100 protein-coding genes, 6 tRNA genes and 6 pseudogenes (1 of these 112 only partly in view) are annotated in these 112956 nt (G+C 58.0%); 70 read left to right on the forward strand and 42 right to left on the reverse strand.

Going from position 1 to position 112956, the window contains the following annotated elements:
- The first annotated feature begins 1 nt into the window (after nucleotide 1).
- The 6 genes from AC07VR_RS15140 to AC07VR_RS15165 all read left to right on the forward strand — a co-directional run bounded on the left by AC07VR_RS15140 (nucleotide 2) and on the right by AC07VR_RS15165 (nucleotide 3807).
- A tRNA-Glu gene (locus AC07VR_RS15140) sits at nucleotides 2-77 on the forward strand.
- A 202-nt stretch (nucleotides 78-279) separates the two neighbouring features.
- Nucleotides 280-819, forward strand: a complete 540-nt coding sequence (locus AC07VR_RS15145) for a TetR/AcrR family transcriptional regulator (protein WP_495011679.1) — start codon at nucleotides 280-282, stop codon at nucleotides 817-819.
- Between the two features lie 29 nt (nucleotides 820-848).
- Nucleotides 849-1682 (forward strand): alpha/beta fold hydrolase, encoded by an 834-nt coding sequence (locus AC07VR_RS15150; protein WP_495011680.1) that lies wholly within the window; start codon nucleotides 849-851, stop codon nucleotides 1680-1682.
- Between the two features lie 47 nt (nucleotides 1683-1729).
- A complete protein-coding gene (locus AC07VR_RS15155; RefSeq protein WP_494994678.1) occupies nucleotides 1730-2167 on the forward strand; it encodes an acyl-CoA thioesterase in 438 nt (145 codons plus the stop codon).
- 120 nt (nucleotides 2168-2287) lie between these two features.
- Entirely contained in the window at nucleotides 2288-3247 is a 960-nt protein-coding gene (locus AC07VR_RS15160; protein WP_495011681.1) for a tRNA dihydrouridine synthase, read from the forward strand.
- A 113-nt stretch (nucleotides 3248-3360) separates the two neighbouring features.
- Nucleotides 3361-3807 carry an Hsp20 family protein gene (locus AC07VR_RS15165; RefSeq protein ID WP_494994680.1) on the forward strand — a complete coding sequence of 149 codons (447 nt, stop codon included), beginning with the start codon at nucleotides 3361-3363 and terminating at the stop codon, nucleotides 3805-3807.
- A 61-nt stretch (nucleotides 3808-3868) separates the two neighbouring features.
- Here the strand turns inward: AC07VR_RS15165 and AC07VR_RS15170 are convergent, their stop codons facing one another.
- Nucleotides 3869-7159, reverse strand: a complete 3291-nt coding sequence (locus AC07VR_RS15170; protein WP_495011682.1) for a PAS domain S-box protein — start codon at nucleotides 7157-7159, stop codon at nucleotides 3869-3871.
- 69 nt (nucleotides 7160-7228) lie between these two features.
- Nucleotides 7229-8119, reverse strand: coding sequence for a LysR family transcriptional regulator (locus AC07VR_RS15175; RefSeq protein WP_494994682.1), 891 nt, complete (start codon nucleotides 8117-8119; stop codon nucleotides 7229-7231).
- Between the two features lie 147 nt (nucleotides 8120-8266).
- Between AC07VR_RS15175 and leuC the strand changes: the two genes are divergently transcribed.
- The 7 genes from leuC (at nucleotide 8267) to AC07VR_RS15210 (ending at nucleotide 17637) form a co-directional block, all read left to right on the forward strand.
- Nucleotides 8267-9697: a 3-isopropylmalate dehydratase large subunit gene (leuC, locus tag AC07VR_RS15180; protein ID WP_494994683.1), complete on the forward strand. Its 1431-nt coding sequence runs from the start codon at nucleotides 8267-8269 to the stop codon at nucleotides 9695-9697.
- A gap of 2 nt (nucleotides 9698-9699) precedes the next feature.
- On the forward strand, nucleotides 9700-10344 hold the full coding sequence (leuD, locus tag AC07VR_RS15185) for a 3-isopropylmalate dehydratase small subunit (protein WP_495011683.1): 645 nt from the start codon (nucleotides 9700-9702) through the stop codon (nucleotides 10342-10344).
- 147 nt (nucleotides 10345-10491) lie between these two features.
- Nucleotides 10492-11256: a class I SAM-dependent methyltransferase gene (locus AC07VR_RS15190; RefSeq protein WP_494994685.1), complete on the forward strand. Its 765-nt coding sequence runs from the start codon at nucleotides 10492-10494 to the stop codon at nucleotides 11254-11256.
- Between the two features lie 60 nt (nucleotides 11257-11316).
- Nucleotides 11317-12399: a 3-isopropylmalate dehydrogenase gene (leuB, locus tag AC07VR_RS15195; protein ID WP_494994686.1), complete on the forward strand. Its 1083-nt coding sequence runs from the start codon at nucleotides 11317-11319 to the stop codon at nucleotides 12397-12399.
- A gap of 69 nt (nucleotides 12400-12468) precedes the next feature.
- Nucleotides 12469-13581 (forward strand): aspartate-semialdehyde dehydrogenase, encoded by a 1113-nt coding sequence (gene asd, locus AC07VR_RS15200; protein ID WP_494994687.1) that lies wholly within the window; start codon nucleotides 12469-12471, stop codon nucleotides 13579-13581.
- A gap of 247 nt (nucleotides 13582-13828) precedes the next feature.
- Complete coding sequence (locus AC07VR_RS15205; protein WP_494994688.1) at nucleotides 13829-14839, forward strand: aspartate-semialdehyde dehydrogenase; 1011 nt, start codon at nucleotides 13829-13831, stop codon at nucleotides 14837-14839.
- Between the two features lie 209 nt (nucleotides 14840-15048).
- Nucleotides 15049-17637: a FimV/HubP family polar landmark protein gene (locus tag AC07VR_RS15210; protein ID WP_495011684.1), complete on the forward strand. Its 2589-nt coding sequence runs from the start codon at nucleotides 15049-15051 to the stop codon at nucleotides 17635-17637.
- Between the two features lie 97 nt (nucleotides 17638-17734).
- Here the strand turns inward: AC07VR_RS15210 and AC07VR_RS15215 are convergent, their stop codons facing one another.
- The gene (locus AC07VR_RS15215; protein ID WP_494994690.1) at nucleotides 17735-18394 is read right to left on the reverse strand and encodes a M24 family metallopeptidase; all 660 of its coding nucleotides are present in this window, start codon (nucleotides 18392-18394) and stop codon (nucleotides 17735-17737) included.
- Nucleotides 18395-18624: 230 nt separating this feature from the next.
- On the opposite strand from AC07VR_RS15215, the gene truA reads away from it, so the two are divergent.
- The 12 genes from truA (at nucleotide 18625) to AC07VR_RS15275 (ending at nucleotide 28185) form a co-directional block, all read left to right on the forward strand.
- A complete protein-coding gene (gene truA / locus AC07VR_RS15220; protein ID WP_494994839.1) occupies nucleotides 18625-19449 on the forward strand; it encodes a tRNA pseudouridine(38-40) synthase TruA in 825 nt (274 codons plus the stop codon).
- A 63-nt stretch (nucleotides 19450-19512) separates the two neighbouring features.
- A complete protein-coding gene (locus tag AC07VR_RS15225; protein ID WP_495011685.1) occupies nucleotides 19513-20136 on the forward strand; it encodes a phosphoribosylanthranilate isomerase in 624 nt (207 codons plus the stop codon).
- 270 nt (nucleotides 20137-20406) lie between these two features.
- Nucleotides 20407-21327: an acetyl-CoA carboxylase, carboxyltransferase subunit beta gene (gene accD, locus AC07VR_RS15230; RefSeq protein WP_494994692.1), complete on the forward strand. Its 921-nt coding sequence runs from the start codon at nucleotides 20407-20409 to the stop codon at nucleotides 21325-21327.
- Nucleotides 21324-22631 (forward strand): bifunctional tetrahydrofolate synthase/dihydrofolate synthase, encoded by a 1308-nt coding sequence (gene folC / locus AC07VR_RS15235; protein WP_495011686.1) that lies wholly within the window; start codon nucleotides 21324-21326, stop codon nucleotides 22629-22631. Before accD ends, folC begins: the two co-directional genes overlap by 4 nt.
- Nucleotides 22615-23265, forward strand: a complete 651-nt coding sequence (locus tag AC07VR_RS15240; RefSeq protein WP_495011687.1) for an SPOR domain-containing protein — start codon at nucleotides 22615-22617, stop codon at nucleotides 23263-23265. Before folC ends, AC07VR_RS15240 begins: the two co-directional genes overlap by 17 nt.
- A 254-nt stretch (nucleotides 23266-23519) precedes the next feature.
- The gene (locus tag AC07VR_RS15245; RefSeq protein WP_495011688.1) at nucleotides 23520-24080 is read left to right on the forward strand and encodes a CvpA family protein; all 561 of its coding nucleotides are present in this window, start codon (nucleotides 23520-23522) and stop codon (nucleotides 24078-24080) included.
- A 41-nt stretch (nucleotides 24081-24121) separates the two neighbouring features.
- Nucleotides 24122-25627: an amidophosphoribosyltransferase gene (purF, locus tag AC07VR_RS15250; RefSeq protein WP_494994696.1), complete on the forward strand. Its 1506-nt coding sequence runs from the start codon at nucleotides 24122-24124 to the stop codon at nucleotides 25625-25627.
- Between the two features lie 30 nt (nucleotides 25628-25657).
- Nucleotides 25658-26869, forward strand: a complete 1212-nt coding sequence (locus AC07VR_RS15255) for an O-succinylhomoserine sulfhydrylase (RefSeq protein ID WP_495011689.1) — start codon at nucleotides 25658-25660, stop codon at nucleotides 26867-26869.
- A gap of 11 nt (nucleotides 26870-26880) precedes the next feature.
- Nucleotides 26881-27639, forward strand: coding sequence for an SDR family oxidoreductase (locus tag AC07VR_RS15260; protein ID WP_495011825.1), 759 nt, complete (start codon nucleotides 26881-26883; stop codon nucleotides 27637-27639).
- A 160-nt stretch (nucleotides 27640-27799) separates the two neighbouring features.
- Nucleotides 27800-27875 (forward strand) — tRNA-Val (locus AC07VR_RS15265).
- Nucleotides 27876-27931: 56 nt separating this feature from the next.
- Nucleotides 27932-28008, forward strand: a tRNA-Asp gene (locus AC07VR_RS15270).
- 100 nt (nucleotides 28009-28108) lie between these two features.
- Nucleotides 28109-28185: transfer RNA gene (locus tag AC07VR_RS15275), tRNA-Asp, on the forward strand.
- Between the two features lie 430 nt (nucleotides 28186-28615).
- Here AC07VR_RS15275 and AC07VR_RS15280 read toward each other — a convergent pair.
- Nucleotides 28616-29899, reverse strand: a complete 1284-nt coding sequence (locus AC07VR_RS15280) for an NAD(P)/FAD-dependent oxidoreductase (protein ID WP_495011690.1) — start codon at nucleotides 29897-29899, stop codon at nucleotides 28616-28618.
- 183 nt (nucleotides 29900-30082) lie between these two features.
- On the opposite strand from AC07VR_RS15280, the gene AC07VR_RS15285 reads away from it, so the two are divergent.
- A tRNA-Val gene (locus tag AC07VR_RS15285) sits at nucleotides 30083-30159 on the forward strand.
- A 257-nt stretch (nucleotides 30160-30416) separates the two neighbouring features.
- Nucleotides 30417-30632 carry a hypothetical protein gene (locus tag AC07VR_RS15290; protein WP_494994699.1) on the forward strand — a complete coding sequence of 72 codons (216 nt, stop codon included), beginning with the start codon at nucleotides 30417-30419 and terminating at the stop codon, nucleotides 30630-30632.
- Between the two features lie 91 nt (nucleotides 30633-30723).
- On the opposite strand, the gene AC07VR_RS15295 is transcribed toward AC07VR_RS15290, so the two are convergent.
- Complete coding sequence (locus tag AC07VR_RS15295; RefSeq protein ID WP_494994700.1) at nucleotides 30724-30846, reverse strand: hypothetical protein; 123 nt, start codon at nucleotides 30844-30846, stop codon at nucleotides 30724-30726.
- Between the two features lie 484 nt (nucleotides 30847-31330).
- Complete coding sequence (locus tag AC07VR_RS15300) at nucleotides 31331-31909, reverse strand: DUF4337 domain-containing protein (protein WP_494994701.1); 579 nt, start codon at nucleotides 31907-31909, stop codon at nucleotides 31331-31333.
- A gap of 296 nt (nucleotides 31910-32205) precedes the next feature.
- Here AC07VR_RS15300 and AC07VR_RS15305 point away from each other — a divergent pair, with 296 nt between their 5' ends.
- Together AC07VR_RS15305 and AC07VR_RS15310 are read left to right on the forward strand one after the other, a co-directional pair.
- On the forward strand, nucleotides 32206-32661 hold the full coding sequence (locus AC07VR_RS15305) for a DUF2214 family protein (protein WP_495011691.1): 456 nt from the start codon (nucleotides 32206-32208) through the stop codon (nucleotides 32659-32661).
- Between the two features lie 185 nt (nucleotides 32662-32846).
- Nucleotides 32847-33541, forward strand: a pseudogene (locus AC07VR_RS15310) (YoaK family protein).
- Nucleotides 33542-33611: 70 nt separating this feature from the next.
- On the opposite strand, the gene csrA reads toward AC07VR_RS15310, so the two are convergent.
- Nucleotides 33612-33806: a carbon storage regulator CsrA gene (gene csrA, locus AC07VR_RS15315; protein WP_007920550.1), complete on the reverse strand. Its 195-nt coding sequence runs from the start codon at nucleotides 33804-33806 to the stop codon at nucleotides 33612-33614.
- Between the two features lie 246 nt (nucleotides 33807-34052).
- Here csrA and AC07VR_RS15320 point away from each other — a divergent pair, with 246 nt between their 5' ends.
- A complete protein-coding gene (locus AC07VR_RS15320; protein WP_495011692.1) occupies nucleotides 34053-34424 on the forward strand; it encodes an SPOR domain-containing protein in 372 nt (123 codons plus the stop codon).
- A gap of 132 nt (nucleotides 34425-34556) precedes the next feature.
- On the opposite strand, the gene AC07VR_RS15325 is transcribed toward AC07VR_RS15320, so the two are convergent.
- Together AC07VR_RS15325 and AC07VR_RS15330 are read right to left on the reverse strand one after the other, a co-directional pair.
- Nucleotides 34557-34835: a DUF1654 domain-containing protein gene (locus tag AC07VR_RS15325; protein ID WP_495011693.1), complete on the reverse strand. Its 279-nt coding sequence runs from the start codon at nucleotides 34833-34835 to the stop codon at nucleotides 34557-34559.
- A 214-nt stretch (nucleotides 34836-35049) separates the two neighbouring features.
- Nucleotides 35050-36138, reverse strand: coding sequence for an asparaginase (locus tag AC07VR_RS15330; protein WP_494994705.1), 1089 nt, complete (start codon nucleotides 36136-36138; stop codon nucleotides 35050-35052).
- Nucleotides 36139-36705: 567 nt separating this feature from the next.
- Between AC07VR_RS15330 and AC07VR_RS15335 the strand changes: the two genes are divergently transcribed.
- From AC07VR_RS15335 to AC07VR_RS15365, 7 genes are read left to right on the forward strand one after another with little or no spacing between them, the layout of a single operon-like run.
- Nucleotides 36706-37662 carry a sugar ABC transporter substrate-binding protein gene (locus tag AC07VR_RS15335; protein ID WP_494994706.1) on the forward strand — a complete coding sequence of 319 codons (957 nt, stop codon included), beginning with the start codon at nucleotides 36706-36708 and terminating at the stop codon, nucleotides 37660-37662.
- Between the two features lie 57 nt (nucleotides 37663-37719).
- On the forward strand, nucleotides 37720-39273 hold the full coding sequence (locus AC07VR_RS15340; protein WP_495011694.1) for a sugar ABC transporter ATP-binding protein: 1554 nt from the start codon (nucleotides 37720-37722) through the stop codon (nucleotides 39271-39273).
- Nucleotides 39270-40247, forward strand: coding sequence for an ABC transporter permease (locus AC07VR_RS15345; protein WP_494994708.1), 978 nt, complete (start codon nucleotides 39270-39272; stop codon nucleotides 40245-40247). Before AC07VR_RS15340 ends, AC07VR_RS15345 begins: the two co-directional genes overlap by 4 nt.
- A 3-nt stretch (nucleotides 40248-40250) precedes the next feature.
- Nucleotides 40251-41270 carry a LacI family DNA-binding transcriptional regulator gene (locus AC07VR_RS15350; RefSeq protein WP_494994709.1) on the forward strand — a complete coding sequence of 340 codons (1020 nt, stop codon included), beginning with the start codon at nucleotides 40251-40253 and terminating at the stop codon, nucleotides 41268-41270.
- 23 nt (nucleotides 41271-41293) lie between these two features.
- Nucleotides 41294-42211 carry a ribokinase gene (gene rbsK / locus AC07VR_RS15355; RefSeq protein WP_495011695.1) on the forward strand — a complete coding sequence of 306 codons (918 nt, stop codon included), beginning with the start codon at nucleotides 41294-41296 and terminating at the stop codon, nucleotides 42209-42211.
- 13 nt (nucleotides 42212-42224) lie between these two features.
- Nucleotides 42225-42629 (forward strand): D-ribose pyranase, encoded by a 405-nt coding sequence (gene rbsD, locus AC07VR_RS15360; RefSeq protein ID WP_495011696.1) that lies wholly within the window; start codon nucleotides 42225-42227, stop codon nucleotides 42627-42629.
- A 43-nt stretch (nucleotides 42630-42672) separates the two neighbouring features.
- Complete coding sequence (locus AC07VR_RS15365) at nucleotides 42673-43701, forward strand: nucleoside hydrolase (RefSeq protein WP_495011697.1); 1029 nt, start codon at nucleotides 42673-42675, stop codon at nucleotides 43699-43701.
- Nucleotides 43702-43735: 34 nt separating this feature from the next.
- On the opposite strand, the gene AC07VR_RS15370 is transcribed toward AC07VR_RS15365, so the two are convergent.
- A complete protein-coding gene (locus AC07VR_RS15370; protein WP_495011698.1) occupies nucleotides 43736-43948 on the reverse strand; it encodes a hypothetical protein in 213 nt (70 codons plus the stop codon).
- A gap of 164 nt (nucleotides 43949-44112) precedes the next feature.
- Here AC07VR_RS15370 and AC07VR_RS15375 point away from each other — a divergent pair, with 164 nt between their 5' ends.
- Both AC07VR_RS15375 and AC07VR_RS15380 read left to right on the forward strand, forming a co-directional pair.
- The gene (locus tag AC07VR_RS15375) at nucleotides 44113-44418 is read left to right on the forward strand and encodes a hypothetical protein (protein ID WP_494994841.1); all 306 of its coding nucleotides are present in this window, start codon (nucleotides 44113-44115) and stop codon (nucleotides 44416-44418) included.
- 292 nt (nucleotides 44419-44710) lie between these two features.
- Nucleotides 44711-45022: an I78 family peptidase inhibitor gene (locus AC07VR_RS15380; RefSeq protein ID WP_495011699.1), complete on the forward strand. Its 312-nt coding sequence runs from the start codon at nucleotides 44711-44713 to the stop codon at nucleotides 45020-45022.
- A gap of 72 nt (nucleotides 45023-45094) precedes the next feature.
- Here AC07VR_RS15380 and AC07VR_RS15385 read toward each other — a convergent pair whose 3' ends face one another.
- Both AC07VR_RS15385 and AC07VR_RS15390 read right to left on the reverse strand, forming a co-directional pair.
- Nucleotides 45095-45307, reverse strand: a complete 213-nt coding sequence (locus AC07VR_RS15385) for a cold-shock protein (RefSeq protein WP_003179963.1) — start codon at nucleotides 45305-45307, stop codon at nucleotides 45095-45097.
- A gap of 292 nt (nucleotides 45308-45599) precedes the next feature.
- Nucleotides 45600-45899 (reverse strand): hypothetical protein, encoded by a 300-nt coding sequence (locus tag AC07VR_RS15390; protein ID WP_495011700.1) that lies wholly within the window; start codon nucleotides 45897-45899, stop codon nucleotides 45600-45602.
- Between the two features lie 385 nt (nucleotides 45900-46284).
- Here AC07VR_RS15390 and thrS point away from each other — a divergent pair, with 385 nt between their 5' ends.
- From thrS to AC07VR_RS15445, 11 genes and pseudogenes are all read left to right on the forward strand, one after another.
- Nucleotides 46285-48207 (forward strand): threonine--tRNA ligase, encoded by a 1923-nt coding sequence (gene thrS, locus AC07VR_RS15395; RefSeq protein ID WP_494994716.1) that lies wholly within the window; start codon nucleotides 46285-46287, stop codon nucleotides 48205-48207.
- Nucleotides 48207-48758 carry a translation initiation factor IF-3 gene (gene infC, locus AC07VR_RS15400; RefSeq protein WP_170929410.1) on the forward strand — a complete coding sequence of 184 codons (552 nt, stop codon included), beginning with the start codon at nucleotides 48207-48209 and terminating at the stop codon, nucleotides 48756-48758. Before thrS ends, infC begins: the two co-directional genes overlap by 1 nt.
- A gap of 60 nt (nucleotides 48759-48818) precedes the next feature.
- Nucleotides 48819-49013 carry a 50S ribosomal protein L35 gene (gene rpmI / locus AC07VR_RS15405; protein ID WP_002553160.1) on the forward strand — a complete coding sequence of 65 codons (195 nt, stop codon included), beginning with the start codon at nucleotides 48819-48821 and terminating at the stop codon, nucleotides 49011-49013.
- Nucleotides 49014-49042: 29 nt separating this feature from the next.
- Complete coding sequence (gene rplT, locus AC07VR_RS15410; RefSeq protein ID WP_007905879.1) at nucleotides 49043-49399, forward strand: 50S ribosomal protein L20; 357 nt, start codon at nucleotides 49043-49045, stop codon at nucleotides 49397-49399.
- A 109-nt stretch (nucleotides 49400-49508) separates the two neighbouring features.
- Nucleotides 49509-50525, forward strand: a complete 1017-nt coding sequence (pheS, locus tag AC07VR_RS15415; protein ID WP_007905876.1) for a phenylalanine--tRNA ligase subunit alpha — start codon at nucleotides 49509-49511, stop codon at nucleotides 50523-50525.
- A gap of 26 nt (nucleotides 50526-50551) precedes the next feature.
- The gene (gene pheT, locus AC07VR_RS15420; RefSeq protein ID WP_494994717.1) at nucleotides 50552-52930 is read left to right on the forward strand and encodes a phenylalanine--tRNA ligase subunit beta; all 2379 of its coding nucleotides are present in this window, start codon (nucleotides 50552-50554) and stop codon (nucleotides 52928-52930) included.
- A gap of 3 nt (nucleotides 52931-52933) precedes the next feature.
- Nucleotides 52934-53236: an integration host factor subunit alpha gene (gene ihfA, locus AC07VR_RS15425; RefSeq protein WP_002553164.1), complete on the forward strand. Its 303-nt coding sequence runs from the start codon at nucleotides 52934-52936 to the stop codon at nucleotides 53234-53236.
- A complete protein-coding gene (locus AC07VR_RS15430; RefSeq protein ID WP_003179985.1) occupies nucleotides 53217-53573 on the forward strand; it encodes a MerR family transcriptional regulator in 357 nt (118 codons plus the stop codon). Before ihfA ends, AC07VR_RS15430 begins: the two co-directional genes overlap by 20 nt.
- An 89-nt stretch (nucleotides 53574-53662) precedes the next feature.
- Nucleotides 53663-53739: transfer RNA gene (locus AC07VR_RS15435), tRNA-Pro, on the forward strand.
- A 237-nt stretch (nucleotides 53740-53976) separates the two neighbouring features.
- Nucleotides 53977-54327 (forward strand): ArsR/SmtB family transcription factor, encoded by a 351-nt coding sequence (locus AC07VR_RS15440; RefSeq protein ID WP_495011701.1) that lies wholly within the window; start codon nucleotides 53977-53979, stop codon nucleotides 54325-54327.
- Nucleotides 54328-54362: 35 nt separating this feature from the next.
- Nucleotides 54363-55088 (forward strand): annotated as a pseudogene (locus AC07VR_RS15445) (flavin-containing monooxygenase); the annotation flags it as partial.
- Between the two features lie 96 nt (nucleotides 55089-55184).
- Here the strand turns inward: AC07VR_RS15445 and AC07VR_RS15450 are convergent.
- Nucleotides 55185-56111, reverse strand: coding sequence for a 2-hydroxyacid dehydrogenase (locus AC07VR_RS15450; RefSeq protein WP_495011702.1), 927 nt, complete (start codon nucleotides 56109-56111; stop codon nucleotides 55185-55187).
- A gap of 107 nt (nucleotides 56112-56218) precedes the next feature.
- Nucleotides 56219-57298 (reverse strand): tartrate dehydrogenase, encoded by a 1080-nt coding sequence (locus AC07VR_RS15455; protein ID WP_495011703.1) that lies wholly within the window; start codon nucleotides 57296-57298, stop codon nucleotides 56219-56221.
- A gap of 108 nt (nucleotides 57299-57406) precedes the next feature.
- Here AC07VR_RS15455 and AC07VR_RS15460 point away from each other — a divergent pair, with 108 nt between their 5' ends.
- The 3 genes from AC07VR_RS15460 to AC07VR_RS15470 all read left to right on the forward strand — a co-directional run bounded on the left by AC07VR_RS15460 (nucleotide 57407) and on the right by AC07VR_RS15470 (nucleotide 61339).
- A complete protein-coding gene (locus AC07VR_RS15460; protein WP_495011704.1) occupies nucleotides 57407-58318 on the forward strand; it encodes a LysR family transcriptional regulator in 912 nt (303 codons plus the stop codon).
- 228 nt (nucleotides 58319-58546) lie between these two features.
- Entirely contained in the window at nucleotides 58547-59596 is a 1050-nt protein-coding gene (locus tag AC07VR_RS15465) for an ABC transporter substrate-binding protein (RefSeq protein ID WP_495011705.1), read from the forward strand.
- Nucleotides 59597-59605: 9 nt separating this feature from the next.
- On the forward strand, nucleotides 59606-61339 hold the full coding sequence (locus AC07VR_RS15470) for a GMC family oxidoreductase (protein WP_495011706.1): 1734 nt from the start codon (nucleotides 59606-59608) through the stop codon (nucleotides 61337-61339).
- Nucleotides 61340-61376: 37 nt separating this feature from the next.
- Here AC07VR_RS15470 and AC07VR_RS15475 read toward each other — a convergent pair whose 3' ends face one another.
- Entirely contained in the window at nucleotides 61377-62804 is a 1428-nt protein-coding gene (locus tag AC07VR_RS15475) for an aldehyde dehydrogenase family protein (RefSeq protein WP_495011707.1), read from the reverse strand.
- Between the two features lie 137 nt (nucleotides 62805-62941).
- Between AC07VR_RS15475 and AC07VR_RS15480 the strand changes: the two genes are divergently transcribed.
- The 4 genes from AC07VR_RS15480 (at nucleotide 62942) to AC07VR_RS15495 (ending at nucleotide 66806) form a co-directional block, all read left to right on the forward strand.
- Nucleotides 62942-63889 carry a LysR family transcriptional regulator gene (locus AC07VR_RS15480; protein WP_495011708.1) on the forward strand — a complete coding sequence of 316 codons (948 nt, stop codon included), beginning with the start codon at nucleotides 62942-62944 and terminating at the stop codon, nucleotides 63887-63889.
- A gap of 142 nt (nucleotides 63890-64031) precedes the next feature.
- Nucleotides 64032-64736 carry an HAD-IA family hydrolase gene (locus tag AC07VR_RS15485; protein ID WP_495011709.1) on the forward strand — a complete coding sequence of 235 codons (705 nt, stop codon included), beginning with the start codon at nucleotides 64032-64034 and terminating at the stop codon, nucleotides 64734-64736.
- A 60-nt stretch (nucleotides 64737-64796) separates the two neighbouring features.
- On the forward strand, nucleotides 64797-66080 hold the full coding sequence (locus AC07VR_RS15490) for an NAD(P)/FAD-dependent oxidoreductase (RefSeq protein WP_495011710.1): 1284 nt from the start codon (nucleotides 64797-64799) through the stop codon (nucleotides 66078-66080).
- A gap of 15 nt (nucleotides 66081-66095) precedes the next feature.
- Complete coding sequence (locus AC07VR_RS15495) at nucleotides 66096-66806, forward strand: cupin domain-containing protein (RefSeq protein WP_495011711.1); 711 nt, start codon at nucleotides 66096-66098, stop codon at nucleotides 66804-66806.
- 109 nt (nucleotides 66807-66915) lie between these two features.
- On the opposite strand, the gene AC07VR_RS15500 is transcribed toward AC07VR_RS15495, so the two are convergent.
- From AC07VR_RS15500 to AC07VR_RS15560, 13 genes and pseudogenes are all read right to left on the reverse strand, one after another.
- The gene (locus tag AC07VR_RS15500; RefSeq protein ID WP_081567735.1) at nucleotides 66916-67407 is read right to left on the reverse strand and encodes an Lrp/AsnC family transcriptional regulator; all 492 of its coding nucleotides are present in this window, start codon (nucleotides 67405-67407) and stop codon (nucleotides 66916-66918) included.
- A gap of 38 nt (nucleotides 67408-67445) precedes the next feature.
- Nucleotides 67446-68132: an HAD family hydrolase gene (locus tag AC07VR_RS15505; RefSeq protein ID WP_495011712.1), complete on the reverse strand. Its 687-nt coding sequence runs from the start codon at nucleotides 68130-68132 to the stop codon at nucleotides 67446-67448.
- 97 nt (nucleotides 68133-68229) lie between these two features.
- Nucleotides 68230-69519 (reverse strand): 4-aminobutyrate--2-oxoglutarate transaminase, encoded by a 1290-nt coding sequence (gene gabT, locus AC07VR_RS15510; RefSeq protein WP_495011713.1) that lies wholly within the window; start codon nucleotides 69517-69519, stop codon nucleotides 68230-68232.
- Nucleotides 69520-69781: 262 nt separating this feature from the next.
- Entirely contained in the window at nucleotides 69782-70870 is a 1089-nt protein-coding gene (locus AC07VR_RS15515) for an ABC transporter ATP-binding protein (protein ID WP_495011714.1), read from the reverse strand.
- Nucleotides 70871-71029: 159 nt separating this feature from the next.
- Nucleotides 71030-72490 carry an NAD-dependent succinate-semialdehyde dehydrogenase gene (locus tag AC07VR_RS15520; protein ID WP_495011715.1) on the reverse strand — a complete coding sequence of 487 codons (1461 nt, stop codon included), beginning with the start codon at nucleotides 72488-72490 and terminating at the stop codon, nucleotides 71030-71032.
- A gap of 273 nt (nucleotides 72491-72763) precedes the next feature.
- Entirely contained in the window at nucleotides 72764-73558 is a 795-nt protein-coding gene (locus AC07VR_RS15525) for an ABC transporter permease (protein ID WP_495011716.1), read from the reverse strand.
- Entirely contained in the window at nucleotides 73559-74485 is a 927-nt protein-coding gene (locus tag AC07VR_RS15530; RefSeq protein WP_495011717.1) for an ABC transporter permease, read from the reverse strand.
- A 322-nt stretch (nucleotides 74486-74807) separates the two neighbouring features.
- On the reverse strand, nucleotides 74808-75860 hold the full coding sequence (locus AC07VR_RS15535) for an ABC transporter substrate-binding protein (RefSeq protein WP_495011718.1): 1053 nt from the start codon (nucleotides 75858-75860) through the stop codon (nucleotides 74808-74810).
- 435 nt (nucleotides 75861-76295) lie between these two features.
- Nucleotides 76296-76844, reverse strand: a pseudogene (locus AC07VR_RS15540) (GlxA family transcriptional regulator); the annotation flags it as partial.
- 685 nt (nucleotides 76845-77529) lie between these two features.
- A complete protein-coding gene (hpaI, locus tag AC07VR_RS15545; protein ID WP_495011719.1) occupies nucleotides 77530-78330 on the reverse strand; it encodes a 4-hydroxy-2-oxoheptanedioate aldolase in 801 nt (266 codons plus the stop codon).
- Between the two features lie 34 nt (nucleotides 78331-78364).
- A complete protein-coding gene (locus AC07VR_RS15550; protein ID WP_116263402.1) occupies nucleotides 78365-79846 on the reverse strand; it encodes an NAD-dependent succinate-semialdehyde dehydrogenase in 1482 nt (493 codons plus the stop codon).
- Nucleotides 79847-79881: 35 nt separating this feature from the next.
- Nucleotides 79882-81423, reverse strand: a complete 1542-nt coding sequence (locus AC07VR_RS15555) for a UxaA family hydrolase (RefSeq protein WP_495011720.1) — start codon at nucleotides 81421-81423, stop codon at nucleotides 79882-79884.
- A 77-nt stretch (nucleotides 81424-81500) separates the two neighbouring features.
- Nucleotides 81501-82883, reverse strand: coding sequence for an MFS transporter (locus AC07VR_RS15560; protein ID WP_495011721.1), 1383 nt, complete (start codon nucleotides 82881-82883; stop codon nucleotides 81501-81503).
- Nucleotides 82884-83010: 127 nt separating this feature from the next.
- Between AC07VR_RS15560 and AC07VR_RS15565 the strand changes: the two genes are divergently transcribed.
- Nucleotides 83011-83964, forward strand: coding sequence for a LysR substrate-binding domain-containing protein (locus tag AC07VR_RS15565; RefSeq protein WP_495011722.1), 954 nt, complete (start codon nucleotides 83011-83013; stop codon nucleotides 83962-83964).
- A gap of 436 nt (nucleotides 83965-84400) precedes the next feature.
- On the opposite strand, the pseudogene AC07VR_RS15570 reads toward AC07VR_RS15565, so the two are convergent.
- From AC07VR_RS15570 to AC07VR_RS15590, 5 genes and pseudogenes are all read right to left on the reverse strand, one after another.
- Nucleotides 84401-85666 (reverse strand): annotated as a pseudogene (locus AC07VR_RS15570) (IS1182 family transposase); the annotation flags it as partial.
- Nucleotides 85660-86674 (reverse strand): annotated as a pseudogene (locus AC07VR_RS15575) (tyrosine-type recombinase/integrase); the annotation flags it as partial. The pseudogenes AC07VR_RS15575 and AC07VR_RS15570, both read right to left, overlap by 7 nt.
- A gap of 280 nt (nucleotides 86675-86954) precedes the next feature.
- Complete coding sequence (locus AC07VR_RS15580; RefSeq protein WP_495011723.1) at nucleotides 86955-87443, reverse strand: MaoC family dehydratase; 489 nt, start codon at nucleotides 87441-87443, stop codon at nucleotides 86955-86957.
- Between the two features lie 30 nt (nucleotides 87444-87473).
- Entirely contained in the window at nucleotides 87474-88307 is an 834-nt protein-coding gene (panB, locus tag AC07VR_RS15585) for a 3-methyl-2-oxobutanoate hydroxymethyltransferase (RefSeq protein WP_495011724.1), read from the reverse strand.
- A gap of 25 nt (nucleotides 88308-88332) precedes the next feature.
- Nucleotides 88333-88950, reverse strand: coding sequence for a LysE family translocator (locus AC07VR_RS15590; protein ID WP_495011725.1), 618 nt, complete (start codon nucleotides 88948-88950; stop codon nucleotides 88333-88335).
- Between the two features lie 186 nt (nucleotides 88951-89136).
- Between AC07VR_RS15590 and AC07VR_RS15595 the strand changes: the two genes are divergently transcribed.
- The 3 genes and pseudogenes from AC07VR_RS15595 to gbdR (AC07VR_RS15605) all read left to right on the forward strand — a co-directional run bounded on the left by AC07VR_RS15595 (nucleotide 89137) and on the right by gbdR (AC07VR_RS15605) (nucleotide 93213).
- Nucleotides 89137-89589, forward strand: a complete 453-nt coding sequence (locus AC07VR_RS15595; protein WP_495011726.1) for an Lrp/AsnC family transcriptional regulator — start codon at nucleotides 89137-89139, stop codon at nucleotides 89587-89589.
- A gap of 439 nt (nucleotides 89590-90028) precedes the next feature.
- Nucleotides 90029-90919 (forward strand): annotated as a pseudogene (locus AC07VR_RS15600) (efflux RND transporter permease subunit); the annotation flags it as partial.
- A gap of 1190 nt (nucleotides 90920-92109) precedes the next feature.
- Entirely contained in the window at nucleotides 92110-93213 is a 1104-nt protein-coding gene (gene gbdR / locus AC07VR_RS15605; protein ID WP_495011727.1) for a choline metabolism transcriptional regulator GbdR, read from the forward strand.
- Between the two features lie 135 nt (nucleotides 93214-93348).
- Here the strand turns inward: gbdR (AC07VR_RS15605) and AC07VR_RS15610 are convergent, their stop codons facing one another.
- The gene (locus tag AC07VR_RS15610; RefSeq protein WP_495011728.1) at nucleotides 93349-94374 is read right to left on the reverse strand and encodes an AraC family transcriptional regulator; all 1026 of its coding nucleotides are present in this window, start codon (nucleotides 94372-94374) and stop codon (nucleotides 93349-93351) included.
- Between the two features lie 608 nt (nucleotides 94375-94982).
- Here AC07VR_RS15610 and AC07VR_RS15615 point away from each other — a divergent pair.
- The 7 genes from AC07VR_RS15615 to AC07VR_RS15645 all read left to right on the forward strand — a co-directional run bounded on the left by AC07VR_RS15615 (nucleotide 94983) and on the right by AC07VR_RS15645 (nucleotide 102282).
- Complete coding sequence (locus AC07VR_RS15615) at nucleotides 94983-95405, forward strand: lecithin retinol acyltransferase family protein (protein ID WP_495011826.1); 423 nt, start codon at nucleotides 94983-94985, stop codon at nucleotides 95403-95405.
- 313 nt (nucleotides 95406-95718) lie between these two features.
- Entirely contained in the window at nucleotides 95719-96963 is a 1245-nt protein-coding gene (locus AC07VR_RS15620) for a dienelactone hydrolase family protein (protein WP_495011729.1), read from the forward strand.
- Nucleotides 96964-96973: 10 nt separating this feature from the next.
- Nucleotides 96974-97759 (forward strand): SDR family oxidoreductase, encoded by a 786-nt coding sequence (locus AC07VR_RS15625; protein ID WP_495011730.1) that lies wholly within the window; start codon nucleotides 96974-96976, stop codon nucleotides 97757-97759.
- A gap of 79 nt (nucleotides 97760-97838) precedes the next feature.
- The gene (locus tag AC07VR_RS15630) at nucleotides 97839-99077 is read left to right on the forward strand and encodes a styrene monooxygenase/indole monooxygenase family protein (RefSeq protein WP_495011731.1); all 1239 of its coding nucleotides are present in this window, start codon (nucleotides 97839-97841) and stop codon (nucleotides 99075-99077) included.
- Nucleotides 99078-99102: 25 nt separating this feature from the next.
- On the forward strand, nucleotides 99103-99645 hold the full coding sequence (locus AC07VR_RS15635) for a flavin reductase family protein (RefSeq protein WP_495011732.1): 543 nt from the start codon (nucleotides 99103-99105) through the stop codon (nucleotides 99643-99645).
- 43 nt (nucleotides 99646-99688) lie between these two features.
- Complete coding sequence (locus tag AC07VR_RS15640; RefSeq protein WP_495011733.1) at nucleotides 99689-100636, forward strand: SphA family protein; 948 nt, start codon at nucleotides 99689-99691, stop codon at nucleotides 100634-100636.
- A 98-nt stretch (nucleotides 100637-100734) separates the two neighbouring features.
- Entirely contained in the window at nucleotides 100735-102282 is a 1548-nt protein-coding gene (locus tag AC07VR_RS15645; RefSeq protein WP_495011734.1) for a methyl-accepting chemotaxis protein, read from the forward strand.
- An 89-nt stretch (nucleotides 102283-102371) separates the two neighbouring features.
- On the opposite strand, the gene antC is transcribed toward AC07VR_RS15645, so the two are convergent.
- Genes antC through antA form a run of 3 tightly spaced genes read right to left on the reverse strand, consistent with a single transcriptional unit; the run spans nucleotide 102372 to nucleotide 105297 of the window.
- A complete protein-coding gene (gene antC, locus AC07VR_RS15650; protein ID WP_495011735.1) occupies nucleotides 102372-103403 on the reverse strand; it encodes an anthranilate 1,2-dioxygenase electron transfer component AntC in 1032 nt (343 codons plus the stop codon).
- 18 nt (nucleotides 103404-103421) lie between these two features.
- On the reverse strand, nucleotides 103422-103910 hold the full coding sequence (gene antB, locus AC07VR_RS15655; RefSeq protein ID WP_495011736.1) for an anthranilate 1,2-dioxygenase small subunit: 489 nt from the start codon (nucleotides 103908-103910) through the stop codon (nucleotides 103422-103424).
- A 1-nt stretch (nucleotide 103911) separates the two neighbouring features.
- On the reverse strand, nucleotides 103912-105297 hold the full coding sequence (antA, locus tag AC07VR_RS15660; protein WP_495011737.1) for an anthranilate 1,2-dioxygenase large subunit: 1386 nt from the start codon (nucleotides 105295-105297) through the stop codon (nucleotides 103912-103914).
- 241 nt (nucleotides 105298-105538) lie between these two features.
- Between antA and AC07VR_RS15665 the strand changes: the two genes are divergently transcribed.
- Both AC07VR_RS15665 and AC07VR_RS15670 read left to right on the forward strand, forming a co-directional pair.
- On the forward strand, nucleotides 105539-106546 hold the full coding sequence (locus tag AC07VR_RS15665) for an AraC family transcriptional regulator (protein WP_495011738.1): 1008 nt from the start codon (nucleotides 105539-105541) through the stop codon (nucleotides 106544-106546).
- Between the two features lie 143 nt (nucleotides 106547-106689).
- Nucleotides 106690-107130, forward strand: coding sequence for a CBS domain-containing protein (locus AC07VR_RS15670; protein WP_495011739.1), 441 nt, complete (start codon nucleotides 106690-106692; stop codon nucleotides 107128-107130).
- 237 nt (nucleotides 107131-107367) lie between these two features.
- Here AC07VR_RS15670 and AC07VR_RS15675 read toward each other — a convergent pair whose 3' ends face one another.
- The 5 genes from AC07VR_RS15675 to gabP form a co-directional block, all read right to left on the reverse strand.
- A complete protein-coding gene (locus AC07VR_RS15675) occupies nucleotides 107368-108816 on the reverse strand; it encodes an NAD(P)(+) transhydrogenase (Re/Si-specific) subunit beta (protein WP_495011740.1) in 1449 nt (482 codons plus the stop codon).
- Nucleotides 108813-109169, reverse strand: coding sequence for an NAD(P) transhydrogenase subunit alpha part 2 (locus AC07VR_RS15680; RefSeq protein ID WP_495011741.1), 357 nt, complete (start codon nucleotides 109167-109169; stop codon nucleotides 108813-108815). The genes AC07VR_RS15675 and AC07VR_RS15680 overlap by 4 nt, the downstream gene beginning before the upstream one ends.
- A gap of 11 nt (nucleotides 109170-109180) precedes the next feature.
- On the reverse strand, nucleotides 109181-110302 hold the full coding sequence (locus tag AC07VR_RS15685; protein WP_495011742.1) for a Re/Si-specific NAD(P)(+) transhydrogenase subunit alpha: 1122 nt from the start codon (nucleotides 110300-110302) through the stop codon (nucleotides 109181-109183).
- Nucleotides 110303-110374: 72 nt separating this feature from the next.
- A complete protein-coding gene (gbdR, locus tag AC07VR_RS15690; protein WP_495011743.1) occupies nucleotides 110375-111487 on the reverse strand; it encodes a choline metabolism transcriptional regulator GbdR in 1113 nt (370 codons plus the stop codon).
- Between the two features lie 109 nt (nucleotides 111488-111596).
- Nucleotides 111597-112956, reverse strand: the 3' portion of a protein-coding gene (gabP, locus tag AC07VR_RS15695) for a GABA permease (protein WP_495011744.1). 41 nt of this gene lie beyond the right edge of the window; the window shows 1360 of its 1401 coding nt (coding positions 42-1401); its start codon lies off the right edge, out of view; it ends in the stop codon at nucleotides 111597-111599.

Raw genomic sequence — 112956 nt, forward strand, 5'->3', positions numbered from 1 at the left:
CGTCCCCTTCGTCTAGTGGCCTAGGACACCGCCCTTTCACGGCGGTAACAGGGGTTCGAGTCCCCTAGGGGACGCCACGATTACCCGCTCTGCGGGATTTATAGGGTCATTCAATTATTGAATGGCCCTTTTGTTTGTCTGGCATTCGCCAATTCTCTTATTTCTCTGTCTTCAGCTTTCTGTTCTCAAAGAATGGCTCTTCTGACCAACGGTCACATCAACGACTTGCGAAAATTTATTATGAGAATAATATTTTAGTCGTAATATTCGGAGGCAACGATGAACGATAAAAAAGCTCAAACCCGCGAACGTATCTTGAAGGCCGCAAGCGCAGCGCTGATTCAGCGTGGTCCGGCCGAGCCGAGCGTGGGGGAGGTGATGGGTGCCGCCGGGCTTACGGTGGGTGGCTTCTATGCGCACTTTGAAAGCAAGGATGCGCTGATGCTGGAGGCGTTCAGGCAACTGCTCGCTCAGCGCCGTGGCTTGATCGCGCAAATGGATGCCGAGTTGACCGGTGAAGAGCGTCGCGCCTTGGTCGCCGCGTTCTACCTGTCACGCAAGCACCGTGATTCTACCGAACAGGCTTGCCCGATCCCGGCTTCAGTCGGGGAGTTGGGGCGCCTGCCGGACGACTTTCGTCAGGCGCTGAATGAGCACCTGGAGTTGATGGTGGCGCAATTGGCGGCCAGTCCGGAAGACACCGACAAGGCTTTGGCCGATATCGCCCTGATGGTTGGTGGTCTGGCTCTGGCTCGTGCCCTGGGTGCCGGAGAGTTATCTGATCGACTGCTACGTGCCGCCAAGTCGGCGGTGCTGTGACCTGAAGCGAAAGCCTGAGGAGATGAGCGATGAGCACTTTAAGCTGGGTTCGTGGCGTTAATGGCACCCTGGGCTGGTTTGCACCGCAGCTGATTGCCCGCAAGATGCGGCTGGCGTTCATGACGCCGCGTGAACTGCCGCCGCGCGGTTGGGAGTTGCCGCTGCTGGCGAAGTCCGAGCGAATCACCTTGCGATTCGGGCTTTCGGCGTTGCGCTGGGGCCAGGGTCCAACGGTGTTGTTGATGCATGGTTGGGAAGGACGGCCGACGCAGTTCGCCAGCCTGATCACCGCGCTGGTCGACGCCGGTTACACGGTGGTCGCGCTGGACGGCCCGGCCCACGGTCGATCTCCTGGTCGTGAGGCGAATGTCGTGTTGTTCGCCCGCGCCATGCTTGAGGCTGCCGCCGAATTGCCACCGCTGCAAGCGGTCATCGGTCACTCCATGGGCGGTGCCAGCGCCATGCTGGCGGTCCAGTTGGGTTTGCGTACTGAAACCCTGGTCAGCATCGCCGCTCCAGCCCGCATACTGGGTGTGTTGCGCGGTTTTGCCCGGTATGTACGCCTGCCGCCCGCGGCGCGTTCGGCATTTATCCGGCAAGTTGAGCAGGAAGTCGGCATGCAGGCGTCTCTGCTCGATGTGGCCCACTATCAATTGGATATGCCAGGGCTGATCGTGCACGCCGAGGATGACTGCTTTGTTCCGGTCAAAGAATCGGAGCTGATTCACGAGGCCTGGTTTGACAGCCGTTTGTTGCGACTGCAAGAGGGCGGCCATCAGCGTGTACTGGCTGACCCGCGTTTGATCGACGGTGTGCTGGCCCTGCTCGCCGGTCGCAGTCTGCAATCGCGCCAAACCGCCTGAGCATCCGTTACACTGCCTCCGAATTCATCTGACCGGGGGAGTAGGGCATGGGCTGGGACCTGGCAACGCCATTTATCATTGATCTGCAGGTGGGGGCCGAAGACATTGACGGGCTCGGGCATGCCAATAACGCGATGTATGTCACCTGGCTCGAGCGCTGTGCCTGGCGTCATTCGCAGCGTTTGGGACTGGACCTGACCGAATACCGACGGCTGGATCGGGCGATGGCGGTGGTCCGCCACGAGATCGACTACCTGGCTGCTGCCTATGAATGTGATGAGCTGCAATTGGCGACCTGGATCGTCGATTGGGATCAGCGTCTGAAAATGACCCGGCGCTTTCAATTGGTCCGCCCAAGCGATAACACCACCTTGCTCCGGGCCCAGACCACTTTTGCCTGTATCGAGCTATCCAGTGGCAGGCCCAAGCGTATGCCCGCTGAGTTTATCGAGGGCTATGGCCCGGCGTTGCAAGTCGCAATCTAGCGCCGATCTGTGGCGAGGGGGTAGGCCCCCTCGCCACAAATGCTGGCGCAACTCTTTCGCCTGAAAACCCAGTAAACTGTCGCACGTTTTTTTGCCCGCGTTTTTCGTTGAGTGTTATCCATGCAAATTGCTTTGGCGCCCATGGAGGGGTTGGTCGACAACATCCTGCGGGATGTTTTGACCCAGGTTGGCGGGATCGATTGGTGTGTGACCGAATTCATTCGCGTCAATGATCGTCTGCTGACCCCGGCTTATTTTCACAAGCTGGCTCCTGAGTTGCTCAGCGGCGCGAAGACCGCTGCCGGCGTGCCATTGCGCGTGCAATTGCTCGGCTCTGACCCGGTGTGCCTGGCGGAAAACGCCGCACTGGCCTGCGAGTTGGGCTCGCAAGTCATTGACCTGAACTTCGGCTGTCCGGCCAAGACCGTCAACAAGTCTCGCGGCGGCGCGGTGCTGCTCAAAGAGCCGGAATTGCTGAACGCGATTGTCGCCCAAGTCCGTCGCGCGGTGCCGGCGCATATTCCGGTGACCGCCAAGATGCGCCTGGGCTTCGACAGCCCGGACGGCGCGTTGGTGTGTGCAACGGCTCTGGCCGAGGGCGGGGCTGAGCACATCGTCGTGCATGCCCGAACCAAGACCGACGGTTACAAGCCGCCTGCCCATTGGGAGTGGATTCCACGAGTTCAGGACGTGGTCAAAGTACCGGTGTTCGCCAACGGCGATATCTGGAGCGTCGAAGACTGGCGCCGCTGCCGTGAGATCAGCGGTGTCGAAGACATCATGCTCGGTCGCGGACTGGTCTCGCGCCCGGATCTGGCGCGGCAGATAGCCGCCGCGCGGGCCGGTGAGGAGGTTGTCGAGATGTCCTGGGCCGACCTGCAGCCGATGCTTCATGAGTTCTGGGCGCAGGCCGTCGCGCAACTGACGCCACGCTCTGCGCCGGGGCGTTTGAAGCAGTGGCTGGCGATGTTGACACGCAATTACCCTGAAGCGGTTGAGCTGTTCACTGCGATGCGTCGGGAAACCGATCTGGATCAGGTCGGGCGTTTGCTGGGCATTCAGCGCACCGAAGCGGCCTGATTTTTTTCAAAAAAAGCCTCTTGAAATGTGTGGGTCAATCCTTATCTCTTTTATACGCGATGCCGAATTCGGGTCGCGGAGATAACCACTTGCTGAATTTCAGGAGATAGATCATGAGTACTACATTTTCTTTGGCTCCACTGTTCCGTTCTTCGGTTGGCTTCGATCGTTTCAACGATCTGTTCGAGTCGGCGCTACGCAATGAGCCAGGTAGCACCTACCCACCCTACAACGTGGAAAAACACGCGGAAGATCAATACCGTATCGTGATTGCCGCGGCCGGTTTCCAGGAAGAAGACCTGGAGCTGCAAGTCGAAAAAGGCGTATTGACCATCAGTGGCGGCAAGCGCGATACCGGCGAAGACGTTACCTATCTGTACCAAGGTATCGCCCAGCGGGCCTTCAAACTGTCCTTCCGCCTGGCTGACCATATCGAAGTCAAGGCTGCGGGCCTGAGCAATGGTCTGTTGAGCATCGACCTGTTGCGTATCGTGCCGGAAGAGGCGAAAGCCCGGCTCATTCCAATCAATGGAACGCAAAAACCGGCTCTGAAGCACTGATTTTTGCCATATCAGCCAACTGCAATAGAAAGGGCGCCATCGGCGCCCTTTTTTGCGCCCCTCATTTGAGCAGCTTCTTGAACTCGTTCAGCGGTAACGGCCGGCTATGCAGGTAGCCCTGATACAAATGGCAGCCCAGGCCCTGCAAAAACTCAAGCTGCTCATGGGTTTCCACGCCTTCGGCAATCACCGTCAGCTCGAGGCTGAGGGCCATGGCGACGATGGCGCGGATGATTTCCGCGTCGTTCGGGTCGCTGGTTGCGTCGCGGACGAAGGACTGGTCGATTTTCAGCGCATCCACAGGCAGGCGTTTGAGGTAAGTCAGCGAAGAATAGCCGGTGCCAAAATCATCCATGGCAAAGCTCACCCCGAGCTTTTTCAGGCGGCGCATCTTGTTGACGGTGTCATCGAGGTTCTGGATCACGATCCCTTCGGTGATCTCCAGTTTCAGCAGCGAGCAGGGCAGTTGATGGTTGTTCATACTGCGTTCGATGTGTTCGACGAAGTCGTTCTGACGAAATTGCCGTGGACTGATATTCACGCAAAGGCTGAAATTGAGCGGGTCGATCCGGCCCTCATCTATCAGTTGGCGGAAGGCCAGGCAGGCCTCATTGAGAATCCAGGTACCGACTTCCAGAATCAGCCCGCTCTCTTCCAGGACTTTGATGAAATCTGCGGGGGGTTGCGCGCCCAGTTTTGGGTGCTGCCAGCGAACCAGTGCTTCGGCGCCCACTATGCGGTTGCCCCGTGCGTCGACTTGTGGCTGGAAGTGCAGGCTGAACTCGCCTCGTGAGAAGGCCAGGCGCAGGTCGGTTTCCATGCGCAATCGCTCACTGGCGGCTTTTTGCATGGTGCTGTGGAACATTTGCGTGGTATTTCGTCCGGAATCTTTAGCCCGGTAGAGCGCGATGTCCGCGCGCTTGAGCAAATCGCTCGGGGTCGAGCCGTGGTCGGGGATCAGGGCGATGCCGATGCTCGGTGTGACTTGCAACCGTTGACCGTCGAGAAACATGGGTTCGGACAGCAGATCGCGCAAGGTGTCGGCCAGCTCGCGTACTTGATCGCTGACTTCGCCGCGTGAGCCTTCCAGGCCGCTGAGCAATACCACAAACTCGTCGCCGCCAAGGCGCGCGACGGTGTCCTCCATGCGTACGCTGGCTTCAAGCCGGGCGGTAATGATTTTCAGCACCGTATCGCCGACCGGGTGACCGAGGGAGTCGTTGATGTGCTTGAAGTGATCGAGGTCGAGGAACAGCAGGGCGCCACGCAGGCTATGCCGTTTGAGCAGCGCTATCTGCTGGCTCAGGCGGTCCATCAGCAGTGCACGGTTGGGCAGGTTGGTCAGAGGGTCGTGGTAAGCCAGATGGCGGATCTGCGCCTCGGCATTCTTCAAAAGGCTGACGTCCCGCGCCGTCAGTAGCAGGCACGGCGTTTCATTCAGGGTAATGGGCTCGACCGATACCTCCACCGTGAGAATATCCCCGCGCTTGTTACGGCCGAGCATTTCCAGATGATGAACCCGGCCTTTCACCCGCAATTCGGCCAGCAAGGTCGAGCGCTGTTTCTCTTCGGCCCAGATACCGACCTGATACACCGTGCGCCCGATCACTTCATCGGCGCGGTAGCCTGTCAGCCGACAGAAACCGTCATTGACCTCCAGGTAGCACCCGGTGTCGCGTTCGGTGATGGTGATGGCATCGGGGCTTGAATGGAATGCCTTGGCGAACTTCTCTTCGCTGGCCTTGAGCGCAGCCTCGGAGCGTTGCTGTTGGGTAATGTCGCGCAGAGTGGTCACGATGCAGGGTTGGTCGCCGACGCTGATCTGGCGACTTGAGATCACGCAGGTCAGGACTTGGCCATTCTTGTGATGAACAATGACCGCGACATTGTTCAGCGCCTGCTCGCGGATGACTTGCTCGATGCGTTGCCGGCGTTGCGCTGAATCGTCCCAGAGCCCGATCTGATCGGCGCTGCGGTCCATGACGTCGGCGGCGGTCCAGCCAAATGTCTGGGTGAAACTGGAGTTGATCTCGATGAACTGGCCGGTGTCCTGGCGTGTCACGCAGATCGGGTCCGGGCTGACCTGGAACAGACTGGCAAATTTCTCTTCGGAGGTGATCAGGCGTTGTTCGCGCTCAACCTGCTCGGTGATGTCCAGCAAGGTGCCGGCCATACGCAATGGATTGCCATCTTCGTCGCGGTAGAGTCGGGCACGGCTTTCCAGGAAGCGCGAGCTGCCGTCTACCAGCTGCACCCGATAGGTCAGTTGATAGTTGCCGGCCGGTCCTTCGCGCAAGCTGCGGTAGGCATCGCGCATGCTGTCGCGCTCTTCACCGGGGACGCCTTCAAAGAACGCATCGAAGGGTTCGTGAAAAGGCTTGGGGTCCAGACCGTGAAGCTGTGCCGCGCGTGCCGAGCCATAGAGCATGCCGCTGGGAATGTGCCAGTCCCAGGTACCGAGCTGGGCAGAGTCCAGTGCCAGGTCGAGGCGCTCCTGGCTGTCTTTGAGGGCTTGTTCGGCATTTTTGCGTTCGGTGGTGTCAAGGAAGGTGCTGAGCAGATAGGGCTGCCCCTCCAGCTCAACTTTTTGTGCACTGAGAATGCCATCGTGGATTTGCCCGCTGCTGGCACGAAACTGCACCTCCATGTTGGTCAGTTCACCTTTGGCCTTGGTGGCCTTGACCAACCGCGCGCGTTGCTCCGGATCGACCCAAAGACCCAGCTCCAGTGTGGTGCGGCCGATTGCATCTTGCACTGGCCAGCCGAACAGGCTTTCGAAATATTGATTGGCCTCGCTGATCAGGCCGTCTTCCTGGCGGGTCAGCAGCACCATGTTTGGACACAGATGAAACAGCGTGGCGAAGCGTTTTTCCGAGCTGCTCAAGGCTTGTTCGCGCTGGCGTTGATGGGTGATTTCGCGGATCACGCCGATCATTCGCGGTTTGCCGTTCTTGTCCGGCACCAGGCTGCCGCTGATCTCCAGCCAATGCAGGCTGCCGTCCGGCCAGCGGATTCGGTGGTGCATTGCCTGCTCCAGTGGCGCGCCGGCGACCACCGCATTGAAGGCGCGCATGGCTTTGGCCCGATCCTCGATGGGCACCAGGTCCAGATATTCCAGGTCGGCTGGCAGCGGTTGCCGCGGGTCGAAGCCAAACAAGGCTTGAGTGCCGCGAGACCAGCTGATTTGCCCGCGTTCTATGTCCCAATACCAGGCGCCCAGGCGGGCACCGTTCAGCGCGGCGAGCAATTGCGGGGCGCTCTCCCAGCTCTGTTCCGACGTTTTCGGGTCCAGCGCCTTTATGCGCGGCATAGCGGGCGTGGAGTGGCGAGTGCGGTCAGAGGATTTGTGCATTGGCTGCGGGCCTTGAGCTCAATAGGGCATTTAGCGCGAGGGATCCAGACTATATCGGGTAAGCACAACTTATGCCGGTGTCCCTGGCAAATCGATTTGTGCATCCAATAAGGCCATGAAAGCCCGCGCAGCATTCGACAGCGTCCGTTCGGTGTGCAGGATATAGCCTAGCTGGCGAGTGAGCTGTATGCCCGGTAAAGGAATACGCGCCACCTGATCATCGAGCATGGTACGCGGTAAAACACTCCAGGCCAGGCCGATGGAGACCATCATTTTGATGGTTTCCAGATAATTGGTACTCATGGCGATGTTCGGCGTCAGCCCCTGGGCTTCGAACAGGCGCTGGACAATATGGTGGGTAAAGGTGTTGCCGCCGGGGAATACCGCTGGATGCAGGGCGATATCGGCCAGGCTGACCACTCCATTGCGGACAAGTGGGTGTTCCGGCGCGGCGACGAAGTCCAGCGGGTCATCCCAGACCGGTGTTGCCCGTACCAGTGTGTGCGGCTCCGGTGCAAGGGTGATCACCGCCAGTTCGGCGCGGCCATGGAGGATTTCTTCGTAAGCCACTTCCGAATCGAGGAACTGAATGTCCAGCGCTACGTCCGGATAGCGCCGGGTAAAGGCCCGCAACAACGGTGGCAAGCGGTGCAAGCCGATATGGTGACTGGTCGCCAGAGTCAGACGGCCGGTGACCTCGCCGGTCAGGTTGGTCAGCGCGCGGCGAGTGTCATCCAGCACATTGAGTATCTGATAGGCCCGGGGCAGCAGGGCACGCCCGGCTTCAGTCAGGCCGACTTCACGGCCGAGCCGGTCGAACAATCGCACCTTGAGTTGCTGCTCCAGCCCGGCAATGCGTTTGCTGATGGCCGGCTGCGTCAGGTGCAGGCGTTCGCCTGCACCGGAGAAGCTTCCGGTCTCGGCAATCGCGATAAAGGCATTAAGGTTGGCCAGATCCATGGTTGTATTCCAGATTGTTATCCAAAGCATGAAAAATATGAATTTGAGTTATTTAATGTAACGCCATAGGATCGACCTCACAAGCCAAGGGGTTATTGAAATGCATCAAAACCCGGGGCATAGAAATACGCTGATGAGGACCGTCTGATGGCCGGCAAAACGCTCTACGACAAGCTTTGGGATTCGCATTTGGTTAAGCAGCGCGACGATGGTTCGGCGCTGATTTATATCGATCGTCACATCATTCATGAAGTGACTTCGCCGCAGGCCTTCGAAGGCCTGCGTCTGGCCGGGCGCAAGCCTTGGCGCATCGATGCCAACATCGCGACCCCGGACCACAACGTACCGACCACCCCGGAGCGTAAAGGCGGTATTGAAGCCATCGTCGACCAGGTCTCGCGTTTGCAGGTTCAGACCCTCGATGACAACTGTGATGAATACGGCATCGTCGAATTCAAGATGAACGACATCCGCCAGGGCATCGTCCACGTCATCGGTCCGGAGCAGGGCGCGACCTTGCCGGGCATGACCGTGGTCTGCGGCGACTCCCACACCTCGACTCACGGCGCATTTGGTGCCCTGGCTCACGGGATCGGCACTTCCGAGGTCGAGCATGTGCTCGCCACTCAGTGTCTGGTTGCGAAAAAAATGAAAAACATGTTGGTTTCCGTTGAAGGCCAATTGCCTTTCGGCGTGACGGCCAAGGACATCGTCCTCGCGGTGATCGGCAAGATCGGCACCGCCGGCGGCAACGGCCACGCCATCGAGTTTGCCGGTAGCGCGATTCGCGACTTGTCGGTGGAAGGCCGCATGACCATCTGCAACATGTCCATCGAAGCCGGTGCACGGGTTGGTCTGGTCGCCGCGGACGAAAAAACTGTCGCCTACGTCAAGGGCCGTCCGTTTGCTCCGAAGGGCGCGGAATGGGACCTGGCGGTCGAAGCCTGGAAAGATCTGGTGTCCGACGCTGATGCGAAGTTCGACACCATCGTTGAACTCGACGCTACTCAGATCAAGCCGCAAGTCAGCTGGGGCACGTCTCCGGAAATGGTGCTCGCAGTCGATCAGAACGTGCCGGACCCGGCGAAAGAGATGGATCTGGTAAAACGCGGCTCCATCGAGCGTGCCTTGAAGTACATGGGTTTGAGCGCCAATCAGGCGATTACCGATATCCAGTTGGACCGTGTGTTCATCGGTTCTTGCACCAACTCGCGGATCGAAGATTTGCGCGCTGCGGCGGTGATCGCCAAGGGCCGTAAAGTGGCCTCGACCATCAAGCAGGCGATCGTGGTGCCGGGCTCGGGTCTGGTGAAGGCGCAGGCTGAGTCGGAAGGTCTGGACAAGATTTTCATCGAGGCCGGTTTCGAATGGCGTGAACCAGGCTGCTCGATGTGTCTGGCAATGAACCCGGACCGTTTGGAGTCGGGCGAGCACTGCGCATCGACCTCCAACCGCAACTTCGAAGGCCGTCAGGGTGCCGGTGGTCGTACGCACCTGGTCAGCCCGGCGATGGCTGCAGCGGCGGCCGTCAACGGTCGTTTCATCGATGTCCGTGAATTGATCCAGGGAGCGCAGTAATCATGAGAGCTTTTACCCAGCACACTGGTCTTGTCGCGCCTTTGGATCGTGCCAACGTCGACACCGATCAGATCATTCCCAAGCAGTTTCTCAAGTCGATCAAGCGCACCGGCTTTGGCCCGAACCTGTTCGATGAGTGGCGTTACCTGGATGTGGGGCAACCATATCAGGACAACTCCAAGCGTCCGTTGAACAAGGAGTTCGTGCTCAACGCCGAACGTTATCAAGGCGCCAGCGTGTTGCTCGCCCGGGAGAACTTCGGTTGCGGCTCGAGCCGCGAGCATGCGCCATGGGCACTGGAAGAATATGGCTTTCGCAGCATCATCGCGCCGAGCTACGCCGACATCTTCTTCAATAACAGCTTCAAGAACGGCTTGTTGCCGATCATCTTGAGCGATGCCGAAGTCGATGAGCTGTTCCAGCAGGTCGAGGCCAACCCGGGCTACCAGCTGCAGATCGACCTGCAAGCCCAGACGGTGACCCGTCCGGACGGCAAGGTATTGAGTTTCGAGATTGACGCGTTCCGCAAACACTGCCTGATCAACGGTCTGGACGATATCGGCTTGACCCTGCAGGACCATGAAGCGATTGCCACTTTCGAAGCCAAACATCGTGCGAGCCAGCCTTGGTTGTTTCGCGACGCGTGATTGATTCGAAATTGTTGTAGGCAGTTGCGGCCTCATCGCGAGCAAGCTCGGCTCCTGCAAGGGAGTGCGTTGCCCTGGTAGGAGCCGAGCTTGCTCGCGAAGACGGCCGCACAGACAACACAAAGCTCGCCCCCAAAGGAAATCAGCATGACCAGTAATGCCCATAGCCAAGTGGTACAAAAGCAATTCGGTGAACAGGCCGCGGCCTATCTGAGCAGCGCCGTGCACGCTCAAGGCACCGAGTTCGCGTTGCTACAGGCCGAGCTGGCCGGGCGCTCAGATGCAAAAGTTCTGGATCTGGGTTGCGGCGCCGGTCATGTCAGTTTTCATGTCGCGGCGTTGGTGAACGAGGTCGTGGCTTACGACCTGTCTCAGCAGATGCTCGACGTGGTGGCTGGCGCGGCGGTCGATCGAGGGCTGAGCAATGTCACTACAGTGCTGGGCGCTGCCGAGCGTCTGCCGTTCGCCGATGGCGAGTTCGATTTCGTTTTCAGCCGGTATTCGGCGCACCACTGGAGCGATCTCGGTCTGGCCCTGCGCGAAGTGCGGCGGGTGCTCAAGCCGGGCGGGGTAGCTGCGTTTATCGATGTGATGTCGCCGGGTAGCCCGTTGTTCGACACTTACCTGCAAAGCGTCGAAGTGCTGCGCGACACCAGTCACGTGCGCGATTATTCTGCCGGTGAGTGGTTGCGTCAGGTCAGCGAAGCGGGTTTGCATACCCGCAGCACGACTCGCCAGCGTCTGCGTCTGGAGTACACCTCCTGGGTCGAGCGTATGCGTACGCCTCAGGCGCTGCGGGTGGCGATCCGTGAGTTGCAGCAGGCCATGGGCGCTGAGGTGCGCGAGTATTTTGAGATTGAGGCCGACGGTTCGTTCAGTACGGATGTACTGGTGCTGTGGGCCGAACGATAGAATTTTTCCCCGGTGAACCCGCGAGCCTGCGGGCACGCCGACAGATGAAATGAGGAAAGCATGAGCAAGCAGATTCTGATTCTCCCGGGTGACGGTATTGGTCCGGAAATCATGGCCGAAGCGGTCAAGGTGCTGGAACTGGCCAACGACAAGTATCAGTTGGGTTTTGAGCTGAGCCATGACGTGATCGGCGGCGCAGCCATCGACAAGCACGGCGTGCCGTTGGCTGATGAAACCCTGGAGCGCGCTCGTGCTGCCGATGCGGTGCTGCTCGGCGCCGTGGGCGGCCCGAAGTGGGACAAGATCGAGCGTGACATCCGTCCTGAGCGCGGATTGCTGAAGATTCGTGCGCAACTGGGGCTGTTCGGCAATCTGCGCCCGGCGATCCTTTACCCGCAATTGGCCGATGCATCGAGCCTCAAGCCGGAAATCGTCTCTGGCCTGGATATCCTGATCGTCCGCGAACTGACCGGCGGTATCTATTTCGGCGCGCCCCGTGGCACCCGCGAGCTGGAAAATGGTGAGCGTCAGGCCTACGACACGCTGCCCTACAGCGAAAGCGAGATCCGTCGTATCGCCCGTGTCGGTTTCGACATGGCGCGAGTACGCGGCAAAAAGCTCTGCTCGGTGGATAAAGCCAACGTACTGGCATCCAGTCAGCTGTGGCGTGAAGTCGTTGAGCAAGTGGCCAAGGACTACCCGGACGTCGAGCTGAGCCACATGTACGTCGACAATGCCGCGATGCAGCTGGTGCGTGCACCCAAGCAATTCGACGTGATTGTCACCGACAACCTGTTTGGCGATATCCTGTCTGACGAAGCGTCGATGCTCACCGGTTCCATCGGCATGCTGCCGTCGGCGTCGCTGGATGCCAACAACAAGGGCATGTACGAGCCGTGCCACGGTTCGGCGCCGGACATCGCGGGGCAGGGCATTGCCAACCCGCTGGCGACCATTTTGTCGGTATCGATGATGCTGCGTTACAGCTTCAATCTGCTGGACGCCGCCGATGCCATCGAGAAGGCCGTGAGCCTGGTACTGGATCAAGGTTTGCGCACCGGCGACATCTGGTCGAACGGTTGCACTAAAGTCGGTACGCAGGAAATGGGTGACGCAGTAGTCGCCGCGCTGCGGAATCTGTAATCTCTCGGGCCCGCTGCCACTTTCACCCATGAAAGCAGCGGCCCACTTTTTCAAGAAGGTGTAGTTGCGATGAAACGTGTAGGTCTGATCGGTTGGCGCGGTATGGTCGGTTCCGTGCTCATGCAGCGGATGCTGGAAGAGCAGGATTTCGATCTTATCGAGCCGGTGTTTTTCACCACTTCCAATGTCGGTGGCCAAGGCCCGTCCGTGGGCAAGGACATTGCTCCGCTGAAGGATGCTTACAGCATTGAAGAGCTGAAAACCCTCGACGTGATTCTGACCTGCCAGGGTGGCGACTACACCAGCGAAGTCTTCCCGAAACTGCGCGAAGCCGGCTGGCAGGGTTACTGGATCGACGCCGCTTCCAGCCTGCGCATGCAGGATGACGCGGTGATCGTGCTGGATCCGGTGAACCGCAAGGTCATCGATCAGCAGCTCGACGCGGGCACCAGGAACTACATCGGCGGCAACTGCACCGTCAGCCTGATGCTGATGGGCCTGGGCGGTCTGTTCGAAGCCGGTCTGGTGGAGTGGATGAGCGCCATGACGTATCAGGCGGCCTCCGGTGCCGGCGCGCAGAACATGCGTGAACTGATCAAGCAGATGGGCGCTACCCACGCCGCTGTCGCCGATGAACTGGCCAACCCGGCCAGCGCCATCCTCGACATCGACCGTAAAGTGGCCGAAGCCATGCGCAGCGACGCTTACCCGACCGAAAATTTCGGTGTGCCGTTGGCCGGCAGCCTGATCCCGTGGATCGACAAAGAGCTGCCGAACGGTCAGAGCCGTGAAGAGTGGAAGGCCCAGGCCGAGACCAACAAGATCCTCGGTCGCTTCAAGAGCCCGATCCCGGTGGACGGCATTTGCGTGCGCATTGGCGCCATGCGCTGCCACAGCCAGGCGTTGACCATCAAACTGAACAAAGACGTGCCGATTGCCGATATCGAAGGGCTGATCAGCCAGCACAACCCTTGGGTCAAACTGGTGCCAAACCAGCGCGAGATCAGCATGCAGGAGCTGAGCCCAACCAAGGTCACCGGCACCCTGAACGTACCGGTGGGCCGTCTGCGCAAGCTGAACATGGGGTCGCAGTTCGTCGGTGCTTTCACCGTCGGCGACCAACTGCTGTGGGGCGCGGCCGAGCCGCTGCGTCGCATGTTGCGGATTCTGCTTGAGCGTTGATCGTTTGAAGCATTGAAAAAACCCGTGTCTCGAAAGAGATGCGGGTTTTTTTATGATGCAGTGATCGTTCCCACGCTCTGCGTGGGAATGCATCCCGTGACGCTCCGCGTCACATCTACGGCGGACGCAGAGCGTCCATGGCGGCATTTCCACGCAGGAGCGTGGAAACGATCAGTATTGTGACGAATTGCCTAGGCATCTCTCGACCGGTAAAGTGCCGCTCCCCCGTTTCGCCTGAGGTAGCAACATGAGCCAGTCCTTTGATATTGCCGTGATCGGCGCCACCGGTACTGTCGGCGAAACACTCGTCCAGATTCTCGAAGAGCGTGATTTCCCTGTCGCCAACTTGTACCTGCTGGCCAGCAGCGAGTCGGCCGGGCACTCGGTGCCGTTCCGCGGCAAGAACATGCGAGTGCGTGAAGTCGACGAATTCGACTTCAGCAAGGTTCAGTTGGTGTTCTTCGCTGCGGGTCCCGCGGTTACGCTGAGTTTCGCGCCGCGTGCTACAGCTGCCGGTTGTGCGGTGATCGATTTGTCCGGTGCCTTGCCCGCCGCGCAAGCGCCGCAGGTCGTTCCGGAAGCCAACGGCCAGGTGCTGGCCGGGCTGAAAAAACCAGTACAACTGAGCAGCCCAAGTGCATCGGCCACCGCGTTGGCGGTAGTGTTGGCGCCGTTGCGTGGTTTGCTCGATATTCAACGCATCAACCTGACGGCCTGCCTGGCCGTTTCCGCGCAAGGTCGCGAAGCCGTTCAAGAGCTGGCCCGGCAAACCGCCGAACTGCTTAATGTCCGCCCGTTGGAGCCGCGATTCTTTGATCGGCAGATGGCGTTCAACCTGCTGGCTCAAGTTGGCACCCCTGATGCTCAAGGCCACACGTTGTTGGAAAAGCGCCTGGTCAGGGAGCTGCGTGAGGTCCTGGCGCAGCCTTTGTTAAAGATTTCTGTTACCTGTGTTCAAGCCCCGGTGTTTTTTGGCGATAGCTTTAGCGTGACCTTGCAGTCTGCGACCGATATCGACCTGGTGCAGGTCAACGCGGCGTTGGACGCGGCTGCGGGCATCGAACTGGTCGAAGCGGGTGATTACCCGACGGCGGTCGGCGATGCGGTGGGGCAGGATGTAGTGTATGTCGGACGGGTTCGGACCAGTGTCGACGACCCGGCGGAACTTAATCTGTGGCTGACGTCAGATAACGTACGCAAAGGTGCCGCGCTGAACGCTGTGCAGTTGGCTGAGTTGTTGATAAAAGACCTTCTGTAAAAGATACTTGGCAACAATTTGCATAATGATTCTGGCCGGGCAGTATGCTCGGCTGGTTGTTGCTGGAGGTGAGCCGCTTTACGGGGCTTCCAGGGGCATGAATGAAATAATCGCGTGCAGGTCACGTTCATCACTGCACGCAATGCCTTACGGCAGCGGCTACTACACCTTCTCGCTAGCCGAGGAGTGTTCAAACAAAGGATGAGGCAATGGTTCAAGTTCGCAAACTGGTGTTAGCAATTGCGGCCGCCTCGGCGCTGTCCTCCGGTATGGCGCAGGCCCTTGGACTCGGCGAGTTGACCCTGAAGTCGACTCCGAACCAGCCGCTGGTGGCAGAAATCGAACTGCTTGATGTCAAGGACCTCACCGCTGCCGAAGTAGTGCCGAGCCTGGCGTCATCGGAAGAGTTCGCCAAGGCTGGTGTCGACCGTCAGGCATTCCTCAATGACCTGACCTTCACCACGGTACTCAATGCCAGTGGCAAAAGCGTTTTGCGCGTGACTTCGAGCAAGCCGCTGTCCGAGCCGATGGTCAAGTTTCTGGTGCAGGTGATGTGGCCTAGCGGCCGTCTGCTGCGTGATTACAGCGTGTTGCTGGATCCTTCGAAGTTCTCCCCGCAAACTGCTGAAGCCGCTGCTCAGTCCGCGCCAGCTCCAGCTGCTGCGGTCACCGCTCCGCTCACCGGGGCAGGCAAGCCTGCGCAATACACCACTACGCGGCGCGACACCCTTTGGGAGATTGCCGCGAAGGCTCGTAACGGCGGTTCGGTCCAGCAGACCATGCTGGCAATTCAGGCATTGAACCCGGATGCCTTTATCGACGGCAATATCAATCGGTTGAAAGCCGGTCAGGTATTGCGTTTGCCGGCCCCTGAGCAAATTACCAGCCTGCCGCAGCCTAAGGCTGTTGCCGAAGTCGCCGCGCAGAATACTGCCTGGCGCCAGGGCCGCCGCCTGGCCTCGCGCCCGCAGCAGCTGGACGCCACCAAGCGTGCGCGTGGCGATACCGCGCCGTCGCAAACAGCAGCCAAAGATAATTTGAGTCTGGTTTCCGCGGATTCCGGCAAAGCGCGTGGCAAAGGTGCGGCTGGCGACAGCAAAGCGCTGAGCAACAAGCTCGCCGTTACTCAGGAAAGCCTCGATTCGACCCGGCGCGACAATGCCGAATTGAAAAGTCGCATGACGGATCTGCAAAGCCAGCTGGACAAACTCCAGCGCTTGATCGAGCTGAAGAACAATCAGTTGGCCAAGATGCAAGCCGAAGGCGCGGACGCTTCCAAGCCTTCGGTGGCGATGCCGGCCGAGTTGGTCGCACATTCTCAGGCTGCGGTGACGCCACCGGCAGACGCGGCGCCAGTACCGGCGCCTGACGCTGCCAAACCTGCAGCGGTACCTGCCGAGACGCCGATTCAAGCGGCGACCCCGGCCGCGCAAGAGTCGAAATACAATGATCTGCTGACCAATCCAGTCTTGTTGGGGCTGATTGGTGGCGGTGCGGTGGTGGTTCTGCTGTTGCTGCTGCTGTTGGCGCGTCGTCGCAAAGCTCAGCAAGAGGCCGAAAAGCATATGCGCATGGCCCGTGCCTTGTCAGAGGAAGCTGAGTTTTCCAGCGATCTGGAGCTGCCGGAAAGCAGCTTCGAAGGTCTTGAAGTTCCACCGCCGAGCGTCAAGCTCGCTCCAGCTCCGATCGCGCCCGTTGTAGTTGTAGCGCCCATTGCCGCACCGTTGGTAGCGCCAGCGGCTGAGCGTTCGGACGACGTTCTGGCGCAAGCGCAATCGCACATCGATCGCGGTGCCTTGAATCAGGCTGCCGAGATTCTGGAAGTGGCCATCAAGCAGGAACCGCAGCGCAGTGACTTGCGCTTGAAACTGATGGAAGTCTATGGCGCACAGGGCGATCGTGACGCGTTTGTCGCTCAAGAGCGTCAGTTGGTCGCCAATGGCAAGAATCATGCTGAAGTCGAACAGCTGAAAAGCCGTTTCCCGTCGATGGTTGCAGTGGCGGCCGTCGCAGGTATCGGCGCGGCGGCGGTGGCTGCTGCGCTGGACGCACAATACGTCAAGGATCTGCTGCTTGATGAGCCTGAGGCGCCAGCCCCGGCCGCAATGGATGATGAGTTTGATACCGCCTTTGATCTGAGTCTGGATGATCTGGAAGCGGCTTCTCCTGCGGTGGTCGTGCCTGAGCCTGAGCTTGAAGCCTTTCCGCTGGATGATGATTTGAGCTTCGAATCGGTGTTGCAGCAGCAGGCCGAAGCGAAGGAGAGCCTGGACGATCTGTCGGATTTCGATCTTGATCTGGGCGGTGACATGCCAGCCGACGCGCTGGCCGATGACGAGTTCCTGTTGAGCCTTGACGATGACCTGAAAGACCTGCCGGTCACTGAAGTGCCGACGGTTACCACGGCGCCGATCGATGATCTGGAGCTGCCGGCTGATTTCGATCTGTCTCTGTCCGATGAGCTCGATGCGCACACCGAGCCGGATGCGTTCGCTGTGGAGCTTGATCACGTCAACGCCGAGCTGGATCGTCTATCGCAAAGTCTGAAGCAGCCGCCTATCGCAGAGTCGTTCGCCGGGCCAAGCTTCACGGTCGAGGACGCAGCGATCGACACTGACGAGCCTGAGTTCGATTTCCTCTCGGGTACCGATGAGGTCGCTACCAAGCTGGACCTGGCTCAGGCTTACATCGACATGGGCGACAGCGATGGTGCACGGGATATCCTCAGTGAAGTGATCACTGAGGGTGATGACAGTCAGAAAAGCGAAGCCAAGGAAATGCTGGCACGTTTGGCCTGATACATCGCACCCGCTTTAACGACAACGGCAGCCATTGAGGCTGCCGTTGTTGTTTCTGTGGTCGCTAGACCTCTAATACCCCATGCCAGTGTGCGAGTCAGGCCAGCAAATCCTCATAAAATGCCCCAAACGGACGAGTAGGGTGGGCGATCTGGATTTCCAGAATCCACAGGCCAACATCGGGGCAGGCTTCGAAATTTCCCAGATCCCCGGCGCGATAGATGGCGTGGGGGAAATCACTGACGCGATGGCCTTTGATGTCCAGGTTCAGTACCCATCCCATGGCCGTTGCCTGCGCCTCGGCGTAGCGATACAACTCAGGCCCGGCTACCTGATGGGTTCGCCAATAGTCGTGAACCTGATCAAACAGGGTTTTGGCAGCCGTGGCGCAAGCGTGCATCTCTGGATCGTTGCCGGTGGTGAAGGTTGCGCCGCAGTCCCCCTCATGCTGATCCCAGACCACGCCCAGGTCGATAAAGAAAATATCGTTGTCACCCAGTGCCGGATCGCCTTCGGAGCGCTGTTTGAATGTTTTTAAAGTGTTTTCGCCGAAACGGATCAGCAGTGGATGCCAGATGCGGTCCATGCCCAGTTCTTGCAAAACCTCCAGGCCCAGCGCTTTGGCTTCGGATTCAAGCATGCCGGGCTTGATGCGTCTGGCCATCTCTTCGATGGCTTCCCAGGTCTTGCGTTTGGCGTGGCGCATGCCTTCCAGGCTATAGGCCAGGCCAACGGCTTCTTTGTTTATGGCGGTCATCGATCAGGTCTCGGTAAGGGGTTTTTTTGATCTTCGTTGTATATAAATATATATAGCGATGTCGTTGGGCAGGATGCAATCGTTGCGTGAGGTGGCGATCAAAAAGTTGAAGTCTGAAACTAAAAACGGCGTGAACATGGCGTCTCGGTCTCGCGGCCTTATAATGGACACCTTTGCGTAAATCAGCAGGCTGTAAGTCCTTGGCAAATATAGATAACGCGGCCGCCGAAATGGCGGCCGCAGGCTTTTCCAGAATCGCTTTGGGTGTTGAATACAAAGGTTCGCGTTATTGCGGCTGGCAGCGTCAGGCTTCCGGCGTTTTGACGGTGCAGGAAACCCTTGAAAATGCCTTGTCCAAAGTCGCCGACTCTCCGGTATCGCTGATGTGTGCCGGCCGTACCGACGCCGGCGTGCATGCCTGCGGGCAAGTAGTGCATTTCGATACCCAGGCCGAACGCTCGATGAAGGCCTGGGTCATGGGGGCCAACATCAATCTGCCCCACGATATCAGCGTGAGCTGGGCCAAGGTCATGCCTGCCGATTTCCATGCACGCTTCAAGGCGATTGCCCGGCGCTACCGTTATGTGATTTACAACGATCAGATTCGCCCGGCGCATTTGAATCAGGAAATTACCTGGAACCATCGCCCGCTGGATGTACAGCGTATGGCCGAAGCCGCCGAGCATCTGGTCGGGACTCACGATTTCAGTGCGTTTCGCGCCGGTCAGTGCCAGGCCAAGTCACCGATCAAGAAGCTCCATCATCTGCGTGTGACCCAGCACGGCAAGATGATCGTGCTGGATATCCGTGCCGGTTCATTTCTGCATCATATGGTGCGTAATATCGCTGGGGTGCTGATGACCATCGGCGCCGGTGAGCGGCCGGTGGAGTGGGCCAGGGAAGTGCTCGAAAGCCGTATTCGTCGAACCGGTGGCGTGACCGCCCATCCGTACGGGCTGTATCTGGTACAGGTTGAGTACCACGACGAGTTCCAATTGCCCGAGCGTTTCATTGGCCCGCATTTCCTGACCGGCTTCTCGGAACTTGACGGCTGACGCCCGGAAAAGCATTTGTTACCATCCGGGACTTTCTCGGATCAGCCCTGAGGTTCAAACGACATGTCAGCCGTTCGCAGCAAGATTTGCGGGATTACCCGCATAGAAGACGCCTTGGCAGCCGTCGACGCCGGGGCGGATGCGATTGGTTTTGTGTTTTACGCCAAAAGCCCTCGGGCGGTGAGTGTGCAGCAGGCGCGGGCGATCATCGCGGCGTTGCCGCCATTCGTGACCACTGTCGGTTTGTTCGTCAATGCCAGTCGTTGCGAGCTGGGCGAGATTCTCGATGCCGTGCCGCTGGACCTGCTGCAGTTTCATGGCGAGGAAACGCCGTCCGATTGCGAGGGTTATCACCGGCCCTACATCAAGGCGCTGCGGGTCAAGGCCGGCGATGACATCGCTGCCAGGTGCGAGGCTTATGCGGGTGCCAGCGGGATATTGCTGGATACCTATGTCGAAGGCGTTCCTGGAGGTACCGGAGAAGCGTTCGACTGGTCGTTGGTGCCGCAGGGCCTGAGCAAGCCGATCATCCTCGCCGGAGGTCTGTCAGCGACGAATGTGGCTGAGGCCATCGCCCGGGTCCATCCGTATGCGGTGGACGTCAGTGGTGGGGTGGAGCAGAGCAAAGGCATCAAGGATCACGCAAAGATTCGTGCGTTTATTCAGGCCGTACGTAGCAGCAGCTAGCCGATGTGACGGCTGGCAGTCTGCCGCCGTCCATAACACCACTGTACACAACAGGCTTGGCACCGTCCCTGGACGGGCCGAAATTAAAGTGGCAGCCGCTCTGGAGCGGCTGCCGGGATGGCTGAGGATTTGTTCGGTTACACGCAGGTCAAGCCTCGCGCTGACCGCGGTAACCAACGAATCATCGCCGCACACATGAATTTAGCTCAAGGGCATGCGCGGGGCTGCGAACGTCAAATGTTCGGGCCGCCGGTACTGGAGAAAGAAAGCATGAGCAACTGGTTAGTAGACAAACTGATCCCTTCGATCATGCGTTCCGAGGTGAAGAAAAGTTCGGTGCCTGAAGGTTTGTGGCACAAATGCCCGTCCTGCGACGCCGTGCTGTATCGTCCGGAGCTGGAAAAGACCCTGGATGTTTGCCCCAAGTGCAACCACCACATGCGTATTGACGCTCGCGCTCGTATCAATATCTTCCTCGATGCTGAAGGTCGTGCCGAACTGGGTGCTGACCTGGAGCCAGTGGATCGTCTGAAATTTCGCGACGGCAAAAAGTACAAGGATCGTCTGACCGCGGCTCAGAAGCAGACCGGCGAGAAAGACGCGCTGATCTCCATGAGCGGTACTCTGCTGGGTATGCCTGTGGTGGTCTCGGCGTTCGAGTTCTCCTTCATGGGTGGCTCGATGGGCGCCATCGTTGGTGAGCGTTTTGTTCGTGCCGCCAACTACGCGCTGGAAAACCGCTGCCCGATGATCTGCTTTGCTGCTTCCGGCGGTGCGCGGATGCAGGAAGCGCTGATTTCTCTGATGCAAATGGCCAAGACCTCGGCGGTTCTGGCGCGTCTGCGTGAAGAAGGTCTTCCGTTTATCTCCGTTCTTACCGACCCGGTCTATGGTGGGGTTTCCGCCAGTCTGGCGATGCTCGGTGACGTCATCGTTGCTGAGCCCAAGGCCCTGATCGGCTTCGCCGGCCCGCGTGTGATCGAGCAGACCGTGCGTGAAAAACTGCCGGAAGGCTTCCAGCGCAGTGAGTTCCTGCTGGAGCACGGCGCCATCGACATGATCATTGCTCGTCAGGAACTGCGCCCGCGTCTGGGTAACCTGCTGGCGCAAATGATGGGCCTGCCGACGCCGGTATTCATTGCCGCCCCGGTCGAGTCGATCGCGATCCCTCCGGTGCCTGCAAACCTATGATCGAACGTACCCTTGGCGACTGGCTCGCCTACCTTGAGCAATTACATCCGTCGGCCATCGACATGGGGCTGGAGCGCTCGCAAGAGGTAGCGTCCCGGATGGGGCTGGGCAAGCCGGCGCCTCGGGTGATCACGGTAACGGGTACCAACGGCAAAGGTTCTACCTGTGCGTTCGTGGCTTCCTTGCTGCGAGCGCAGGGACTCAAGGTCGGCGTCTACAATTCGCCGCATCTGCTGCGTTACAACGAGCGGGTGCAGGTCAATGGCGTCGAAGCCACTGACGCTGAACTGTGCGAGGCCTTCGTGGCGGTCGAGTCCGGTCGCCGCGAAATCTCCCTGACTTATTTCGAGATGGGCACCCTGGCGGCGTTCTGGCTGTTCCAGCGTGCCGGTCTCGATGCCGTGGTGCTGGAAGTCGGTCTGGGTGGTCGTCTGGATGCGGTCAATCTGATCGATGCCGATCTGGCACTGGTCACCAGCATCGGCGTCGATCACGCTGACTGGTTGGGTAATACCCGTGAGTCGGTGGCTTTCGAAAAGGCCGGCATTTTCCGCCAGGGCGCGCCTGCGCTCTGCGGCGATCTCAATCCTCCTCAACCCTTGCTGGACAAAGCGCGCGAGCTGAGTTGCCCGTTTTTCCTGCGTGGTCGCGATTTCGATCTGGGTATCACCGAGCATAACTGGCAGTGGCGCGGCCTGGATGCGCAAGGTGGTGTTGTCGAGTTGCATGATTTGCCTCTGCTCGATCTGCCGATGGAAAACGCGGCGCTGGCATTGCAGGCTTACCTGTTGCTCGGTTTGCCATGGCAGGCGAAGCAAATTGTCGAGGCGCTGAAAGCCACTCAGGTGGTCGGGCGCCTCGATCGGCGTCAGTTTGATTGGCACGGCAAGCGTCTGAATGTGCTGCTGGATGTGGGACACAACCCGCATGCAGCGGAGTATCTGGCCCATCGCCTGGCTCGCCGCCCTCTGGCAGGCAGGCGTCTGGCGGTGTTTGGTTTGCTGGCTGACAAGGACCTCGATGGAGTTCTTGCGCAGTTGAGTGGTAGTGTCCAGCAGTGGGCTGTTGCCCCGCTGGATTCTGCGCGCAGTCGCCCGGTCGAAGATCTGCAGGCGGCCTTGCAGAACCTTGGTGCGTCGGTGACGTCCTACGAAAGTGTCGCTGCCGCGCTGGAAGGGCAGTGTGCCCAAGCGGCGGCCGAGGATGAAATTCTGTTGTTTGGATCATTTTATTGTGTTGCCGAGGCGCTCCAATGGTTAGCCCGGCGCTCCACGGAGGAGGCTGCAAATGGCTTTGCTGGATAACGTTTACAAGCAGCGCATGGTCGGAGCACTGGTCCTGGTGGCGTTGGCGGTAATCTTCTTGCCGATGCTGTTTTCCCGTCAGGATGAGCAGCGTCAGATAACCGTTGACGCCCCGGCCAAGCCTCAAGCGCCTGCGGTGCAGCAAGTGCAGGTTGAGCCAGTGGTCGTGCCTGAGCCGCAAAGCCTGCCGCAAGAGCCGGTTCCCAGTGATGACGAGATCGCTGATCAGGAGGTGCCGGCCAAGCCGGTCGCGCCGATGACTCCAGTCCCGGCGCCGGTCGTAGCCAGCAAGCCTGTAGCTCCCGCGCCGGCACCAAAACCTGCAGCAGCCCAGCCTGTTGCACCGGCGCCGAGCAAGCCCGATGTGAGCCAAAGTCGCATCGATGCCAATGGTCTGTCAGTCAGCTGGTCGGTTCAATTGGCCAGCCTGTCCAGTCGGGAAAGTGCCGAGAGCTTGCAGAAATCCCTGCGCAGCCAGGGTTACAACGCCTATATCCGTTCTGCAGATGGCAAGAACCGGGTGTTCGTCGGGCCGCTGATCGAGCGCGCTGAAGCCGATCGTCTGCGCGACTTGCTGGGTCGTCAGCAGAACCTCAAGGGGTTTGTGGTGCGTTTCCAGCCTGAGCGCGGCTGAAGCCACGTTGCTCGTAGCAGCTGGCGCAGCCTGCGTCCGGCTGCGCAGCAGTCATAAGTCCGGCTTGCCTGAATGACCGAGATGCCTGGTATTGCGACTGCTGAGCAGCTGGACGCAACCTTCGCCAGCGGCTACGCAGGTCGTGTTATCGGCTGACGCTATCTCATTGATTTGAAATGCACTGACAATCGCAGCTTACCGACAGGCATGCGCTCTGCTAAAATGCGCCGCCTTATCCGTCTGTAGGCTGCACTGTGCTATTTACCTGGGTTGACTGGGCGATCGTTGCAATCATCGCCATCTCCGCTTTGATCAGTTTGAGTCGCGGCTTCGTCAAAGAAGCACTTTCGCTGCTCACCTGGATCATCGCAGGAATCGTAGCCTGGATGTTTGGTGGCTCATTGTCCCAGTACCTCGCCGGATACATCGAAACACCTTCGGCTCGCGTGATCGCGGGTTGTGCCATCATGTTTGTCGCCACCTTACTGGTAGGCGCCATGATCAATTATCTTATCAGCGAGCTGGTTCGTGTCACCGGCCTGTCCGGGACCGACCGGTTTCTCGGCACGGCCTTCGGTGCCGCGCGTGGCGCGTTGCTGGTGGTCGTGGCGGTCGGGCTGTTGAGCCTGGGCCCGGTACAGCAGGATTCGTGGTGGCAGGAGTCACGACTCGTGCCAAAATTTCTATTGGTCGCAGACTGGTCCAAAAACCTGATCCTGGGGTGGAGCAGTCAGTGGCTTGCCAGCGGTATCAGCGTACCCGCTGAAGTACCGTTCAAGGAATACCTCTTGCCGACGGCCAAAACGCCTCGGTGAGATGTGTTCAGTTCAGATTCATTAAGTAGGGGTTGCGTCGCATGTGTGGCATCGTCGGTATCGTCGGTAAGTCGAACGTCAATCAGGCGCTGTATGACGCGCTAACCGTCCTCCAGCACCGCGGCCAGGACGCTGCCGGTATCGTGACCAGTCATGACGGCCGGTTATTCCTGCGCAAGGACAATGGCCTGGTCCGTGATGTGTTCCATCAACGGCATATGCAGCGCCTGGTCGGTCACATGGGCATTGGCCATGTGCGTTACCCGACCGCGGGCAGCTCGACCTCGGCCGAAGCTCAACCGTTTTACGTCAACTCGCCTTACGGCATTACCCTGGCGCACAACGGTAACCTGACCAACGTTGAACAACTGGCCAAGGAGATTTACGAATCTGACCTGCGCCATGTCAACACCAACTCCGATTCGGAAGTCCTGCTCAACGTGTTCGCTCACGAGCTGGCCCAGCGCGGCAAGTTGCAGCCAACCGAAGAAGACGTTTTCGCCGCCGTAACCGACGTGCACAATCGCTGCGTGGGTGGTTATGCCGTGGTTGCGATGATCACCGGTTATGGCATCGTCGGTTTCCGTGACCCGCACGGCATTCGTCCGATCGTCTTCGGTCAGCGTCATACCGATGAAGGCGTCGAGTACATGATCGCCTCGGAAAGCGTTTCCCTGGACGTGCTTGGTTTCACCCTGATTCGCGACCTGGCACCGGGCGAAGCGGTCTACATCACTGAAGACGGCAAGCTGCACACCCGTCAGTGCGCGACCAATCCGAAGCTCACACCTTGCATTTTCGAGCATGTCTACCTGGCGCGTCCGGACTCGATCATCGACGGCGTTTCGGTCTACAAGGCTCGCCTGCGCATGGGTGAGAAGCTTGCGGACAAGATCCTGCGTGAGCGTCCACAGCACGATATCGACGTGGTTATCCCGATTCCGGACACCAGCCGTACGGCTGCACTGGAGCTGGCTAACCACCTGGGCGTGAAGTTCCGCGAAGGTTTCGTGAAGAACCGCTACATCGGCCGGACCTTCATCATGCCGGGCCAGGCTGCACGGAAAAAATCCGTACGCCAGAAGCTCAACGCCATCGAACTGGAATTCCGCGGCAAGAACGTGATGCTGGTGGACGACTCCATCGTTCGCGGCACCACCTGCAAGCAGATCATTCAGATGGCCCGTGAAGCGGGTGCGAAGAATGTCTACTTCTGCTCGGCGGCACCCGCTGTTCGCTACCCGAACGTCTACGGTATCGACATGCCGAGCGCCCACGAGCTGATCGCACACAATCGTACCACCCAGGACGTTGCCGATCTGATCGGCGCCGACTGGCTGGTCTATCAGGACCTGCCGGACCTGATCGAAGCGGTTGGCGGTGGCAAGGTCAAGATCGAGAGCTTCGACTGCGCGGTGTTCGATGGCAAGTACGTCACTGGCGATATCGACGAGACCTACCTGAACAAGATCGAGCAGGCGCGTAACGATGCCTCCAAAGTCAAGACTCAGGCCGTCAGCGCGATCATTGACCTGTACAACAACTGATTTGGAATACAAGACTAAGGAGTAGGCAGCATGAGTCAGGATTGGGATGCCGGTCGGCTGGACAGCGACCTCGATGGCGTAGCTTTCGATACCCTGGCCGTGCGCGCCGGTCAGCACCGTACGCCGGAAGGTGAGCACGGTGATCCGATGTTCTTCACCTCCAGTTACGTGTTCCGCACGGCCGCCGATGCGGCTGCGCGGTTCGCCGGTGAAGTGCCGGGCAACGTCTACTCGCGTTACACCAACCCTACGGTGCGGTCGTTCGAAGAGCGTATCGCAGCGCTGGAGGGTGCCGAGCAAGCGGTTGCCACGGCAACCGGCATGGCAGCCATCCTGGCGGTGGTCATGAGCCTGTGCAGCGCCGGTGATCATGTGCTGGTGTCGCGCAGTGTGTTCGGCTCGACCATCAGTCTGTTCGAAAAGTATTTCAAGCGCTTTGGTATCGAAGTCGATTACGTGCCCCTGGCGGACTTGTCCGGTTGGGATGCGGCAATCAAGGCCAATACCAAATTGCTCTTTGTTGAATCACCGTCCAATCCGCTGGCCGAATTGGTGGATATCGCGGCATTGTCCGGGATTGCCCATGCCAAGGGTGCGATGCTGGTCGTCGACAACTGCTTCTGTACGCCGGCGCTGCAACAGCCGTTGAAGCTGGGTGCGGACGTGGTGGTGCATTCGGCCACCAAGTTCATTGATGGCCAGGGCCGTTGCATGGGGGGCGTAGTTGCCGGTCGCAGCGAGCAGATGAAAGAAGTGGTTGGTTTCCTGCGTACTGCCGGGCCGACCCTGAGTCCATTCAATGCCTGGATTTTCCTCAAGGGCCTGGAAACGTTGAACCTGCGTATGCGCGCTCACTGTGCCAGCGCTCAGGTTCTGGCTGAGTGGCTGGAGCAGCAGGACGGGATCGAGAAGGTGCATTACGCCGGCCTCAAGAGCCATCCGCAGCATGAGTTGGCCCGGCGTCAGCAGCGTGGCTTCGGTGCGGTGGTGAGTTTCGAGGTCAAGGGTGGCAAAGAGGGGGCCTGGCGCTTCATCGATGCAACCCGACTGATTTCGATCACTGCGAACCTGGGCGACAGCAAAACCACCATCACCCATCCGAGCACCACCTCTCACGGCCGTCTGGCGCCGCAAGAGCGTGAGGCTGCCGGGATTCGTGACAGCCTGATCCGCATTGCGGTCGGTCTGGAAGATGTCGCTGACTTGCAAGTGGATCTGGCGCGCGGGTTGGCAGCCTTGTGATCGATTTGTCCATGGGGGCGAGTAGCACCAATGGTCGTGTCGCGCTGGTTACCGGCGCGGCGCGTGGCATCGGTCTGGGGATTGCGGCCTGGCTGATCAGCGAAGGCTGGCAGGTGGTGCTGACTGATCTTGACCGCGTGCGTGGCTCCAGGGTCGCCAAGGTCCTCGGTGAAAGCGCCTGGTTCATCACCATGGATGTGGCGGATGAGCAGCAAGTCGCCTTGGGCGTTGCCGAGGTGCTTGGTCAGTTCGGGCGCCTTGATGCGCTGGTTTGCAATGCGGCGGTGGCCGAACCGCGCAATATCACGCTGGAAAGTCTTGATTTGGCTTACTGGAATCGTGTTCTGGCGGTGAACCTCAGTGGGCCAATGTTGCTGGCCAAACACTGCGCGCCTTATCTGCGTGCTCACGCGGGTGCCATCGTCAATCTGGCCTCGACCCGCGCCGGGCAATCGGAGCCGGATACCGAGGCCTATGCGGCGAGCAAGGGCGGGCTGCTGGCGCTGACGCATGCGCTGGCGATCAGTCTGGGTCCGGAGATTCGGGTCAATGCGGTCAGTCCTGGCTGGATCGATGCCCGAGACCCGGCTGCGCGCCGTGCCGAGCCGCTGACGGACGCTGATCATGCTCAGCACCCGGCGGGCAGGGTAGGGACGGTTGAGGACGTGGCGGCGATGGTGGCCTGGCTGCTGTCGAAGAATGCGGGTTTTGTCACGGGCCAGGAGTTTGTGGTCGATGGTGGCATGACCAAGAAAATGATTTATCGGTAGGAGCGCAGCTTGCTCGCGATGCGGCTTGCGCGATCGAGCTGTTCGAATGGAAGGCTGTCCGGGAAAGATAAATTTATTTTGTCTTTTTCAGAAAAACTTCAAGCGGGGTATTGACTTAGCTTCGGTATCTGCGTAAATTTCGCGGCCTCAACGAAGCAAAGGGTGATTAGCTCAGCTGGGAGAGCATCTGCCTTACAAGCAGAGGGTCGGCGGTTCGATCCCGTCATCACCCACCACTTCTTGAGAGTCTTTCGAAAGAAAGATGGAAGCTTTTAAAAGCCTCCACCGACGCGCAGCGGTAGTTCAGTCGGTTAGAATACCGGCCTGTCACGCCGGGGGTCGCGGGTTCGAGTCCCGTCCGCTGCGCCATATTTTCCAGATCGGGTTTTCCCGGTTTGAGATTGAAAAGCCTAGAGCTTTCCAGTCAGATGATTTCAAAGGTTCAAATGGACGCAAGTCCAAGCGATACGCAGCGGTAGTTCAGTCGGTTAGAATACCGGCCTGTCACGCCGGGGGTCGCGGGTTCGAGTCCCGTCCGCTGCGCCATATCTGCCTCAAGGCCCACTGAACGCCTTGAAGCTATGAAGAAAGCCGATGGCTGCTTCTGATTGATAGCAAAGACCCTGGTCGAAAGACCGGGGTTTTTTGTATCCGGGATTTGGCTTTCTTTTGCTTCTGGTTCCAGAAGTTTTCTCGAATTGAATAAAACAAAACCCCGCTGACTGGCGCAATGCTGTTCAGTTAAGGAATTTCTGGCTCCGCACATTCTCCGTAGCAGCTGCCGAAGGCTGCGTTCGGCTGCGCAGCAGTCGCAAATCATGCAACCACGGTCAACCTGTAACACCACAGTGCCTGATTTTACGACCGCTACGCAGTCGAACGCAGGCTTCGCCAGCTGCTACGGATCGCGTCGTCGCCTTAACTGAACGGCATTACGCTGACTGGCGGGGTTTTGTTTTTGTTGTGTTCGTGTAAATCACAAGTCGTACTTGTCCCGCAGGCCGTAGTACCAGGCGCCTAATGCGGCGAATGGGGTGCGCAGCATTTGCCCGCCAGGGAAAGGGTAGTGCGGCAGGTCGGCAAAGGCGTCAAAGCGCTCTGCCTGGCCTCGCAGAGCCTCAGCCAGGACTTTGCCCGCCAGATGGGTGTAGGTCACGCCATGGCCGCTACAGCCCTGCGAGTAATAGATGTTGTTACCCAGGCGTCCGACTTGCGGAAGTCGCGACAAAGTCAGCAGGAAGTTGCCGGTCCACGCGTAATCGATCTTCACATCCTTGAGCTGCGGGAAGGCCTTGAGCATCTTCGGTCGAATGATCGCTTCGATATTCGCTGGATCTCTCGCGCCATAGACCACACCGCCGCCGAAGATCAGGCGCTTGTCACCCGAAAGACGGTAGTAGTCGAGCAGGTAGTTGCAGTCTTCGACACAGTAGTCCTGCGGCAGCAGGCTTTTCGCCAATTCATCGCTCAAGGGTTCAGTGGTGATGACCTGGGTGCCGCAGGGCATCGACTTGGCTGCCAGTTCCGGAACCAGATTGCCCAGATAGGCGTTACCGGCGACGATAATGAACCTGGCCCTGACTTTGCCTTGCGGCGAGTGCACGACCGGATTGGCGCCGCGCTCGATGCGTATGGCGGGCGATTGCTCATAAATGGTTCCGCCCAGCGACTCCACTGCAGCGGCTTCGCCAAGGGCGAGGTTGAGCGGGTGCATATGTCCGCCGCTCATGTCGAGCATGCCGCCCACGTATTGATCGCAGGCCACCACCTCGCGGATGCGGCGCTGATCCAGCAGTTCCAGTTGAGTGTGGCCGAAACGCTCCCAAAGGCGCTTCTGCGACTCCAGGTGGCCCATCTGTTTGCTGGTGATTGCGGCAAATACGCCGCCGTCCTTCAGATCGCACTGGATCTGGTACCTGGCCACGCGCTCGCGGATGATCTTGCCGCCCTCGAACGCCATCTGGCCGAGCAACTGTGCCTGCTTGGGGCCGACGCTGCGCTCGATGACGTCGATGTCGCGGCTGTAGCTGTTGACGATTTGGCCGCCATTGCGGCCCGAGGCGCCGAAGCCGACCTTGGCCGCTTCCAGGACGGTCACCCGAAAACCGTTCTCCAGCAGAAACAGCGCGCTGGAGAGGCCCGTGTAGCCTGCACCGATCACGCAGACATCAGTCTCTACCTCATCCTGTAGCGATGGGCGCGGCGCAACCGCGTTAGCCGATGCGGCGTAATAGGACTTCGGATAGGGGGTGTTCACCATCCTGCAACCTCTGTTTTATATTTTTTACGAGTGCATCGATCCTACCTGAGTTAAAAATAGGCTACCAGCCAACGAAAAATCTTCTTTGTGGCCCTGAAAATAAAAAATTCGCATATTCATAGGCTTAGCTGCAAAAAAGGTGTTGACACCCCTCCGGAATTCCGTAGAATGCCGCCTCACAGCAGGCACGTAGCTCAGTTGGTTAGAGCACCACCTTGACATGGTGGGGGTCGTTGGTTCGAGTCCAATCGCGCCTACCAAACAAAATCCGCTCTGCTGGGCGGTCTAGAAGGGTCAACCGAGAGGTTGACCCTTTTTTGCGTCTGGCGTTTGCAAAACTTTTTCACGCCCCCCACTCAGGACGCCAGTCAGGCGTGGGGCGCGTCGCGTGCCTTGCTGAACTCCCTGGCCAGGTAGTTTGGGGGCTGACAAAAAAATCGATGCACGATGATTCCTTGCCGATTGGTGCTCAAGTGGTTACGGGTCAATACTTCTCACCTGTCTTGGGAGAATCTCTATGAACCGGCGAGAAGAATTTTTGACGAAAGTATTAGAGGTTCATCATGAATATGAGCAGGCTACGATCGTCATCCACAAAATAATGAGTGAGAACAAAGCCACAGGCCCCGAGTGGGATGCTGCCGTAGCGCGGCAGATTGCAGCCCTTGATGCCTGGATGGAATTGCCAGGGGAATACAGCAATTTCAAGCAAGATGATGGACCAAGCCGCTAATGTAAGCGCGATGCATGCTGCCTCCTGAGCTTCGGTCGGTTTCCGAATGAGCCCAAGCCGCACACTATCCCGAACGATCAGAATGTCGTCGTCATAGCCCCAAGGGGGCCGGCGACCGTCTTGTTGCGAAAAAACTGGCGATCACCTGGATGAACTCGTTGGCGATGATGCGCTTAATGCGCTGCTGGTCGATGGTTTTGTTTTCTGTGGGCATGGGGATACCTCGCCGGGGATCGGCTACAGTTGACTGCTCATCGAAATGGAGATCGAAAATGAGGTGCTTGATCTGCAAGGGCGTAGCCAAAGAGGTTCTGTCAGTCGGTGAGTTCGAGGAAAGAGACTGCCCTGGCTGCGGGCGCTACTGCATTTCTCGAGCACTGGTCACTGACATGGTGAAGCGAAATCAAAATCTTGATGTGGTGCGCACAAGAATTTTTTTGGCGTCACGTAGAGTTATCGGTGTTGTTCCGGCGATAACGCCATTCGATGTTGCTTATAACCAACTGATTGTCACCTGAACAGGCGGCTGCTGAGGCGTTCAGCGCAATAGGCGAGGGTGGGTCAGGCGGGTTCATTCGAGCGAATGCCCGCCCATTCATTATTTCGGATCGAAGGTGCCCAGGGTCAGTTGGGCCTGGCTCTCACATTGGCCTGTTGAAATTCATATTTGAACCAGGCGTATCGGGGGCTCATCCGGTTTATATATGTAACCAGGCCAGAGTACCCAGCACTACACTGGCTCCCGCCGCACTATAGGCGACCCTTTTCAGCCATTCCTTGCGCGTCAGCAAGGTAATCGCCGCCAGCGAAATGGCAATCTGAATTGCCGTCATCGCCTGGGCCCAGCGGTGGTGCTGATGCAATGCCAATTCTGACTTTTCATCCCACTCGCGAGCCTCTGCCTCGAGTGCTTCTGCTTTCTGGCGCACCACTTCTTTTTCATCTTTATAGCGTTGCGCTTCGGCGGTGTAGTGTGCGGCATCGACGCCAGGGATATGGATCGCCAATTCAGACAGGTTTTGCCGGCTGGATTTGGCCTGGTAATAATTCCACTGGTTGGAGGCTTCGGTTTTCTTGATGGCGGCGTTGTTCTTGTCCATTGCCGCTTCGCTCTCCGTGGAGCCCGCCTGATAGCTGAGCAAGGCACCTATGGTCGCCATGATCGCCGTCATCACCGCTATCTTGCTGGCGAAATTATCGCCGTGGGCATGGGCGTTTTTGGTGACGTGTTCCAGATGTTCTTCATGGGGGCTGGGGACTTCGAACTCTTCAGACATGGACTTTGATCTTTGGGGTTGGACAGGTATTGAAGTGTAAATGGACTGATCGCCAAAGGCTCTATATCAATGGAAAACTGTCGAGTCGAGGTGACGAATTGTTGGCTTTTCGGATCGTGCTCGTTCGCCACGACGCAGGGGAGGGTAAAGCAAGGTGCTTTTATCGACGGTTTGCTGCTTCAAAAATGGGAATTAGACATGGCTAAGGCGTTGCAGCTGGTTTAAGCAGCGCTGTGTTTTATGGGCTACTACTGTCAGGCCGATATTCTTTTCTTCATGGATAGGAGGTCAAGTCGATGCTTGCGCACTGGTTCCTTGCGGCAATTCATCTTCTGGCATTTGCAACGGGGTTCGCGGCGGTGCTCGCTCGCGGAGCGGCTTTGCGTCGTGTCGCTGTGAGCGCCACTGAGGTCCGGAATGTATTGTTTGCGGATAACTGCTGGGGAATCTCGGCGGCGATTCTTTTGGTCACCGGTGCGGTTCGCGCCTTTGGCGGGTACGAAAAAGGCACGGACTACTACCTGCACCAGCCACTGTTTCATCTCAAGATGACGTTGTTCATCGTTATTTTGCTGCTTGAGACTGCTCCGATGGTCGCCCTGATCAAATGGCGGATCGCCTTGAGTCGAGGGCGTACGATTGACGTTCGGCGTGCGACGCTATTCGCCAGGATCAGCCACATTGAGGCATTGCTGATTGTTCTCATGGTGGTAGCGGCGACAGGCATGGCTCGTGGGCTGGTGTCCGGCTAGCAGTTTGCAGGGCTGTCGAAGAGTGCTGCGACAGAAATCGCAACCTTCTTCGCGGGCAGCCGGGTTTTCCGGTGCTTGAACCCCATGGATATGTGCTGCGATTCAATCAGGATCCTGGTCTCACGTCTGTTGATGGCCAACAGGCTTGGCACATTTGATTGAAAGCTGCGCTACAAGGAAAAGCCATGTCGTCCATTCGCCGCTTTCTCGCGCCGGCACTGAGTTTTAACGGCGGCTTCGTTGATACGCTGGGGTTTCTGGCGTTGCAGGGATTGTTTACCGCGCACGTGACCGGGAACTTTGTCACGCTGGGGGTCAGTATCGTGCACGGTACTTCCGGGGCGCTGGCCAAGTTGTTGGCATTGCCGGTTTTTGCCCTGGTGGGGGGTTGTCCCATTTGGCGGCGGTGGCCATTCACGCCCGAGGCTGGGCGCCGTTACGCATTCTGCTCATTGCGCATACGCTGTTGCTGGCCGCGTTTGGAGGGCTTGCCCTATGGCTGGGACCTTTCCCCGATGGGGACAGCGCCGCGGCATTGTTGACGGGCATGACTGGCGTCGCGGCCATGGCGATTCAAAATGCTGTTTCCCGTCAGCACATGAAAGGAGCGCCGCCCACCACGCTCATGACAGGGAACGTGACTCGGTTCGCCATCGACCTCTTTGCTTTGATAGCTCAGCGCAATGCCGCTGAAAGAGCGGCGATCATTCAGCGCTTGAAGCCGATCGGAATGAATCTGTTGGGGTTTGCCGTGGGTTGCATCAGTGCAGCGCTGCTGTACCTGGCGTGCGGGTTCTGGTCTGTGTTGGTTGCAGTGGCTGTGGCAGCCTGGACATGCGCCGCTGCCAAGGAGGAGGGATGGAGGGTCGAGGCAAAATGATCAGGCAAGAGCATGCTCGGGTTTTTCGCCAGCCATCGCTGTGAGAGGAGAGGCTGGCTACTGATGAGGCTCAGGGAGTCTCGCGTTTGTCCGGCGCAGTCAGTCCTGCCTGGATACGCTGATAAATCTCTTCGCGATGTACGGCTACGTCTTTCGGAGCGTTGATACCAATCCTGACCTGTTGGCCACTAACGCCCAGAATGGTGATCGTAATATCGTCACCAATGTTTATGCTTTCACCGACTTTGCGGGTGAGTATCAGCATGATCTTCTCCTTGATTGCTTTGTAGGGCACCTGATTCAGATAATGCAGATGTCGGTAGTATGTATAGATTACTGCGAAGTGCCACTGTAGGTGCCTCTTTCAGACGCGTAGCCACTGTATTAATTTCCAAGCTGTAACTATACAGGGCCTATACACATCATTCTCGTTGTTTTCGGGCAGGTTTGTCGCGGCCAGGGGTGGTCGTGGGTGGTAAAATCGTCGACTTGAATTTTCGAGGGGAAGGCTGTGCGTAAACTGGCGATGGTAATGGCGGTGTTGGTGCTGGCGGGATGCGGTGAAGGAACCGGCGTCGAGCACAAGGCCCCGTCTTCGGCGGCTTCAGCTGCACAACCTCCGGCGGCTGCGGCAGCGCCCCAGTGGGATGTCGAGGTTAGAGGGGACACCTTGCAGGCCGTGAGCGATTTGACCGGCTGGTTGATCGAACACGGCTTCATTTGCTATGTGACCACCGTCGGCGGCAAACAGCGGATTCTGGTCGGCCCTTTCAGTTCGAAAGCCGAAGCCGAAGCCAGGCAGGTTCAACTGACAGCCAGTCTGGAGCGAGCCAAAAAGCGCAACGTCGAGTCAGTGGTGGTTGAGCATAGCGCGGCTCAGTGATCGGTCATCCCGGCAAGTCAGAAAACAAAAAAGGCCTCGAGACAGTTTGTCCGGGGCCTTTGCGTTTGAGCAGTGGTTCAGCCGCAGGCTTTCATGTCCACTGCTAGTGCCAGCAAACGGACAATCATTGACTCAGTCTTCCTTCGGCACGACCCAGAAAATGTGCACGCCGCCATCGTCGCGATAGGCGAGGGTGACGTTATCGTTCTCGGCAATCTCTTCGAGCAGGCGCTCCCATTCATCCACGGGTTCGTCCGGGAGACGGAAGATCAATGCGGCTTTGGCTGTTTGTGCGGTGGGGGAGTTAATGATTTTCTGAACGCGCAAACCGAGTCGTTCGTATGCGCCTGGAGATGTAGTTGTTGCTGAGGTATTGGCCACGGAACAATCCTTATCAAGCTGTATGTGCATACAGTATTTAACTGTAGGATTTTTCGCAACTGCTTAAGATCCCAGAAAACCCTCTGATAGCGATTTATTCCGTCTGGTGTAAGTCGATTGATTTTTTCGAGAAAGGGGAGGCGCAGCGGTGCAGGGCGGGATCAGCAAGTGGGGGTAGAACCACTCACCGTTAAAGGTGAGTGGTGCGACAGATGCCCGACCTGATCAGGTCGGGCGATGTGAATCAATATTCCCAGAACATCCGCTGCAGATCTTTGCTGTCCTGAGTCTTGGTCAGGGCGACCATCGTCAGGATGCGGGCTTTTTGCGGGTTCAGGTCATGGGCGACGACCCAGTCGTATTTGTCATCAGGCTGCTCTGCGTTGCGCAGTACAAAACCCCCGGCATTTACGTGGGAAGAGCGAATGATCTGTACGCCATCCTTGCGCAGTGCCTGCAAGGTTGGAACAACGCTCGAAGAGACCGAGCCATTACCGGTGCCGGCATGAATGATGGCTTTAGCGCCCGATTGAGCCAGGGCCTTGTAGGCGGTGCCGCTGACATTGCCGTAGGAGTAGGCGATTTCGACGTCAGGCAGGCTCTTGATGGTTTTGATGTCGAATTCAGAATCCATGGTGTGACGCTTGGCTGGCAGGCGGAACCAATAGGATTTGCCTTCGACCACCATACCCAGCGGACCCCAGGCGCTTTTGAAGGCCTCGGTCTTGAGGTTGATCATCTTGCTGACATCACGGCCCGACTGGATTTCATCGTTCATGGTAACCAGCACGCCCTTGCCGCGAGCATCTTTGCTGCTGGCAACCGCGACAGCGTTGTACAGGTTCAGCATGCCGTCAGCAGACATGGCGGTGCCTGGGCGCATCGAGCCAACGACGATGATTGGCTTGTCGGTTTTCTCGACCAGGTTAAGGAAGTATGCAGTCTCCTCCAGCGTGTCGGTACCGTGAGTAATGACGATGCCATCGACGTCTTTGCTGTCGGCCAGTTCAGCGACACGGCGACCCAGTTGCAGCAGGTTTTCGTTGGTGATGCTTTCCGACGCGATTTGCATGACTTGTTCGCCACGCACATTGGCCAATTGGCTCAGCTCGGGAACACCGGCAATCAACTTATCGACACCCACTTTGGCCGCTTGATAAGTGGCGCTGTTGGCGGTACTGGCACCAGCCCCGGCGATTGTCCCGCCGGTCGCGAGAATTACGACGTTAGCCAGTTTTTGTTTGGCTTCGACTTCTTTTGCTTGCAGTGCGGTAGGGAGCAGCAACAGGAGGGCCAAAGCGCCCGGAACAAAGGTATTGAAAGCAGATTTCATTATTTTTTCTCTTGTTGTAATGAAGGTGCTGATGCGGGTTTATCAAGACACGCCCCGGGCAGATCTGAATGCCGTGGGGTCCTGGAGGAGAGCAGGATCTGTACCAGATGTACTTTGATTGGCTTGTTAATATAAGTAGTTGATATTTATCAATTTTTTATTTTGAATTTGATTTTTCGTACAGGCCTGCGTCCGGCTTTCCGACGATATGGACGCTTTACGTTCGGCTCTCCGAAAAAAAAGGCTACGGCAAATGTCGATTGGGCCTGGCACATACCGGGCGGGGATGACGAAGAGAGTGGCAAGGCCAACGCGTCGGCCAGGATTTCTTCGGGGTGTTAGCGAACTCTGCGCACGCGCTCTTGAAACGGGAAGTTCTGGCCGTTGACAAATGACAGCCGGATTCGCATAGTTCGATCCAGGCAAACGTTTGCGCGTGTTTCCAGGTGATCTTTTATGATCAGCCTGGAAATCTTGTCTCGATCCAGTGCCGCTGCGTTTAACGGCTGTCGAAGCGTGATCCAGTGCAAGCGTTGCTCACAATAATCATAAGAACGGAGTGAACCCATGAAGCTGCCATTCGCTGGACGTCTTCTTGCTGTCGCTGTGCTCGCAGCCGCATCCGCCGCGCTGCCTCTTTCCCCGGCCTTCGCCGACACCCCTGAAAAACCTAAAGTCGCCCTGGTCATGAAATCCCTGGCCAACGAATTCTTCCTGACCATGGAAGACGGCGCCAAGAGCTACCAGAAAGAGCACTCCGCAGATTTCGATTTGATTTCCAACGGGATCAAAGACGAGACGGACACTGCCAACCAGATTCGCATCGTCGAGCAGATGATCGTTTCCAGGGTCAACGCACTGATCATCGCGCCAGCCGACTCGAAAGCGATGGTGCCGGTGATCAAGAAGGCGGTCGACGCCGGCATCACGGTCATCAACATCGATAACCAGCTGGATGTCGGTGTGCTCAAAAGCAAAAACATCAGCGTACCTTTCGTAGGGCCGGACAACCGCAAGGGTGCTCGCCTGGTCGGTGAGTACCTGGCCAGGCAGCTGAAGGCCGGTGACGAAGTCGGCATCATCGAAGGTGTTTCCACCACCACCAATGCTCAGCAGCGTACCGCAGGCTTCAAGGATGCGATGGAGGCTGCGCAGATCAAGGTGGTTTCTCTGCAATCCGGTGACTGGGAAATCAACGCCGGCAACCGCGTCGCCGCCGCCATGCTGAGCGAGTATCCGAACCTCAAGGCACTGTTGGCCGGCAATGACAGCATGGCAGTCGGCGCTGTGTCGGCGGTGCGCGCAGCAGGGAAGGCGGGCAAGGTTCAAGTGGTGGGTTACGACAACATCAATGCCATCAAACCAATGCTCAACGATGGTCGTGTGCTGGCTACCGCAGACCAGTTTGCCGCCAGGCAGGCCGTATTCGGTATCGAAACGGCGCTGAAAATCCTCAAGGGTGAGAAGGTCGACGGCGCAGCTAATGGCGTAATCGAAACTCCGGTTGAACTGGTCACCAAATAGTCATTCTGGCGGCACAACGGCGCCCGCTCATCCGGGCGGGCGCATGGAGAGTTTCTTATGTCAGTTTGCACCCCGAACGCTGTCCTTTCGGTCAGCGGTATCGGCAAGACCTATGCTCAGCCGGTGCTGACCAATATCGACCTGACGCTGATGCGCGGTGAAGTGCTGGCGTTGACCGGTGAAAACGGCGCAGGCAAAAGTACCCTGTCGAAAATCATCGGCGGCCTGGTCACGCCGACCGCGGGTCAGATGCAGTTCAACGGTCAGGATTACCGGCCCGGCAGTCGCACGCAGGCCGAAGAACTGGGGATCCGCATGGTCATGCAGGAGCTCAACCTGCTGCCGACCCTGTCCGTCGCCGAAAACCTGTTTCTGCACAATCTACCCAACCTTGGCGGGTGGATCAGTCGCAAGCAACTGCGCAAGGCGGCTATAGAAGCGATGGCTCAGGTCGGGCTGGATTCGATCGATCCGGACACGCTGGTCGGCGAGTTGGGCATTGGTCACCAGCAAATGGTCGAAATCGCCCGCAACCTGATTGGCGATTGCCATGTGTTGATCCTCGATGAGCCGACCGCAATGCTGACGGCCCGCGAAGTCGAAATGCTCTTCGAACAAATCACCCGCCTGCAAGCGCGCGGAGTGGCGATCATCTACATCTCCCATCGACTGGAAGAACTGGCCCGTGTCGCACAACGCATTGCAGTGCTGCGTGACGGTTATCTGGTCTGCGTCGAGCCAATGGCCAATTACAACAGTGAGCAACTGGTCAACCTGATGGTTGGCCGCGAACTGGGCGAGCACATTGACCTGGGGCCACGCCAGATTGGCGCTCCTGCCTTGACGGTCAAAGGGCTCACCCGTTCGGACAAGGTTCGCGATGTCTCCTTTGAAGTGCGCAGCGGCGAGATTTTCGGTATTTCCGGGTTGATTGGGGCCGGGCGCACCGAGCTATTGCGGTTGATCTTTGGTGCTGACATCGCAGACAGCGGCACAGTCGCGCTGGGGTCACCTGCACAGGTCGTCAGCATTCGCTCACCGGTCGATGCGGTGGGACACGGGATTGCCCTGATCACTGAAGATCGCAAGGGCGAAGGCCTGCTGCTGAGCCAATCGATTAGCGCCAATATTGCCTTGGGCAACATGCCGGTCATCTCCAGTGCCGGCATCGTCAACGGCGATGACGAGTCGGCCCTGGCTCAGCGTCAGATCGACGCCATGCGGATTCGCAGTTCCAGCCCGTCACAGTTGGTGTCCGAACTGTCCGGCGGCAATCAACAGAAAGTCGTGATCGGCCGCTGGCTTGAGCGAGATTGCTCGGTACTGCTGTTCGACGAGCCGACCCGAGGGATCGACGTTGGCGCCAAGTTCGATATCTATGGCTTGCTGGGTGAATTGACCCGCCAGGGCAAGGCATTGGTGGTGGTCTCCAGTGATCTGCGCGAGTTGATGCTGATCTGCGACCGGATTGGTGTACTTTCCGCCGGGCGCTTGATCGAGACCTTCGAGCGCGACCGTTGGACTCAGGATGAACTACTTGCTGCCGCATTTGCCGGCTACCAAAAACGTGATGCGCTGCTCAATGAAGCGGCGCCTAGGGACATTTCATGACAACTGCTACTTCTGTCAGCATACGCAGGGGCAACTATTATGGTCTGGGCACTTATCTGGGCCTGGCCGGTGCCTTGCTGGCGATGATTGCCCTGTTCTCGACCTTGAGCAGTCACTTCCTCTCCTACGACACTTTCAGCACGCTGGCCAACCAGATTCCGGATTTGATGGTGTTGGCTGTCGGCATGACCTTTGTATTGATCATTGGCGGTATCGACCTTTCAGTCGGTTCGGTGCTCGCGTTGGCGGCGTCGGCGGTCAGCGTGGCGGTCCTCGGCTGGGGCTGGAGTGTCTTGCCGGCAGCCTTGCTCGGCATGGCCGTCGCCGCTCTGGCTGGCACCATCACCGGTTCGATCACCGTGGCCTGGCGCATTCCTTCGTTCATCGTTTCGCTGGGTGTGCTGGAAATGGCTCGCGGTCTGGCTTACCAGATGACTGGCTCGCGCACCGCCTATATCGGTGATGCGTTCGCCTGGCTGTCCAACCCGATTGCACTGGGCATTTCGCCGTCGTTCATCATTGCGTTGTTGATCATCTTCATCGCTCAGGCAGTGTTGACGCGCACGGTGTTCGGTCGTTACCTGATCGGCATTGGTACCAATGAAGAAGCGGTGCGTCTGGCGGGTATCAATCCAAAGCCTTACAAGATTCTGGTATTCAGTCTGATGGGGCTGCTGGCCGGTGTGGCGGCGCTGTTTCAGATCTCCCGTCTGGAGGCCGCGGACCCGAATGCCGGTTCCGGGCTGGAGCTGCAGGTGATCGCGGCTGTAGTGATCGGCGGCACCAGCCTCATGGGCGGGCGCGGTTCGGTCATCAGTACCTTTTTTGGCGTCTTGATCATTTCCGTGCTGGCGGCAGGTCTCGCACAAATCGGTGCAACCGAGCCGACCAAGCGCATCATCACTGGCGCGGTAATCGTGGTGGCGGTAGTGCTCGATACTTATCGCAGTCAACGCGCAAGTCGGCGGGCCTGAATCATGGCAACAATCAAAGATGTGGCTGCACTGGCGGGGATTTCCTACACCACGGTTTCTCATGTGGTGAACAAAACGCGGCCAGTCAGTGAAGAGGTCAGGGTCAAGGTCGAGGCGGCGATCAAGCGCCTGGACTACGTGCCCAGTGCCGTGGCCCGTTCGTTGAAGGCCAAGACCACCGCGACCATCGGTTTGCTGGTGCCCAACAGCCTCAACCCGTACTTCGCCGAACTGGCCCGGGGCATCGAGGATTACTGCGAGCGTAATGGCTACTGCGTGATTCTGTGCAACTCCGATGACAACCCGGACAAGCAGCGCAGTTATCTGCGGGTGCTGCTGGAAAAGCGGATCGATGGCTTGATCGTCGCTTCGGCTGGCGGTGACGCCGGCCTGGCTGCAGGTCTGGCCGCCGTGCGCACGCCTATGGTGATTGTCGACCGGGGGCTGGAGGGGATTGATGCGGATCTGGTGCGCATCGATCACGAATACGGTGCCTATCTGGCGACGCGACACCTGCTCAAGCTGGGGCATCGGGACATCGCCTGCATCGGCGGTCCGGCGCATACCAGTGTGGCGCAGATGCGCCTGGCCGGTTACTGCCGGGCGCTGAAAGAGGCAGGCGTCGAGGTGCCACAACAGCGAATGCTGGAAAGCGACTTCACCAGTACCGGCGGTTATAGCGCTGCTGCGCTGCTGTTGGAAAAGAATCCGCCCAGCGCCATATTTGCCGGTAACGACATGATCGGAATCGGTGTATTGCGTGCGGCGGCCGAGCGCAATATCCGTGTACCGAGCGAACTCTCGGTCATTGGTTTCGACGATATCCAGATGAGTCGGTATGTCTATCCGGCGTTAACGACGGTGGGCCAGTCGATCCTGCAGTTGGGCGAGATGGCGGCGGAGCGCCTGTTGCGACGGATCGCAAACCCGGAGCAGGCGACCGATCAGCGCATCGTGACACCCAGCATTGTCTTGCGAGAGTCGACTGCGCCGCTTGCCGGCGTTTTCGCTGAATGCCGCTGAAACGAATTGACGAGTACTGATGTATGCCAGCAAAAGTAGTGGTTGTAGGTAGCCTGAACATGGACCTGGTGACCCGGGCCGAGCGGCTGCCCCGGGCCGGTGAAACTCTGATTGGCGAGTCGTTTGCCACCGTCTCGGGCGGCAAGGGGGCGAACCAGGCCGTTGCTTCGGCACGACTGGGAGCTGAAGTATCGATGGTTGGCTGTGTCGGTGCCGATGCGTATGGCGAGCAACTGCGAGCGGCGCTGGTGGCTGAACAAATCGATTGTCAGGCGGTGAGAACCGTCGAAGGCTCCAGTGGCGTGGCGCTGATCGTGGTCGATGACAGCAGCCAGAATGCGATCGTGATCGTCGCCGGCGCTAACGGGCTGCTCGCGCCTGAAGTGGTTGCAGGTTTTGACGTGGTGTTGCAGGCGGCCGATGTGATCATTTGCCAGCTCGAAGTGCCCATGCAGACCGTTGGTTACACCCTCAAGCGCGGACGTGAACTGGGCAAGACCGTGATCCTTAATCCAGCCCCGGCGAGCCGTCCACTTCCGGCTGACTGGTATTCGTCCATCGATTACCTGATCCCTAACGAAAGTGAGGCGTCGGCCCTGAGCGGCTTGCTGGTGGACTCGCTGGAAACCGCTGAAGCCGCCGCGAGTCGATTGATTGCTGCCGGCGCTGGCAAAGTCATCATTACCCTCGGAGCCCAGGGGTCGTTGTTCGCCGATGGGCAGAGCTTCGAGCACTTCCCGGCACCCAGGGTCAAGGCGCTCGACACGACAGCGGCGGGAGATACGTTCGTCGGCGGTTTTGCCGCGGCACTGGCGGCCGGCAAAAGCGAAGCCCAGGCCATTCGCTTCGGTCAGATCGCGGCCGCGCTGTCGGTCACTCGAGCGGGCGCGCAGCCTTCCATTCCCACCTTGTCCGACGTACAGGCCATTAGCCCCTCATGAAAAATAGACCCTCATGAAAAAGACACCTTTGCTCAACATCGCGTTGTCGCGATTGATTGCCTCCCTGGGTCATGGCGACAGGGTGGTGATCGGCGATGCCGGTTTGCCTGTGCCGCCGGGTGTCGAGTTGATCGATCTGGCGTTGACCAAGGGCATTCCGGACTTCGTCAGCACCTTGCAGATCGTGCTCAGCGAAATGCAGGTGCAAAGCCATGTGCTGGCTGAAGAAATCCTGCTCAAACAACCTCCCGCGCTTCAGGTGATTGACGAGCTGACGGCCAAGGCTGAATTGGGCCAGCGCATGTTACTGAGTCATGACGCATTCAAAATCCTTACCCGACAAGCACGTGCGATTATTCGTACGGGTGAATGTCAGCCGTACTGCAACATTGTGCTGGTCGCAGGTGTAACGTTTTAGCTCGCTGTATCTCAACCCGTTTTTCACGCGCAAGGAGTGCGCCATGTACCGCTATGCTCAAATAGTGCAATACCTGATCCGGAGTCTGCTGCTTTTGTCATTGATCACCGCTACAAACGCCCGGGCGGCAGAAAAAATCGATTTGATCATAGACACCGATCCGGGTGCTGATGACGTCGTTGCCTTGTTGTTTGCCCTGGCTTCGCCCGAGGAACTGAACATTCGTGCGCTCACTACCGTTGCCGGCAATGTGCGACTGGACAAGACCTCACGTAATGCACGCCTGGCCCGTGAGTGGGCAGGGCGCGAAGAAGTGCCGGTTTATGCGGGTGCGACCAAACCATTGTTGCGTACACCGATCTACGCCGAGGATATCCACGGCGAGGAGGGTATCTCGGGTGTAACGGTGCACGAACCCAGGGAAGGCCTGGCCAACGGCAGCGCGATCGACTACCTGATCGACACCTTGCGTGCAGCCAAACCCCACAGCATCACCATTGCCATGCTGGGTCCGCAGACCAATCTGGCACTGGCGCTGAATCAGGCACCGGACATTACCCGGGGCATCAAGGAAGTGGTGGTCATGGGGGGCGCGCACTTCAACGGCGGTAACATTACCCCGGTTGCCGAATTCAATCTGTTCGCCGATCCGCAGGCTGCTGAAGTCGTCCTTAAAAGCGCTGTCAAACTGACCTACCTGCCACTGGACGTGACCCACAAGGTGCTGACCAGTGAGGCGCGTCTGCATCAGATCGCTGCACTGGGCAACAATGCCAGCAAGGTGGTGGGCGCAATCCTCAACGAGTACATCAAAGGCGACATGGAGCACTATGGCATCCCGGGTGGTCCGGTGCATGACGCCACGGTCATCGCTTATCTGCTCAAGCCGGAGTTGTTCACCGGTCGTCAGGTAAACATGGTGGTCGACAGCCGCGAAGGGCCGACCTTTGGTCAGACCATCGTCGACTGGTACGACGGCCTGAAGCAGGAAAAGAACGTGTTCTGGGTTCAGGACGCTGATGCACAAGGCTTCTTCGACTTGCTCACTGCACGTCTTGCTCGTCTTGCATAAGTTTCCGCCCCGCAAGTGTCCAGCCTGTGGGGTGTTACTCCTTTTCGGTGCGTGGCGTGTCCATAGTGTTGTTTGGGTGTTTTTCGAATATTTGAGCGATAAATGCCTGGGCCGCCTGCGTTCCCAATTCCTTGATCAACAGGTCGATACCGATGATCGCCAGTTCTTCAGGGCTGCCAGGACTGTAGGAGCAGTGGCCTTCGGGCCATTTGGCTTTGATGTCGGCGTCGATGGTTATGGTTGTCATGATGAACTCGCAAAGTCTGAATAGGCCGGGTAATGCCTGGAGGTCTATCCGGGTGGTTTTGGTTGTGTTGAGTTAAACATCTTGCGAGGCTTTTGGCACTCCGTCTTAGGCATGAGGAGAGGGCTATGCGACACTTGAGCTTTGATTATTTCAAGGAAAACACTTTGCAGATCGATTTGAGCACTCCTGACGGTTTGACGCTTGAGGCTGTGCGCCAACTGTTGGCTTCTGCCAGCGATGATGCGCATACCCAGTTGCGGGTCACCAAGGCCGGTATTGCCTATATTTCTTCAGGTGTCGTGGGCGGTACCGATATTGAAGGTCTATTGTTTCGTCTGGAAACCTGGGCGAAGGGATCTGGCTATGTCGGAGCGGTAGCTGCAAGTGATGCGGTCTGGGTCATGCAGATATTCAATGCACTCAAGCAGAACTGGCCAAATCCACCGCTCGACTACATCGACATCTACTGATCATTGCTCATATTCAGTCACGATTGCGCAGTGAACATTGCCTCAGGGTTGAGGCAGACTTGCCGCTGTGTGAAATCAAACCCTGTAGGAGCGAGCTTGCTCCGGGCGGCGTTCCGACGATGGACTCAAGGGCGATGCGTTTATTCAGAAAACACGCGTCATCGTTAACATCCATCGCGAGCAATCGAGCGTCGACCGGCTGCTCCTACAACAGCACCTCAGTGCTCCGTTGAAACCAACAGCCAAAATGGCTGTCGCACGATCTCTGTCCATTTTTGAAAAAGGAGGCCTCATGCCTTGGAAGCTCGCGTCATTCGGAACTTTGTTAGCAGCAGTTATCCTGTCGGGGTGCAGCACTTCCGATTCGGTAAAGGATTCTGTGGCTACCGAGACCGGGCACAGTCGCTGTGAGGCTAAAGGCGCCGAATTCGCCATTGGCAAGAAGGCCTCGCCTGAGCTCCTGGAGCAAGCCCGTACGCATTCAGGTGCGCAGTACGCGCGAGTCCTCAGGCCGAGCGACATGGTGACTCTGGAGTACCGCTCGGATCGCCTGAATCTCAACACCGATGAAAACCTGGTGATCACTCGCGTCAACTGCGGCTGACCGCTTCCGGCTTTTCTCAGGCGCATAAAAAACCCCGTCACATGGACGGGGTTTTTTTAGCCAGCCGAGAAATTACTCAGGGCGAACTTGTGCAGCTTGCATACCCTTTTGGCCTTTCTCAGCCACGAAGGAAACAGTCTGGCCTTCTTTCAGGCTTTTGAAACCGTCGCTTTCGATAGCTTTGAAGTGTACGAACAGGTCGTCACCGCCACCTTGAGGAGTGATGAAGCCGAAGCCTTTTTCATCGTTGAACCATTTAACGGTGCCGGTTTGGCGATTAGACATGGTGTATCTCCAAGAAACAAATATTTTCAGTAGTGCTGTGCTGCTCAGGCCAACTGGGCACACGGGAGTATCATAGTCGAAATGTTCGGCTTGGGAGCCCCCCGGACGTGTTGTTTGCCCCCTGGTTGTGCTTTATTTGTGATCCTGATGGGCTGGAGGCCCCGGTTTCAGGGGGTTTCTCCTGAAAAAGCGCTCAGTAAAAAAAGCCGTAAAAGCTGCGTAAATTGTGTAAAACAACCGTTTTTTGAGCGGTTTCCGGCTTCTGGAGCCTTAACATTTGCGCCGAAACGGCCTATTTCTGAACTTTGCAGACGGAGATTTCCTTCAGTGCGCGGTTGCCCAGATCGGCGCTCGGAGGGTTTTTCGCATCCATCAGCTGCTTGATCTCCTCAGTCGTGAACTTCTTCTCCAGGACGTCGGCGCCACAGGTGCAGTGTTGCTTGGCGAGCTCAGGGTTGACGCCTTGACTGGCCGCCGCAGTGCAATCCTTCATGTAGCTGGCTTTTACACCTGCGGGCCAGGCGGCCTGAGCGCTCAATGGCAGCAGCAGAGCGAGCGGAGCGGCTAGGGCGAAAAGGTGGATAAAACGCATGGCTGGAACTCCGTGAGGTCGAAAATGTGTGGCAATTCTCGGCCTATTTGAGGTGGACCGTACATCCCAAGTTCACTTTATGGCGTAAAAGCCCTGAATTCGGTGCTCTTGGAACAAGGTCGCGGCGATGACCGTTCATCTGTGCTAGGATCCTCGGCTTGGGTATTTTCAAGCTCTGGATGACTTTTTCTCCGGCAGCGGTCAAGACCCGAATAACCCTGATTTGATCTCCAGTCACTCTGGTTCGGTTTCCGGTTGGCCGCAAGGCTCCTGCCGCTGTAAGGCAGGCGTTCGTTATTGAATGGCCTGAACTGAGTCGCGTACTGGCTGCTCATCCCAACCCACGTGACCTTTGGTAGGGGTCACCACTAGGAGAGGAGGCGCCATGCCCACTATTACTCTTCCCGACGGCAGTCAACGTTCCTTCGATCATCCGGTTTCCATAGCCGAGGTCGCCGCATCCATTGGTGCCGGTCTGGCCAAGGCCACCGTGGCCGGCAAGGTCAACGGCAAACTGGTTGACGCCAGCGATGTCATCGACAGCGACGCGACCCTGCAAATCATCACGCCAAAGGATGAAGAGGGGCTGGAGGTCATTCGCCACTCTTGCGCCCACCTGATTGGCCACGCGGTCAAGCAGCTGTACCCGACGGCGAAAATGGTGATCGGTCCGGTCATCGATGAAGGCTTCTATTACGACATCGCCTACGAGCGTCCTTTCACTCCGGACGACCTGGCGGCGATCGAACAGCGCATGCACCTGCTGATCGAAAAAGATTACGACGTCATCAAGAAAGTCACTCCGCGCGCCGAAGTGATCGACGTGTTCACCAGCCGTGGCGAAGACTACAAGCTGCGCCTGGTCGAAGACATGCCGAACGAGCAGGCCATGGGCCTGTACTATCACGAAGAATACGTCGACATGTGCCGCGGTCCGCACGTGCCGAACACCCGCTTCCTGAAATCCTTCAAACTGACCAAGCTGTCCGGCGCCTACTGGCGTGGCGATGCCAAAAACGAGCAATTGCAGCGCGTTTACGGCACAGCCTGGGCTGACAAGAAGCAACTGGCAGCTTACATCCAGCGTATCGAAGAGGCTGAAAAGCGCGACCATCGCAAGATCGGCAAGCGTCTTGGTCTGTTCCATACCCAGGAAGAAGCGCCGGGCATGGTTTTCTGGCACCCGAACGGCTGGACCCTGTACCAGGTACTCGAGCAGTACATGCGTAAGGTTCAGCGTGAAAACGGCTACCTGGAGATCAAGACTCCGCAAGTGGTTGACCGTAGCCTGTGGGAGAAATCCGGGCACTGGGCCAACTACGCCGAAAACATGTTCACTACCGAGTCGGAAAGCCGCGACTACGCCATCAAGCCAATGAACTGCCCTTGCCACGTGCAGGTGTTCAATCAGGGCCTGAAAAGCTACCGCGAGCTGCCGATGCGTCTGGCCGAGTTCGGTGCTTGCCACCGTAACGAGCCGTCCGGTGCGCTGCACGGCATCATGCGCGTGCGTGCGTTTACCCAGGACGATGCACACATCTTCTGTACTGAAGAGCAGATGCAGGCCGAGTCCGCTGCGTTCATCAAGCTGACTCTGGATGTCTACGCCGATTTCGGCTTCAAAGACATCGAGCTGAAGCTGTCCACTCGTCCGGAAAAACGCGTCGGCTCCGATGAGTTGTGGGATCGCGCAGAATCCGCGCTGGCCGCAGCCCTTGATAGTGCGGGCCTGCCGTACGATCTGCAGCCGGGCGAGGGTGCTTTCTACGGTCCGAAAATCGAGTTCTCGCTAAAAGATTGCCTCGGTCGTGTCTGGCAATGTGGTACCTTGCAGCTCGATTTTAACCTGCCGATCCGTCTGGGAGCCGAATACGTCTCCGAAGACAACAGTCGCAAGCACCCGGTTATGTTGCACCGGGCGATCCTGGGTTCCTTCGAGCGTTTCGTCGGGATTCTGATCGAGCATTACGAGGGTGCGTTCCCTGCGTGGCTGGCTCCGACTCAGGCAGTGATCATGAATATCACTGATAAACAGGCAGATTTTGCCGCTGAGGTTGAAAAAACTCTCAATCAAAGCGGATTTCGTGCCAAGTCCGACTTGAGAAATGAAAAGATCGGCTTTAAAATCCGCGAGCATACTTTGCTCAAGGTTCCCTATCTCTTGGTTATTGGAGATCGGGAAGTCGAGATGCAGACTGTCGCTGTGCGTACTCGTGAAGGTGCTGACCTGGGCTCGATGCCCGTCGCCCAATTCGCTGAATTCCTCGCTCAAGCGGTTTCCCGGCGTGGTCGCCATGATTCGGAGTAATTATTATTAAGCGTGAAATGAGACAAGATAAACGAGCTGCACCGAAGGCCCCGATCAACGAGAATATCTCGGCACGCGAGGTTCGGTTAATTGGCGCTGACGGCGAGCAGATTGGCATCGTCTCGATTGATGAAGCGCTTCGTATTGCTGAAGAAGCCAAACTGGATCTGGTGGAAATTTCCGCCGACGCAGTCCCACCGGTTTGCCGCGTGATGGATTACGGCAAATCGATCTTCGAAAAGAAGAAGCAGATTGCTGCAGCGAAAAAGAACCAGAAGCAGATTCAGGTTAAAGAAATCAAGTTTCGTCCAGGGACGGAGGAAGGGGATTACCAGGTAAAACTGCGCAACCTGGTACGTTTCCTGAGTGACGGGGACAGGGCCAAGGTATCGTTGAGATTCCGCGGTCGTGAGATGGCCCACCAGGAGCTGGGGATGGAACTCCTCAAGCGGGTTGAAGCTGACTTGCTCGAGTACGGTTCGGTCGAACAGCATCCTAAGATGGAAGGACGCCAGCTGATCATGGTCATCGCCCCGAAAAAGAAGAAGTAATCAACAGGGCACGGCAGGCCTTGCGATTATGTTTATCAACTGAATGCGGAGTATCCGAACATGCCAAAGATGAAAACTAAAAGTGGTGCTGCTAAGCGGTTTCTGAAAACTGCTAACGGTATCAAGCATAAGCACGCTTTCAAGAGCCACATCCTGACCAAAATGTCGACCAAGCGTAAGCGTCAACTGCGCGGTAGCAGCTTGCTGCATCCGTCCGACGTGGCAAAAGTCGAGCGCATGCTGCGCCTTCGTTAATTTTTGGTTAAGAATAGAGGAAGTAACTCATGGCTCGTGTAAAGCGTGGCGTCATTGCCCGTAAGCGTCACAAAAAAATTCTGAAACTTGCTAAAGGCTACTACGGCGCGCGTTCACGCGTATTCCGTGTTGCCAAGCAAGCGGTAATCAAGGCAGGCCAGTACGCCTACCGTGACCGTCGTCAGAAAAAACGTCAGTTCCGCGCTCTGTGGATCGCTCGTATCAACGCTGGTGCTCGTATCAACGGTCTGTCCTACAGCCGTTTCATCGCCGGCCTGAAAAAAGCGTCCATCGAGATCGACCGTAAGGTTCTGGCTGATCTGGCAGTGAACGAAAAAGCGGCGTTTGCTGCGATTGTCGAGAAAGCTAAAGCCACCTTGGCTTAAGTACCCCCGACAGTCACCCGGGCTCACCTCTGTGGGCTCAGGTGTTAAACGTCATAAATAGGGGAAGAGCCTTCAAGCTCTTCCCCTATTTTGTATCTGGAGTCTGTACATGGAAAACCTGGATGCGCTGGTCTCTCAAGCTCTAGAGGCTGTGCAAAGCGCTGAAGACATCAATGCCCTGGAGCAAATCCGGGTTCACTACCTTGGCAAAAAGGGTGAATTGACTCAGGTGATGAAGACCCTGGGGAATTTGCCGGCTGAAGAGCGTCCGCAAGTCGGTGCGCTGATCAACGTTGCCAAGGAGCGTGTGACAGAGGTTCTCAATGCGCGCAAGGCGTTGTTCGAGGAGGCGGATCTAGCTGCCAAATTGTCCGCCGAGTCCATTGATGTGACCCTGCCGGGCCGTGGTCAGACCTCTGGTGGTCTGCATCCGGTTACCCGCACTCTGGAACGTATCGAACAGTTCTTCACTCATATTGGCTACGGCATCGCCGAAGGCCCTGAGGTCGAAGACGACTATCACAACTTCGAGGCGCTCAACATCCCAGGCCATCACCCGGCCCGGTCGATGCATGACACCTTCTATTTCAATGCCAACATGCTGTTGCGCACCCATACCTCGCCGGTACAGGTCCGCACCATGGAATCGAAACAGCCGCCGATCCGCATCGTCTGCCCAGGCCGGGTGTACCGTAGCGACTCGGATATCACCCACTCCCCGATGTTCCACCAGGTCGAAGGCCTGCTGGTCGACCGCGATATCAATTTCGCCGACCTGAAAGGGACCATCGAGGAATTCCTGCGCGTGTTCTTCGAAAAAGAACTGGCAGTGCGTTTCCGTCCTTCGTACTTCCCCTTCACCGAGCCATCCGCCGAAGTCGACATGGAATGCGTGATGTGCAGCGGTAAAGGCTGCCGCGTCTGCAAGCAGACTGGCTGGCTGGAAGTCATGGGCTGCGGCATGGTTCACCCGAACGTGCTGCGTATGTCCGGGATCGACCCGGAAGAGTTCTCGGGCTTTGCCTTCGGCATGGGCGTTGAGCGTCTGGCCATGCTGCGTTACGGCGTGAACGACTTGCGTCTGTTCTTCGACAACGACTTGCGGTTCCTCGCGCAATTTCGCTAGTCGTAACGAATTCTTAGGAGAGCAGGATGAAATTCAGTGAACAATGGCTGCGCGGCTGGGTAAGCCCGCAGGTAAATCGCGACGAGCTGGTTGCTCGTCTGTCGATGGCCGGTCTTGAGGTCGATAGCGTTACGCCGGCCGCCGGTGAATTCAGCGGCGTGGTCGTGGGCGAGGTGCTGAGCACCGAGCCGCACCCGGACGCCGACAAGCTGCGCGTTTGCCAGGTCAGCAATGGCTCGGAGACCTTCCAGGTGGTATGCGGTGCGCCAAACGTGCGCCCTGGCCTGAAGATCCCGTTCGCCATGATCGGTGCCGAACTGCCAGGCGACTTCAAAATCAAGAAGGCCAAGCTGCGTGGCGTTGAATCCAACGGCATGCTGTGCTCCCAGGCCGAACTGCAAATCGGTGAAGGCAACGACGGCCTGATGGAATTGCCGGTCGATGCGCCGGTTGGCGAAGACTTCCGCGTCTACCTGGATCTGGAAGACGCCAGCATCGAGGTCGACCTGACCCCGAATCGCGGCGACTGCCTGTCCCTGGCGGGTCTGGCCCGTGAAGTCGGTGCGCTCTACGCTGCCGAAGTCACGCGCCCGGTCATTGCCGCTGTTCCAGCCGTGCACGACGAAGTGCGTTCGGTTGAGGTTCTGGCACCAGCCGCTTGCCCGCGTTACCTGGGTCGTGTGATCCGCAACGTTGACCTGTCCAGGCCTACGCCGCTGTGGATGGTCGAGCGTCTGCGTCGTGCCGACGTGCGCAGCATCGACGCCGCCGTCGACATCACCAACTACGTGATGCTGGAGCTGGGTCAACCGTTGCACGCTTTCGATCTCGCCGAAATCAATGGCGGCATCCGCGTTCGTATGGCTGAAGAAGGCGAGAAGCTGGTTCTGCTCGACGGTCAGGAAGTCAGCCTGCGTAGCGATACGCTGGTGATTGCCGACCACTCCCGCGCCCTGGCGATTGCCGGCGTGATGGGTGGCGAGCACAGTGGTGTTTCGGCGACCACTCGCGATGTATTCCTGGAAAGCGCGTTCTTCGATCAGATTGCCGTCGCTGGCAAGGCCCGTTCCTATGGCCTGCACACCGACGCCTCGCACCGCTACGAGCGTGGTGTGGACTGGCAACTGGCCCGTGAAGCCATGGAGCGCGCCACTGGCCTGCTGCTGGAAATCACCGGCGGCGAAGCTGGCCCGATCATCGAAGCCGTCAGCGAGCAGCACCTGCCGAAGATCGCACCGGTCACCCTGCGTGCTCAGCGGATCACCCAGATGCTGGGCATGGAAATGGATTCGGCCGAAGTCGAGCGTCTGCTCGGCGCTTTGGGCCTGACGATTTCCGCGGATGGGGCAGGGCAGTGGCGCGTAGACGTGCCAAGCCATCGCTTCGATATCAGCCTGGAAGTCGACCTGATCGAAGAACTGGCCCGTCTGTACGGCTACAACCGTCTGCCGGTTCGCTACCCGCAAGCCCGTCTGGCGCCGCAAGCCAGGGCTGAAGCTCGTAGCGATCTGCCTGAGCTGCGTCGTCTGCTGGTGGCTCGTGGTTATCAGGAAGCGATCACCTACAGCTTCATCGATCCGAAACAGTTCGAGCTGTTCAGCCCCGGCGTCGAGCCTTTGTTGCTGGCCAACCCGATTTCGAACGACATGGCTGCCATGCGCTCGTCCCTGTGGCCTGGTCTGGTCAAGGCGCTTCAACACAACCTGAACCGTCAACAGGATCGCGTCCGCCTGTTCGAAAGCGGCCTGCGCTTCGTCGGTCAGCTGGAAGGCCTCAAGCAAGAGCCGATGCTGGCCGGTGTGGTGTGCGGTAGCCGTCTGCCGGAAGGCTGGGCTCAAGGTCGCGATACCGTGGATTTCTTCGACGTCAAGGCCGACGTGGAAGCCGTGCTGGGTTTTGCCGGTGCACTGGACGCGTTCACGTTCGTGCCGGGCAGCCACCCTGCGTTGCACCCGGGTCAAACCGCGCGTATCGAGCGTGATGGTCGCGTAGTCGGTTACATCGGCGCTATCCACCCTGAATTGTCGAAAACCCTCGGTCTCGACCGTCCGGTCTTCGTTTTCGAGCTGGTTCTGGCCGAAGTGGCGTTGGGCAAAATGCCTGAGTTCCACGAGTTATCGCGCTTTCCTGAAGTGCGTCGTGACCTTGCGCTGCTGGCAGACAAAGACGTTGCAGCCAGTGCCGTACTGGACGTAATCCGTGACAATGCAGGTGAATGGCTGACAGACCTCAGGCTATTTGACGTGTATCAGGGTAAAGGCATTGATCCGCATAGAAAAAGCCTTGCAGTTGGCTTGACCTGGCAGCATCCATCGCGCACTCTTAATGACGATGAGGTGAATACCACGACGCAAAACATCCTCACCTCGCTCGAACAAAGGTTGAACGCCACGCTAAGGAAGTGACGTATGGGGGCTCTGACGAAAGCTGAAATGGCGGAACGTCTGTATGAAGAGCTGGGCCTGAATAAACGGGAGGCCAAGGAATTGGTCGAACTGTTCTTTGAGGAAATCAGGCACGCTCTTGAAGACAACGAGCAGGTGAAGTTGTCCGGTTTCGGCAACTTCGACCTTCGGGACAAACGCCAGCGGCCTGGCCGCAACCCGAAAACGGGTGAAGAAATCCCGATCACGGCTCGCCGTGTGGTCACCTTTCGTCCAGGGCAGAAGTTGAAGGCCCGAGTTGAGGCTTATGCTGGAACCAAGTCATAACGACGAGCTTCCCGTCATCCCAGGCAAACGCTACTTCACCATCGGTGAAGTCAGCGAGCTCTGTGCGGTTAAACCACACGTGCTGCGCTATTGGGAACAGGAGTTTCCTCAACTCAACCCCGTCAAGCGCCGCGGAAACCGTCGGTATTATCAGCGCCAGGATGTGCTGATGATCCGCCAGATCCGCGCGTTGCTGTATGACCAGGGATTCACCATCGGCGGAGCGCGCCTGCGTCTTTCCGGTGATGAAGCCAAAGACGACACCACCCAATACAAACAAATGATCCGCCAGATGATCGCCGAACTGGAAGATGTTCTGGTGGTACTCAAGAAATAAATTTCTGCTTTTAAATACTTCCAGTTTTCAAAAGCTTGCGATATATTCTTGAGCGTTCCTCGAGGTGAGGAACAGGTTTCACGCCTAGTCGGGGCGTAGCGCAGTCCGGTAGCGCACTAGCATGGGGTGCTAGGGGTCGAGTGTTCGAATCACTCCGTCCCGACCATATTTTTCAAGGGGTTGCGAGATTTTATCTCGCGACCCCTTTTAATTTTTGGTCGTTTTTACCCCTACAAAACGACTGGCTCTCGGTGGAATCTTTACCAACACCATATGGGGTTACACCCTGAATTGTTGGCTTTCTCGCGGAGTTGGTTACCTTCATGGCACAGCTTTTAGCTCTAGGAGAGGTGCAATTGCAGAGTGTTGACGTGTGCATGGATGTGCACATATGGTCGGTCGCATGACTAATCGAATCCTTAACCGAACCCGCGCAATTGACGCCGCAATCGAGTCTCTCGATGGCGCTTTCTTCAAGGCACTTTGCGAGCCCTCGCGTGTAGCTGTGCTCAAGCGCGTGATGCAACTGGGGCGCGCCGATATTGGAGAGATTGCGGAAGGATTGCCCCAGGAACGTTCAGTTGTTTCCCGACATCTGCAAGTGCTGTTAGAGGCAGGTATCGTCCGCGGCACCAAGGTCAGCAGGCAGATGTTCTACGAGGTGGATGGTCCGGCAGTGGTGACACGCCTCGAAGCCATTCTTCAGCATATGAAAAGCCTTGCCCCGTTCTGCTGCCCAGGTACGGTCGGATAGTTTTTTTGCTCTGTAATGTGCATGAGTGTGCATGTATGAATGTAATGAACGAAATCATGGATGTCATTGTGATCGGCGCAGGCCAGGCAGGATTAGCGTGCGGTTGGCACTTGCAGCAGCAAAACCTTAGATTCCTGATTTTGGATGCTGAGCGGTCGCCGGGAGGGAATTGGCGCAATTACTACGACAGTCTGAAGCTTTTTTCTCCAGCTGCTTACTCGTCATTGCCAGGCATGCGCTTCCCGGCAGAACCCGATCATTACCCGCTTCGTGATGATGTCGTACGCTATCTGGAAGACTATGCAAAGGCATTCAAATTGCCAGTTCGTCAGTACGCCCGCGTACAGCATGTACGAAGAGGGCACGGGCTGTTTCAGCTTCAAACGGACGATGGAGAAATCTTTTGCTCCAAGACACTAGTCGTGTGCACGGGTGGATTCAATCAGCCTTTCATTCCAGATATTCAAGGGCTTCAGAGCTTTCTCGGGCGCAGTTTGCACAGCGCGGAATATCGAAATGCCGATGGCTTTGGTGATCTACGAGTGGTTGTGGTCGGTGCTGCAAACTCGGTTGTTCAAATTGCTTATGAACTGGCCCATGTGAGCAAAGTCGTGCTGGCAAGCAGGGAGCCAATTCGGTTTTTTCCGCAAAAGATACTGGGCCTGGATTTTCATGCGTGGCTGAAATGGTCAGGGTTGGAAAAGCCCCGTTGGTTGAACGACCAAAGTACGCCGGTGCTTGATGACGGGATCTATCTGCGCTGTAAGCGTCCGGCCAAGTCACCTTCCGAACTCCAGCATTAAGGGGGGCAGATCATAGTAAGTGGACACCATCGCCCTAAGCGTCTGTACGGAGCCTCAGTAGCCATGATCGCGCTTGATCAATCCTTGCATGGGTTCGCCGGCCTGATGGCGCCTGATATTGGCCAGCAACCCGGGGAAGGCGCTTTGCGGTGCGGTCATTGCGCCAATGTGCGGGGTCAGCCAGATCTGTGGGTGCTGCCAGAACCGGTGATCCGGAGATGGCGGTTCTTCGTTGAGCACGTCGAGAATGGCGTGGCTCAGTTGCCCGCACGCCAGTGCTTGAAGCAGATCCTCTTCCTTGAGATGACCGCCCCGACCCAGGTTGATCAGGTTGGCGCCCTTTGGCAGCGCGGCCAGCGTTCTCGCGTTCAACAGGCCGCGGGTGTCGTCGGTCAGGGGCAGCAGGCAGATCAGGATGTCGCACTGGTTGAGAAAGGGCTCGAGCTGGTCGTCGCCGGCATGGCATTGCACGCCGTCGATGGTCTTTTGCGAGCGCGCCCAGCCATGCAACTGGAAGTTGAACGCACGCAAGCTCTGCAGCACCGCAATACCCAGGTTGCCCAGGCCCATGACGCCGATCCGACGTTGTGCTGCCGGGGTCAGGATGTGGTCTTGCCAGCGCCCGGCCTGTTGTTGATGCAGGTACAGCGGGATCTGTCGATGCAGGCTCAACACAGCGAAGCAGGCGTACTCGACGATGCCTTGAGCGATGCCGGGGTCGAGCATGCGGACGACCTTGATGTGCTCTGGCAGCTCGCCGAGGTCGAATTGATCGACTCCCGCCGAGGTGGCAAAGATCACTTCCAGATTCGGGAAGCGCTCATGCAACTGCCGTGGCGGTTTCCAGGCGGCGAAGTAGCGTACGTCTAGCGGGTCGCCGATGTCCGGCCAGAAGCACACGTCGATGTCCGGCGCGTGTTGTTCGAACAGCGATTTCCAGGTGCAGCCACGGGCATCGTCGACTTTGAACAGCAGGGTCATGGTGTCTCTCGCAAGCGCTGGAAAGGTGTTCACACGATGCCAAAGTCACGCGCAACAATCTCCCGTATCACGCGCTGTGAACGGAAGATTGCGCGTTATTTACCGGCTCAGACCGCAGCGGCGATGGCCCTGCCCAGGGCTTCGGTGTTGCCTTTGCCGCCAATATCGGCGGTCAGTGGTGCCTTCTCCGGCCCCATCGCCAGTACCGTTTCGATTGCGGCCAGCACCGCCGCTCCCGCCTGCGGGTGGCCGAGGTGTTCGAGCATCATCGCGCCGCACCAGATCTGTCCGATCGGGTTGGCAATGCCTTTTCCGGCGATGTCCGGCGCCGAGCCGTGCACGGGCTCGAACAGGCTCGGGAAGTTGCGCTCCGGATTGATGTTGGCTGACGGCGCGATACCGATGGTGCCGGTGCAGGCGGGGCCGAGATCAGAAAGGATGTCGCCGAACAGGTTGCTCGCGACCACCACGTCGAACCAGTCCGGATGCAGGACGAAGTTCGCGGTGAGGATGTCGATGTGGTACTTGTCGACCTTCACTTCAGGAAATTTCTTGCCCATCTCGACGACGCGCTCATCCCAGTAGGGCATGGTGATCGCGATGCCGTTGGATTTGGTGGCGGAGGTGAGGTGTTTCTTCGGGCGGCTCTGGGCCAGGTCGTAGGCGAACTTGAGAATGCGGTCGACGCCGACACGAGTCATGACGGTCTCCTGCAACACGATTTCCCGGTCGGTACCCGGAAACATCTTGCCGCCGACGCTGGAATATTCGCCTTCGGTGTTTTCCCGCACGACCCAGAAGTCGATGTCGCCGGGTTTGCGATTGGCCAGCGGGGTCTTGACGCCCGGCATCAGGCGGCAGGGGCGCAGGTTGACGTACTGGTCGAATTCGCGGCGGAACTGCAACAGCGAATCCCACAGGGAAATGTGATCAGGCACGACATCCGGCCAGCCCACTGCGCCGAAGTAGATTGCGTCGTAGTCCTTGAGAAGGTCAAACCAGTCGTCAGGCATCATTTTGCCGTGGGCCAGGTAGTAATCGGCGCTGGCGAAATCGAACCAGTCCCATTGCAGTTCCAGGTCGTGTTTGGCTGCCACGGCGTCGAGTACGCGCACGCCTTCAGGCATGACTTCCTTGCCGATGCCGTCGCCGGGGATCACTGCAATTTTGTAATGGGCTTTGTTCATGGATTCGACTCCTGGGATTGATGTGGACTGATTGCCAGTGTATGCAGTAGCTCTGTATTAATAATTAGTCTTGTGCGAAAGCCATTCTTAGTTTTAAGGAAAGAATCCGTGGCGATGATCGATGACTTGAGTTTCTTCCAGCAGGTGGCGACACGCGGCAGCCTCACCGAAGTCGCGCGGCACCTCGGTCTGTCGTTGCCTGCGGTGAGCAAACGCTTGAGCCAGCTTGAAGCGCGTCTGGGGGTGCAGTTGCTGCAGCGCACCACCCGACGACTGTCGCTGACTACGGAGGGGACCTTGTACCTGGAAGGAGGGCGGCCGATCCTGCAGCAACTGGAAGAACTGGAGAGTGCGCTCAACAGCCGACAAACGACCTTGCAGGGGCGCTTGCGGATCAATGGCACCCTGGGTTTCGGTCGGCAACATCTGGCGCCGTTGGTCTCCAGCTTCGCCCGATTGCATCCCGAGCTGGAGCTTTCCCTGGAGCTGTCCAGCCAGCCCTTGAGCCTGCTGGATGATCAGTTTGACATGAGCGTGTGTATGGGCGAGCCGCCGGACTCGCGACTGATCGCTGTGCGCCTGCTGGAAAACCCGCGCATTCTCTGTGCTTCTCCGCAATACCTTGAGGCTATGCCTGAGCTGACAGGGGTGGCTGATCTGGTGCACCACAACTGCATCGTGCTGCGTCAGTTCAGCAGTGATTACGCGATCTGGCGTTTCAGCAAGGATGGCCGGGATTACTCGCACAAAGTCAGCGGCACGCTGTCGAGCAACGATGGAGAAGTCGCGTTACACCTGGCCCTGGACGGGCATGGATTGATCCTGCGTTCGCGATGGAATGTTCAGGAATACCTTGAAAGCGGGAGCCTGCGGGCGGTGCTGAGCGATTACCAGGCGCCCAGAGCCGATATCTTCGTGGTCTATCAGCATCGTCGGCATATTCCGCAACGCATCTCGGTATTCGCCCGCTACCTCGCGCAGGAGTTGGCCAGGCGCTTGCCGTTTGCGGCGCTCAAGTAAGCGAGAGGCCCGGGAGGGCGCGAGTAGGTGCCCGGAAAAATAAGCATAATTTGAAGTTATGACATCCCTGACTATTCGTGCATTGCCCTGTGGTGTCACGCTCTTGTAACGTCGAATTGTCCCGCTCGGTCTAACAATAAAATCAAACCTGAGCAACGCACGCTGGTGCAGGGTGTTCAGTCGAGGTTTTAACGCTGCCGAATTAATCTACGTCCAGGATGATTTGCCATGAAAACCTTGTCTGTTGCTCAAGCGTTCGGTTCCGTCATTTCCCTGTTGAGTCTTTCGGTGGCGTGCGCGATGCCCGCTGTGGCCGACGAAATCACTTTTGTTTCCCAAGGCGGCGCTTACCAGGAGGCCCAGACCAAGGCCATCCTGGATCCGGCGGCGAAGCTTTTGAGCATCACCATCAAACAGGACAGCGCGCCCGATGCCTGGCCGATGGTCAAGGCCCAGGGCGAAGCGAAAAAACCGGTGTGGGACGTGATCGATACACCGCCCTCCAACTGCTTGCGCGGAGGCAAGGAAGGGCTTATCGAACCGTTGGACCTGAGCAAGCTGCCGAACGTGCAGAGCATGCCGGCGGCCTACCGCACGCCGTATTCGGTGGCTTACGAGTTCTACTCGTCGGTCATCGGCTACAACAAGAAAAACCTGAAAAAAGTGCCGCAGACCTGGGCTGAATTCTGGGACGTGAAGAACTTCCCCGGTGTGCGTGCCTTGCGTAACGATCCGATGAGCACCCTGGAAGCGGCGCTGCTGTCCGACGGCGTGCCTCGCGATAGGCTTTACCCGCTGGATGTCGAGCGTGCCTACAAGCGTCTCGAGCAGATCAAGCCGAACATCGCCGTGTGGTGGACCTCGGGTGGTCAGTCGGCGCAATTGCTCGCCGATGGCGAAGTCGACATGCTGATGATCTGGAACGGTCGCGCCAGCGCCGTGCAAAAGAGCAATCCGGACGTGGCTTTCACCTATAACGACGGCCTGCTGCAAAACACCCAGCTGTGCATCCTGAAAAATGCCCCCAACTATGCGGCGGCCGTGAAGTTCCTCAACGAAGCGGTGTCGCCTGAACTGCAAGCCAACCTGCCACTCTACATCGACTACGGCCCAGGTAACCCGGCGGCGTTCGCCGCGGGGAAAATCACCGCCGAGCGGGCCAAGGAACTGCCAAGCTCGCCGGATAACGCGGCCAGGCAAGCGCTGATGTCGGAAGAGTGGTGGGCCTCCGCCGAGGGGATTGCTGCCAAGGATCGCTGGCTCAAGTTCGTTCAGTAAGGTGTCGGCATGATCGATTATTTGATTCTGGGAGGCGGGTCGGCCGGGTGCGCGCTGGCCGCCCGGCTCTCGGAGGACCCCGACAAACAGGTGTGCCTGGTCGAGGCGGGGCGCGATATTTCCCTGCACACGATGCCACCCGAGATACGTAGCCGGTACCCGGGGCGGGCCTATCTGGATGTCAGCAATATCTGGCAACGTCTGACCGCGTTGATGGGTCATCGCGCCAGTGCCACGCGGCGCTATGAGCAAGCGCGGATCCTCGGTGGGGGCTCGGCGATCAACGCCCTGATGACCAACCGTGGCGCGCCTGCCGACTATGACGAATGGCAGGCGCTGGGCGCCGAAGGCTGGAACTGGCAAACCTGCCTGCCGTACTTTCGCAAGCTGGAAAACGACACCGACTTTTGCGGGCCGCAGGACAAGGCGCTGCATGGCAGCGACGGACCGGTCAGGATCCGGCGTACGCCATCGGAGCGCCTTTCGCCTTTCGTCAAAGGTGTGATGAAGGTTCTGGGCGGACTCGGCCTCGAGCACAAGGCCGATCAGAATGGGCCCTGGGAGGAGGGCGTGTTCGTGGGCGCCATTGGCGTCAGCGAGCAGGGCGAGCGAATCCCGACATCGGTGTGTTATCTGACCGATGAGGTGCGCAGGCGCAAGAACCTGACCCTGCGCACCCGCTGTGTGGTGGATCGGGTGTTGATCGAGGCCGGTTGTGCGACAGGCGCCAGGATCATCGACAGCCGAGGGGGCGTCGAGTCCTTGAGGGCGCGTGAGGTCATCGTCTGCGCCGGTGCGATCCACAGTCCCGCGGTGTTGCTGCGCAGTGGAATCGGTCCGGCGGACGACCTGGCCTCGCTAGGCATTGCGTCGGTGGCGGACCGTCCCGGGGTGGGAGCCAACCTGATGGAGCATCCTTCGATTGCGGTGTCTGCGCTGCTCAACCGCGAAGGCCGAACGGCGTTTCCCGAAGAACACCATGAACAGGCCATCGTGCGTTTTTCCTCCGGGCTGGCCGACACGGTGCCGTGTGATATGCACGGCGCAATCCTTTCTCGATCAGGCTGGCATTCGATCGGTTATCGATTGGGCACGATCTTTTTCTGGGTCAACAAATCCTATTCCCGGGGGCGTCTGCACCTGACGTCCAGCGATCCCCATGACGAACCGCAAGTGCGTTTCGACATGCTGGGCGATGTGCGGGACCTTGAGCGTCTGAAGCAAGCGTTACGTTTCGGCGCCCAGACGTTGTCGGCGTCAGCCTTGAGCTGCGAGTGCAGCGTGGTGTTTCCATCGAGCTACTCGCCACGGGTGGCCAGGGTCGCGATGCCGGGCAAGATCAATGCGCTGCAACGTGGCGCCTTGAGCCTGCTGCTGGATGTCGCCGGGCCGCTGCGGGGCTTGCTGATTCATGGCCTGGTCACCCAGGGAGTCACCCTGAAAAAGCTGCTCGCCGATGACAAGGCACTGACCGAGTTCGTACAGCGCAATGTTGGTGGCACCTGGCATCCGTCAGGCACCTGTCGCATGGGGCGCGCCGATGATCCACTTGCGGTCACCACCGGTGACGGTCGAGTGATCGGTGTCGAAGGGCTGCGTGTGTGTGATGCCTCGCTGATGCCTTCGATTCCCTGCGCCAACACCAACGTTCCCACCCTGATGATCGCCGAGCGGATGGCCGATTTGATCAAGGCTGAGGCGAAGGTGTCGGACTGCGAGGCCAAGGTGGCGGCTCAACCGTAGCAACCACCTGGCCAGCGAGCCTTTCAGGGCGGGGGCATCAAGCCCCCCAACCGACAATCCCCTTCACTTCCAGAAATGCCTCCAGCCCCCATTCGGCGTATTCGCGGCCATTACCCGATTGCTTGTAGCCACCAAACGGCGCACCGGAATCCCAACTCGGATAATTGATGTAGACGCTGCCGGCACGCATTTGCAGGGCAACGTCGCGGGCTCGCGCCTGGTCCGCCGATTGAACGTAGGCCGCCAGGCCAAACACGCTGTCGTTGGCCATGCTGACCGCTTGCGCCTCCTCTTCGTAGGCCTGGATGACCAGCACCGGTCCGAAAATTTCCTCGCGGGCGATGGTCATGTCCTGGGTGACCCGGGCGAAGATCGTCGGCTGCACGTAGTAACCCTGGGGCAGGTGATCGGGTCGACCCGGTCCGCCGCAAACCAGTTGCGCGCCTTCGTCGATGCCGATGGCAATCATCCGCTGGATGCTGTCGTACTGACGCTCACTGATCACCGGTCCCATGGTCGTGGCGACCGCATCGGGAGCGCCGACGATGTGTTTTTGCGCGGCGCGGCGGGCAATGTCCACGGCCTGGTCGTGCAGCGCGGCGGGCACCAGCATGCGCGTCGGCGCATTGCAGGACTGCCCACTATTGCCAAAGCAACTGTCTACACCGCTGGTCACTGCCGCTTGCAGATCGACGTCGTCGAGCAGAATGTTTGCCGATTTACCGCCCAGCTCCTGATGTACGCGCTTGACCGTCGGCGCAGCCAGGCGCGCGATTTCCGTACCCGCGCGCGTCGAGCCGGTAAACGAAACCATGTCCACTTGCGGGTGTGCAGACAGTGCGGCGCCGACCGTTGGGCCATCGCCGTTGATCAGGTTGAAAGCGCCTGCCGGCACGCCGGCCTCGTGCATGACCTCGGCAAACAGCAAGGCATTGATCGGTGCGATCTCACTCGGCTTGAGGACCATGGTGCAACCGGCGGCGAGGGCCGGCGCGACCTTGCAGACGATCTGATTGATCGGCCAGTTCCAGGGGGTGATCAGCGCAACCACGCCCACCGGCTCATGGGCAATCAGCGTGGTGCCACGGGATTTCTGGAACTCGAACGTGTCGAGGGTGCGCAGCAATTGCTCCAGGTGACGCTTTCCGATCCCGGCTTGCCAGGCGTGGGACAAGGCTTTCGGGGCGCCGACTTCCTGAACGATGGCCTCGGCGATTTCGTCGTAGCGCGCCATGAAGACATCCAGAACCCGTTGCAGCAGAAGTTTGCGCTGCGCAGGTGAAGTGCTTGAGAACTCTGGAAAGGCGCGCCGGGCGGCCATGACGGCGGACTCGACATCGTTCAGGTCACCCATGGCGATTTCGCTGAATGCCTGCTCGGTGGCGGGGTTGATCACGGGCAGGCGATCGGGGCTGTGAGGCTCCACCCAGCGGCCATCGATGTAAAACTTCAGGTTGTTTTTCATAGCAAGGAAGGTCTCGTGAGGGGAGGAGTGCCGCGCCGAACATTCGTGGGTCGCCTTACGCAGCCGCTCACCAGAATAGGCGGGGTATTTTGTTCCGGACAATTTACTAATAGTTGTGCCAGGCATAAACTCAGGTTATGTCTAATCTCCGTCGCAAGGTCCCCAGCTCCAGCTCGTTGTTCGTCTTCGAAGCGGCCGCTCGATGTGGCAGCTTCACCCGGGCGGCGGATGAACTGTGCGTCAGCCAACCGGCCGTGAGTCGCATGTTGTCGCGTCTGGAGGAGCACCTTGGCGTGCAGCTTTTCGAGCGTGTTCACGGCGGGGCGAGGCTGACGGAAAGCGGCGGAATTTTGTATCGCCGCGTGCAGGAAGGCTTCAGTACCATCGAGTCGGCAATCAGTGAAATCGAGGCTCGGGCGACGGGGATCGAAACCGTGACGCTGTCGGTTTCCACGGCGTTCACCACCCACTGGCTGATGCCGCGCATGAGTCGTTTCAGCCAGCGATTTCCCACCGTCGACATGCGCTACCAATTGATGTCCGGCAGGATCGGCGGCCCCCTGGTGGACGTCGACCTGGGCATGCGCTACCTGGAAGCAGGCAGCCTGAAAGCCACGGATATACTGGTTATTCCGGAAATTACCCTGCCGGTGTGCAACGCCCAATACCTGGCCGATGTCGTTCAGGGCAAGGGCAAGAAACAGGTGCCGACGCTGATCAGCATGGACAACCAGGATCGCGGCTGGGCCGCCGCTTTCGAAACGCCGGGACGCGCCGACAACGCGCTGGTGTTCTCCGATTATGCCGTAGTGGTCCAGGCTGCATTGTTGGGCCAGGGCATGGCGCTGGGGTGGTTGAACGTGGTTTCGAACTCCCTGTGCAAGGGTGAACTGGTGCCGGCGACGGACGCTTTCCGGGTCAATTCCCGACGTTGCTGCCTGGTCGTTCCGGCCAATCGCCCGGTGCGTCCGATCGTGGAAAGCGTGCGTGACTGGATCATCGAGGAGATGCGCGAGGACATGCTCAGAATCGACGCGCTTTACCCTCATCTGGGATTGCTTGCCACCCTGCAATCGACCCATTGAGCACAGGTGCGGCACGTCGAGTAAAAAAACAGTAGGTTATGCCTCTGGGGTAGGGCAAAACAGAATATTTCGCGAGAAGGCGGGCAGATAATGGGCCTGTCCAGTCAGTTTCACCCTTACGACTTTTCTTGCGGAGCGCCCTATGTCTTTCAAGCAGTTCAAAGCCCTGACGTTCGACGTTGTCGGTACCCTGATCGATTTCGAAGCCGGAATTCTGGCCCATGTACGCGAAGTCGCGGGTGAAGCGGGCAAGGCCCGCAGCGACGACGACATCCTCAAAGCCTATCGCGAGGCCCGCGCCTCCAGCGATTCGGGCTGGTGGCCGGATGACCTGGAGCGTTGCTACCACGTCATCGCCTCCAAGCTGGGGCTGCCGGACAACGACGACTATGCCAAAGGCCTGGCGCAGTCGGTGAAGAACTTCCCGGCGTTCCCTGATTCGGTCGAAGCGCTCAAGCGCCTGCGCAAGCACTTCAGGCTGGTGGCCACCACCAACTCGCAGATCTGGGCGTTGAACTACATGGCCGAAACCCTCGACCAGCCGTTCGACGTGCGGGTCACCGTCGACGACGTGCGCTTCGAGAAACCCGATCCGCAGTTCTTTGCCTACACCCGGGGTGTGCTGGCGACCCAGGGCATCCTGTTCGAAAACATCCTGCACGTTGCCCAGAGCCAGTACCACGACATTGGCGTGGCCATGCGCCTGGGTTATCAGACCTGCTGGATCGAGCGTCGTTTTGCCCAGAAAGGCACCGGTGGCACCCTGGAATCGGAACGTACCGAGCCGCATTACCACTTCACGTCGCTGGCGCAATTGGCCGACGCGGTCGAGAAAGAGCTGGGTTGATCCCCTCGGCGCTCGGGCCTTGGTCGTGAGCGCCAATCCTTATTGAGTCGAGAGGCTGGCATGACTGTTCAGAGCTTATGGGCGGCCACCGCCCAACCGGCACCCGCACTGCAATCCCTGGAAGGCGAGCGGCAGTGCGACGTGGTGATCATCGGCGCGGGTTACACCGGCCTCTCGGCAGCCCATCACATCGCCCGCAGTGGCCGCGAACCCCTCATCGTCGAGGCCAATACCCTGGCCTGGGGCGCCAGCGGACGTAACGGCGGCGTGGTCTCGCCGAAATTCCGGGTGGGCTTTCCCGCGCTCATGTCGCGCTTTGGCCGCGACACCGCGTTGCAGATGTACCACACCGGTTATGCCGCGGTGGACAGCCTGGTGGAAATGGTTGAAACCCTCGGTCTGACCGGTGCCGAGCTGCATCTGGGCGGGCATATCGCGGCGGCGCACAACGTCCACGCGCTGGGCGCACTGGAATCCACCGCGAATTGGATCAAGCGTGAAACCGGCGGCACCTCATCACACATGATTTCGGTCGACCAGGTGCGGGAAATGACCGGTTCGACGATTTTTTCCGGCGGCTTGCTGACTCCCAAAGCCGGCGGTATCCATCCTTTGAACTACGCGCGTGGCATGGCTCGCCACCTGGTCGATCATGGCGTGAAAATGTTCATCAACAGCCCGGCCGAGCAGGTCCGTCGCGAAGGTGACCGGGTGATCGTGCAGACGCCGCAAGGGCGGGTCAGTGCTCGGCAAGTGATCTACGCCACCAACGGTTACTCCGACCAGACCCGCGCCACCGATACGCTGCATCGGCGGTTGATTCCGTTCCGCAGCGCGATCATCGCCACTGAGCCCCTGCCACCGCACATCCTCGCCGCGATCATGCCGGGCGGGCAGGTGTGTGGTGACACCAAGCGCATGTTGCGCTGGTTCCGCGTCATCGGCGATCGCTTGATTTTTGGTGGACGGGGCGCTTTCGGCAAGGGCGATTCACAAGGCGCGTTCGACGCTTTGCAGCGCAGCATGGGTGACGTTTTCCCGATTCTGCGCGACCAGACCATCGCCTATCGTTGGTCGGGACTGGTGGCGATGACCCTGGATTACCTTCCCCATGCCGGGCAGCTCGATGAGCGCAGCTACTACGCCATTGGCTACAACGGTGGCGGGGTCGCGATGTCGACATGGATGGGCAGGCAACTGGCAGCCATGACGGCGGGCGAGAAGGTCGAGCTCGGCTTGCTGGCGGGCGAGCATTTCAATCCCATTCCTCTGCATGCCTTCCGGGCGCCGGGCGTTCGCCTGACGGCGGGCTGGCAGCAATTCCTAGATGTCATCGGCCGATGAGCGAGCGTTAAGCGTATGCCACCGATTTTGCATTACTCCCACCCCCATACCGATCGCCAGTTGCCCTGCGCACCCTTGGCCCTGCAGGGCGATCCGCTGGCGGCCGGGCGAGTCATCAACTTTCACGACCCGGTGCAGGGCTGTGCGGCCGGCAGCAGTGCCAGCACCGGCGCGAACCTGCTGATCGAGGTGTTTCCCTGGGTTGAGCTGGTTGTGATTGAAGCCGGCGAGTTGCGTTTGCAGGGTGAGGGTTTCGACCTGCAACTGACGGCGGGGGACTGTTTCGTCGTGCCCCGTGGCGTCAATGTGCGCTGGCAGCATCGCGGGCAATTGCGCCGGCTGTTCATGGCGTTTCCGGGGCTTTCAGCCAGTACTGACATGCCCGGGGCTCCCATCAGGATCGATCTCTCCCAACCGCTGGCACCGACGAATCCGCCGGCTGCCAATGTGCTGTTGACCGCCACGCCGAAAGCCTGGAGCGAAACCCTGTTCAGCACCGGTAACCTGCGTATCGGGCTGTGGCAATGCGAGGCGTACGCTCGCAAGCAGGTCGAGCCGAGTTACAGCGAGCTGATGTTTATCCTGGAAGGTTCGGTGACCCTGCAGGCCGAGCAAGGCGACAGCCATCATGTGCGGGCGGGAGAAACGGTGATCGTGCCCAAGGGCGCCACCAATGCGTGGACCAGCGAAGAGACCGTGCGCAAGGTGTTCTGCATTCTGTCGTAAGTGGGGAGGGGCGCTGCCTGGTCAACTTGATCTGAAGCCGCGCGGTTTGCCAGCGATAGCGATCCTGTGATCGCCATCCACGGCAAGCCGCACGGCTGCAGGTTTTGTTTTATACCGCCCGAACGAGGCTACGCAGTGGCACGGTGCTCTTGACCACGGGCGATTTGATCACGATGTAGCTGAAGTACTTCTCGATGCCGATGTTCTTGTCGAGGATCGACTCCATCAGCTCCTGATAGTGCTGAATGCTGCTGCACAGGAAGCGCACCAGGTAGTCGTAGCCGCCGCTGATCAAGTGGCACTCCAGCACTTCGTCGATGTTGCGGATGCTCGATTCGAATTTCACGAAGTCGGCACGCTTGTGATCCGAGAGGGTCATTTCAGTGAACACGGTCACCGAGTTGGCGAACTTGGCCAGGTTGACGTGGGCTTCATAGCCGCTGATGTAACCGGCGGCCTCCAGGCGTTTGACACGTTGCAGGCAAGGGCTGGGCGACAGTCCAACGGCTTCGGCGAGGCTGACGTTGGTCATGCGCCCGTCCTTCTGCAATTGGACCAGGATGTTGATGTCGATACGGTCGAGCTTGGTTGCAGCGTCCATTGATCAGTCCTCGCAATGTCAAATCAGGGCCGTCGTACTCAGGCGTGCAATGCCTTTTGATGGGCATGGGCCAGGTCAGCGAGGCTGGCGTATTCACAGCGCTTGCCGTCCATTGCCTGAGGCGAAAGGTTCCACGACTGGTCATGGCTGCGACGTAGTGTGCAGACCGGAAAATCCACCCGCTCGTTCCACGGGTCATCGCTTTCCGTGCTGCGCACCGGTAACAGTTCCGAACGCTCCAGTCCCAAGCGATGCAACTCGCTCTCCAGACTGTTGTGCCAATCGTCGTTGCTGGGTTCGACAATCGCATCGAATTCGACCGGCAGGCGACGGGCCAAGGCAAGTACATCGATACCCAGGGGTGGAGCGATCAGTATCAAACGGTAGAACTTGCCCAGGTACTGAAGGGCACCGGGAGCGTCTTCGAAAATGGGCCACAGGGATGAAGAGCTACTGAATGCCACACTTTCATCCCAGCCCGGAGTGATTTGCAATTGTTGCGCCACACGTTGGTAGAGCTGGCCGTGAAAAGCCGTTGCGCTGATCTGCGGCGCGCGGCTGGCAAGCTCTTGCGCCACCTGTCGGTAAGCGCTGAGTAACTGCGCATCGCTGGCGCTGGATTCACTTTGCACCGCCAGCGGTCGCAGGCCTTCGAGAATGCCCCGTTCGCGGTCAACCAACGTGCCGAATGACAAGCCCAACGCCTTGTAATGGGTGACTCTCATGACTTGCTCCTGAGTAGGCCATGCCGGTTCCATCATGATTCAGCCCGAGGCCCGACACTGGCGGGGCAGGTCGGGCCGGGTGTTACCGTCAGCGCGCTCAGCAGGCGGCGGCCAACGCTTTTTCGAGCATCTGCAAAGCTTCTGCCACTTGCTTCTGCGTGGTCACCAGCGGCGCGAGGAAACGCACTACGTTGCGATGCACTCCGCACTTGATCACCAGCAAACCGGCATGGCGGGCTTCATCGATGACCTTTTGCGCCAGTACTGCATCCGGGCTCTGGGCAGCATCGTCGGCGACCATTTCGATCGCCTGCATGAAGCCCAGGCCGCGTACGTCGCCGATTCTCGGGTAACGTTTTTGCAGGACCAGCAACCCTTCATGCAGTTGTGTCGCCAGTGTCTCGCCCTGTGCCAGCAGATCCTGCTCTTCGAACAGGTCCAGCACGGCCAGCGCCGCGGCACAAGCGACTGCGTTGCCGCCGTAGGTACCGCCCAGGCCGCCGGAGGTTGGCGCATCCATGATCTCGGCGCGACCGACCACGCCGGACAGCGGCATGCCACCGGCCAGGCTCTTGGCGACGGTCACCAGGTCTGGCTGGATGTCGGCATGCTGGAAACCGAACATCGTGCCGGTGCGGCCGAAACCCGCCTGGATCTCGTCGAGGATCAGCACGATGCCGTGCTGGGTGCAGCGGGCGCGCAGGGCTTGCAGGAATTCCTTGGGCGCGGCGAGGAAGCCGCCATCGCCCTGGACCGGTTCGATGATGATCGCGGCGACGCGATCCGGCGCGACGTCGGTGGCGAACAGCTCATCCAGCTCGGCCAGCGCGTCATCGCTGCTGACACCGCGGTAGGCGTTGGGGTAGGTGGCGTGATAGATCTCGGCGGGGAAGGGGCCGAAGTTCTGCTTGTAGGGCTGGCTCATGCCCGTCAGGGTCACGCCCAGCAGGGTACGGCCGTGGAAGCCGCCGCGGAAGGAAATCACAGCCGTGCGGTTGGTGTAGCCACGGGCGATCTTCACCGCGTTTTCAACGGCTTCGGCGCCGGAAGTGAACAGCACGCTTTTGTAGTGGGCGTCGCCGCCGATCAGTTTGTTCAGGCGGGCGGCCACCTGGATGTAGTTCTCGTAGGCCACCACCTGGAAGCTCGCGTGGGAGATCTCGCCGACCTGCCGACGCACGGCCTCGACCACCTTCGGATGGTTATGGCCGACGTTGAGCACGCCAATGCCGCCGACGAAGTCCAGGTAACGCTTGCCATCGACATCCCACAGTTCGGCGCCCTCGGCCCGTGCCGCGACAACCGGGTGGGCGGTGGCGATACCACGCGGTACATGGTGTTCGCGCAGGGCTAGCAGGCGTTGGTTTTCAGTCAGTGCAGAATTCATCTCGATCTCCGTGAACGCCGAAGGTGGCGGGTGATGTCATCAGGATAAGGATTGCCCGGAACCACAAGCGCTGAACTTGGGGCGTCGGGTGCTGTGATCGACTGTTTTGCAGGGGGGTGACGAAATATTTCGCTGCGCAGGGCGCCGGGTATCGTTTGCGCCAGAAACGACATCGGCCCGTGGCAGAACGGTTTGTCGGCGGGACCTTGAATTGCTAACGCCGACAAGCCGTGCTGCTACGGGCCGAAATGTTCTGGGTGAATCAAACCCCGGCGCGTGGCACGACGATGGTGTCTTCCGGGTGCAGGCGCATCATCATGGGCGCGCCAATGGGCGGCAGGCTGAGGTTGCCTTCGTGATGGCTGGGTTGGCGCAGGCTGACCGTTGGCCCGCCTTCGAGGTCGACGAACACTTTCAGGCTTTCGCCCTGGAAAACGATGTCGGCCACGCGGCCACGCAGGCGGTTCCATTCTGGCCCCGAGCTGTCGTTGTCCAGCAGCAGTTTTTCCGATTGCAGGGCCAGGAACACATCCCCCGATGCCGGCACCGGGCGGGTGGTGCGCAGGGCCGTGTTGCCCAGGGTCAAGCCGTTGTTCGGGCTGCGTTTCAGCGGCACAAGGGTGCTCTCGCCGATGAAGCTGGCGACGAAATCGTCGGCCGGGTGATCGTGCAGGCGGCGCGGTGTATCGACCTGCACCAGCTGGCCGCCGCGCATGATTGCGATACGGTCGCTCATGGTCAGGGCTTCGCGCTGATCGTGGGTCACGTAGATCATGGTGGCGCCCAGGCGCTTGTGCAGGGCGCGCAGCTCGATCTGCATGATTTCGCGCAGTTGCTTGTCCAGGGCCGACAGCGGCTCGTCCATCAGGATCAGCTTCGGTTCAAAGACGATTGCGCGAGCCAGGGCCACGCGCTGGCGCTGCCCGCCAGACAGTGCCGCGATGTTGCGGTCTTCATAGCCCGACAGCTCCACGGTCGCCAGGGCGCTCTTGACCCGGTCGCGGCTTTTGCTGGCGCTTTCGCCACGGGCACGCAGCGGAAAGGCCACGTTTTCGCCGACGGTCATGTGCGGGAACAGCGCGTAGTTCTGAAACACCACGCCGATTTCGCGCTTGTGCGGCGGCATCAGGGTGACGTCGCGCTCGCCGAATAAAATGCTGCCGGAACTGACCCGGATGAAACCACCCAGAATGCTCAGCAAGGTGGTTTTGCCCGAACCGGACGGGCCCAGCAATGACATGAATTCCCCGGCTTCGACCTTGAGGTCCACGTTGTTCAAAGCCTTGAGGTTGCCGTAGTGCTTACACACCTTGTTAACGCTGACCGATTCAAAACCTTCAGTGAAATTCATGAAGCGTCGTCCTATGTAAAACCAGGGATTGCCCGATAAGCCTGCTGGTTATCTGAACACAGGCGCGGGCCTGATTCGTGCCGTTTTGGGGCGCCGGACCAATAGGATCTGCTGTCCGGCGCGAGTGGGGGACCACAGGCTGCTTTACGCCTGCCTCGATCAGTCCAGGCCGCCGATGTGCCAGGCCTTCACCTCGAGAAACTCGTCCAGGCCATACTTGGAGCCTTCGCGGCCGGTGCCTGATTGCTTCATGCCACCGAAGGGCGCCACCTCCATGGAAATGATCCCGGTGTTGAGCCCGACCATGCCGAACTCCAGGCGCTCACCCACGCGCCAGGCGCGGCGCATGTCCTGGGTGAAGTAGTAGGCGCCCAGGCCGTAGGGCGTGGCATTGGCCAGGGTCAGTGCCTCGGCCTCATCCTTGAAGCGGAACAGTGGAGCGACCGGTCCGAAGGTTTCTTCCGTGGCCAGCAGCATGTCGGCGCTGGCATCGCGCAGCACGGTCGGCTGCACATACAGGCCCTCGCCTTGCGGCGCGCCACCGATGGCGATGCTCGCGCCTTTCTCCAGCGCGTCGTTGATGTGGCGTGCCACTTTGTCCACGGCGGCGGCGTTGATCAGGGGCCCGATGGTGACACCGCTTTGCAGGCCGTCGCCGACTTTCAACTCGGCAACGGCAGCGCTCAGGCGCTCGGCAAAACGGTCGTAGATGCCGTCCTGCACCAGGATGCGGTTGGCGCACACGCAGGTCTGGCCGGCGTTGCGGAACTTGCTTTGCATGACGCCGGCGATGGCCAGGTCAAGGTCGGCGTCGTCGAAAACAATGAACGGCGCGTTGCCACCCAGTTCCAGGCTCAGGCGCTTGATGGTGGCGGCGCACTGGCTCATCAGCAACTGACCGATCCGGGTGGAGCCGGTAAACGACAGCTTGCGCACATCGGGGTTGGCGGTCATCTCGCCGCCGACCCCCGCAGGCAGGCCGGTCAGGACGTTGAACACGCCGGCCGGGATGCCCGCGCGCTCAGCCAGTACCGCCAGCGCGAGGGCCGACAGCGGGGTCATTTCCGATGGCTTGACCAATACCGTGCAACCGGCCGCCAGGGCAGGGGCGCATTTGCGGGTGATCATCGCGTTCGGGAAGTTCCAGGGGGTGATGGCCGCGACGACGCCGATGGGTTGCTTGAGCACCAGAATGCGCCGGTCGGCGGCTGGCGAAGGGATCGTGTCGCCATAGATGCGCCGGGCTTCCTCGGCGAACCACTTGACGAAACTGGCGCCGTAGGCGATTTCGCCGCGGGACTCGGCCAGCGGTTTGCCTTGTTCGGTGGTCATGATCAGCGCCAGATCTTCCTGGTTTTCCATGATCAGGCTGAACCACACCTCCAGGTAGCGCGCGCGTTCGGCGGCAGGCACTTCGCGCCAGGCGACGAAGCGTGCTTGCGCGGCTTCGATCGCACGGCGGGTTTCAGCGGCCTGCAACGCCGGGACCCGGGCAATCACGCTGCCATCGGCGGGGTTGGTCACGTCGATCGTCGCGCCGTGATCGGCCTCGATCCAGGCGCCGTTGACGTAGGCGCGCTCGACAAGCAGGGAAGGGTCACGCAGTTGGTTTTTCAACATGATCAGGGCCTTGAGGGTGCGAACGATGGGCCCATTGTAAAAAGCCCCGTCCAGTGGCCGATGCCGAGATGAGCCTGCGCACGGGTGATAGATGCTGAAATCAGGCGCGTGACGGCAGGCTGTGCTGGGGCTGGAAATGGTCGGGTGGCGCGTGATCGACCGGTCCGCCACCAAGCCCCGGAAACGACGTTGCCCGCCTGGGCGGTGCAGCGCGGACATTGATGGATGTCCGGCGCACCGCCCAAGCGGGCAATGGCGTTTCTGCGGGAGCGGTTACTGCTTGTTGCGTCCGGCGATCACCACCAGGATCAGGGAGGCCAGGATCAGGATCGAGCTGATGGCGGCAATGGTCGGATCGATCTCGTCGCGCAGCGCCGTGAACATGCGCTTGGTCAGGGTCTGGTTGTCGCCACCGGAGATGAACAAGGCCACCACGGTTTCATCCAGCGAGGTGATGAAGGCGAACAGCGTGGCCGACACCACGCTCGGCTTGATCTGCGGCAGGGTCACGGCCATGAACGCCCGGAAGCGGTTCATGCCCAGGCTGCGCGCCACCATTTCCTGCGACATGTCGAAATTACGCAGGCCGGCCAGCAGCGCGATGATCACATAGGGCAGGGCGAGCATGATGTGCGCCAGCACCAGCCCGGTCAGCGTGCTGATCAGGCCGACCCGGGCATACACGAAGAACACGCCGGCGGCGATCAGGATGATCGGCACCATCATCGGCAGCAGCAGAATGATCTGCAGTGTACGCACCACCTTCAGGCTCGAGTTGTTGATGGCATAGGCGGCCGCCATGCCGATCGGCAGGCTGATCGCCATGGTGAAGAATGCCGTGATCAGGCTGACCCGTGCCGCCGACATCCACTCCACGCTGTTGAAGAACGCCTCGTACCAATGGAAAGACCATTGCTTGGGCGGGAACTGCAGGAAGCGCGCTTCGGAAAACGACATGGGCACCACGATCAACACCGGGATGATCAGGTACAGCAGGATCGCCGCGACCACCACGGTGAACAGCACGTGGGACAGGCGCAGGTGACGCAGGTTGGCAAGCAGGTTCATTTAGCGAGCTCCCAGAATGCGTTCGATTGGAATGAAGCGGTTGATGCCCCAGAAAATCAGGAACACCACGAACAGCAGCACCAGGCCGACCGCACTGGCGGCGCCCCAGGCGTGGTACAGCTCGACGTTGCGTTGCACCAGCATCGACACCAGGATCGTGCGACCGCCACCGAGCAGTTCAGGGGTGATGAAGAAGCCCAGGCAGATGACGAAGACCAGGATCGAACCGGCCATGATCCCGGGCGCCGCCATTGGCAGGAACACACGACGGAAGGTGTAGAAGGGTTTTGCGCCCAGGCTTTCCGACGCTTGCATGAGGTCCTGGGGAATCTTCTTCATCACCGAATACAGCGGCAGGACCATGAAGGGCAGCATCACGTGCAGGGTGCCGATCACCGTACCGGTGGTGTTGTGCATCAGCGTCAGGGGCTGGTCGATGATGCCCAGGTCCATCAGCGTCTGGTTGACCAGCCCGCGGCGTTGCAACAGCACCAGCCAGGCATAGGCACGCACCAGCACGCTGGTCCAGAACGGCAGGATCACGCAGATCAGGATCAGGTTGGCCCAGAAACCCTGCAGGCGCGAGGCGGCGTAGGCGATGGGGAAGCCCATCACGATCGACAGGATGGTCACCATGAAGCTGATCTTGAAGGTCAGGGCGAAGGTGTCCCAGTAGATGGTTTCCTGGAAGATCCGGATGTAGTTGGCCAGGGAAAACCCTTCCTCGGTCTGGACCGACTGCAAGGCCAGCCAGCACAGCGGCATGATCAACAGCACCACCACCATCACCAGTGCGGGGGTGAGCAGCAACAGCATCGAGGTGTGTTCCTTGCGCTCTTCGCGGGCAAGGGCTTCTTCGCTGGTCAACGGCGGTTGGGGCTGGTCACTGGAGTCGGGCATGGATTTGGCGAGATAGGTGTTTGACATATAGACCTCTCGTCACTGCAGGGGGCTGGAGGGAATCCAGCGCTGGCGGACAGGGCTGGCGGCAATCGTCCTCGCGGACTGCAAGGTGCGGTGCTCGGATAGTGTCATGTAAGGAACTCCCAATGGTGGGCAGGTACTTAGGGCGAGGGCGAGTTGTCTGCACAGCTCACTCTGCGGGACCCTCAGGCCTAATGTACCGGGATGCCAACGAACGAAGCGGGTGGAATTGGCCGGTGCCGAAGTGCTTTATGTCGAAATCGGGGAGGCAGACGGCATGTCCTGCGCCGAGGCGTCTGGCCCGCGGCGCAGCATCAATCGGCCGTTATTTTTTCTGGACGAAGGCCAGCCAGCGCTCTTCTGCCTTGACCCCGTCCTGCGAGGCCCACCATTGCGCCGAAAGCAGAGCCTGGCGGGAGATGTTCTCGGGGGAGGACGGCAGCTTGGCTGCACGCTCGGCCGGGATCACGCCGGTCTTGAAGGTCTCGGGATTCAGCGGGCCGTAGTCGATGATCATCGGCAGTGCCGCCTGCAGCTTGGCATCGATGGCTTCGTTGACGAACTTCATCGCCGCCACCTTGTGCGGGGAACCCTTGAGTACGCACAGTGAGTTGGTTTCCAGCACGCCCTGGTTGTAATCGAAGGCCACCGGCGCACCGGCGGCCTGCACGGCGGTGATCCGGCCGTTCCAGGCTTGGATCATGTCCACTTCGCCGTCGCTGATCAACTGTGCCGACTGCCCGCCGGATGTCCACCAGGTGGCGATGTCGGGCTTGATCTGTTCGAGTTTCCTGAAGGCGCGATCAACGTCCAGCGGGTAGAGCTTATCCACCGGCACGCCGTCCGCCAGCAACGCGATTTCCAGGGTCGGGCGCGGCAAGTTGCGCAGGGAACGTTGGCCTGGAAACTTCTTGGTGTCCCAGAAATCGGCCCAGGTCTTGGGTACGTTGTCGCCCTTGAAGGCGTCCGTACGATACGCCAGTACCGTGGAGTAACTGATGTAGCCGACGCTGTATTCGTCCTTGAGGCTGGCGGGTATCTGCGCGGCGTTGGGAATCAGCGACAGGTCGAGCTTCTCGAACAGGCCTTCGGCCTCGCCCCGGATGCAATCCCCGGTGGGCAGGTCGACCACGTCCCAGGTGACCTTGCCGCTCTCGACCTGGGTCTTGATGATCGGGTAGGCCTTCGGTGAACTGTCCTGCTTGAGCGTCAGGCCGAGTTTTTTCGCGGCCGGCTCGAGAATCGCCTTGCTCTGCGCTTCCTGGTAGGCACCGCCCTGGGAAACGAATGTGATGTCCTCGGCCATGGCCTGGGTGGCGCCACCGATGAACAGGGCCAGGCTCGCGAGTTTGAAAGCTGTGGTGCGCAATGTGCTCATGGAAAGACTCCGAATGGTTGGCAGATTTCTTGGGCGAGCTGTAGGTTTTGTTGTCGGTCGCTCTGCTGGACCATGAAGGTCTAATGTACCGGCTTGTCCATGAAGGAAGCGGCTATAAATTTGCGGATGAAAAGCTGTTTATTGCGAAAATCGGAACGGTCACGGTATTTCGTGCGTCGAGAGCGTCTCGTCCGTAGCGGCTCCGCTGGGGTATCTATCCGATGCGGTATTTGGCGTGGCGTTCCGACGTGTTAACGGTCAATCTCCGGGGCTGCATCGGCGTGGGGCGTCTATCTAGTTTGTGGGGCGCGGGCTCATGCGGAAGCTCGCAAATGTCGATTCGTTTCGTGCCTGGTCGAACGCTGTGACCGGTTGCACCCATCACGGTTGAGCGATGGCAGGCATGGCGGGCTTGGGACTGGCGCCTGAGCTGCAGCGCTCGTCGCTCGTCGCTCGGCGATACACCGAAGTACCCGCGATAGCATTCGGAAAAGTGGGGTGTGAATACAAAACCGCAGGCGGCCGTCAGCTCGATGATCGACATCGACATCGACATCGACGTTTGCTTGAGCAACTGCCGCGCTCGAATGAGGCGTAGCCGCAGGTAATAACGTGATGGTGCGCAGTTCAGGTATTTCTGAAGCGAGCGCTCCAGCTTTAGACGTGACAGGTCCACGTTTGCACGAGGTGATCCAGATCGATCGGTTCCTCGAGGTTGGCCTCCATCAACGCGACGATTTCCTGCAGTTTCGTTTGATGGGTGTCCAGTACATGCTTGAGCGGCACGCGCTGATGATCCTGTTCGTTGATGCACTCGTAGACGAAAGTCGCCGATATGTCCGCAGACAATTTGCAACCGTGATCGCGACCGATCAGGTGCAGCATCATATCCATGGGCGCCGTTCCGCCAGAGCTGGTGAACCGGCTGCGGTCGAGGGTAAATAGGCCCGCGCTCATGCTGATTCGCGGGAAAGCCTCCTGCATGCGCCTGTAATGTGGGGAATGGTTGCCGCGAGGCGCCCGTGGCGGCTAAAAACACAGAAAATGAGCGGGTGACCTGATTGTCTTTGATCAATTCACCGCTTTCAGAATCGCTGGGGGCTGAAATCAGCCAGAAATACATGACGCTCTTAAGATGAGATACAAAAAGACGCGACGGGTCCCGGCTGGAATCGGTTGCTGGCTCCCTCAAATATGCGTTACGGGCGCAGTCTAGTCCGATTTCTGCCCACTTTCTCTACCGTGGTATCAGTCTCACTAACCCTAGCCAATGACTGTTGCGACGTTCACTGAGCGCGTTGCGCTTCAAGTTGGCAATGACCCATAGGGGACGCTCAATCCGGACAAGAGCATGACGTCGCCCGGCTGCACGTCCCAGCGCGATCTCAGGATCAGCCCATGCCCCTCCAGCGCGAGACTCACGGTCACTTCACCGTCGTTGCTCGACAGGGTTGCACTGACCTTCTCCTGTTTGGAAGGCTCGATTCAGGAGATTGTGGCGCTGGCTTGCGGGATCTTCGATTTCATTACCCAGCACTGCTCATCGATCGATTCACCTCTCTGGTGAAAGGCGAAGTACTGTGGCGGGCTGGGTGACATTGCCTCCAGGGCGCGACGTGGTAGCAACCCACCCATGCCGCGGCTTGATGGAACAGCTTTCCCTGAGCAGTCAGTAGGGTGAGGCGCCACTTGCAGGGGGTGCCGATAAAGCGCCGAGACCGAAGTCGTTGGCCAATCCGCGGGTCGCCCGTGCCAGCAGCGTCAGATCGAGCCCTACTGCGACGAAGGTGGCCCCCAGTTCGAGGTAGTGCCGTGCGAGTTTGGCATCGCCTGTCAGAGTGCCAGCGGCTTTGCCACTGGCAACGATGGTGCGTATGGCTTTCTCGATCGCCTGCTGCACTTCAGGGTGCTCAGGATGCCCACGATGCCCCATTGAGGCGGCCAGATCAGCCGGCCCAATGAAAATGCCGTGCACGCCTTCGACGGCGCAAATGGCTTCAAGGTTCTTGAGTGCAACCCTGGATTCAGCCTGCACCAACAAGCAGACATCGTCGTTGGCCGTCTCCAGGTAGTCCGAGTAGCCTCCCCAGCGCGAGGCACGAGCCGCCGCTGCACCTACGCCTCTTGTGCCTTGCGGCGGGTAGCGGGTAGCGGCTGCCAGAGCGATGGCTTGCTCGGCGGTATCGACCATTGGTACGAGCAACGTTTGAACGCCGATGTCGAGCATCTGTTTGATCATTGCCGGATTGCCATCGACGGTGCGTGCCACTGGATGGGCCGGATAAGGCGCAACGGCCTGCAACTGTACAAGTGTGCTCCGCACGTCATTTGGCGCGTGTTCACCGTCGATCAGCAACCATTGGAAGCCTGCTGTGGCGCAAATTTCGGCGCTGTAGGAATTGGCCAGTGAAAGCCAGAGACCGATGACCTTATCGCCTCGCGAAAGCGCGGTCTTGAACGGATTTCCCATGATTGCCTGTACTCCTCGTTTGTGTTTGTCGGAACTAGTTCAGGCCGCCCTGACAAAGGTATTTGATGTGCATGTAGTCCTCCAGGCCGTAGCGTGAACCCTCACGGCCATAGCCCGACTCTTTGACACCCCCAAACGGTGCGGCCTCTGCGGCGAGAGCGCCTTCGTTGATGCCCACGATGCCCGATTCCAGGGCCTCGGCCACGCGCCAGACGCGTTTGACGTCCCGGGTATAAAAGTAGGCCGCCAACCCGAATGGAGTGTCGTTGGCCAGGTCAATCACTTGCGCTTCAGTCGTGAACCGGAAAATCGGTGCGACGGGGCCGAATGTCTCTTCATTACAGAGCTCCATTTGCGGGGTCGCATTGATCAACACAGTGGGCGCGTAGTAGTTCGGGCCGTCTGCGACACCCTCGCGGATGCGTCGACCGCCAGTGGCGATTTCTGCGCCTTTTGAAACAGCGTCATCCACATGGCGAGCGATCTTGTCGACGGCTCGCGCATTGATCATCGGACCGATCTGAGAATCGCTATGGGAGGCTGGCCCGACTTTCAGCGCGCTGACCCTTGCCACCAGCTTTTCAACGAATTGGTCGTGCACAGCGCTCTGCACATAGATCCGGTTGGGGCACACACAGGTCTGACCGCCATTGCGAAACTTGGACACCATCAGGCCGTCCACCGCAGCGTCGAGGTCCGCATCGTCAAAAACAATGAATGGGGCATTACCACCCAGTTCAAGCGAGCACTTTTTCAATGTGTCGGCCGACATTCGGGCCAGGTGCTTGCCCACTGGCGTCGACCCTGTAAAGGTGATCTTGCGCACCCGTGAATCAGCCAGCCAGGCGTCTACCACTTCGGGTGTACGCTCCCGCGAAGCGGTGACGATGTTCAGCGTTCCTGCCGGAAAGCCTGCTTCCTCAGCCAGGCGCACAAGTGCAAGGGACGTCAGTGGCGTGTCTTCGGCCGGCTTGCAGACGACGGTGCAACCTGCCGCCAGTGCTGGAGCGATCTTGCGGGCAATCATCGCCGCCGGAAAATTCCAGGGCGTGATCGCAGCGACCACGCCAACAGGTTCCTTGATTGCAGTCATGCGGCGACCCGCGACTGGCGCCGGGATCACATCGCCATATGAGCGCGTCGCCTCCTCGGCAAACCACTCGACATAGCTGGCGGCGTAGACCACTTCGCCGCGCCCCTCTGCGAGGGGTTTTCCCTGCTCCAGCGATATCAGCCTGCCCAGATCCTCCTGATGCTCAAGAATCAGATCGTTCCAGCGTTTGATCAGTTGCGCGCGCTGTTTGGCAGGGGTGGTGCGCCAGGCTGCAAAGGCCGAATGAGCGGCATCGACGGCTTCACGCGCGTCAATGGCGTTGCTGTCGGGCACTTGGGCGATATAGCAGTCGTCGGCCGGGTTGGTTACAGACAGCAGCGCCTCTGGATCTCTGGTGCACCAACGGCCACCAATGAAATTCTGCGTTCGAATCAGGTCGTTGCGGGTCAGTTTCAAGCTCATGCCGAGGTTCCTTGAATGTGTGCAAACGGGTTGGATCAGCTGACGATGCCCAGGTGCCAGGGCACGAACTCGTGATCCCCAAGCCCCAACAATTCGCTCTTGGTCGAGGCGCCTGAAGCGGCCTCCAGGATGTGCTCGAAGATGCGCTCACCCATCTGCTCAACCGACAGCTCACCGTCAAGAATGAGGCCGCAATTAATGTCCATGTCTTCTTCCAGACGGGTGAACATCGGGGTGTTGCTGGCGAGTTTGATCGTTGGCGCCGGTTTGCTCCCGAACATCGAGCCCCGTCCCGTTGTGAAGCAAATGAGGTTGGCACCGCTGGCGATTTGACCGGTTGAGGCAACAGGGTCATAGCCCGGTGAATCCATGAACACAAACCCGGCCTTGTCAATCGGCTCGGCGTACTCGTACACCGCCTGCAACGGTGTCGTGCCGCCTTTCATGGCAGACCCCAGCGATTTTTCGAAGATATTGGCCAGACCACCGGCCTGATTACCGGGGCCTACGACGCCATTGAACTGGCCATTCTGACCTCGCGTGTATTCTTCCCACCAGGCCAGGCGGTCCAGTAGCTTCTGGCCCACCTCGGGACTGATCGCACGTCGCGTCAGCATGAACTCCACACCGTGGATCTCGGGTGTCTCGGACAGAATGGCCGTGCCGCCATGACGCACCAGAATATCCATCGCAGCCCCCAATGCCGGGTTGGCGGTGATGCCTGAAAAGCCATCGGAGCCGCCGCATTCCAGTCCGATTTTCAGGTGCGCCGCACTGACCGGGACACGCTTTATATCGTTGGCTTCGGGCAGCATCGCTTCGATCGCTGCAATGCCTTGAGCGATGGTTGCACGCGTGCCGCCGGTATCCTGCATCACGAACGTGCGCAGATTGCGATCGGGCACCAGATGCTGAGAATCGACGAGGCTGGCCACTTGGTTTCGCTCGCAACCCAGTCCGATGATCAGTACAGCCGCCAGATTGGGATGGCGGGCGTACCCGGCGATGGTGCGCTGCAGCACGTCGAAATGATAACTGGGGGACGACATGCCACACCCGCTTGTCTGGGCGAATGCGACGACGCCATCGACGTTCGGGTAGGCGGCGAGCCGCTCGGGCGTGAAGTGTTCGGCGATCTTCTTGATCACGGTCGACGAGCAGTTTACCGACGAAAGGATTCCAATGAAGTTGCGCGTGGCAACACGGCCGTCTGCTCGCACGATGCCCATGAACGTAGCGCGTTTATCGGGCGCTACATAGTCCACCGGGCGCACATCCTCACAGAAGCCTGGGTCTCGGTCGAAATCGATGAGTGCGATGTTGTGGGAATGAACGTGCTCGCCCTTGATGATATTGCGCGAAGCGACACCGATGATCGTGTCGTACTTACGCACGGGTTCACCGGCCATGATGTCCTGCGCAGCGATCTTGTGCCCGGCCGGCACTTGCGCCCGGACGCGTACTCCCAGTTCAGGCAGCTCGTCACCAAGGCCGATCAATTGGCGAGCGACGAGGACGTTGTCGTTGGCGTGTAGACGTATCAGTCTGTGAGTGGCATGGGTCGTGGTAGTCGTCATGAAACAATCCTGGCGTCCAGATTACGGCGGTGGAGAAGGTGAAACGCAGGCGTTATCCCTGCGTAGCTCATCAGGCATCAGCGGCTATAGGGGTCATTCAACACCTGCGAGGATGTGGTGGCGTGCCGAGGCTCCGTCGGCTTGGACGCGACGATGGGTTCGACCTTCTTCAGCAGGAATGCGTAGTTCAGGATGCCTAGCATTCCGAGCACAGCTGAGAAGACCAGAGCCATTTTGAACGACCCTGTCGAGGCAACGATGAATCCGGTGATCACCGGTCCCAGTACGCCGCCGAAGTTCGCAACCATGTTCTGCAATCCGGCCACGGTCGAGGTCATGTTCTTCGGCGCGACGTCACCCGGCAGAGCCCAGACTTGCGAAGCCGCGACGGTGGTGCCGGCCTTTGCGATGCACAGCAAGAGGACAGTGAGCCCAACCGACGTGGTCAACGGAGCCAGTCCGATGCACAGCGCCATCGAGAGACCCACGATGAGAAACAGTTTGCGTGTCGCGGTGAGCGACAGGCGTCCACTGTGGACCACCCTGTCGGAAAGCCACCCGGCAGCGATCTCGGCGAAGAGGCCGCAAATCAGCGGAAGCGAGGCGACCATGCCCATCTGAAGCAGGCCCATCCCCTGTTCCTTCACCAGGTAAGTGGGCAGCCAGGTGATGAAGAAGTACGAGATGTAGTTGATGGTGAAGAAGCCCAGGCACATCGCCCAGATATTGCGGTGCTTGAGCAGTTCGTACCATTTCATCGCAATCGTGGCATCAACACCGTGCTGCTGGGTCTGACCACCCCGGATGTATTCCACCTCGGCTGCGTTGGCGCTTCTGTGTTTCTCTGGTGTGTCCGAGAAGTACCGCCACCAGATCAGGCTCCAGACGAGGCCGGTCAGACCCACGATTGCAAACGTCATGCGCCAGTCGAAAGTCATCATCAATGTCACGATGAGTGGCATCGCCACGGCACCGCCGAATTTCGAGGCGCTGTCAAAAAGCCCCGAAATGGTTGCCCGTTCCTTGTCCGGGAACCACTTGGACGCGATCCCGGCATTGGCCGGATAAGCGCCGGCTTCACCGACGCCGAGTGCCACTCGCAGTCCGACCAAAGATGCAAAGCCAGTCGCCAGCCCTGTCGCAGCCGTAGCGAGCGACCATGAGCCTACGGCGATGCCAAGCCCCATTTTTTGCCCGAATTTGTCTGCCACCCAGCCAGCAGGAATTTGTAGCAGAGCGTAGGACCAGAAAAATCCAGATAAGACGATACCCATCATCTCGGGCGTCAGGCTGAATTCTTTGACGAGCTCAGGTGCTGCGACTGCGAGAACGGTGCGATCGATATAGTTGATGGCGATGGCAAACCACATCAGACCTGCCACAACCCAACGAGCGTTGGATTTCTTGCCTTGATTCACCACGGCGTCACTTGGCGGTTTTGTGGTACTTGGAGTGCGCATTGCTTGTCTCCGGTCATTGTTTTTGTTCTTCGATACTGAATCGTCGTTACATTGCTGAACAATGAATAAGTGGACATACTTCATAACGGTTTCGACATATATGCTTCTTCTGCCGGAGATAAAGCAGGTGAGTGACATCGATAGAGTTTTGCGCTCCAACCTCAAACTCAAGCATTTGCAGCTTGTCGTTGCGCTGGATGAGTTCCGCCATTTGGGGCGGTCAGCGGAATTTTTGTCGCTTACCCAACCGGCAGTCAGCAAGTCGCTGGCGGAAATCGAAAAGATGTTCGGACTTGAGTTATTCATCCGCTCTACGCGAGGCACTCGGCCGACCGCCTACGGCGAGCAAGTTGTCCGATTTGCGCGCTCGGTGCTTGTGGATTTTGACCGTACCTGTGACGACATCGCTTCAGTCGCCAGTGGCGGAGCCGGTCGTATCCGCGTCGGCGCAATGGTCGTCGCCACACCTGGATTGCTGGTAGGAGCGGTCGGCCGCCTCAAGGTCAGCTCGCCACAGACGACGGTGTCGATCGAGGAAGGTGATCTCACGCGCCTGTTGCCGAGGCTGCGCACAGGCGAGCTCGATTTCATCGTGGGCCGACTGGAGCCGGGCTACAGCTCTCCGGACCTTGAAACAGAGGCGTTATACGCCGACCCCATGAGGGTTGTCGTCGCCGCCGATCATCCACTGGCCACAGTGGCCCGACCCGCCTGGCATAATCTGGCGGCGCTTCCCTGGGTCGTTCCCCCAGCGTGGGCATCCTCGCGGGTCAAGCTGAATCAGATGTTCTACAAGCATAAGCTGCAACCCCCAGCTGACATTATCGAAACCTCTTCTTTTTTGGTGACGATGACGTTCATGAGGAAAAGAGGGTGCGTCTGTTTCGTCGCGAGTGAGGTCGCGCATTACCTCGAATCCGTAGGCCTTGGTCACACCTTGCCGCTGGAGGTGCCGATCGAGTTACCGTCGGTGGGCATCATTCTGCTACGTAACGGGCTGAGAACCCCCGTTGCCAGCACCCTCATCGACGCTCTGCATGAACAGGCCATGGACATTAGAGGTGAGACTGCGCCTGAGTGAATGTGCATGCGGCGGCTGTACCGAGAATCTGGTGGCTGTGTTCGAGAGCGTCGACAGCGCAGAGCGAGAAGAGCGTCTGGCTCAACAGGTCGTAGTGAAACAAGGGGTCACGCCAGCACGATCACTCTATGACGCGCTGCGTCCTGCATCTCGAAACCTCGGCGAGGTAGACCTTGAGGCATTTACCCGAGGCGGGCGCAAAAAGTCGTGAACAATCTCAGGAGTATCTCGGACGATGGCATCCGCGCATGGTCTACCCGCGACCGTTCGCTTCTGGCCCAGAGTGTGTAAAAACGCTCTGACCTCATCGTCTTGGATTATCGACCTTCGTTGGCTGAGCGATCGCACGGTCAATGCTGCGGGTCGCATCGGTCGCGACCTGGAACACGTCAACGCTGTTTTTACAGCCTCTGGGATGGGCCAAAATCAGCCTTTTTCAGGCCGTCAGCGCTTTCATCAAACCGTTGGCACCGATGATTTTCATGACCCGTTTCAAGTTGTAGGCGAGCACATTCAAGCTTATCTCCGCACTCACCCCGGTCAGTTTTCGCGTCAGGAAGTGCGTCGCACCCATCCATTGTTTGAGCGTCCCGAAGGGATGCTCAACCGTCCGTTTTCGGACTCGCATCATCTCCGGTGCTTTGCTCAGCCGAAGCTGCATTTCCTCCAATACGGCTTCATGTTCCCAGCGTCGAACTCGTCGTTCCGTGCTCGGTGTGCATTGCGACTTCAACGTGCAGCCCTGGCATTTCGAACTCCAGTAACGGTGCAACTTCAGGCCTTTTTCAACGTAGGAATAGTGCCAGATCAACGCCTCTCCAGCGGGGCAAATGTATTCGTTTTTTGCCGCGTCATAGATGAAGGCATCGTTATTGAAACGCCCGTCAGCCTTGGCTCCAGAGGTCATCGGCTTGGGCACATAGGCGGTGATACCTGCATCGTGACAAGCGAGGATTTGTTCGCTTTTGAAGTCACCTCGGTCAGCCACTACCGACAACGTATCTGACGCCATCGCCTCGCGGGCTTGCTTGGCCATCGAGCTGAGTTGATCGCGGTCGGAACCGACGTTGCTCACCTCATGCGCAACGATCAAATGGTGCTGGATATCGACCGCTGTTTGCACGTTGTAGCCGACGATTCCCGTGCCCCGCGTCATCATGGAACGGGCGTCTGGATCGGTCAGTGAGACCTGTTTGCCCGGCGATTCATTGAGCTGGATTTCGATCGCCTGAAGCTCCTTCATTTGAGTTTTGAGCTTGGCGATTTTCTCTTCCAGCCGCACGGCACTGGGCTCGGAAGCTGTGGGTTCTTGCCGATCGGCAGCATCGAGTACCGTCAGGTAACGGTTGATGCTCGATTCAATTTTTTCCATCCGCCGCTTCAGTTTGGCGCTGGTGAAATTGCGGTCGCGGTTGTTGACGGCTTTGAATTTGCTGCCATCGATGGCGACCAGATGTTCTCCAAACAGTCCCAACTGCTGACACAGCACAACGAACTGGCGACAGACGCCTCGGATGGCCTTGCTGTTGTCTTTTCGGAAGTTGGCGATAGTCTTGAAATCCGGCATCAAACGCCCGGTCATCCACATCAGCTCGACGTTGCGTTGAGCTTCTCGCTCCAAACGTCGGCTCGACTGGATGCGGTTGAGATAACCGTAGATGTAGATCTTCAACAAGACCGAGGGATGGTAAGCAGGTCGCCCGTGAGGATCTTGAGTTCCTGAAAGAAATGCAGCGCAAAGGGGGAGAGGAAGGCATGGTGGTCCTGTTTCTTGCCGCGAGTGCCTTTGACATTTTCGCTCGGAATGAACCAGGTCTGCAGGTCCAGATCGACATTTTTCCATTCGGCCTGCAGCAACTCACCAATTCGGCACAGCGTGCCCAGGCTGATCCAAAGCGCGAGTTGGGTTTCTTTCTTTAACGGCCGAATGCCTTCGTACTTTTGCCCGGCGGGGAGGGCGTTGTAATCGGTCGTCATTTGCTGGAAGCGGTTATGCAGCTCCAACAGCTCAGCCGGCGAAAGAATCCGGCTTCTTTCGGCCTCGTAGTCGGCAGGAATCAATGGGGTGATGTCGACCAGCTCAGTCGGATCGCCCTCGACCAACAAGGCCCGCCAAGGCTGGCGTTTTCTGGCCCAGCCGAACATCTGGGTGAGGTCGGCGAAGAAGCTGATGGCTTGTCGGTGAGCGCCGCGGCTAACGACTGCCCGGATCAACGCCCGAACATCGTGTTCGGAGACGCTGCTCACTGCGGTCTTGCCGAGTGCCGGGTAAAAGTCCTTGTTAAAGCGCCGTTGCAACTCGGCATTACCGTCTTTGCGCGCCACGCCATCCAACAGCCAGGCTTTGGCCAGATCTTGGACGGTCAGCGTTTGCACCTTCGCCGTTTTTACTTGTTCGGCCTCTACGTTAGCAGTGGCGTATGCCTGTGCCTTGGCGTTTTTTTTGTGTTCGTTGGGATTGACTTGCTCATCGATAAGCGCTCGAGCCTGGTTGCGGGCCTTGCGGATGTCCGTCAGGGATTTGCGCGTCCAGGACCCGCAGGCGTACTCTTTGTTCTGCTCGCCCCACCGACAACCGATAGAAAAAGCTGACCGACACACCGTCCTTACGGACAGAGATTCGACCGGCCAGATTGCCATCCTCCCTGAGGATGCGATCGGCATCATTGGCGGTCAGCGACTCGAGTTCTTTGATGGTAATTTTGGCCATGAAATGGACTCCCCCTACTTTTACCCCCACAAAAACGTCGGCTCTTGATGGACGTTACTGGACTTTCGTAGAGCAGAACACCGCTGGAGCTCAAGCAAATACTGGCTTAGAAAAATCCAGAGTAAAATTTTGGAAGCTTTCAAGAAGTATGCAAAAGGAGATGGGGTGCTAGGGGGCGAGTGTTCGAATCACTCCGTCCCGACCATATTATTCAAGGGGTTGCGAGATTTTATCTTGCGACCCCTTTTTATTTGTCCGCGTTTTTACCCCCACAAAACGGCTAGCTCCGGGTGGAATCTTCAGCGCCGTTGGTGGGATCTCCGTCAGAAAGCATCTGTTTGAGGCGTTCACGTTCTTCAGTTCCGGGTAGCACTCCAGTCGTAGTCGCCTCCAGCACTGTGATTCCCTCTGCATTGAGTATCCTGACTTCGGCTTTTGCGTGACCGCGTTCATCGATGTCGGCGATAAGCCAGTGGCAGGTGATCTGTTCTCCCGCATAAACCGGTCGTTTGAACGCGAAACTCATCCCTGTTGCCAGCCAACCGATTTGCCCGCCAATTTCGGTGACGAGGCTGGCTGTCAGAAGGCCATGGGCGATGGGCGCCTTGAACCTTCGTATCTCGGCGTAGCGTGCATCGCAGTGAACCGGATTGTAGTCTCGAGAAATCTGCGCGAATTGACGAATATCGTCATCTGAAAAGCAGCGGACTATCGTGAACCGGTCTCCCACCTGGAGACCTTCGGCAGCACGTTCTCTTGGGCTCTTCATAAAGACTCCCTGGGCGGTGAGGGTGGGAGGTTAAAAAGTATGTTCGGGGCCTGGAAATGTTCCTGCTTCCACCTCAAGTGCAAAGTCCCTTGCTGCCGTCTGAAGTACCGAACGAAGGTCGGCGTATTGCTTGACGAATCGCGGCATACGACCTGTGCGCAGTCCGGCCATGTCTTGCCAGACCAGCACCTGGGCATCGCATTGGCTACCCGCGCCAATCCCGACGGTAGGAATTGAAACGGCCTCAGTGATCGCTCGACCCACATCTCCTGGCACCATCTCAATCAAAACAGCGAATGCGCCCGCTGCTTCAAACGCTTTGGCACTGTCTATCAGGCGCTGCGCATCTTCGCCCCGACCCTGGACTCGGTAGCCACCCAGTTGATGTTCCATCTGTGGTGTGAAACCGATGTGTGCCATGACGGGTATGCCAGAGCGGACGAGCTTCTCGACCTGAGGCAGCATTTCGATCCCGCCCTCCAGTTTGACCGCATGTGCACCGCCTTCTTTCATGAACCGGACGGCAGTGTGGAAGCATTGCTCCGCCGAAGCCTGATAAGAGCCGAAAGGAAGATCCGCAATCACCAGTGCCCGCCTTGTCGAACGGCTGACCGCGCGAACCAGAGGGATAAGTTCATCAACGGTGATGGATAGCGTGGACTCATTGCCGAAGACATTATTAGAGGCGGAATCGCCCACCAGTAGGACAGGTATTCCGGCCTCTTCGAAAATGGCCGCGCTGTACATGTCATACGCGGTGAGCATCGCCCATTTCCGGCCCTCCACTTTCATTTGTTTCAGATACGGGATCCGGACTCGTGGCGCCTGTTGGGCGTTGTCATACGGTGAGGGTTGATCGCTCATGGTGTTGTCTCGCTGAAATAATGGATTAACCCAGCATCTGCTCGGTGAGCAGAACGATCGCGATGATGATCATGGCCGCTCCGGAGAAACGACTGACCAAGTGAGCAGCGGCGGGACGTGCCTGCAGTACGACCTGTGAGCCAAATCCGACCAGCAGATAGATAACGCCACAACTGACGGTGTGGATGAGCCCCAGCGCAATCATCTGCATCGGCACAGGCCAGGCAGCGGCAGCGTCGGTAAATTGAGGCAATAGCGCCAGGAACAGCAGGAACACTTTCGGATTCAGCCCGCTCACGCAAAGCCCCTTGATCGCCCAGTGCTTCCAGGAGCCTGAGGCCTGAATGTCATCGGCGTGCGGTGTAGCGGGGCGGGCAAGCATGTTGATGCCCAACCAAAGCAGATAACCCGCCCCGGCAACGGTAAGCACCGTCAAGGCAACGGGGTGGTTGGCAACCAGCGTGCCGACACCACCGGCAACAATCACGGTGGCTATCAAATGACCGGACAACAGCCCGCCCACGGCGGGTATGACGACCCGGCCCCTCAAGCCCGCTGAAATCGCGTAGGCCCAATCTGCGCCTGGCGTGATGACGAACAGAATCGACACCGCCCAGAAGGCAACGAAAACGCTCAAGGTCATGGCGTTACCCACTCTTGCTGCTGACACATCGCTCTGTGCATCGTCCCGCTCCGCGAATCAAAGGCCGCCGCTCCTTTGATCCAGGGAGTGCGGCAATTATTGGTGTGAGGAATAATAGTTAAATCTTGTTAGAATTTACTTTCAAAGATGGTCATGAAAACGCTACAGGATGGGAGGTTCTTCCAAATGGACAGGATTGATCGAAAGATTCTTTCTGAGCTTCAAAAGGACGGTCGCCTTTCGGTCACCGAACTCGCCGAGCGTGTGGGACTGAGTCTTTCCCCTTGTCATCGACGAGTACGGGCACTGGAAGAGTCGGGCGTGTTGCTCGGCTATAGAGCACAGTTGGACCCGGGCGCATTGGGCCTTAACTTTTCCGCCATGGTGTTTGCCACGCTTCGTGAGGGAGACAGGCAAGCCGTCGAGGCTTTCGAGACGGCGCTCGTTGACATTGCGCAAGTGGTCGATGCCCAGAGGTTATTCGGGGAACCGGACTACCTGCTGCACGTCATCACCCAGGATTTGCCGGCCTTCCAACGGCTATACGATGAGAGCCTTTCGACCTTGCCCAACGTCCAACGATTGACCTCGACCCTCGTTATGAAACGGGTCATTCAGGATAGGCCTCTACCTTTGTGATGGCGGTGGTAAGCCCTGCGGTATCGTCTTTCAAGGGGAGGGGGCGGGCTGAAGCATCTAGTGAAAATAGACAGTGGGATAGTGCTGTTCGGAGCCGCGCACATACGTGGATTGCTGAGTTTGTAAGCTCAGCTATTTACTGTAATAGCATCTGGGCGAAAGGGGCTTTTAAATGTCAGTCCGGAGAAGTTCGCGCTATCAATCTTCATTGATAACGGCATATTTAGAATCTCTATTCGTAGAGGATTTGAGATTTTATTTTGCGCGCCATCATATACCACCATTTAATAATTGATCAGGCGGTCAATAGGCTAGTGCGTGACTATTTACATTTTAAGTCTGCACGCTTCTACAGTAAGCCGCTGATAGCGCTATTCGATGCATACCTTGCTTATAGATGTAACTACTTTGTTTTTGGTATTCGGTAGTGTATAGGCTAAAATACTTCTGCGCCAACTACCAGACGCTGGTGTCGGTCGACGCGCTGGAAGCACAGCTTCAGCAGTTGCCCGGCGTGGTGTCCACGACATCGTTGGCGGCGCTGAGCAAGCAGGCAGCGGCCGGCATGAATGAAGGCAGCATGACCTGGTATGAAATCCCCCGAAACCAGGGTCTGTTGAACGCGATCATCACCCGTGCGCCGCGCGAAGTGTTCAACCAGAACTGCGATCTGCTGACGGTGTATGTCTATCTCAAGGACCATAAGGCGGACACGCTCGCCAGTGTGGTTCAGACCGTTGAGCAATTCGCGGCGACCCATAACACCGAGCAGCTCCAGTTCCTCAATGCGGCGGGCAATGCCGGGATCGAAGCAGCCACCAACATCGTCGTGAAGCGTTCGAACGTTCAGATGCTGTTCATGGTGTACGCCGCCGTCATCGCCCTGTGCTTTATCACCTTCAGGTCCTGGCGGGCCGTGGTGTGCACGGTGCTGCCGCTGATGCTGACGTCTATCTTGTGCGAGGCCTTGATGGTTGGGCTCAACATCGGCGTCAAGGTGGCAACGCTCCCGGTGATCGCGTTGGGAGTGGGCATCGGTGTGGATTACGCGCTGTACATCCTCAGCGTGACACTCACCAATCTGCGCAATGGCTCAAGTCTGTCTGACGCTTACTACCTTGCCTTGCTGTCCACGGGCAAGGTGGTGATGACGGGGATTACGCTGGGCGTTGCAGTGCTCACCTGGGTGCTGTCGCCGATCAAGTTTCAAGCCGACATGGGCATTCTGCTGGGGTTCATGTTCATCTGGAACATGGTGGGCGCATTGGTACTGGTTCCAGCACTGGCGCATTTTCTGCTCAAGCCCAAGTCATTGCTGACCAATGCGTGAGGTCTGTTTAGCGGAGTGTGGGGCGGATGGAGGGCCCATTGGCGGTCAGCCATTCGAGTTCTTTGATGGTGATTTTGGCCATGAAATGGATTCCCCCTACTTTTCCCCCCACAAAAACGTCGGCTCCTGATGGACGTTACTGGATTCCCGTAGAGCAGAACACCGCTGGAGCTCAAGTAAATACAAGCCTGGAAAAATCCAAAGTGAAGTTTTCGAGGCTTTCAAGACGTATGAAAAAGAAGATGGGGTGCTAGGGGTCGAGTGTTCGAATCACTCCGTCCCGACCATATAATTCAAGGGGTTGCGAGATTTTATCTCGCGACCCCTTTTTTATTTTTAGGCGTTTTTACCCCTACAAAGCGACCGGTTCTCGGTGGAATCCTCGATACGAATATGGCCATGCCTGATGCGGCCACTGCACTGCGCTCGCCATGGCTGAGACGCCGGCGCCCCACTCCGGCAGCGGCTGCCATCACCAAGCCTGCGGAAACGCGAGCCATTTCGCCTCCAACCATCGTTGGCACTGTAGAGCATGGTAGCCAGAAAGCGCCCAGCGTTCTCCATTGCCGCAACTCCTGAATGCCTGACCTGGGATTCGTGCCGCCTACGACATCATTGACCCATTGGTATTTCAAGCAGAGCGAGCTGTTACGCGGTGAGCCTGTAATGAGGTTGGCAGGAAGGAGCTCTTGCAGGGCTCTTTTTGTATCAGGCTGTCTGGAGATTCATGAAAACAGTTGGTAGCAGAAAACGCCTGATTACAAGCACGTCCCGGGATGCGTCGAGCATCCGGCGTGGCCGGCCGCCATGAACCATCGCGGCGCGTACTTCAGGTTGGTGCAATGTGCAAGTCTACCCACTAACGTCATCGCCCATTGTTTTTCTCGAAAACCGACCTGTGCATGTCGGTGACAAACAAGTTGTCATTTTCAGGCAGTCCTTCCCAAAAACGCTACGGTATTGCTCACGACCAATGAGTAGAGCGGTTGACCGCATCTCCTCCGCTTTTAACCTTACCCCTTGCGATTATCGAGATAGAGGCATCGGAGTGTCGCTTTTTGAACGCTATAGAAGGCGTCATTGAACTTAGGTGTGAGTTTTGCAGGTAAATACAGATAGCTCGCCGGACGAGCAATAAAAAGAGCCTGCGCCTGAGGCCATTCACCCGCTTTGTGTGAGGAGATTCCGCGATGACGACGTTCAATTCCGGGGTGAAACCCCAAAACCGTGCGCCTCAATCTATCGGTTTTTTACTGTTGGACAATTTCACGCTGATTTCCCTGGCGTCCGCAGTGGAACCTCTGCGCATGGCGAATCAGTTATCCGGCCGTGAGCTGTATCGCTGGACCACACTCACCGTCGATGGCGGTCAAGTCTGGGCCAGTGACGGTCTGCAGATCACTCCTGATGCCTCCATGCACAAAGCGCCGCCACTCGACATTGTGATTGTCTGTGGCGGGATCGGAATTCAACGCACGGTGACCCGCGCACATGTTTCGTGGCTGCAGAGTCAGGCACGTCAGTCCAAACGCTTGGGCGCAGTGTGCACCGGCAGTTGGGCTCTGGCCAGTGCCGGCTTGCTGGACGGATTCGATTGCAGTGTGCACTGGGAATGCCTGGCGGCGATGCAGGAAGCCTTTCCGCGGGTGACCATGAGCACCCGGCTGTTCACCCTCGACCGAAACCGCTTCACAAGCTCCGGGGGAACAGCGCCGCTGGATATGATGTTGCACCTGATCAGCCGCGATCACGGGCGTGAATTGTCAGCGGCCATTTCGGAGATGTTCGTCTACGAGCGCATCCGCAATGAGCAGGATCACCAACGCGTGCCGCTCAAACACATGCTCGGCACCAACCAGCCGAAGTTGCAGGAGATCGTGGCGCTAATGGATGCCAATCTCGAAGAGCCGATTGACCTCGACGAACTGGCGGTATACGTCGCCGTTTCGCGACGTCAGCTGGAGCGGCTATTCCAGAAGTACCTGCACTGCTCGCCGTCACGTTACTACTTGAAACTGCGTCTGATCCGCGCGCGGCAATTGCTCAAACAAACGCCGATGTCGATCATCGAAGTGGCGTCGGTCTGCGGTTTCGTGTCCACACCGCACTTCTCCAAATGCTACCGCGAGTACTACGGTATTCCGCCACGCGATGAGCGTGTAAGTTCCAACACCACACAACAAGTGGCGATGACGCCGCTGCCACAGGCCCTGGTGCTGTCGCCGTTGTCCGGACCGTTGACGGCACTCAACCAGGCCCGCAACGAATCAACTTTTGCCAGCGTTCGGATATAGCCCGATCCGTCGGATCCATCGCCGCAGGAGAGCGATCGGCATCTACCAGTCAGCCATAGTGGTTTGATGGAGTGATTGAAAGCCGCAGAGTCCCTTTAGTCTGCGGCGTCGTCCGTTTGGTTTAAATAATCGATATCAGCTTCGGAATCTGAGCGTCGTTGAAGGTGCCTCACCAAAACGTTTTTTATATTCCTGGGCAAACCGCCCCAGGTGGGCAAAGCCCCATTTGAACGCGATATCGGTTACCGACACATCATGACCTTGACTGCTCAATTCGAGATGCACCTGTTCCAATCGCAGGTTGCGCAGATAGGCCATGGGCGTGGTATCGCAAAAATCGCGGAAGCCGGCAAACAGTGTGCGAACGCTGACCCCGGCGTGCTCGGCCAATTGCTCTATGCTCAGCGGTTCATGTGCATGAGCCCGCATATACTCCTCGGTTCTCTTGACGAAATAGGGCAGCGTTTTTGGTTTACTGGCGCACTCCAGTTGTTCTCGCAGGTTGTTGGGTTGGCCATAGACCAATGCATTGATCAGGACGGACTCGAACTGCTTAAGCACAAGGGCGTGGTGGAGTGGGTGTTCGTCCAATGTAATAGCGTCAGCCAGCATGGTGATCAATTGGAGGAAGTAATTCCCACCCGGGGTGGTCAGGTCGAGTTCGGGATGAAACTCTAGCGGTCTGTCCATCACATGACCGAGGTGCTGGGCACAATGGTATTCAACTTCGCTTCGTTCGATTCGAAGTGCCAGTTGGGGGGCGTTGGCGTCCCAGCACATCGATAACGGCAGAGTGGGTGAAATCAACGAGGCTGTATGGGGAGTGGAGATAAAATCATGGTCGCCGCACATTATGTGCGCCTGGCCACTGATGGGGATCTGGATCAGAAAGAAACTTCCCAGGCGACCGGGGTCGATGTTAACCCTTGCTCCATACTCCAGCCTGTTCAAGGACAGGTGCCCACGATTGACATGGTGCATTCGTGCACTGATGCAGTCGGTTTCTTCTACGCAACGCAGATCATGATTTGTGAAGACGCTGCTGACGCCTTTGCGAATGGCTTCCAGGTCATTCAGAAGAAACAGTTGATTCTCTGGGGTGAACAGCGAAGCTCTGTCAAAGAGACTGCCGCTGCTCTGCAGGATGGCACTCAGGCTCATGGTCGCCTCACTTGCATGCACGGTTTCAAGGCATTGCGCACAGTTGTGTTACCGAGGTTTTGCAGGATAAGGATAGTCGCTGCATAAACCGGATTACCTGTGGACATGTCCGTTTCTTTTTGTGCCCTCATCGGGGCTATCTACCTGCTTAAGCAATGGGCATGCCATGCGTGCGGCGTTCCCTTTGTTCAGGCTGTTGCTGAGCGTGATTCATTCGATCCTGGAATCCTCCCGCGAACCTTAGGCGTCCAACGTTATTTTCGTTGGTTGATTCGTATTTTTTGAGGAATGGTCAATCAGCGTTTGTGAGCCAGTTGCGGAGTCTATTGCCTCGCCGATTCTCGGTGCAGAGCTGAAAAGCCCGGCAGGCCGAATCAGAAACCTTTCTGCATGACGTGGACAGGTTTAGCGCCCAGCGGATAGTCCCTCTGGTGGCAGATGTTCAATATCGTACCAACGCTTCTGAATTAACTGAGGTGGGAGCGCCGTCCAGGTCAATGCGGGCGGTACCCGCCACAATTCCGGTAAGGCGAAGCACGATGAACATGTCCTTTACATCTTCGCTGTCAGAGGAACTTCCTACCAGCCAATGGTATGACTGGGATTGGATGGCTGACGCAGAGGTTCCCGTGGGGAGCCATCTCATCACCTCCCGAAATGGTTACTACCATCATGGGATTTACCTGGGAGCGTCTCAAGTCGTTCACTACTCCGGTCTTTGTTCAGGCTTGCATGCGGGTCCTGTCGAAGTGATTGAGTTGCAACGGTTTTCCTCGGGGAATCCGGTCTGGATCCGTACTGCCCAACGGATCAGATTTCAACGAGAAGAAGTGATCCGGCGAGCGCTGTCTCGCATGGGAGAAAATCAATATCGACTGCTGACCAATAACTGCGAGCATTTCTGCAATTGGTGCCTTTATGGCGAGAGTCGCAGTGACCAGGTGCGCAATTTTGCGGTTCATCCTTTCGCAGCGCTGCGGCTGCTTCTGCAAGCTCTGCCTGGACTGTTTCAGCGCGCCGCCATCGTTTAATGCTTCGTTTTTAACCTTCAGATCAATGATCACGCTAAGCAGCGTGTTCATTCGACTCATGTATGAATCGACTATCCTGCGTTTCTTTTTTGCCGTCGAGCATATCGAGGGAGAAGGGCGGCTCTCTGTAACCGGTGTCGCTCTGTTCATCTTCAGGCCATTCATACAGCTTTATTTCATTTTGCCCATCGGGTCCTGCCCCTCCAGGTAACTTCCTGCATGTCACGGACAGGCGTCGCATTCAGCGGATAGTCGGCTCCGCTGAAGGTCCCCAATATCATCTCCAACGTTCCTGAACCCTTGGAGATTCGATATGAAAGGCCAGTATGTCAGCGTGCCGGTTCTGTCCGGCGGTCACTTCCAGGCTTACCTGGCGACCTCTGTCGATGGTCGCGGGCCGGGCGTGGTGCTCTGTCAGGAAATCTTCGGCGTTAACCAGGCAATGCGTGAAGTCGCCGACCTGTTGGCCGAGGAAGGTTACACCGTGTTGGTTCCGGACCTGTACTGGCGCCAGGAGCCCGGTGTCGAATTAGGTTACACCGAGGCAGACTTTGGTCGCGCTTATGAGCTCTACCAAGGTTTCGACGAGGCACTTGGTATTGATGATATTCGCGCCAGTCTGAATGCCCTGCAAAGCTTGCCCCAATGTAATCCGGGTGAACTGGGTGTTGTGGGCTACTGCCTGGGCGGCAAGCTGGCTTACCTGGCGGCCTGTCGGTTGCCTGAAGTGGCCTGTGCCGTCGGTTACTACGGCGTGGGTATTGAAAACGCCTTGTCGGAAGCTGAAGGTCTGCAGGGCCGCCTGGTGCTCCATATGGCCGAACAAGATCAGTTCTGCCCCGCCGAGGCTCGGTCCGCGATCCAGAAGGTCCTGCACGACAAACCTGGTGTTGAACTCTACGTTTACCCGGGAGTTGATCACGCCTTCGCTCGCCCTAACGGCCATCACTATCACAAACCGTCGGCGCTATTGGCTCACGAACGGACTGTTGCTGCATTACGTCGGGTTTTAGGGCCGGACTACAACCTTTCTGATCTCTGGGATGAGCACGTGCGTCACGAGTTCGATACCCGGGACGTACCGGCGACCATGGCCACCATGGTCGCTGAACCTTACGTCAACCACATCCCGACCATGACCGGCGGCGTGGGTGCAAAAGAGTTGAGCCGCTTCTACCAGCATCACTTCGTCCATGGCAATCCCAAGGACATGGCGCTGACACCCCTGTCTCGCACGGTCGGTGCATCGCAGATCGTTGATGAATTCATCATGAGCTTTACCCATGACTCCGAGATCGACTGGATGCTTCCTGGTGTGGCACCGACCGGGCGCCACGTCGAGATCCCGATGCTTGGCGTAGTGAAGTTTCGTGGTCCCAAGCTTTATCACGAACATATCTACTGGGATCAGGCCAGCGTGCTGGTTCAGATCGGTCTGCTTGACCCGACGGGGTTGCCAGTGGCCGGTGTGGTGACCGCGCAAAAACTGCTCGATGAATCGCTGCCTTCCAATACGTTGATGCCGAGCTGGGCCTCCAGCGCCGACACATCGGTTTAAGGGGATAACCATGTCTCATCTACAGAATAAGGTTGCTGTGATCAGTGGTGGCGCGACCCTGATTGGCTCCGCCGTCGCTCGGGCGCTGATGGGCGCAGGCGCTAGCGTTGCGCTGTTCGATATCGATCGTGAAGCGGGTCTCAAGGCGGCGGCAGAGCTCGGTGAGCGAGCCGTATTTTTTCACCTCGATGTGACGGATGACGAGCTCATTGCACTTGCGGTCGAAGAGGTGCGCGCACGTTTTGGCGGCATCGATTTGCTGATCAATCTGGCCTGCACTTACAGCGACCAGGGCTTTGCCTCTAGTCGTCAGGATTGGTTGCAGGCGCTTGATGTGAACCTGGTTTCGGCAGTGGCTTTGACTCAGGCGGTGCATCAGGACCTCAAGGCGCGACGCGGTGCGATTGTGAACTTTACGTCCATCTCGGCCAAGTGTGCCCAGACCGGGCGTTGGCTCTATCCGGTTTCAAAAGCCGCCATGGTGCAGCTGACTCGCTGCATGGCCATGGACCTGGCTGCTGACGGCATCCGCGTGAATTCGGTATCGCCTGGCTGGACCTGGTCGCGAGTGATCGCCGAAGTCAGTGGCGGTAACCGTGAAAAGGCTGATGCGGTCGCCGCTTCTTATCATCTGTTGGGGCGCCTGGGAGAACCCTCCGAGGTGGCCAATGTGGTGGCATTCCTGTGTTCACCCGCCGCCAGCTTCGTGACGGGCGCGGATTACGCCGTCGATGGGGGCTACTCGGTCATGGGGCCGGAGCAGAACCTGCCGGCAATACCACGGCTTGCCGAGTAACGCAGAACACTAACAAGAAACCCTGTTCGGCGACTGCCGAATACTGCACCTGTAACCGTCGATAACCAGGAGAATAACAATGCGTCGAATCGCCATCGTCGGAGCCGGTCAAGCCGGCCTGCAACTCGCTCTAGGCCTGCTCGCCAAGGGCTACCAAGTAACCCTGACCACTAACCGTAACGGCGAGGACATTCGCAACGGCAAAGTGATGTCCAGTCAGTGCATGTTCAACGCCGCCCTGCAAAGCGAGCGTGATCTGGGGCTGAATTTCTGGGAAGACCAATGCCCGGCTGTCGAAGGTATTGGCTTGGCCGTGCCTAACCCAGAGAGCCCGAATGAGCCACTGTTCAGCTGGAGTACCCGGCTGGATCGCTACGCCCAATCCGTCGATCAACGTCTGAAAATGCCGGTATGGCTGGACGAGGTCGCAAAGCGTGGCGGCGAGGTCATTATCCAGGATGTCGGTGTGGCCGAGTTGGAGCTTTTGTCGACCAGCCATGACCTGGTACTGCTGGCAGCAGGCAAGGGCGAAATCGTCAATCTGTTCGAAAAAGATGCCGAACGAACTCAGTTTCAGCAACCGCAACGGGCGCTGTCATTGACCTATGTGAAGGGCATGACACCGATGTCGCCGTTTTCCAGGGTCAGCTTCAACCTGATTCCAGGTGTAGGCGAATACTTTGTGTTTCCTTGCCTGACCACCACTGGACCTTGCGAAATCATGGTCTTCGAAGGGATTCCAGGCGGGCCGATGGATTGCTGGCAGGGGATCACGTCTGCCGAGCAACATCTTGAGAAAAGCCTGGAACTGATCAATCGCTATGTACCTTGGGAATCCGAACGCTGCCGGTCCGTGGAAATGACCGATGACAAGGGTTTCTTGTCCGGGCGATTCACGCCGATGGTGCGCAAACCGGTGCTGACGCTGCCGTCGGGACGCAAGGTTTTTGGCATGGCCGATGCTCTTGTGGTCAACGACCCCATTACTGGCCAGGGTTCGAACAATGCTGCCAAGTGCAGCAAGGTTTACCTGGATGCGATTGTCGCTCGTGGCACGCAAGACTTTGGCCCTGACTGGATGCACGACACCTTCGAGCAGTACTGGAGCTATGCCCGGCATGTGGTCAAGTGGACCAACACCATGCTGACGCCACCGCCTCAACATCTGCTCGAACTGCTTGGCGCCGCCAGCCAGTCAAAGCCTCTGGCATCGGCCATCGTCAATGGCTTCGATGATCCGCGCAACTTTGCCCCTTGGTGGTTCGACGCCCAGTCTTGCCAAGCCTTTATTCAGGAAAAGACTCGTCAGGCCGCTTGAGCCGCCATCGAGCCAGGAGTTCATCATGAATGCATTTACCGCAGAGTCTACCCAGCGCGAACTGGTCAGCGCACAGGACTGTGATCCGCGCGAGTTGCGTAACCTGCTGGGGCAGTTCGCCACGGGTGTCACCGTTATCACCACGCATACGGCAGATGGCCGCAACGTTGGCATGACCGCTAATTCTTTTTCGTCGGTCTCGCTCGATCCGCCACTGGTGCTTTGGAGCATTTCTCGCAACGCTCCGAGTCTGGTGGACTACCTCTCCTGTAGCCACTTTGCGATCAACGTTTTGGGGGCTGATCAGCACGATATTTCCGGACGTTTTGCACGACCTGCACCCGACAAGTTCTCTGGTGTGGCCTTCACGGCCGGAGAGGCTGGGGTACCGCTTCTCGATGGTGTGATCGCCACGCTGGTCTGCCGCAATGTCACTCAGTACGAGGGCGGTGACCATCTGATTTTCCTTGGGCAAGTCGAGCACTACCGCCATGGCGCAGGGGAGCCGCTGGTGTTTCACGGTGGGCAGTATCGAGTGGCTGCAGAACATCCCGGGCTGAGTCGATAAGTCAGGAATCTTGCCTTTAGCCTTGCTGCAAGTGGAGAGCGTCATGAAAATAAGAATAAAACTGCTATCGGTGTGCGTACTGGGCTCTGGCCTCTTGGGAATTGAACCAGTGCAGGCGTATGACCTGCCGGTAGTCAATCTGGGTTTAACCAGTTTTCTCGACGGTGCCCCGCCAGCCGGACCGGGTTGGTACTTTCAGGAATACTTCCAGAACTACAGCGCTAATCGTTTTCGAGATCAGAATGGCAAGGCACTGGGTTTGCCCAAACAAGAACTGGATTATCAGGTCGCGGTGACTCAAGTCAGCTATTTTTCCGATCTTCGCTTGGGGAATGCAACTCTGGGCATGAACGCTGTGCTGCCTTTTGTGACCAGCATGGATGTTGATGACGGACTGAATAATGCGGCAATAAAGGCTCAAAGTGGTGTGGGTGATCTTCTGTTAGGCCCGATGATCCAGTTTGATCCGATCATGGGGCCCGATGGACCTCGTTTCGTGCACCGCATTGAGTTGCAGGTCAATGTGCCGACCGGCAAATACGACAATAAGCATGACATCAACCCCGGAGCCAACGCCTGGTCGTTTGACCCCTATTGGGCGGCCACTTATTGGTTTACCCCAAAATGGACAGCGTCGGTTCGGGCTCACTATCTTTACAACGGCAAGAATGATGATCCGGGACCGGGATTTGGTGGCGCTGATGATATTCAAGCTGGCCAGGCCTTACATGCAAACTTTGCGACCGAGTATGCGGTGACGCCGCAGTTGCGCCTGGGTATCAATGGCTATTGGCTAAAGCAAATCACCGATACCAAAGTCGATGGTCAAGAAGTTTCCGGCCGTCGTGAAAAGGTATGGGCTATTGGTCCGGGAGCGATGTATAGCTTCTCCAAGGACGATCATGTGTTTTTGAACGCGTACTTCGAACAGGACGTTGAGAACCGTCCAGAGGGGAGTCGTGTGCAAGTGCGCTATGTTCATCACTTTTAAAATCGCCGCAGTCATCGTGCCATAGCACCCTCATTACTGTTGCTCTCGGCCTGCCCTTATGGGCAGGCTTTTTTTTTTCCTTTTGGGATCTTTCAGTCATGTCCGCACCTCGTAGCTCCTCTGACAATGCTGTTCTGATATGCCGTACCGACCTACAGGGGCGCATTATCCACGGTAGCGAAGCGTTTATAAAACTTAGCGGGTATACAAGTCAGGAGTTGTTGCATCAATCAAGCAGTCTGCTTAAACATCCTGATATGCCCGCACACATTTTCAGTAGCCTGTGGAGTGCGCTGCAACAACGAAAGCCCTGGATGGGGCTGTTGAAGAATCGGCGTAAGGATGGCTCAACCTATTGGTTGAACGTTTACATAAAACCGGTGTTCGGCGCTGATGGGATTGAGGCCTACGGGGCAGTCTATAGCTCACCATCGCAAGTGCAGACAGAACGCGCTGAAAAACTCTATTCGCGGTTGAGTTCTGGTGGGGCAATTCTTCAGTGGGGTTCTTGTCTTAATCGACTGGTGGAGTCTGCATTACCGAGCTTGCCGCTGGGTCTATTGTTTTCGGCAGGTCTTTGGCAGCTGGATTCTTTTTGGGCCCAGAGTACGGTGGTTGTGGCTGGATTTGCCGTTATGGCGGGCCTTCAGGATTGGCGACAGAACCGTGCCGTTACGCAGATTTTTGTTGCCCATCCCAAAGCGTTTGCTGACTGGTTGACCGCCGATATTTACAGTAATGCGCCAGGTGCTGCCGCGTTAATGGAAATGGCCTTGGTTGCAGAAGAAAGCCGCCTGCAAAGCGCGTTGTCGCGAATCGGCACGACTGGAGGCGTCGTTGAGCGGCAGGTAGTCGAGCTTGCCCAATTGATTCAGGCCGAGACTCAGCGTCTCGAACGGCAACGTGATGAAACCGACTTGTCGGTAACCGCCCTCAGCGAACTGGCAGCCACTATCCAGGAGGTCGCCAGTAATGTTCAGGCAACGAATCTGGCTACCCAAGAAGCTGTCAGGCTCGCCAGCCATGGCGAGCAATTGTCCGGCAAGAGCCTTGACGCAATGCAGCAGCTCAGTACATCCGTCGGGAGTATTGCAGTGGCAGTCCAACAGTTGGCCAGTTCCACGGAGGCCATTGGCGCTATCACCAACATCATCAGTTCGATTGCCGGACAAACTAATTTGCTGGCTTTGAATGCTGCCATTGAAGCTGCTCGCGCCGGCGAAGCGGGTAGGGGGTTCAGTGTTGTTGCTGACGAGGTACGGCAACTGGCAACACGTACTCAAGAAGCAACCCAGCAAATTCAGCCGCTCTTGCTGCAACTGCGTGATGCTACCGAACGTACCGTCCAACTGACCGACGAGGGCCGAGAATTCGCGCGACACAGCACTCGTGAAGTGCTGTCGGTGCAAGGAAATCTGGCTGGAGTGAATTCCTCGTTGACTCAAATATCGGGCATGAGCATGCAGATCGCATCTGCCATGGAGCAGCAATCGCAAGTAGTAGAAAGCTTGTCACAGCAGGTTCTGCAAGTGGCTGAGCTATCGAAGCAAAGCGTCGATAAGGCATTGGATGGTCAAAGAATTGGTGAGGACTTGAAAACTCAGGCCGAGGCTTTACGAAATCTGGCGGAGCGTTTTGATCGTTGAATTTTTAGGGAAGGGGAATTGAGCGGGATCAGGCAGTTGATAAAAAAGCAGGGGAGTATCTGGTTGATTCCAGATACTCCCCATGGTTCTTAATGTTTTGAATTGCTCTCGATGAATTTCTCGTAAAACATCTGGAATTTTTCGATTTGCTGCTCGTTGAACCAGGTCTTGACCGCTTCGACCATTGGCGGAGGGCCGCACAAGTAAATATCGAATGGATCAGCCTCAAACGCATTTCGGTCAAAGTGATCAGGAATCCATCCAGTTTTCCCTTTCCACTGCTCTGATGGCTTCGACACGATAAGGTGGTAGTCGAAATCAGCGATACGATCGCGATAGTCCGCCAACCGTTGGGTTTCGCACAGGTCATTGTCCTGCGTGACACCATAGAACAGTTGGATCGGGTGTCCGCATCCACCTTTTTCTGCAATGTTATCCAGCATCCCGAGGAAAGCCGACAGGCCGGTTCCTCCTGCCACCAGTACCAGAGGCTTGGTCACTTGGCGTAGATAAAAACTACCCAGAGGGGCCTCGAACTCGATGAGTTGACCGGGTTGGCAATGCTCACGGATGAAGTTGCTCATCACTCCATCAGGCAGGAGCCGGATGAGAAACTGAAGCTGGTTAGTGGAATTGGGTCGGTTGGCGAATGAGTAGGAGCGCCACTCACTGGTTCCCGGTACATGCAGTCGAGCGTACTGCCCTGGGAGAAAATCCAGCTGCTGCGGGCTGGAGCAAGCGTCGATATGAAGTATCGCGGTAGTGGCCGAAACCTGTTCTACACCGGTAATCACCGCTTGCAATAGCTGGGTTGCCCCAGCGTTGCACAAGCTCGAATCGAAGTCGAAATAGAACGAGGCATCCGATTGCACACGGGTCTGGCAAGAGAGCATCTTGCGTTGCGCTAGATCGTCCTCGGAGAGGGCCTCTTCATCGACGTAATCTTGAGTGTATTGGCCTGATTCGCAGCGTCCCTGGCAAGTGCCGCAAACACCTTCGCGGCAGTCCAGCGGGATGTTCACGCCATTGCGCAGCGCGGCGTCGAGCAGCAACTCGTTTGGCTTGACCTCGAAGAACGAGGTCTTGCCGTCGGCGAAGCTGAAAGCGACTTTATGGTTCATGACAGCGTGCTCCGCAGCTCACAGGTGATAGAAATCAAGCACTGAGTTGATGGTGTCGTTGAGCAGCACGATGTGCTTGCGAGTGATCTTCCAGCTGTCTGCAACCGCTTTAAGGTGGTAGGTCACATGGCCGTAGAACTGCTCGGACAACCCCTGTCGGGTATAAAGGGTGACCCAGGCTGCCTTGACTTCAAGCAAGCCGTTATCGAGCTCCTTGATCCGCACATTGCTGATCTGGTGCATGGTGCGCGGCATCGGGTTTGACGCCGCCGACTTACCCGTGCGCAGACGAAACACCCGGTCTTCAAGGCCAGAGCGGTTCGAGTAGTAAATCAGCGACATGCTGCGCTTGGGGTCGGTGGTGTACACATGCTCCGATTCCCATTGCGGCAGGTGGAATTCACTCTGCTCATCGAAGAGGGCGATGTAGGCGTCCCAATCCTGCTGATCGCACAGCTCGGCTTTGCGGTAGAGGAATTGTTCAATGGAATGTTGTAGTGCGCTCATTTCACACCTCCTTCAACTTCAGGGCTTTTTGTTCCAGACCTTGCAGAAGGAAGCGCTGCCAGGAACCGTGCTGATTAATGTAGAGTCCCTCATGGGTGAACTCGGTGCCGGTCAGTACCGGGTTGATGCCCAGGACCTCGCTGTTGGGAGTGGGGCCTTCGACCCATTTTTCACTGCCGCGAGACACTTCGTTCCAGCGCTCAAGGCGTGCCTGGAATCCGCGCTGGGCTTCACGAAACTCCACCAGGTCGTCGGGAGTTCCCATGCCTGAAACGTTGAAGAAGTCTTCGAACTGGCGAATGCGGTTTTCCCGGTCCGCGTCGGTCTCACCTTTGACGCCGATGCACTGGCTGGTGATTTCTGTCTTGTTCCAGGCTACCGGGCGCACGATACGTAGCTGCGAGCTGATTTGATCCATGAAGAACAAGCTTGGGTAGATGTTGAGGTTGCGCAGACGGTGCATCATCCACTCAGCCTGCTGCTGGCCGTATTCCTCCACCAGGCGCGGCATGACGCTGGCATAGCCGGCGCGTACGGTCGGGTTGGGCATATCGCTGAACAAGAGGCTGTGGCCATTCTTGAACGAGAACCAGCCATCGTCGGTTTCTGCATCACCGGCGCCCAGTTTGCTGTAGTCCAGTGTGCTGGAGCCGCCGCCATTGGCGGCATTGACTTGCTGGCGATGTTGTACCGTGGAGACGTAGTTGTAGTGCACGGTGCTGACGTGATATCCATCCAGACCGTTTTCGTGCTGCAGTTTCCAGTTGCCGTCGTAGCTGTAGGTCGACTTGCCGGGCAGTATTTCCAACTCGCCGGTAGGAGACTGGGCGACCATCATGTCGAAGAACACCTTTGCATCGCCGAGGAAGTCTTCCAGCGAGTCGCTGCCGTTGACGTCCAGGCTAATGAACACGAAGCCCTTGTAGCTCTCGATCCGGGCTTTCTTCAGGCCGCGGGTAGCCTTGTCGAAGCCTTCCGGGTATTCCCCCGGGGCCTTGACCTTGACCAGGCGGCCGTCACTTTTGTAACACCAGGCGTGGAACGGGCATGTGAAGGTGGACTGGTTGCCTTTGCTGACGCGAGTCAGCGTCGCGCCCCGATGCTGACAAGCGTTGATCAGCGCGTGAAGCTGATTGTTGCCATCGCGGGTAATGATCATGGGCTGACGACCCGCACGCATCGTCAGGAAATCATTGGGGTTGGCGATTTCACTCTCGTGGCAGGCGTAGATCCAGTTCTTCTCGAAGATCAATTCCATCTCCAGGTCGAACAGTTCCGGCTCTGTAAACATGTCACGGGCGATGCGGTAAATGCCTTCAGCCGGACGGAAATCCAGGCAGCCCTGGATGTATTCTTGCCACTGCGCAATGCTTCTCGAGTTATTCATCAGGTACACCCTTTTGTAGTTTTTAGGCTCACCCCGATTGAAAGCCTTTCTGTGTGGTGCATCTATCCGAATTCGAGGTGATATCTATCCGCTTCTGAGGTGGCACGGCTCGCTCTTTATGGGGAATACATGGCGGGTTTTTTTTGTGCGTTTTTATGATGATTTTTGCATTATGCGGATAGTGATTCTGAGGCGTTGAAAGTACGGTTGTAGCCTGATCTGTAACTCTTGTGGTGCTGCGATGAATCTGCAAACTCATGCCGGGAACAATGCTGAATTTCAAGACATCCATGCGGTGCATCATGATGTACAAGGTGCGCAAGCCTGGATGGTGAATATCTGCGGCCCTCACGAGCTCAAGGCATCGTCCCCGCAGCGACTTCATTTTCAACATGCCGGAAATGTTTTGAAGTCGATGTCTACAGTGATTGGATATATCGAATACGGTACCGATGTCACTATCGATATTGATGCGTCGGTACTCAACAGTTACAGCATCAGTCTACCAATCAGTGGTGAGCAGGAACTACGAAAACCAAATGGATTGCTGATGTCCGATAGCAAAAACGGAATAATCGTATCGCCTTATGATCAGCAAGAACTCTCTATTGCAGGTAATTGTCGAAAAATTCAGGTCGCCATTACGTGTACAGCAATGCGCCAGGTGTTGGAGGAACTGTTACAGCGGCCAGCGCAACAGCCGATTGTCTTCGAAACCCAAATAAGTACAACTGACGGAGCCCCTGCCGCATGGTGGCGGTTGGTAAAATTCTTGCTTGTGGAGATGGATCAGGCACGTGACTTTTTTGGTCATGTATCCATTACCCGTGATATTGAAAAAGCGTTGATAAAAGGTTTGATCTTGTCGCAGCCAAATAATTATTCGAGCGAGTTGGCTAGTCTTTCGCAGATTCGCTGTCCTGAATATTTATTAAAAGCCAAAAAACTTATACATGAGCATGCCAGCGATGAAGTCAATTTGGGCGAGGTCGGGCGGGCGGTGGGTGTATCCCGTTTCAAGCTCTATGATGACTTCAAGAAATATTTCGGTATTACGCCGACTGTGTATTTAAAGCGTTTTCGGCTTGAAGCTGTAAGGCAGGCGTTGCTGGAGGGCGGATGCAATGGAAACATTGCAGCGGTGGCGATGCAGTGGGGATTTAACCACTTGGGTCGTTTCTCATCCGACTACAAGAAATTATTTTTGGAAGTGCCATCGAAGACGGTTGAACGGAGTCGAAAGCATTGATCGTACTGGCGGATTCTAACGCTGGATTTTAATTTTCAGATTCTTTTTCTGATTCAAACTGGTTGTATTGTTCGTTGAGCTGTTTGCTGTCTGCGCTCCCGGTGTAGGGTGCTTGTGTTTGATAAAAATAAGAGGGGCTAATTATGAAAACTGTTGCGCAATTACTTTGTTTGAAGTCCGAGCGTAACCATGAAGTTTACACCGTTGCACCGGAGCAAATGGTCATCGAGGCTGTCAGGACCATGGCTGAACGGAATGTTGGCGCGCTGCCTGTCGTAGAGAATGGAGTTGTTATCGGTGTTATCAGTGAGCGAGACTACGCGCGCAAGATGGTATTACAGGGGCGTTCCTCGGCGGGCACGCCCATCAGGACCATTATGAGTTCACCCGTGATAACGGTGGACTCTCGTCAGAGTATTGAGACATGCATGGGAATCATGACCGAACGTCACCTTCGTCATCTGCCGGTTGTAGAAAACGAAAAACTACTTGGTTTGCTGTCGATTGGTGATCTGGTCAAGACTGCAATTACAGAACAAGCAGACCTGATTCTGCAACTCGAACAGTATATTCGCGGTCACTAATTACCTGCCCACGGCGCAAGAAATTGTGCGCAGGCAAAAAAGGGATTGCTGGAAAATGAGCAGGGCTGTGAGGTAACAACTTCACTTCTGAATGGCGCAAGCGCTGTCAGGCGTTCACTGACGAACAGCGACGGGCTTAGCGACTCCTGTCGGCGGGCGAGCTCTGGATGAGGGGGCCCTCTCATTAGCCCCTGCCTATTAAAGGCCGAGGTTTTTTGGGAGGGCGCTGGCGCATGTTTATTCGACGGCTTTGACCATGTCTTCGATGACTTTCTTCGCGTCGCCGAACACCATCATGGTTTTGTCCAGATAGAACAGTTCGTTGTCCAGGCCGGCATAGCCGCTGGCCATCGAGCGCTTGTTGACGATGATGGTCTTGGCCTTGAACGCTTCGAGAATCGGCATGCCGGCAATCGGCGATTTCGGATCGTTCTTCGCGGCCGGGTTGACCACGTCGTTGGCACCCAGTACCAGCACCACGTCGGCCTGACCGAACTCGGAGTTGACGTCGTCCATCTCGAACACCTGGTCGTAAGGCACCTCGGCCTCGGCCAGCAACACGTTCATGTGCCCCGGCATACGACCGGCAACCGGGTGGATCGCATACTTCACGGTCACACCGCGATGGGTCAGTTTCTCGGTCAGCTCCTTCAGCGCATGCTGCGCCCGTGCTACCGCCAGGCCATAGCCGGGAACAATGATCACGGTGTCGGCGTTGGTCAGCAGGAAAGTAGCGTCGTCAGCCGAACCGGATTTCACCGGGCGGGCCTCCTTGGCACCTGCCGGACCTGCGTCGGCTGTGTTGCCGAAACCGCCGAGCAATACATTAAAGAAGGAGCGGTTCATCGCCTTGCACATGATGTACGAGAGGATCGCACCGGACGAGCCCACCAGCGAACCGGCAATGATCAGCATCGAGTTGTTCAGCGAGAAGCCGATACCCGCTGCCGCCCAGCCGGAATAACTGTTGAGCATCGACACCACTACCGGCATGTCGGCGCCGCCGATCGGGATGATGATCAGCACGCCGAGCACGAAGGCCAGTGCCAGCATCACGCCGAAAGCGGTGTAGTCGCCGGTGAGCATGAAGGTCACGCCCAGGCCCAGTGTGGCCAGGCCCAGCAGCAGGTTCAGCTTGTGCTGGCCGCCAAACTGTACCGGTGCGCCCTGGAACAGGCGGAACTTGTACTTGCCCGACAGCTTGCCGAAGGCAATCACCGAACCGGAGAAGGTGATAGCACCGATGGCTGCACCGAGGAACAGTTCCAGGCGGTTACCGGCCGGAATGGCGTCCCCGAGTTGCTGGACGATACCCAGCGACTGCGGCTCGACCACGGCGGCCACGGCGATGAACACTGCTGCCAGGCCGATCATGCTGTGCATGAAGGCGACCAGTTCGGGCATCTTGGTCATTTCAACGCGTTTGGCCATGATCGAACCGGCAGTGCCGCCGATCAGCAGGCCAACGATCACGTAGACGATACCGACCTGGGCCCCGCCTTGTGCAAAAGAGAGCGCGCCCAGCTTGTAGATCAGGCCGACCGTGGTGAGGATCGCCAGGCCCATGCCGAGCATGCCGAACAGATTGCCGCGACGCGACGTGGTGGGATGCGAGAGACCCTTGAGCGCCTGGATGAAGCAGACCGAGGCAATCAAATACAGGGAAGTAACCAGGTTCATGCTCATGCTTGCTGCACCTCAGCCTTGACTGCTGCGGCCTTGGCTGCCGGAGCTTTTGCTGGAGCCGCTTTTTTCTTGAACATTTCCAGCATGCGCCGGGTCACCAGGAAGCCACCGAACACGTTGACCGCGGCCAGGGCCACCGCCAGGGTGCCCATGGTCTTGCCCAGCGGGGTCACGGTGAGGGCGGCGGCGAGCATGGCGCCGACGATCACGATCGCCGAGATGGCGTTGGTAACCGCCATCAGTGGCGTGTGCAGTGCAGGTGTGACGTTCCAGACCACGTGGTAGCCGACATAGATAGCCAGCACGAAGATGATCAGGTTGTAGATACCGTGAGAGATCAGCATGTCTTCCATTGTTTTTATCCTCAGCCGTTCTTGCGCACGATCTGGCCGTCGCGGCACATCAGGCACGCGGCGACGATGTCGTCTTCAAGGTTGATCTCGAACTGGCCTTCTTTGGTGAAGATCAGTTTCATGAAGTCCAGCAGGTTGCGTGCGTACAGCGCCGAAGCGTCAGCCGCCACGGCGCTGGCCAGGTTGGTCGGGCCGACGATGGTCACGCCATTTTCGACGACCACCTGATCGGCCACGGTCAGCGGGCAGTTGCCGCCCTGGGCTGCCGCGAGGTCAATGACCACCGAACCCGGTTTCATCTGGGCCACGGTTTCCGCGCTCAACAGCGTCGGTGCCTTGCGGCCGGGAATCAGCGCGGTGGTGATAACGATGTCGGCCTGTTTGGCGCGTTCGTGCACGGCCACAGCCTGGCGCTGCATCCAGCTGGCCGGCATCGGGCGGGCGTAACCGCCGACACCGACGGCGCATTCACGCTCTTCATCGGTCTCGTAAGGCACGTCGACGAACTTGGCGCCGAGGGATTCGATCTGCTCTTTTACCGCAGGACGCACGTCAGAGGCTTCGATCACCGCACCCAGGCGCTTGGCGGTAGCGATGGCCTGCAAACCGGCCACACCGGCACCAAGGATCAGCACGCGCGCCGCTTTCACAGTGCCCGCAGCGGTCATCAGCATCGGCATGAAGCGCGGATAGTAGTGCGCGGCCAGCAACACGGCTTTGTAACCGGCGATGTTGGCTTGTGAGGACAGCACATCCAGGCTTTGCGCGCGGGAGGTGCGAGGCGCGGCCTCCAGGGCAAAGGCGGTAATCCCGCACTCGGCCAGCTTGGCGATGGTTTCGTTGCTGAACGGGTTGAGCATCCCCACCACAACGGTGCCGCTTTTAATCAGCGTCAGCTCGCTGTCACTGGGAGCGACCACCTTCAAAATCAGCGCTGCACCAAACGCGTCATTGGCGCTGCCAATGCTTGCGCCTGCCGCTGCATAGGCACTGTCGACTACGCTGGCATTAACGCCGGCACCGCTTTGTACAGTGACCTTATGACCCTGGCTGATCAGCTTCTTGATGGTTTCCGGGGTTGCAGCAACCCGTGTTTCACCGGTCTGGGTTTCGAGAGGAACACCAATGTGCACGTCAAATCTCCTGCGTGATCTTATTGAGTAAACCCATGCACTACGGATGAATGGGGCGGCAGGGACGTCCTATCAGCACGATTCCGCCAAATCGGAATGATCAATCATTCGAACACTGGCAAAAGTCGATTCGTTTCGTGCTTGGTCGAGCGCTGTCAGTTGTTTAGTTGATGACTGCTGCGTAGTCGCAAGCATTGCCGGTTTGCGACTCATTTCAGAGCCGGAACGCTCGTCGCTTGGTGGAACACCAAAGTACTCGCGATAGCATTTGGAAAAGTGTGGTGTGGACACGAAACCGCATACATACGCCAACTCTATGATCGACAATGATGTTTGCTTAAGCAGTTGTCGCGCTCGAATAAGACGTAACCTTAGGTAGTAGCGTGACGGCGTACAGTGAAGGTATTTCTGAAATAGCCGTTCTAGCTGTCGACGTGACAGATCAACGTATTCTGCAAGGTTATCCAGGTCGATCGGTTCCTCGAGATTGGCCTCCATCAACGCGACGATCTCCTGCAGCTTGGGCTGATGAGTTCCCAGCACATGCCTAAGCGGAACGCGCTGATGGTCCTGTTCGTTGCGTATGCGCTCGTAAACAAACATCTCAGAGATGGCTGCGGATAATTCACGACCATGATCGCGGCTGATCAGGTGCAACATCATGTCCATTGGCGCTGTTCCGCCGGAGCTTGTGAACCGGTTCCGGTCGAGGGTAAAGAGGCTCGCGCTGATGCTGACTCGTGGAAAAGCTTCCTGCATGGCCGCCAAACATTCCCAATGCACACTGCACTCGTACCCGTCGAGCAGCCCTGCTCTGGCGAGCGCCCAGCTACCGGTGCACACCGCTCCCAACCGCCTGGATTGACGTGCCAAAGCTTGTAGCCAGGTAATGTGCTCGCGAGTGATTACGCTCTGGATTCCAACACCACCGCACACGATTACAGTGTCCGCCACTAATGGATTGTTCCACGAAGCATCCGGAGTGATCGGCACGCCGTCACTGGCCCAGACAGGCTCTCCACCGGGGCTGAACGTATGCCAGCGATACAGCTCTCGCCCCGACAACTGATTGGCCATCCGCAGTGGCTCTACTGCGGACGCCAGGGAAATCAGTGTGAATTTATCCAACAGCAGAAAACCAACGGATTGAGTCGTACCGTCGGACACGGTGGAGTTCGATGACATCGTGGTCATGTCCTCACAAAGAGCGATTACGGCTTGAGACACAGGAGCTTGTAATACCCCAGCCTTGACGTAGGGAGTATCAGGTTCGGCGCAAATACGTCCTTGGTTTTTATCCTACAGACGTCGCCCTTGTATCCCTCGCAGGCTGACGCGACGTCACAAGGCCGATAAAGGAAATCGCCAGCGCCAGGCCAATGGTCGAGCTCACTTCGGTACGGTGCTCTGGGGTGATCATCATGACCGCCAACGCTGCGCAAATGAATGCGATCACCAGCCATGTGAGCCACGGGAATAGCCACATACGAAAGGTCAGTTCGATATTCTGCCGACGTAGCGTCCGGCGCATGCGCAGCTGCGACACTGCAATGGCCAGGTACACCAGCAAGGCAATCGCGCCGGAGCTGGCCAACAGGAAGTCAAACAGCCCGGCGGGCATGAAGTAGCTCCACACGGTGATCGCTGCGCCCAGCACGGTGCTGGCGATGACTGCTGCCCGTGGCACGCCTTCGGAGGAGGTCGCCTTGAGCGCCTTCGGCGCATCGCCACGACGGCCCAGCGAGTACAGCATGCGCGAGGCAATGTAGATCGAGGAATTCATGCAACTGGCTACGGCGATCAGCACCACCACGTCCACCATGAACTTGGCGTGGGGAATGTTCATGATTTCCAGTGCCCGCTGGTAGGAACCTACCTGGGCCAGCAGCGGATCGTTCCAGGGCACCGCGGAGATGACCACGAAAATCGACAACAGGTAGAACACTCCGATGCGCCAAATCACCGAACGCGTGGCTTTGGCAATGTTCTGCGACGGGTTGTCGGATTCGGCGGCGGCGATGGTGACCGCTTCAGTACCAATGAAGCTGAACATGATGGTGATGAAAGCGCCGACTACCGCCGACAGGCCGTTGGGGGCAAATCCGCCATGCTCGGCCATCAGTCCGCTCAATCCGCTGACTTCCCGATCGGGAACCCAGCCCATCAGCACGGCAAAACCCACGGCGATGAAACCTATGATCGCCACGACCTTGGCCATGGCGAACCAGAACTCGAATTCACCATACTTGGACACGCTGAATAGGTTGGTCACCACCAGTGCAATGATCGACACCAAAGCGAACAGCCAGGCATCAATCTCGGGAAACCACTGATTCAACACATGACCAGCGGCCAGTGCTTCGATAGGAATCACCAGCACCCAGAACCACCAATAGAGCCAACCGATGGTGAAGCCTGCCCAACGGCCTATTGCCTGGTCGGCATAGGTGGAGAACGAGCCAGTGTCCGGATTGGCCACCGCCATTTCACCGAGCATGCGCATGACTAGAACGACGAGCAAGCCTGAGAATAGATAGGCCAGGAGGACCGCTGGGCCAGCAGCTGCAATGGCATGTCCTGAGCCAACGAACAAACCTGCGCCGATAATACCGGCGATTGACAGCATTGTTACGTGACGAGGCTTGAAGCCCTGC

This window comes from Pseudomonas sp. GW821-FHT02H09, from assembly GCF_059421425.1.

What these genes read in the sequence shown, in the direction of transcription:
- AC07VR_RS15325 (WP_495011693.1), bottom strand. Translation starts at nt 34,835, where the DNA reads ATGCACATACAGCTTGATAAGGATTGTTCCGTGGCCAATACCTCAGCA.
- AC07VR_RS15465 (WP_495011705.1), top strand. Translation starts at nt 58,547, where the DNA reads ATGAAAACCTTGTCTGTTGCTCAAGCGTTCGGTTCCGTCATTTCCCTG.
- AC07VR_RS15450 (WP_495011702.1), bottom strand. Translation starts at nt 56,111, where the DNA reads ATGACCCTGCTGTTCAAAGTCGACGATGCCCGTGGCTGCACCTGGAAA.
- AC07VR_RS15155 (WP_494994678.1), top strand. Translation starts at nt 1,730, where the DNA reads ATGGGCTGGGACCTGGCAACGCCATTTATCATTGATCTGCAGGTGGGG.
- AC07VR_RS15635 (WP_495011732.1), top strand. Translation starts at nt 99,103, where the DNA reads ATGAATGCATTTACCGCAGAGTCTACCCAGCGCGAACTGGTCAGCGCA.
- AC07VR_RS15240 (WP_495011687.1), top strand. Translation starts at nt 22,615, where the DNA reads ATGGCTTTGCTGGATAACGTTTACAAGCAGCGCATGGTCGGAGCACTG.
- AC07VR_RS15150 (WP_495011680.1), top strand. Translation starts at nt 849, where the DNA reads ATGAGCACTTTAAGCTGGGTTCGTGGCGTTAATGGCACCCTGGGCTGG.
- AC07VR_RS15305 (WP_495011691.1), top strand. Translation starts at nt 32,206, where the DNA reads ATGCTTGCGCACTGGTTCCTTGCGGCAATTCATCTTCTGGCATTTGCA.
- AC07VR_RS15300 (WP_494994701.1), bottom strand. Translation starts at nt 31,909, where the DNA reads ATGTCTGAAGAGTTCGAAGTCCCCAGCCCCCATGAAGAACATCTGGAA.
- leuC (WP_494994683.1), top strand. Translation starts at nt 8,267, where the DNA reads ATGGCCGGCAAAACGCTCTACGACAAGCTTTGGGATTCGCATTTGGTT.
- AC07VR_RS15580 (WP_495011723.1), bottom strand. Translation starts at nt 87,443, where the DNA reads ATGAAGAGCCCAAGAGAACGTGCTGCCGAAGGTCTCCAGGTGGGAGAC.
- AC07VR_RS15165 (WP_494994680.1), top strand. Translation starts at nt 3,361, where the DNA reads ATGAGTACTACATTTTCTTTGGCTCCACTGTTCCGTTCTTCGGTTGGC.
- gbdR (WP_495011743.1), bottom strand. Translation starts at nt 111,487, where the DNA reads ATGTCATCGAACTCCACCGTGTCCGACGGTACGACTCAATCCGTTGGT.
- AC07VR_RS15520 (WP_495011715.1), bottom strand. Translation starts at nt 72,490, where the DNA reads ATGTTGAAAAACCAACTGCGTGACCCTTCCCTGCTTGTCGAGCGCGCC.
- rpmI (WP_002553160.1), top strand. Translation starts at nt 48,819, where the DNA reads ATGCCAAAGATGAAAACTAAAAGTGGTGCTGCTAAGCGGTTTCTGAAA.
- pheS (WP_007905876.1), top strand. Translation starts at nt 49,509, where the DNA reads ATGGAAAACCTGGATGCGCTGGTCTCTCAAGCTCTAGAGGCTGTGCAA.
- antA (WP_495011737.1), bottom strand. Translation starts at nt 105,297, where the DNA reads ATGAATAACTCGAGAAGCATTGCGCAGTGGCAAGAATACATCCAGGGC.
- AC07VR_RS15560 (WP_495011721.1), bottom strand. Translation starts at nt 82,883, where the DNA reads ATGCGCACTCCAAGTACCACAAAACCGCCAAGTGACGCCGTGGTGAAT.
- AC07VR_RS15590 (WP_495011725.1), bottom strand. Translation starts at nt 88,950, where the DNA reads ATGACCTTGAGCGTTTTCGTTGCCTTCTGGGCGGTGTCGATTCTGTTC.
- AC07VR_RS15535 (WP_495011718.1), bottom strand. Translation starts at nt 75,860, where the DNA reads ATGAGCACATTGCGCACCACAGCTTTCAAACTCGCGAGCCTGGCCCTG.
- AC07VR_RS15280 (WP_495011690.1), bottom strand. Translation starts at nt 29,899, where the DNA reads ATGGTGAACACCCCCTATCCGAAGTCCTATTACGCCGCATCGGCTAAC.
- AC07VR_RS15370 (WP_495011698.1), bottom strand. Translation starts at nt 43,948, where the DNA reads ATGACAACCATAACCATCGACGCCGACATCAAAGCCAAATGGCCCGAA.
- AC07VR_RS15260 (WP_495011825.1), top strand. Translation starts at nt 26,881, where the DNA reads ATGGGGGCGAGTAGCACCAATGGTCGTGTCGCGCTGGTTACCGGCGCG.
- AC07VR_RS15630 (WP_495011731.1), top strand. Translation starts at nt 97,839, where the DNA reads ATGCGTCGAATCGCCATCGTCGGAGCCGGTCAAGCCGGCCTGCAACTC.
- rbsD (WP_495011696.1), top strand. Translation starts at nt 42,225, where the DNA reads ATGAAAAAGACACCTTTGCTCAACATCGCGTTGTCGCGATTGATTGCC.
- AC07VR_RS15470 (WP_495011706.1), top strand. Translation starts at nt 59,606, where the DNA reads ATGATCGATTATTTGATTCTGGGAGGCGGGTCGGCCGGGTGCGCGCTG.
- hpaI (WP_495011719.1), bottom strand. Translation starts at nt 78,330, where the DNA reads ATGGGAAATCCGTTCAAGACCGCGCTTTCGCGAGGCGATAAGGTCATC.
- AC07VR_RS15145 (WP_495011679.1), top strand. Translation starts at nt 280, where the DNA reads ATGAACGATAAAAAAGCTCAAACCCGCGAACGTATCTTGAAGGCCGCA.
- AC07VR_RS15295 (WP_494994700.1), bottom strand. Translation starts at nt 30,846, where the DNA reads ATGCCCACAGAAAACAAAACCATCGACCAGCAGCGCATTAAGCGCATC.
- AC07VR_RS15290 (WP_494994699.1), top strand. Translation starts at nt 30,417, where the DNA reads ATGAACCGGCGAGAAGAATTTTTGACGAAAGTATTAGAGGTTCATCAT.
- AC07VR_RS15175 (WP_494994682.1), bottom strand. Translation starts at nt 8,119, where the DNA reads ATGGATCTGGCCAACCTTAATGCCTTTATCGCGATTGCCGAGACCGGA.
- truA (WP_494994839.1), top strand. Translation starts at nt 18,625, where the DNA reads ATGGCGGCCGCAGGCTTTTCCAGAATCGCTTTGGGTGTTGAATACAAA.
- AC07VR_RS15475 (WP_495011707.1), bottom strand. Translation starts at nt 62,804, where the DNA reads ATGAAAAACAACCTGAAGTTTTACATCGATGGCCGCTGGGTGGAGCCT.
- AC07VR_RS15595 (WP_495011726.1), top strand. Translation starts at nt 89,137, where the DNA reads ATGGACAGGATTGATCGAAAGATTCTTTCTGAGCTTCAAAAGGACGGT.
- AC07VR_RS15680 (WP_495011741.1), bottom strand. Translation starts at nt 109,169, where the DNA reads ATGGAAGACATGCTGATCTCTCACGGTATCTACAACCTGATCATCTTC.
- AC07VR_RS15335 (WP_494994706.1), top strand. Translation starts at nt 36,706, where the DNA reads ATGAAGCTGCCATTCGCTGGACGTCTTCTTGCTGTCGCTGTGCTCGCA.
- AC07VR_RS15455 (WP_495011703.1), bottom strand. Translation starts at nt 57,298, where the DNA reads ATGAACAAAGCCCATTACAAAATTGCAGTGATCCCCGGCGACGGCATC.
- AC07VR_RS15350 (WP_494994709.1), top strand. Translation starts at nt 40,251, where the DNA reads ATGGCAACAATCAAAGATGTGGCTGCACTGGCGGGGATTTCCTACACC.
- AC07VR_RS15480 (WP_495011708.1), top strand. Translation starts at nt 62,942, where the DNA reads ATGTCTAATCTCCGTCGCAAGGTCCCCAGCTCCAGCTCGTTGTTCGTC.
- AC07VR_RS15380 (WP_495011699.1), top strand. Translation starts at nt 44,711, where the DNA reads ATGCCTTGGAAGCTCGCGTCATTCGGAACTTTGTTAGCAGCAGTTATC.
- AC07VR_RS15330 (WP_494994705.1), bottom strand. Translation starts at nt 36,138, where the DNA reads ATGAAATCTGCTTTCAATACCTTTGTTCCGGGCGCTTTGGCCCTCCTG.
- AC07VR_RS15490 (WP_495011710.1), top strand. Translation starts at nt 64,797, where the DNA reads ATGACTGTTCAGAGCTTATGGGCGGCCACCGCCCAACCGGCACCCGCA.
- AC07VR_RS15525 (WP_495011716.1), bottom strand. Translation starts at nt 73,558, where the DNA reads ATGAACCTGCTTGCCAACCTGCGTCACCTGCGCCTGTCCCACGTGCTG.
- AC07VR_RS15215 (WP_494994690.1), bottom strand. Translation starts at nt 18,394, where the DNA reads ATGACCGCCATAAACAAAGAAGCCGTTGGCCTGGCCTATAGCCTGGAA.
- AC07VR_RS15485 (WP_495011709.1), top strand. Translation starts at nt 64,032, where the DNA reads ATGTCTTTCAAGCAGTTCAAAGCCCTGACGTTCGACGTTGTCGGTACC.
- asd (WP_494994687.1), top strand. Translation starts at nt 12,469, where the DNA reads ATGAAACGTGTAGGTCTGATCGGTTGGCGCGGTATGGTCGGTTCCGTG.
- purF (WP_494994696.1), top strand. Translation starts at nt 24,122, where the DNA reads ATGTGTGGCATCGTCGGTATCGTCGGTAAGTCGAACGTCAATCAGGCG.
- AC07VR_RS15495 (WP_495011711.1), top strand. Translation starts at nt 66,096, where the DNA reads ATGCCACCGATTTTGCATTACTCCCACCCCCATACCGATCGCCAGTTG.
- AC07VR_RS15670 (WP_495011739.1), top strand. Translation starts at nt 106,690, where the DNA reads ATGAAAACTGTTGCGCAATTACTTTGTTTGAAGTCCGAGCGTAACCAT.
- AC07VR_RS15610 (WP_495011728.1), bottom strand. Translation starts at nt 94,374, where the DNA reads ATGAGCCTGAGTGCCATCCTGCAGAGCAGCGGCAGTCTCTTTGACAGA.
- AC07VR_RS15625 (WP_495011730.1), top strand. Translation starts at nt 96,974, where the DNA reads ATGTCTCATCTACAGAATAAGGTTGCTGTGATCAGTGGTGGCGCGACC.
- rplT (WP_007905879.1), top strand. Translation starts at nt 49,043, where the DNA reads ATGGCTCGTGTAAAGCGTGGCGTCATTGCCCGTAAGCGTCACAAAAAA.
- AC07VR_RS15675 (WP_495011740.1), bottom strand. Translation starts at nt 108,816, where the DNA reads ATGAGCATGAACCTGGTTACTTCCCTGTATTTGATTGCCTCGGTCTGC.
- folC (WP_495011686.1), top strand. Translation starts at nt 21,324, where the DNA reads ATGATCGAACGTACCCTTGGCGACTGGCTCGCCTACCTTGAGCAATTA.
- thrS (WP_494994716.1), top strand. Translation starts at nt 46,285, where the DNA reads ATGCCCACTATTACTCTTCCCGACGGCAGTCAACGTTCCTTCGATCAT.
- AC07VR_RS15210 (WP_495011684.1), top strand. Translation starts at nt 15,049, where the DNA reads ATGGTTCAAGTTCGCAAACTGGTGTTAGCAATTGCGGCCGCCTCGGCG.
- AC07VR_RS15550 (WP_116263402.1), bottom strand. Translation starts at nt 79,846, where the DNA reads ATGAGCTTGAAACTGACCCGCAACGACCTGATTCGAACGCAGAATTTC.
- AC07VR_RS15190 (WP_494994685.1), top strand. Translation starts at nt 10,492, where the DNA reads ATGACCAGTAATGCCCATAGCCAAGTGGTACAAAAGCAATTCGGTGAA.
- AC07VR_RS15225 (WP_495011685.1), top strand. Translation starts at nt 19,513, where the DNA reads ATGTCAGCCGTTCGCAGCAAGATTTGCGGGATTACCCGCATAGAAGAC.
- AC07VR_RS15170 (WP_495011682.1), bottom strand. Translation starts at nt 7,159, where the DNA reads ATGCACAAATCCTCTGACCGCACTCGCCACTCCACGCCCGCTATGCCG.
- AC07VR_RS15515 (WP_495011714.1), bottom strand. Translation starts at nt 70,870, where the DNA reads ATGAATTTCACTGAAGGTTTTGAATCGGTCAGCGTTAACAAGGTGTGT.
- AC07VR_RS15365 (WP_495011697.1), top strand. Translation starts at nt 42,673, where the DNA reads ATGTACCGCTATGCTCAAATAGTGCAATACCTGATCCGGAGTCTGCTG.
- leuB (WP_494994686.1), top strand. Translation starts at nt 11,317, where the DNA reads ATGAGCAAGCAGATTCTGATTCTCCCGGGTGACGGTATTGGTCCGGAA.
- AC07VR_RS15440 (WP_495011701.1), top strand. Translation starts at nt 53,977, where the DNA reads ATGACTAATCGAATCCTTAACCGAACCCGCGCAATTGACGCCGCAATC.
- AC07VR_RS15385 (WP_003179963.1), bottom strand. Translation starts at nt 45,307, where the DNA reads ATGTCTAATCGCCAAACCGGCACCGTTAAATGGTTCAACGATGAAAAA.
- AC07VR_RS15640 (WP_495011733.1), top strand. Translation starts at nt 99,689, where the DNA reads ATGAAAATAAGAATAAAACTGCTATCGGTGTGCGTACTGGGCTCTGGC.
- accD (WP_494994692.1), top strand. Translation starts at nt 20,407, where the DNA reads ATGAGCAACTGGTTAGTAGACAAACTGATCCCTTCGATCATGCGTTCC.
- AC07VR_RS15255 (WP_495011689.1), top strand. Translation starts at nt 25,658, where the DNA reads ATGAGTCAGGATTGGGATGCCGGTCGGCTGGACAGCGACCTCGATGGC.
- AC07VR_RS15620 (WP_495011729.1), top strand. Translation starts at nt 95,719, where the DNA reads ATGAAAGGCCAGTATGTCAGCGTGCCGGTTCTGTCCGGCGGTCACTTC.
- AC07VR_RS15665 (WP_495011738.1), top strand. Translation starts at nt 105,539, where the DNA reads ATGAATCTGCAAACTCATGCCGGGAACAATGCTGAATTTCAAGACATC.
- gabT (WP_495011713.1), bottom strand. Translation starts at nt 69,519, where the DNA reads ATGAATTCTGCACTGACTGAAAACCAACGCCTGCTAGCCCTGCGCGAA.
- antB (WP_495011736.1), bottom strand. Translation starts at nt 103,910, where the DNA reads ATGAGCGCACTACAACATTCCATTGAACAATTCCTCTACCGCAAAGCC.
- AC07VR_RS15615 (WP_495011826.1), top strand. Translation starts at nt 94,983, where the DNA reads ATGGCTGACGCAGAGGTTCCCGTGGGGAGCCATCTCATCACCTCCCGA.
- csrA (WP_007920550.1), bottom strand. Translation starts at nt 33,806, where the DNA reads ATGCTGATACTCACCCGCAAAGTCGGTGAAAGCATAAACATTGGTGAC.
- panB (WP_495011724.1), bottom strand. Translation starts at nt 88,307, where the DNA reads ATGAGCGATCAACCCTCACCGTATGACAACGCCCAACAGGCGCCACGA.
- AC07VR_RS15390 (WP_495011700.1), bottom strand. Translation starts at nt 45,899, where the DNA reads ATGCGTTTTATCCACCTTTTCGCCCTAGCCGCTCCGCTCGCTCTGCTG.
- AC07VR_RS15530 (WP_495011717.1), bottom strand. Translation starts at nt 74,485, where the DNA reads ATGTCAAACACCTATCTCGCCAAATCCATGCCCGACTCCAGTGACCAG.
- AC07VR_RS15205 (WP_494994688.1), top strand. Translation starts at nt 13,829, where the DNA reads ATGAGCCAGTCCTTTGATATTGCCGTGATCGGCGCCACCGGTACTGTC.
- AC07VR_RS15160 (WP_495011681.1), top strand. Translation starts at nt 2,288, where the DNA reads ATGCAAATTGCTTTGGCGCCCATGGAGGGGTTGGTCGACAACATCCTG.
- AC07VR_RS15555 (WP_495011720.1), bottom strand. Translation starts at nt 81,423, where the DNA reads ATGACGACTACCACGACCCATGCCACTCACAGACTGATACGTCTACAC.
- AC07VR_RS15505 (WP_495011712.1), bottom strand. Translation starts at nt 68,132, where the DNA reads ATGAGAGTCACCCATTACAAGGCGTTGGGCTTGTCATTCGGCACGTTG.
- rbsK (WP_495011695.1), top strand. Translation starts at nt 41,294, where the DNA reads ATGCCAGCAAAAGTAGTGGTTGTAGGTAGCCTGAACATGGACCTGGTG.
- leuD (WP_495011683.1), top strand. Translation starts at nt 9,700, where the DNA reads ATGAGAGCTTTTACCCAGCACACTGGTCTTGTCGCGCCTTTGGATCGT.
- ihfA (WP_002553164.1), top strand. Translation starts at nt 52,934, where the DNA reads ATGGGGGCTCTGACGAAAGCTGAAATGGCGGAACGTCTGTATGAAGAG.
- AC07VR_RS15430 (WP_003179985.1), top strand. Translation starts at nt 53,217, where the DNA reads ATGCTGGAACCAAGTCATAACGACGAGCTTCCCGTCATCCCAGGCAAA.
- antC (WP_495011735.1), bottom strand. Translation starts at nt 103,403, where the DNA reads ATGAACCATAAAGTCGCTTTCAGCTTCGCCGACGGCAAGACCTCGTTC.
- AC07VR_RS15645 (WP_495011734.1), top strand. Translation starts at nt 100,735, where the DNA reads ATGTCCGCACCTCGTAGCTCCTCTGACAATGCTGTTCTGATATGCCGT.
- AC07VR_RS15500 (WP_081567735.1), bottom strand. Translation starts at nt 67,407, where the DNA reads ATGGACGCTGCAACCAAGCTCGACCGTATCGACATCAACATCCTGGTC.
- AC07VR_RS15340 (WP_495011694.1), top strand. Translation starts at nt 37,720, where the DNA reads ATGTCAGTTTGCACCCCGAACGCTGTCCTTTCGGTCAGCGGTATCGGC.
- AC07VR_RS15345 (WP_494994708.1), top strand. Translation starts at nt 39,270, where the DNA reads ATGACAACTGCTACTTCTGTCAGCATACGCAGGGGCAACTATTATGGT.
- gbdR (WP_495011727.1), top strand. Translation starts at nt 92,110, where the DNA reads ATGACGACGTTCAATTCCGGGGTGAAACCCCAAAACCGTGCGCCTCAA.
- pheT (WP_494994717.1), top strand. Translation starts at nt 50,552, where the DNA reads ATGAAATTCAGTGAACAATGGCTGCGCGGCTGGGTAAGCCCGCAGGTA.